This window comes from Enterobacter cancerogenus, assembly GCF_019047785.1.
Taxonomy (GTDB): Bacteria; Pseudomonadota; Gammaproteobacteria; order Enterobacterales; family Enterobacteriaceae; genus Enterobacter; species Enterobacter cancerogenus.
Genome location: NZ_CP077290.1, coordinates 4,524,854 through 4,634,357, shown reverse-complemented (window position 1 = coordinate 4,634,357; position 109,504 = coordinate 4,524,854). Strand labels below are relative to the sequence as shown.

The window sequence follows — 109,504 nt, the reverse complement described above, 5'->3', positions numbered from 1 at the left end:
TGATGGGCGGGGAGCACGTCAGGATGGGACTGACGGTATGTTTGTTCATCGTGGGCGGGGTGGCACTGAGCGTTGCGCTGCGCCATTTCCGCCGCGCCGCGTGGCCAATGATAAGACTCGAGGCGATGCAGGTTGCCACTTTTCGCGTCACGATGTACGGCGGCTCGCTGTTTCGCGCCTCGATCAGCGCCGTTCCCTTTCTGCTGCCGCTGATGTTTCAGGTGGGGTTCGGGATGGACGCCTTTCATGCAGGCCTGCTGGTGCTGGCGGTGTTCGTCGGCAATCTCACCATTAAACCGGCGACCACGCCGCTTATTCGCGGCCTCGGGTTTAAGCGGTTACTGCTGATCAACGGCGCGCTGAACGTGCTGGCGCTGCTGGCCTGCGCGTTTATTACCCCCACAACCCCCGTCTGGCTCATCATGCTGATCCTCTATCTCGGCGGCGTCTTCCGCTCCATTCAGTTTACTGCGGTAAGCACCCTCGCTTTTGCCGATGTGCCTTCCGCACAGATGAGCTATGCCAATACGCTGTTTTCAACCGCCACGCAGCTTGCGGTGGGATTAGGTATCACCCTGGGGGCCATTGGCATTCGTCTCGGAGAGAAGATCGGCGATGCTTTCGGACTCGCAGCCGTTCCCGGCATCAGCTTTCGGCTTGCGTTTGTCGTTATCGCGGTGATTTGTCTGGCAGGCATGTTTGACACGCTGCGCCTGGCAAAAGATGCAGGCAGCGCGGTTTCGGCGAAGCCGTCGTCATGAAAACCGGGCGAGCGTTGCGCCGCCCGGTAAAGCACCGTTAGCCCACAATGCCACGGACGAAAGCTTCAATCTCTTTGTCCTGGCAGTTTTCAAAGAAGCACTGCTGGAAGCGCTGGCCGGATACGGCGGTTTTCACCAGCTCAGGGTCAATCGCGCGCAGCGTATCAAGGTAGTTCTCTTTCACCACGGCCGCTTTCACCTGGTTGAGGATCCCGGCGTTGCGTACCTGAGGCTCTTTACGTTCTGGCGGATACCCTTCGCCGTTGCGACCGGTGAAGGCTTTCTCAAAGATGAAACGCACGTTCAGCTCGGCACCCCAGCCAAACCCTTTGGCGAACGGCAGTGCAAGGGCGTTGCCGTTGTTGATCTGGGCAAAGAGGAAGGCATCAGCCGGATCAATGCAGTAGCCGCAAACCACGCCGGGATGAATGTTGAGCGACATCAGCGCACCCTGACCGGTACCGCAGCCCGTCACGACGAAATCGACGGCTTTGGAATTGAGCAAAATACTCGCCATAATGCCCAGGTGAATATAGGTAAGATGGTGATCGTTCTCATCGCTCATCCCCACGTTATAGACAGGGAAGCCTTTTTCGTCCGCGACGGCCTTTAGCTCATTGAGGATGATGGGATTCTTGGCTGCCTGGCTGTTTTCCATCATCAGTGCAATTTTCATCTTTTCTCTCCTGAATACGTGGCGGGTCTTCCCGCAGTGGATAGCGTTTCATCTTCACCTTACTATCAAACAAACACGCTTTCAAATTAAGTGAAAACTTGTTTTAAAAAACAAAGATGCGCTCACAATTTCAGACTGCCCGGCTGCCCTGCGCAGCGTTAACAGAAAGTTAAAAAATCCCTACTCCATCCCCACGCCGTTAGCTAGACTTCAGCAAAAGACAATAAAAACCACATGGGGATCACCTGTGCACCTGCGCTGCCGGACGCCACGCATCGTCTTATTATTGCTCATCGCCTTTTCCTGGGGGACTCCCACTGCCCTGCTGGCCGCAGAGCCGGTGCCTGTCTGGATCTATGACGCCAATAATTTTGAATCCTGGCGGACACCGCAGGGCGAGCTGCGCGGTTTTTATCCCTCCCTGATCCAGGCCATTAACCGCAGGCTGGAACTTAATCTGGTGCTAAAGCCGCTTTCCGGGAGCGAGATTGGACAGCGTTTCGCCAGCAATCAGTACGGCGTCTACGCCGGGGTGTTACGCACCGAAAAACGCGCCCGGACAAAAATCCTCTCCGCGCGGCTGTTTGATAATGAAGTGGTTGCGGCCAGCGCGTCGATGACGGTCACCCATGCCGATCAGCTGAACCACACCCGCGTGCTGTTTCGCCGGGACGATGCCACCCTCGAAGGGGTGAAGCAACGCTACCCGGACCTGCGGTTCCGCTCCCTGCGCCTGGTCGAGACCAGCGAGGAGGCGTTCCGACTGCTCGGCGAACATCAGGCCGATTTCTATATCAACGATGCGTCAGAGATGGAAAACACCCAGCGGCACTACCTGATCTCGCACCCTTTTCCCGAACTGCGTATTCCGGTGGTGCTGGGGTTCAGCCCGGAACTGCTTCCCTTGCGTGAGCAGATTAACGCGTTCATCGGGGAAGCGTATCGCAGCGGTGAACTGCAAAGAACGCTTGAGGAGAGCAAACGAAACTATCTGCTCAGCCGCATTGTGGTCTCCGACAGCGAACGGGCGTGGATTGACCATCACCGCTTAGCGATTACGCTGCCCAGGAATGAGAATTACGCGCCGCTTATCTGGAAGGACCGACGGGGCTACCACGGGACGGCGATCGACTTAATCAATGACATGCGTGACCTGCTGGATCTTAAGGTCGACGTTACCTTTATCGATAACTATGCCAGCAACCTGCCCCGCGAGGCGTGGCCGGTACGTCTGGTGGATATTGCGGAGCGTGACGATGCTGAACATGCCCGGGGGCGCATTGGCCCGGACATTGTCTGGCACAACGTCTACTACAATGCCATCGGCAGGCCGTTTTTATGGGATGAGGAGAGCATTCGCAGCCAGCGCGTCGGGGTGCTGGAGGGATCTTTCGCCGCCACCTATCTGCCGCAGCGGTTTGGCAGCGATGCGATCGTGGTGACGCGCCGCAGCATTGACGAGCTGATCGATGCGATTGAGGATAACAAAATCGATTTTATCCTCGGCGATCTTAGCTCGCTTGAAACGACACTTCGCGGGAATGAGCTGTTTCGTGGGGTATTAAAGGTGGCGGGCGTGACCCGCTCAGAATACATTATCGGCCCGTGGGTCGACCCCGATCATCCGCTGTTTCACCTTCTGACCCAAATCCATCGTCTGTCGGAGTTCCGAACGCAGATTGAACGGCGTTCGGACGATAGCCCCTTCCCGAGCCTGACGAAAAACACGCTTAAAATCATCAGCGTGATTTTGCTGATCGCCGCACTTTTCAGCCTCGGCATGCTGATAATGATGCGCCGCCATATCCGCAAAAGCCGTATCGTTAACCGGAACATGGTGCAGGCTCTGGAGAGGGTCAACCGCGCCCACGACGACGAAACCGGCAGCCATATTCAGCGGGTGGCAAAATACTGCGGGCTAATGGCCCGGGAATTGGGGCTTTCAGGCCAGACGGTGCGCGACATTGAGCACTTTGCTTCTTTACACGACGTGGGAAAGATCGCGGTGCCAGACCGCATCCTGCGCAAGCAAGGCCCGCTAACCGCCGAGGAGTTTGCCGAAATGAAGCTCCATACGCTGAAAGGCTGGCGTATTATTCAGGGGCTTGAACTGGGCGCGGTGGCGGAGAATCTTATCCACTTTCACCACGAAAAATGGGACGGCAGCGGTTACCCGGAGGGGCTGCGCGGGGACCAAATCCCACTTGAAGCGCGGATCCTCGCTCTGGCCGACGTGTATGACGCCCTGCGGCAAAAGCGGGTCTATAAGCCGAGTTTTTCTCACGAAGAGGCGTGCGAGGTGATTTTCAAAGGGGCCGGACGGCATTTCGACCCGCAGCTTGTCGCGCTGTTCCGTCTGCATCATGAGCGGTTCAGGACGATTTTTGACGAAATGGCCGACTAATACCCTTCGTTGCAAAGAGAAAGCGCTGTTTGGCTGGCTATTCCTGGCATTGCTGTGGTCATCAATCGGTACGATAACCTCTTTACAGTTATGTAGAGCGAACCATGAAAAGACTTTTCGTTGCCGGTACAGTTTTGCTTCTTGCGGGATGCAGCGTAACCCGTCAGGCCCAGGTAAGCAGCCTGGACGCGCCAAACGGCGTCGTTCGTCTGGACTACGGTCAGGCACCGTTGCAGAACGCCCATTATGACGAGTATGTCACTCACGGCACGGCGACCAAAGCCTGTCAAAGCATGGGATATTCCGCCGCCTCCGCCTATGGCCAGCCCATTAAAACCTGTACGCTGATCGGCGGCTCCCTGTGTTTGAATGAAACAGTGACCATTCAGTACAAATGCATGGGCTATGCGATTAACCCTGGCGTCACTAATCCGTGGTATTAATTCCTGCTGCCAGTGACCGCTGGCAGACTCTTTTATCAGGAACAAAAACAATTCTCATTAATATAAATTAATCGAGTGCCAATGCGTGTTATTCCCATTCGTATTTTTAATAAAAATCTATTTATTTTACTTTTTGCAAATATTTAAATAACAAATTATAGTGACGCTCATCCTGAACCCGAAATAATAACGTGGAGCGGCACCGTGCTTAAACCTGAAATGATCGACAAGCTCAATACCCAAATGAACCTTGAGCTTTATTCCTCCCTGCTTTATCAACAGATGAGCGCCTGGTGCAGCTATCACAGTTTCGAAGGTGCGGCCGCGTTCCTGCGTCGCCACGCGCAGGAAGAGATGACGCACATGCAGCGCCTGTTTGACTATCTGACCGATACGGGCAGCCTGCCGCGTATTGATACGGTGGCCTCGCCGGTCGCGGAATATGGCTCGCTGGATGAACTGTTCCGCGCCACGTACGAGCACGAGCAGCTGATCACGCAGAAAATTAACGAACTGGCGCACGCCGCCATGACCAGTCAGGATTATCCAACCTTTAATTTCCTGCAGTGGTACGTTGCTGAGCAGCATGAAGAAGAGAAGCTGTTTAAATCGGTGCTGGATAAATTATCCCTGGCCGGTAAATCGGGTGAAGGTCTCTACTTTATTGATAAAGAACTTTCCACGCTTGATACCCAGAATTAATTCCACAAACGGTGCTGATCCTTCAGCACCGTTTTTTTAATGGCGGCAGATTTTACTTTCGTGCGTTGAGAAACCCTCAGCAACGGGAATAAATTTACCCCTGGCCGCGAGAAATGCGACTAACTCCGACGCCGTCATATCCGATGCCGAACAGGTATGAAAACGCGCGGCTTCACCAAAGCGCGCATGAATGGCCTCAATCAGACTCTGCTCAGAATACTGCTCACCTGACTCAATCATCATTGTGAGTACGTCGTGCCCGTGAATTGACATCTTAACCTCCTCAAAAGAAACCGCGAGACTACCCTTACCACGTCACGCGTGCCTTGCGCTGGCTCAGGTTTCGCTTCACGCATCAGCCTGTAATTAATGCTTTACACACCTTGTAACGTGGATTTGACGAGCCGGCGCTTTTCCCTTACTCTGCGCCGCAGATTGGGTCGCGATATCGAATGGCTGTAGAGGAAAGTGTGAAGAACAGAACCCTGGGAAGTATTTTTATCGTCGCCGGAACCACAATTGGCGCAGGAATGTTGGCGATGCCGCTGGCGGCGGCCGGTGTGGGATTCAGCGTGACGCTACTGCTGTTGGCCGGGCTTTGGGCGCTGATGTGCTTTACCGCCCTGCTGCTGCTGGAGGTTTATCAGCATGTGCCTGCCGACACGGGTCTGGGTTCGCTTGCTGCCCGCTACCTTGGGCGATATGGTCAGTGGATCGCAGGCGTTAGCATGATGTTCCTGATGTATGCCCTGACCGCCGCCTACATCAGCGGGGCCGGAGAGCTTATTGCCTCCAGCATTAATGACGCGTTCGGTTTCAACATTTCACCCGCAACCGGCGTGATCTTCTTTACCCTTATCGGCGGGGGCGTGGTGTGCGTGGGGACATCGCTGGTCGATCTGTTCAATCGCTTTCTGTTCAGCGCCAAAATTCTCTTTCTGATTGCCATGCTCGTGCTGCTGGCACCGCATATCCACAAGGTTAACCTGCTGACGTTACCTCTTGAAAAAGGGCTGGCCTTGTCCGCCATCCCGGTCATTTTCACCTCGTTCGGCTTCCACGGCAGCGTGCCCAGCATTGTTAGCTATATGCAGGGCGATATCCGTAAGCTGCGCCGCGTGTTTATTATCGGCAGCGCCATACCGCTGATCGCCTATATTTTCTGGCAGCTGGTTACGCTGGGGAGCATCGATTCCTCCACCTTTATGGGCATGATGGCCGAACACGCCGGGCTGAACGGGTTGCTGGTGGCTCTGCGTAACGTCGTGACCTCTTCACACGTCGAGCTGGCGGTGCATCTTTTCGCCGACCTGGCGCTGGCGACCTCATTCCTCGGCGTCGCCCTCGGCCTGTTCGATTATCTGGCGGATCTGTTCCAGCGCCGAAATAGCGTTGCCGGACGTTTACAGACGGGGGCGATCACCTTCCTGCCACCGCTGGCCTTCGCGCTGTTCTACCCACGCGGGTTTGTTATGGCGCTGGGGTATGCAGGCGTCGCGTTATCCGTACTGGCCCTGCTGCTGCCGTCGCTGCTCGCCTGGAAAAGCCGGGAGCAGCATCCTCAACAGGGCTACCGCGTGGCGGGCGGTAAACCGCTGCTGTGTCTGGTGTTTGCCTGTGGCGTAGCGATTATTCTGGTGCAGTTCCTGATCGTTGCAGGGCTACTCCCGGAAGTTGGATAACGAAAGGGGCTCAATGTGAGCCCCTTTTTTGATTAATGCAGACAGCAGCTTTTAAACTTCTTCCCGCTTCCGCAAGGACAAGGATCGTTACGTCCGACTTTGGTGCCGTTGACGATCGGCTTTTTCGCCTCCGGCTCTTGCGGGTTCGCCATCCAGTAGTTGTACAAGCGCAGCGCCGCAGGCTGAATGCGCTCGATGCTGGCGAAATACGCCTCTTCGGTCAGTTCATCCAGCTTCTCGCTGTTCTCTTCCGTTCCGTGCAGGGCGATAACGTCCAGATCGGCTTTTAGCTCTTCAGGTAACGCCGACCAGTCGGTTAAGGCCACACCGCGCATATAGCCATAACACCACTCTTCAACCACGGTGAAGCTCTGCCCGTCCACGTCGTTAAAGCCAAACATTGGCTCAAACTGATCCGGGTACTCGCTCAGGCGCTCGGCAATGTCGTTCATATGCTTAAAGCAGAGATCGATGAACCGGTTCATTTCGCGATCGTTTTTCCAGCGCGGAATGTACTTCTCGCCGCCCCATACCGCCACCAGCCAGGTGTCGGGTTCAGGTACAACGGGGCCGGAAAGCACGGCGGTAAGCATACCGTCCAGTTCAGACACGTCAATGACAGACGCATCGTCATGGCCGTAAGACATTAAGGTCTCTTCAAGCCATGTCATTTCGCTTTCATTTAATGGGCCTTCAGTCATCGCTGACACTCCTGATCAAAAAAGGAAAAGATCCTGACACATATCGCCGCCCGTGCCTATCTGAAGTTTAGGTCTTTATTGCTGCAAAAACGTGCAAATCGTGACGCTTGCACAACTTATGGGCTTTAGTGTTAACGAGATGTGATCTCCGCTGTAATTTCACCTCATCCCGCAAGGCGGGATAAAACGGCACTCTATACTCAACATGTCACAACCCGGTCAAGGGACTAACCATTCTGGCAACGTTTTTGCTTAATGTTCTGCGTGCTAACTGGCACAACGAAACCTCGCCGTATTACGCGCTGTGTTGCCTGGATTTCGTGCGTTTTGTTCTTGCTTTTGTTTTTGGATTAACGACGTCATCAGGCGTTCGGGTTAATACCTGATGCAAAAACCTCTATGCTAAGGAACATCATAATGTCGCTGAAATTTATCAGAAGTCCCCTTTCTCTCGTGCTGGCCGGCTGTCTGGTGACGGCATTTTCCGCACAGGCCGATGTCGTGATTGGGGTTGCTGGCCCGTTCACCGGGCCAAACGCAACCTATGGCGATCAATACTGGCACGGTGCGACGCAGGCCGCGGAAGATATTAACGCCGCCGGTGGCATCAACGGTGAGAAAATTAAACTGGTTCAGGGCGATGATGCATGCGAGCCAAAACAGGCAGTCGCCGTCGCCAACCGCCTGGTTGACCAGGATAAAGTCAACGCCGTTGTCGGGCACTTCTGCTCCTCGTCAACCATGCCCGCCTCAGAGGTATACAGTGACGCGGGCATTCTCTCTATCACCCCCGGCTCGACCAACCCGCTGATTACTGAACGCGGCATGAGCGATATGTTCCGCATGTGCGGGCGCGATGACCAGCAGGGCCAGGTCGCCAGCGATTTCATTATCGACAAGCTGAAAGCGAAACGCGTGGTCATCATCCACGATAAAGATACCTACGGCCAGGGGCTGGCGGATGCGACCAAAGCGGCGCTGGCAAAACGCGGCGTTAAGGACGTGATGTATGAAGGGCTGTCGCGCGGCGAAAAAGACTTTAACGCCCTGGTGACCAAGATCGGTGCGCAAAAACCGGACGTGGTCTTCTTCGGCGGGTGCCATCCTGAAGCCGGTCCGCTGGTGCGCCAGATGCGTGAGCAAGGCGTACAGGCCAGTTTCTTCTCCGGGGACTGCATCGTCAATGAAGAGATGGTCACGGCGGCCGGAGGAGCGAAGTACACCAACGGCATCTACATGACCTTTGGTAAAGACCCCCGCCTCATCCCGGACGGCAAAGCCGTTATCGACAAATTCCGCGCCGGTAAGTTTGAACCCGAAGGCTATACCCTCTACGCCTATGCCTCCATTCAGGCCATTGCCGCCGCATTCAACGCCACAAAAGGGACCGATTCCGCCAAAGCCAGCGAATGGCTGAAAGCCAACGCCGTGGAGACGGTGATGGGCAAAAAAGCCTGGGATAGCAAAGGCGACCTGAAGGTCTCTGACTACGTGGTTTATCAGTGGGATGATAAAGGAAAATATAAGGAAGTTCAGTAACGGGACGGAGTCACGCTCAACGCCAGCGGGCCTGCCTGCTGGCGCCAACGACACATCAGGCTGCGCCAGCTGCGCTGGCCTATTACACGAGCGCGCAATGATGAGCACATTCTTCCTGCAGCAGTTAATTAACGGATTAACCCTCGGTTCCGTCTACGGACTCATCGCCATCGGCTATACCATGGTTTATGGCATCATCGGCATGATTAATTTCGCGCACGGCGAAGTCTACATGATCTCGGCTTACCTGTGCGCCATCGGCCTCGCGCTGCTGTCGTTCTTCGGTTTGCAGTCGTTCCCTTTGCTGATCCTCGGCACGCTGGTCTTCACCATCGTCGTCACCGGCGTGTACGGCTGGACCATCGAGCGGATAGCCTACAGGCCGCTGCGCAACTCCACGCGCCTCGCGCCGCTGATCTCCGCCATCGGGATGTCCCTTATTCTGCAAAACTACGTCCAGCTCAGTCAGGGGCCACGCCAGCAGGGCGTGCCGACGATGCTGGATGGCGTGCTGCGGTTTCATCTGGGCGACGGCTTTGTTCAGATCACCTACACCAAGGTGTTCATTCTGATCGCGTCGTTCGCGGGCATGCTGCTGCTCACCTGGATAATCAGCAGCACGCGCCTGGGGCGGATGTGCCGGGCGGTACAGCAGGATCGCAAAATGGCCTCCATCCTGGGGATTAACACCGACCGCATTATCTCGCTGGTGTTTGTGATTGGCGCGGCGATGGCCGGGCTGGCCGGGGTGTTGATCACCATGAACTACGGCACCTTTGATTTCTACGTCGGCTTTGTGATTGGCATTAAGGCCTTTACGGCGGCGGTGCTCGGCGGCATTGGCTCGTTACCCGGAGCGATGCTGGGCGGGCTGATCCTGGGGGTCGCCGAAGCGCAATTCTCCGGGATGGTGAACTCGGATTATAAAGATGTTTTCTCGTTTGGATTACTGGTGGTGATCCTGATTTTCCGTCCTCAGGGGCTGCTGGGCCGCCCTGTCGTAGCCAAAGTGTAAGAGAGAAAGCGATGACGACACTCACGGTTGCCTCTGACGGTTTTTCCCTTAAACGCTGCGTCCTTGATGCCATCTTCTCTGGCCTGGTGGCGCTTATCATTTTCGGCCCCATCGCGGGCGTCGTGCTGGACGGCTACAGCTTCAACTTCGAATGGCAGCGGCTGGTGTGGATTGTCGCTATCGTGATGCTCGGGCGGTTTGTACTGAGCGTTTTTTTAGGGACATCCCCCGGCAGACGTTTTCAGGCACGCTTTGAGGCCGACAGCGCGGGGGTGTACGTTCGTCCCCCGGAATACAAAAGCCGGATGCGCTGGATCATTCCCCTGATTATCGCCCTGGCGATCTGCTTTCCCTTTGTCGCGACCAAATACGTGCTGACGGTGGCGATCCTCGGGCTCATCTACGTGCTGCTCGGCCTTGGGCTGAACATCGTGGTCGGGCTGGCCGGGCTGTTAGATCTCGGGTATGTCGCCTTTTATGCCATCGGTGCGTATGGTCTGGCCCTCGGTTATCAGTATCTGGGGCTGGGGTTCTGGACGATGCTACCTTTGGCCGCCCTGATGGCCGCCGCCGCGGGCGCGCTGCTGGGATTCCCGGTGCTGCGCATGCACGGCGACTACCTGGCAATCGTGACGCTCGGGTTCGGAGAGATTATTCGCCTGGTTCTTAATAACTGGCTGACGTTCACCGGCGGTCCGAACGGCGTTTCTGCCCCTCCTCCCACCTTTTTCGGCCTTGAGTTTGGACGGCGGGCGAAAGAAGGCGGCGTGCCGTTTCACGAATTTTTTGGCCTGACCTACAACCCCAACATGAAATTCATCTTTATTTACGCGGTGCTTTTCCTTGTTGTGCTGCTGGTGCTGTATATCAAGCATCGCCTGACGCGAATGCCGATTGGCCGGGCATGGGAAGCGCTGCGCGAGGATGAGATCGCCTGCCGGTCAATGGGGCTGAATCATGTGCTGGTCAAGCTGTCGGCCTTTACGCTGGGGGCATCGACTGCCGGTATCGCCGGGGTGTTTTTCGCCACCTACCAGGGCTTCGTGAACCCCACCTCTTTCACCTTCTTTGAATCCGCGCTGATCCTCGCCATAGTGGTGCTGGGCGGAATGGGTTCCACGGTGGGCGTGGTGCTGGCGGCCTTTGTTCTCACCGTCACCCCAGAGCTGCTGCGCAGCTTTGCCGAGTACCGCGTGCTGCTGTTTGGCATGCTGATGGTGGTCATGATGATCTGGCGGCCTCGCGGTTTAATCCGCATTAACCGCAGTGGGTATGCGGTACGCAAAGGAGTCGCACCATGAAGGAGACGATACTGAGCGTGGAACACCTGATGATGCATTTTGGCGGGATTAAGGCGCTCAACGATGTCAGCCTTTCTATTCAGCGCGGGTCCATCACCGCCCTGATTGGGCCAAACGGGGCGGGAAAAACGACGGTCTTTAACTGCCTGACCGGATTTTATAAGGCATCAGGGGGCAACATTCTGTTCAGCACGCGGCATAAGACCACCAACGTCATTCAGGTGCTCGGCCAGAAATTTCAGCCCGGCGACTGGGTAAACCCGGCGCAGTTCGGACAGCGGCTGTTTTATAAGATGTTCGGCGGTACGCATCTGGTCAACCGTGCCGGGCTGGCGCGCACGTTTCAGAACATCCGTCTTTTTCGCGAAATGTCGGTGGTTGAGAACCTCCTTGTTGCCCAGCATATGCGCGTTAACCGCCATCTTCTGGCCGGGATACTGAACACGCCCGCCTACAGACGGGCTGAAAGCGACGCGCTGGACCGGGCCTTTTACTGGCTGGAAGTGGTGGATCTGGTGGATTGTGCCAACCGCCTTGCGGGCGAGATGTCTTACGGCCAGCAGCGCCGCCTCGAAATCGCGCGGGCGATGTGTACCGGCCCGGAAATGATCTGTCTGGACGAACCGGCCGCCGGATTAAACCCGGTTGAAACGCACAAGCTGAGCGATATCATTCGCTTCCTGCGCGATCATCATGACATCACCGTATTGCTGATCGAACATGACATGGGCATGGTGATGGAGATATCCGATGAGATTATTGTGCTCGATCACGGCGACGTGATTGCCCAGGGGAAACCGGAGTACATTCAGCATGATGAAAAGGTCATTGCCGCCTACCTCGGCACCGACGAAAGTGAGGTCAGCCTGTGAGTGAGCCGATGCTGGAATTTCGCAATGTCGATGTCTATTACGGCGTGATCCAGGCGCTAAAGCAGGTCTCTCTTGAGGTTAATAAGGGCGAGACCGTGGCGCTGATCGGGGCCAACGGCGCGGGGAAATCCACCCTTCTGATGTCCATCTTCGGGCAACCGCGTATTCGTCACGGGCAGATCCTTTTTTGCAATGAGGACATTAGCCACAAGTCCACGCACTACGTTGCCTCCGGCGGCATTGCGCAGGCACCTGAGGGACGGCGCATCTTCCCGGATATGACCGTTGAAGAGAACCTGCTCATGGGCACGATCCCTGTCGGCAATCAGTATGCCGCCCAGGATATGCAAAGCATGTTTGAGCTGTTCCCGCGTCTTAAGGAGCGGCGCAACCAGCGGGCGATGACCCTGTCCGGTGGTGAACAGCAGATGCTAGCCATCGCCCGCGCCCTGATGAGCCGCCCCAGACTGTTGCTGCTGGATGAACCAAGCCTGGGGCTGGCCCCCATCGTCGTGAAGCAGATTTTCCAGACGCTTCGGGAGCTGGCCCGTAACGGGATGACCATTTTTCTGGTCGAGCAGAACGCCCACCATGCGTTAACCCTTTCGGACCGGGGGTATGTCATGGTGAACGGGCAAATTCGTTTAAGCGGCAGCGGCGCAGAGTTATTGGGGAACCAGGAGGTCAGGAAGGCGTATCTGGGCGGGGCATAACGCGGTTTGGGTAGCGAAAAGCCCCGCACTTGCGGGGCTGATTTAAACTGCTGGCTCCGCTTACAGGCGGCCTTTGAGCCATGCCAGCTGCTGGTTGATCACATTGTCGAAGTGCTTGCCATCATACAAATCGTAATGCTTAGCGCCATCTTCAACGTATAAGGTTTTATCATCAGCTTTCACAGAGTCATATAACGCCACGCCCTGCTGCGGTTCATTTACCGTATCGTTGCCGGCTACAACCACCAGCGTTGGGCAGTTAACCTTTTCGGCATTCTGGTACGGTTTATAATTGAGCGTTTCATACACCGTGAGGAACGGGATTTTGATATCCATCGATGGATAGCGCTCTTTATTGGCCTCAAAGAAGGCTTTCGACTCTTCATCACCCAGCACTTTGGTAATGGCAACGAACATTTCCTTACCCAGACGCTCGCGTTTTTCCACCATCTTGTCGAGCGTTGCGACAAATCCTTGCTTCTCCTGCTCGTCCATCTTGCCAGTGACGATGGCCTCGCCATCCGCAAAGCCCATCTGACTGATGATGCCTTTGATCCGGGGGCGTTCAACCGCAGCGGCGAAGACATGGCAGGCGCCCAGCGAAGTGCCCCACAGCGCTATGCGGTGCCCGTCGATCTCTGACTGCGCCTCAGCCCAGTCGATAACAGAGCAAATGTCTTCGATTTGCAGCGCAGGAACCAGCCTTCCGCGTTCCCCTCCGCTTTCACCAAAGCCCCGATAATCGAAGGTGATGGTGGCAAAGCCCGCCTGAGTAAACGCCTCAGCATAGCGTGGCAGTAAAATTTCCTGAATACCGCAAAATCCATGGCAAAGGATCACAACCGGAGCCTTAACAGAATCAGCGGGGCGGCGTAATGTTACAGCGATATCATCTTTTAATTTATGTTTAGTCAATAACATACATACACTTCCCTTACTATCGGAGCAGAAAGCGTATCAGTTTGCCCAAGAGCGTTTTTTGACATTCATCCAGTTTATGATTAATCAAATGTTTATAAATCAACAATATGTATTATGAGATGTTTCAGCGTAAGGGATTTTTATTGGTGAAGGGAATAAGGTTTGGAGGAGGACGTAAAGCGGTACAGTTAATTAAAGCGGTGAAAAAAAGATATAAAAAAACCGCCTTAGGGGCGGTTTCACGACACTGCTTATTGCTTTGATTATTCTTTGCTTTCCCATGGTAGCCGGAGTGGGACTTGAACCCACACAGCGCGAACGCCGAGGGATTTTAAATCACGCGTGTTATTTATAGATATCAAAGACATAAGTTAATTTTTCGCCAATAATTCATAATTTTTAGATCTGGTTAATCAACAACTTAGGCTTATCAAAAAGTCACAATGGCGAAAGTTTTTGCAGCATAAACGGTTCCGAATTGATCATTAAATTGCCGGGCAATCATCCTCAAGAGCTCGGTTTATAAAGAAAGTTACTCTACCCAAGACTTCCACCTCCTCCAGTGCTACTCCCTCTATGGATTCGCCATCATCCGTGATGAGAGCCTTACCTATTAGTTTTGCAAATTGCGTCCGACCGTCGCTCAGAATCAGCAGAACGTCTCCAAGTTTTGTCTCCGCTGCAGGCTCAATGACAGCAAAGCCAACTTCAGTTTCAAGCACTCTGCTCTCGGCCCCTATGTTGCAAATCACTTCAGGTGACAACTGGCGCTCTACATAATCTGTGGCTGGTGATGCAAATCCCATCAGTTAATCCTCCCCATGTTGCGTAAGATCCAATAACGGTTATCGCTTCCGTCAGTCGTCTTGTCTGCGAAATCTGCTTGATAGCGTTCTATCCAGGCATTCGCATCTTCGCGCGTATAGTGCCAGTTGAAGCCCCTCAGTTTCTGAATGAAGGTGTCAGTCCTCAGGTAACGGTAACCCTTAGGGTTCAACTCTATAGCCGCAACAAACGCGGCATGGATGTCTGCTGTGCGAGGCATTTTTCACTCCATAAGCATTTATTGACTGTATGCATATACAGTAGTATTTTTGTTTTTATGTTTCAAGCTCGGCCTACACATTCATAAGGAGTAAGGGATGTTCGTTGAACTGGTTTATGACAAGCGTAATGTCAATGGGTTGGTGGGTGCCAGGGAGATAATCCTGGCCGAACTGACGAAGCGGGTGCATCAGATTTTCCCTGATGCCGAAGTGAGAGTGAAGCCGATGCAGGCGAACGGCTTGAATAGCGATGCCAGCAAAAGCGATCGGGAAAAACTGAATCGTATGCTGGAGGAAATGTTTGAAGAGGCCGATATGTGGCTGGTTTCTGATTCTCCAACAGTCCGTCAGGTTGGACTTTAATTATCTCTCAGGTACTATTCCCGGCGATTGCTCGGGCATGAACACTGAGCAACCAGCCGCCGCCCGTTCTTGCATACGACAGGCGGCGGTTTTCTTTATGAAGCTGACTCCTGCGCCTCTCCTTTCATAGCTTCCTTCTGGTGTTGGTTCCAGATGCTGTTATCTGGCATATCCAAACGAACATCGATCCAACTGTTCGCTGGCACGTCCATCAATTCACCTTTGGTTTTGACGATCTCACCTTCATCGCTCAGGATGTATTTGCGTTTATACAGGCGGATAGTCAGACCGCCGCTTTCGGTTTGCTCTGCTTCAACCACACCCAACTCGCCCATTCCCCCCGGGTCCATTGGTGGCAATAACTGCCAGCCATCAGAGGCCAGTCCCGCTGAACCAGTTAGGACATAAACACCAACATCCAGTCTTGAAATCTTGATCCCTTCAGCTTCCTCATTGGCAGTTCCACCTCCACACCAGCTGAAACCGTCAGAATCAATGTCCTCACGCTGGCAGTCCTCACGGGATTTAACAATACGGGCGACAGGGGACGCCGCCTTCAAAGTACCATCACTTGATTTTGTCGTATTACCAGTAGTGTAAGCTTCGTGATAGGCCCATGCGCTCCCGCTGTAATAAGAGAACCAGGTACGACGTAGAGAGTATGCCTGATGTATTCGGGTTGGCCTGTTGCCCCGATTGAGAATGATGGAAGTGAGTCCCGTATTCGATGTCAGGCCCAACTGAGTCAGACCATCATTTTGATGTGAGGTAAATCCGGTAGGCGTGAATCCGTCCATATTATCGAGGGTGGGACCGTCCGCCTGGATAGCGCCAAGGTTGAACGCGCCTACCTGCATGACGTTTCCGGTAGCAGTTCCGACGTCCTTGGTGGCGCCACTTCCCAAACCGAGGTTTTGTCTGCCACCCTCTGCGGTTGTTGATCCTGTACCGCCCTGGGTAACTGGCACCGCGCCGCTTACCTTGTCGGCCTTGCCGTTCAGTGCCGTGGTGAAGCTATTCCATGCAGGTCCGGTAAAGCTGCTTCCGTCTGGCAGGGTCACCGTAACGTTTCCTGTACCGCTGAAAATGCTCTGCCAGTTTTGTTTGTCGTAATTGAGGCCACGCAGGGCTTCTGCGCTCTGGGCCACAAGCGCCGCAGTGACCAGGTTCATTGCCACGCGCGGTACGGCATACCATGCCGCCCCTGCCTGAGTGGGTCCGGTATAGCTGCTGACAAGCGTCAGTGAGGTATTACTGTTCACTGTTTTGATCGCCAGCGTGTAGGGAATACCGCCCACGGTCGCGACAATAAAATCTCCGGCAGCCAGTTCGGTGGTAAAGGCAGTGCCACTGCCGGTGACTGCTGCTGAGTTATTGGTCAGTGTCAGTGTTCCTGCGGACATAGATGCTCCTTCGAGGCAATAAAAAACCCCGCCGGAGCGAGGTTGGTGTTAAGACTGAAAAGGTTCAGACGTACATATCGGGGATAACGGGTAACGAGATCGGCGTAACCCCGGCGTTCGCGAGCTGCCTGTCAGCCCAGCCGACATACAGCCCCCTCCCCGCCCTCAGTGTGCCATTTTGCATAACCAGCCCGTAATGGTAGTGATAAATGCGACCACCGCCGAAGCTGGGCACCCTGAGACCAAAGCGGCCAACGGGCATATATCCGCCCCCGGGAACGGTCTGCGCCGTCGTGGAAGGAACAAAATTAACGCCGAGATAAACGAACGGGCGCCGCGCAGTTGAGAACGTGCACTGGCCTGCGGCGTTATAGATATTAAATCCGGGATTCGCGGCCACCGGCGAAACGCCTCCCGCGAAGATGACCACATCAACGGTGCCGCTCATGGGCTGGTCTTCCGTGTTTGATCCATCATTCAGAAACAGCAGCCGATTTCCGTCATAGTCCAGCGTGTAAGGGCTGTTCCACTTACAGCAAACCAGGTATTTGCTGCGATCAAATTCTGCAATGGTCGGCGTGACCCAGCCGGACGTACCGACAGTTACCCTGGCTTTATAGATGCAGTACCCGACCCTGGACGCCGTTGTGATCGCCGTAAAGTCAGTGCTGTTCTGAACGAGTAGACCAACATTTGAGTTCTGGCTTACGGGCAGGATCTGCCACAGCGTACCGGAGAACGCCACGCGCTGCGGATTGGGAAATCCGGGGTTTGAATTGCCGCTCCAGTTCTGCGTGACGTTCGCGCCGGAGATAGTGACGCTGTCCAGCTTGAATATCCCCTCGTCGCTGATTACCGTCTGGGTCGGTATGAAAATGACATTCGACCCGGCCACGTAACCCTCAACTGTCGCAGTATTCACATTACCGATACCGCCGGATATCGCCCCGCCATATGTCGGGCAACGTAACCCGGCGGTAATTTCCATCGGTTTACCGCCATCATTGAGATCGATTAAAAGTCCTGAAGGCATAAATCACCATGAACCAACGACGATACGGCCACCGCCGGGAATGTTGACGGTAATACCGTTATTGTTGATAACGACCGTGTTATTGGTCCCGTTGAACGCAAAGTTACCGCTGTCTGCGTAGAATTTGCCGTGGAATTCACAGTCGCCGCTCTTGTCGATGTTCCAGCCCCGAACTCCGGATGCGAAGTTTGTCGAGCGGATATAACTGCCGATTTTCGCATTGGTGATACTGCCGTCCTGGATCATCGCGTCACGGATAAAGACCTGTCCGTTATAGACAAAGAAGGCGGCCTCATAGTTGCCGGGATCGCTTCCTGAGTAGATGCCGAACTGGTCAGCAGCGAATACAACCGTGGATTTGTAAGAACCACCAGAAGGCTCAATGGACATACCAAAGCCGGTGTTGTACTTCACGCCGTTACGGATAATGCCAAGGTTCAGGGTATATGAAGCCTTGCCTGTACCGTTGCTCGTCACCTCGGCGTTCATTTTCTGATTAACCGCCGTCGTCAGGTCTCCAACCTCTGCCTGAACATACGTATCGAGGGAAGCGATAGCTTTCGTGTTATCACTGATGGCCGTTTGCTGTTCGAGGATTTGCGAGTTAACGCTTTCGAACTGAGACTTAACACTGGTGGTGAGCTGGGCTAACGCCTTGTCTACCGTGGCGATCGTTGTCCTGATCGTCATGATTTCGGCATTTACTTCGCCCAGTTGCTGGAACTGGCGTTCCACCGTGCCGTTATTCGCCAGCGCGTTTTGCAGAATGCCTTCAAGGTTGGTATCAACGCCCTTCTCCACGTTTTTCATGGCGTCAGAATTCCTGACAGACTCGTCAATGACGTCAATCAGCCCCGACGTATCGGTCTGGCACAGCGCGGCCACTTCAACGAACGCAGATGTACCAAACGCGTTGATCGTGCGGACATACCAGTAATAGGTGTGCCCGTTCTTCAGGTTATGGCTGCTCCAGGTGGTGCCGATCCCGGCACGCGTTGCCCTGCCTTCAACCGTTGACGTGCTGGTATTCGGTAGCCTGGTTTCGCCGGACGTCCAGAAATCAAACTGCGTTGATACGTTCGTCACTGCTGCCAGACGCGGGTATAGCGTGATGGCAAAATAGCTTTGCTCAATATCGACCCGTGACGGCGCTGGCGGGGCCTGAATGCTGAATTCAAGATATGCCTCCGGCGACTCTGCCCCCATCTGGTTTACCGCAGTGACGTGAGCCGTGTAGGTTGACTGAACAAGTCCAGTCAGGCGGGTAAAGGAACCCGGAACCTGAACAGAGAGCACCGTCTGACCCGCCTTGCGGATCACCACCTTGTTGTAAACAAACTGCCCGATGTTCTGCCAGGACAGCACGCCCTGCACCACCTGTCCGATTTCCTCCACGGTGTATTTCAGGTTCTGCGGCTGCGCCACGCCTCCCGACGGCAGTTGCGTGAACGGTGGTCGCTCAATTGGCTTGCCAATCGCATCTCCCCAGACATCAGCAGTCTCCTGCTTCAGGGTGATCTGCACACCGTTCTGCACGCCAAATTTCCAGTCGGTCACGCGCATTTCGACATTAATGATACCGAGCGACGGGAAATTGACCTTCACGTACATGCCTGGACGATAGCGATAGCCGCTCAGGTTAAGTGTGAGATTCATCGTGCGGGAAATGCGGGTGCGCTTCAGCTTGATGTCTGCCAGGCGCTGGGCCTGAAACTCACTGGTGACAAAACGAAGCTTCAGGTCCTGTGAAATCTCAACGCCATCTTCAGCAACCCATTCGCTGACAGACACCGCCGGGAAATCAGCCTCAGCATAGGTCTGCTTAGGATCGATAAAGGTACCGTTAATGGTGTTGACGCGCTCAGACTGCGATACTTCCGGCATGATTTCGATATCACCGGCCAGCTGACTTTCGGTGATCACTTCGGTTGCAGGGCCATAATACGCACCAACCAGAATGCCGTGCTTACCCGCAATGTACGTTGGCTCGCCAGCTCCGGCAGCCAGCATCGCTTCAAGAATGCTGGCCTTGTTTTCGTTCAGGTCGAACTCACCGTTTAAGGTGTACCGTTTTTCCGTGGTTCCGTCGCCGTTCGTTACCATCTCGTCGCAAATGTTGGCGGCTTCCTGAAACTGGTCCCAGTTGATATCCGCATCCTGCACCTTCAGGTAATTGCGGTAATAGTCCAGCACGCAGAGTGCAAGGTTGTTGCTGTATTCCGTGCGGCCGGTGCGCGGGTCATAGACCTTGCGCCCCGTTTTCTCGACCTTGATGTTAGGAATGCCTGAGGGGAATTTTTCAGCGTTAAACTTCAGCGACACACGTAGCCAGGAAATGCCCTTGCCGATCATGTCCTCTTTCCAGGACGGGCAATTCTGAAGCATAAACGGATCGGCGGTCTGGCGGTCGTTATGTACTTCGTAGGTGGCGTTATCAGGGTACGAACCAATATCGTCATCACCGAGATAGATGGTTCCCACACCGGAGAGAGGGTGTCCCGCCAGGGTGATCGCAAGATGAAGCCATTCGCCATCAGTCTGATCGCCTTTTTCCTCTTCGGAGAAGAAAAGCGTACCTGCTGATACCGTCCTGCCATATACCACCGTTTTCGGGCTGGCAGCCGCGCGCAGCACCTGCTTTCTTTCGGAGGTATCACGGTATGCCCCGAGCGACGGTTTTTTTGTCAGCAACTGAGTAGATACCTGGGCCGCGATGGTGATGGCAAGCGCAATGGTTGTATATCCACCAATTGCTGCAGCACCTGCTGCCACTGTGGCGACGATTGGAATAGCAGCAGGCATCAGCGAACCCTCCAGGTGCTCAGTGGCTTAGTCTTCAGACAAACCAGCCCGTCCTCTCCCGGCACCCACACGGCACCGCCATAAATTACCCCTGCGCACCGGGTGGCAGCATTTTCAACTACCGCGATATCGCCGCGCTGGGCCATCTTCACCGGTACTTCGTCGAGGTATTTCGCCAGCACTTTCTCCAGCGAGCCGCCGCCGCGCAGCAGCGCTTTTTTCGCCCCTATTTCGCTGTCATACGTCCCGCGCCAGCCGTCAGCAAAATTCTCTCCGGTCATCGCTTCAGCGCAGTCAGCTGCGAACAGGCAGCAGTCATGTTCGCCCCATAAAAAAGGCCGCTCTTCAGCGGCCCTTATCACGGCGATTAATCTGTTATGCCAGTCTGGATGCTTCATGCTTCCTCACGAATAGGTAAATCCTGGCGCATCTTTTTTACTGCCCCAGTAAATTGAACGTTCTGCCATCTGCGCGACGTAGCGGAAAATGCGGTCGCCTGGCTGTGCGGCCTGATGCGATTCGTCCGTATAGCGGTCCGGGAACGGTCGCTGCCAGTCTTCAAAAATGTTACTGACGGTGTATTGCAGGGCGTTGGTTTCCCCCGACGTCGCGCCGGTACCGGATACCCGCCCCTTAAAAATCAGGTCAGCAACTTGAACAACACCGTTGTCGTCCATAGCCACCAGATACAGTTCCGCCGGTTTCCCGACACAGCGCTCGTTAAGTGTTTTGGCAAACAGGGACATATCAAGACCGGAAAGCGTCATCCTGAGTTGCGTCGGGCTCGTCGTGTTGGTTTCGCTCACATCATCGATGGACCCCAGCGTCCCCATGCCGTAATAGACATATCCGCCCAGTACCAGCGTGCCGGTGCCGGAATGGACGTAAGCGGTCCCGGACTCAAACTGGACATTGGCCGCCAGAACCGCGGTAACCCTGTCACGGGAAAGCCAGGTGATCATCGAATCTGAAAAAGGTGAATAAAGCATTAAAACGCCTCCTCAAATTCCAGTGTGTAGCTGGTAAAAACGCCAGGAACGCGGTTACCCGCGCCCTGCTGGTTATCTTTCAGCTTAAAAATGCCGTAGGGGTTAGCCACCTCAATTTTGCCGTTAACCGGCGGCGAGGTACGTAGCATCGGCGCAATCGGAATGATTGCGGTACCAGTTGAAGTGCTGGTCACATCAGCAGTGACCATCTTCAGCTCGTCGTTCACGGTAAGGTAATCCCCGGTGCGCAGAACGAGTTTGCCGGGCGTCCAGCCTTTGCTGCTGAGCTGGGTCCCCGTCTGGTTGGCATCCTGCACCACCGGATTTCCGGCTGGCGTTCTCCCCTCGCGCCCCCAGTCGCGGATTTTTACCCTGCCGTATTCACCGTCGAGATCGGCCACCAGCGCATCGATACGCCGGGATTTATCGTCCGTAAGGTTGTTGAACGTCAGAGAGCAGATCCAGCGAGTGCCGGGGAAACGAACGGTCTGAGACGCACCGTTAAAGGGAGAGCGAAATGTTTTGGTGTTACTTTCCGGTCGCCACGTCAGCGACGACGGGCATACATCAGCAGGCCATTCAAGCGCAGCCATACTTATTCACTCCTTATTAAACGCCAAGCAGTCGCCTGCCCTGCCCGTTGGTCTGGAAATCACTCAGCATGTCCTGCCGGGCTTTTTTAGCACCATCGGCAGCTCCCTGACGCGCGGCCTCCTGCATGGCACGATTAAGTGCTGCGTCACCGTTACCAGAAACATTGATATGCTGGGTGATATGGATTTCACCACCTCCACCACCAGCAGCTGTAGTACCGATCATCCTGACGCCAAGAGTACCATTCGGTGTCCTGGTTAGTGGCATCACAGCCTCGGGGCCAGCTTCACCCATCAATCCATCGCCTTTGGCAAATTTGAACATCGTCGGGCTGGAAATGATCGAATTACTGAAATGGCTAAGATTTGGGGAATCAAAGATGCCGCCTTTGGCAAACTTCAGTCCGCTGGCCGCGCCGGAATATGCGCCTAATGGTGTACTTCCTGCAGAGGTTGCATCCCCCCCACCAAAAAGACCGCCAAGAGAGCCGAACAGTCCCCCACCTCCTGCAGACTTCAACGAATTGACCAACATTGCGTTGAGGATAATTTTTTGCATAGAAGCCAGTACCGATTTCGACCAATCCTCCCAGTCAACTTTATTGCCTGATAAAGCATCGGAAATATTTCCGATAAGACCTGTCATTGAGTTGTTCACAAGGTCTGCTGTCTGCGAGGAATAATCAGAAGCGGTATCAAACCAGTTTTTAAATCCCTTCTCGGCGCCTGCAGTCCAGTCAGCCTCAGAAGCAGCGATTGCTTTATATTTTTTGTCCAGCGCATCGAGAGCCGCCGCACGCTGTGCGATTGCTTCGGTACCGCCGTCAGTTTTGGCAAAAACACGGTCAATCTGCTGCGTTTCATCGAACCGGCTGCGCTGGCGATCGCTCATTCCTCTGGTTTCAGTTGTCAGAGTAGCCTCGTCCCTGAACTTCCTGGCCGCTTCAGTTAAATCCTTCAGGGCATCAGCCTGTTCGCGCTGCTTGCGCACGTTCTCATCAGCCTTTTGGGTCCACTTCGCCAGTTCTGTAGACGATGCCTGAATTGCCCTGCGCTGCTCATCCGTCCATTTAGTGCCAGCCTGGTGGGAAGCAGCATAAAGATCGGAGGCTTTTTCTCCCTCCGTTGCCCGCACGCGCTGCACATCAATAGCCACGCTCAGATCGGCCATCTTACGGGAATACTGCTCAGCGGTGCTGGCCGCTTCGCGCTCGGCTTTACTCTGCGCATTCGAAGCAGCCGTGGAGGTCTTTTTGGCCTCTGCTGCTGCCGCATCCTTTTTGGCTGCCTGATCCTTGTTGTAGATGTACTGGGTGTAAAGAGCCCCCGTCAGCTTCAGATCTTCTGCTTCATAGACGTGCTGCTGATGGAGTTTTTCTAAGCCGCTGAGGCTGGCCAGCTCGTTATCGCGACGTGATCGCTCAAGCGCGGTTTGCTGCTGAGGTGTTGCGTTCGCCAGAGAGACAACTGGCCCGGAATACTGTGGTGGCTTGGCGCCAGCAGTCGCTGACATCGAGCGGTTTAACAGATCATACGCACCTTTCAGGATTGAAACGGCACCAGCCTGCTCAATAGCCTTTTGTGTTGCCTTATCGCTGGCATCGTTAACCAGCTTCTGCGTTTGCTCAACCTTAGACGCTGCCTGTTCCCGCTTGTACTCCAGTTGGTTCAGCTTGTCGGTAAGTTCAACGTTTTTGGCCGTGATATCGGCCTGATCCATGAAGGTATTGATTTGAGTCAGCGTCGGATGGCGGTTGTAGTCCTGCTGGATTTGGTCAACCGCCTTAAGGCTGTCTTTCACCTTCGCGATCTGAGAGTCGAGGTCGGCCAGGTCCTGTTTTTGCGCCTGTAAAGATGTACGGGCATCAGCCGCGGTCGAACGCAGGCCAAGCACCGACATCTGCTGCAGCTTACCGTTTATTTCATCCAGATTATTGGCAAAGCCAACCGCCTCCTTGTGCACCTGCTGGGTATGCTGATACAAACCATACATCGCCGCGCCGGCACCAATAATTACTCCCGGCCAACCACCAAGAAGACCCAGCACATTCCCCCCCAACCTGGACATCACTGAGGCTGTATTGGTGAGATTATTAAGGGCTGAAGTTCTTCCGGCTAATGCTTTATCGAGGGAGGCCTGGGTAGCTGCTAGTTTTCGTTCAGCTACAATCTGCTCTTCAATACTGGTCGCTGCCGCTCGTGCTTTCTGCGCACGGTAAACTGCCTCTCGGCCAATCGCCACGCTAACCTGAGCACCACGAACTTGTGCCTGAGCCAACTCTATCTCTGCTGCAGTATTGGACAACACCGCCCGGGTGGATTGCGCTATGCTGCCAACCATATTCCCAAAATAACGGGCCAAGCCAACGCCAACCAGAATACCGGCTGTATTTGCCACATCATCGATGTTATTCGCCAGACCATCCAGCACGCCGGACAGCGTGGAAGAAGCGCCGATGGCGTCGTTCGCGCCACCAACCCATGCAAGAAAGGCGTTTTGCACTTTCTGGGCTGAACCGCTGATGGAAGCAGGAAGGGTGTCAAACTCTTTACGGAGTATCTCGACGTTAGTCAGTAATGGGACGATCTTATCTGTGGTCAGCTCGCCATTGTTGGCCATGTTTCGCAGACCACCAACAGTGGTGCCCAGCCCATCAGCCAGCAGTTTCGCTAGGCGGCCGCCGTTCTCCATGATGGAGTTAAATTCTTCACCTCGCAAAACGCCTGAGCCAAGCGCCTGGCTAAGCTGGGTGATAACGGAGCTCGCTTCTTCGGTGCTGGCGCCAGACAGCTTCAGTGAGGTTGCAACGGTTTCCGTAACTTTTGCGACGTCAGCAGAAGCGTAACCAGCATCACGCAGGGACTGTGCAATTCGGCTGTAAAGGTTGCTGTTCGCTTCAAGGGATGTTCCGGTGCGCTGGCTGATCTCCATGAGTACGCGCTGTGATTCCACGTAATCATCGCTGGAAGAAGAAGCTAGGCGAAGGCGTCCATTCAGCTGGTTCCATGTATCGGCAAACGCGATCAGCTGATGCGTGGCAAATGCACCAGCCCACGCACCGGCAAGCCCGGCAGCAGAAGATCGCACGGTTGCAAGTTGAGAGTTCAGGTCAGCCAAAGAACGCTGGGTTTCACGCGTGGCCGCTGCAGCTTTTTTACCGCCCTGTTCCATAGTGCGGTAGTAATCGGTTCCCATGCGGGACGCCCTGGCGATCTCAGACTGGAAAGAAGTTGAGTTCGCCGAAATTTTGATGATTAATTCACGCAGGGTCGCCATACGAAGCCTATAAAAAAAAAGCCCCGAAGGGCTTTATTTATTTTACTGGCATATGCTATTGAAATTAGCCTCACCTTTATCATCTTTCTCGTCAATTATTTTGACTGGACTATTATCAACAACTTTACCGTCTTTAACAGTCAGGTGAACGTAATAATTTCTATTTCCAACATAGCCGCCATATGAGTTTTTTGCATTAACAGTCCCACAGACATATCCAACACCATCGCCAAACTGGCGATAGAATGAATTAAATTTAGCGCTCTCTGGATCTTTTAGCGATTGCTTTACTAAAGACTCGCCAAATTTAATCATTTCTTCATCGCTGGGTTTGCATGCGGTTATAAATAAAGACAAACAAATAACAAAAAGATACTTAAACATTTTCTAAATTCCCTATGAGCTTAAAAAATCACTCATAGGGTAGCGCATGAAAATGAAAAATGGCAGATTAAGTTACAATCCAGACATCCATTCCTCCAGCTTGCTGATCTCCCTGTCTTCTTCCTGCTCACCCCATTTCAGCATCACGTCAGGGATAGTGAATTTCCCGCCCTGAGAGTTCAGCATTGCAACGGAGATCTGTGCCGCCTGAGCATCAGCGCGCCAGTCGCCAATCGGACTAATGCGGTCGAACTCGATCCACATTTTGAGCTCGCTGGCGGTCATGGTCTGGCGCAGTTCGTGGAGAGTGCGCCCCAACCGGAGAGCCAGCGACATCAGGAAGAAGGTCAGCGGCTGCTTTACGGCTTTCCCGCTTCTTCTTGGCTCATTCCGAGGTTGAGGGCCTGAGCCAGCAGGCGGGAGTGCACAGGACCATAAATTTTAGATACCTGCTCCTGATCCTCATCGCTGAATACTCGCTCGCCGTTTTCATCCAGCAGAACGTCAATAAACAGAACCACATCAGCCTCTTTGTTACGCAGAAACTTTTCCGCCTCCGTCAGAGTCGGTGCCTCTTCGCCCTCGGCGAGCTGGGGATTAACGATCTCCCGGAATTTCACCCAGGCATCGCCAGAGGGTTCACGCAGCGTTACCTTTGCGCCATCCCATTCAGGGACCGTGATACCTTCTTTGGTGCGATAGGCTTTCGATGCTGTAAGCGCCACGTTGCGTAATGAATTCTGTGATGTTTTTTGCGGCATTTCATTTTTCTCTTGTTACATGATCGGAGGGATAAAAAAAGCGGCCGAAGCCGCTCAGGAACCAGACGCGTAGATGCGTTTAGGTTTGCCGCGTACACGCAGAGAATAGGTAGCGCCAACAACGGAAGAGGTTGCAGCAGACCATGAGCTCTGGCGTACCTCCACCAGCACGTAGAAACCGTTGCCAGACGGGAATACCACGCGCAGCGCGCGCAGTTCGTCATTTTCGTAAGCGGTCTGTAGTGCCTCCTGTGCTGCTTCATCGCCAACCCAGTTACGGGTAATGCTCATTTCAGCAGGCGCGGCGAGGCCGTTGGTTTGCTCCTGTTCAGTTGAGCACAGCGTGGTTACGTCGATATCCCCTTTCTGTCCGCCGGTGAAGGTGATCTCCTTTGTTGCACAGGCTGCTTCCAGCCAGGTAACACCAGCCCCCGGGAAACCTGAGGCGTTAAAATCCTCGGCGGTTACGGGTGCGTCGGAGACGGCAAAGGTCATCCCCTTTGTGACTTCATACTTACTGGTCATGGTTTCTCCAGTTAAAAAAAAGACCGCCGGAGCGGTCTGTTATGGTGGGTAAGGTTAAACGGTTACCTGAAATTCGAGCGTTGCCCGGTGATAGCGCAGATCAGGCTCATAGCCCGGCGTTTTCACAATGCTTTCCGGCTTCAGCACCTGCAGAGCATCAAGCGCCATATTCCTGATCGTGCGCGCTTCAGTGATGGTGCTGGAATAGACATCAACCTGCACAGAAACGGCAGATTCAGCCTGACCGCAAAGAACGTCTGCGGCCACGTCGGTAATAATCGAGAATATTACCCAGGGCGGAGAGACTGAAGGCTTCCCGTCACTGTCGAGCGGCGCAACGTAGGGATAAACCTGCCCTCCGGCCAGCGGTTCCAGCAGAGGATAGAGATCGTCTTCCGTCATTTGCTTAATGCCTCGTCAATGGCCTGGTTCATGCGCCTGATCGCAACCTCTGTCGCCTGCTCCTGGCGAACATCGAACGCGGGACGAATGAAAGGGTGCGGTGGCATGTTAACGGTTCCCATTTCTACGAATCGCCAGTAAAACGCATTACGCGGATCGCTGGCTTTCATGGTGTTGTCGCTATTACCGGTTCGCATGTTGCGGCCACGGATGTGAATACCAGAAGAAATTTCCCCGCGGCGGCGGCTTTTTTGGGTCACCACCACCACGTTTTTTTTCAGTTTCCCGGTACGCACCGGCGCGCGGGCGATCACTTCTTCCTTAAGCACTTCGGCGCCAGCGCGCGTGGCGTCACGCAGAACCTTGTTGTTTTCAGCGCGGCTAAGCGCCTCCAGATCCTTTGCGATGTCATTTAACCCGGAAAAATCGAGGCTCGTCTCAATCATTTTTCAACTCCCGTTTTGCAAAGAATTTCCAGGCGAGTGCCGGTCGCATTTGCTACAGGAGGACCGATGATATTTAGCACCTGACCTTTATACGGGCCGCTGAGGACTTCCAGACGAGAAGAGGCATTCAGCTCTGACCTGAAGCGCATCCAGACCCGAATGGTTGCCTGCGCCGTTTCCGCGCCGCCTGACATCTGCTCTCTGCCGCTGATCCCCTTTACCTCAGCCGGGACCGGGTTGCCACCTGTCCACGATTCAACCGGCTGACCAGATGGATCGCGCGAAGTCGTGAAGGTGAGAATTTTTACCCGGTGCCTGAATCGTCCAGGTTCCATCAGGAGCCCTCCTCAGGTTCAGATTTACCGCGCCAGTTGCGATGGATTAACATCATCCGTTCTGCGGCGGCGTTCTCATAAAGCTGTACTTCACTCTGCGCGGTCCTGTGCTCGAACATGTCCGCAAACACCAGCAGTACGGCGCCCTTCACTGCTGCAGGAATGTCAGTTGCCGCTTTCCATGCCGGTTCATCACACCACCGGTAGCAGTAGTCAAAGGCTGCCTGTGCGTACAGCGTGATCAGCTCGTCCCTGTCATCCTCCTCAAACTCAATCTGCTGTTTGAAAAGGGGGAGGCTAATTACATCCAAAACATCTATCGCCATACGTTAAAAGGGCGGGTTACCCCGCCCTCCTCCATCATGAGCCAGAAGAGAAAGTGCCCTTGATGATTGCCGTCGGGCGATAGTGCGCCAGCGCAAGGCGTTCTTCACACAGGATGGTCAGCATGTTTTTCACGAAGTTATCGCGGTCTTCACGGCTGACTTCCACGGTGGCATCCATGCGATCCCACACCTGTGAGGCCATATCGAAACCGCCCACCGTAAAGGTACCGGCGGCCTGTGCCTTAGTCGGGACTACTGGCAGACCCCACATGATGTTGCTGGTAAACGCCTGAGGACCGCCGAAGATATAGCGGCCTTCATTGTCTTTCAGCAGCGCAATGTTGTGCCAGTCGCGCGGGTTCAGGACGATACCGGAAGCGCTAAACTCAGATTCGGTCACCTGATAAATAGCGTGAGCGATAATGTCAGCACGGGTGTCGCCGGTGGCATTCAGCGAGGTGTCGTAGGCGGTTGCCACTTTGTTCAGACCTTCCAGGTTATCCCCGGTGCCGTCTCCGTTCAGAAGCTGGCCTTCTTCCTTCAGTGCCAGGCCGTACATGAGGCGATTGTTAACGTAGGACTGCAGCATCGGCGCATCGTCCATCACCTGACGTGATGCCTGCACCCAGTGCGCGATGGTCTTCACGTTCGCGGTCTGTTTGCTGAAGGTGATATCCGATTCTGGCTTAAGCGCTTTCTCCGCCACCACGTCGGCGTTATTGGTAAACACCTCTTCACGCACGTATTCGAGAGCGTTGCTGGAAATTCGGCCCTGAGCCAGCAGGTCACGGATAGTCAGACGGCGCAGACCAGGCATGATGATGCCAGGCATCTGCATCGGCTGGATCAGTGAGCCAGCAGAATCAGCGTCACTGCCGAGAGACTTGTTAAACGTCTTCGCGTCGAAGGTGCCCTGTTTGCCGTCCCATGACTTGATGAGCTCTTCAGCAGCACGTTCAGAGAAGGATTTCTTCTCACCCGGATTTTCAGCACCGGAAGCCAGTTTCTGTTCCAGATCGAAAAGACGCGTACCGGATTTGGTCAGTTCTTCCTGCACTTTGGCCAGGTCGGACTGCAGCTGTTTGGAAACCTGGCCCGTGCTTTCGATTTCAGCTTTCTGCGCATCGAACAGCTGGGTCATTTTCTGCTGGGATTCTTCGATTGCTTTTTGAATGAGAGCGAGTTCAGACATAATTAATTACCTAAATTGGAAGGGAAAGATTTAATGCTCTGAAGCAGAGCGTTGATTTGTGCTTCGTTTCCGTCGCCCTCGGACTCGCTCCGAATCGCTGACTTAAACCGGGCTATTAACCCAACTGCCTGTGATTTGGTGAGCCCGACTGAATCCCTCAGCCAGTTCTCCACATCACGAATCGTTTCAATGCCATCGACACTTTTCATGGCTGCGATGCCAGCCTGTTCATTGGCGGGGAAAGTGCAGACGCTGATTTCGCGCAGAGCCTGGATATTCTTAAAAATGCGGCCTGTTGGAATGATGGTGTAATCGTCTTTCGCAACGGAAAAGCCAACCGACATACCTTCAACCGTACCGTGCTGCATTGCCGCTTTCAGGTCGGCGGCGCCGCTGTGCCCTGGCGTAAGTTGACCGCGCACATAAAGGCCTTTTTCGTCTTCGGCCAGGCTGTCCCATTTACCAACCGGCAGCTCCCACGTCTTGTGGTTAAAAAACATCGCCACTTTGCGGGTCTGGTTCGCCAGTGCGTTTTTAAACGCCCCGGGCAGAATGATGTCGCCATCGGAATCGGTGTTGTTAAAAACAGAGGCGTAGCCTTCAAAAATCCCCTGTTTACCGTCACCGGTGAATTTGATTTCTGTCTCGTCGAAGGACAGCGTTTTTACGATCTCAGGCATTACGGCCCCCATAAAAATTAAGCCCCGTTATCACGGGGCTCTTTGTTGGTTCCTAAATCGGTGATCGGCACGTATTGCGACTGGCGCATTGCCACATCGCCACCCGGCAATGGCGGGAGGTTGTCCGTTCGTCGCATCTCGTTGATAGTGCGTAGCCCTGCCTCTCCCATTGCCTTCATAAATGCAGCGCGGGATGCCGAATCGCCCCTCAGCAGGCCGTCGAGGTTGTGCTCAGCATGAATTCGGCCAACATCCTTAGCAGGAATAAGCCACCGCTGAATGCTGTTTTCCCAACGGGAGATATAGGGCTGCAGGGTGTACTGCAGGAAGCCGAGATTCTGCTGCTCGATGCCCGATCCCCAGCTCGTTGATTTCTCGACGTCGCCTACAAGGTGAGGCGGTACGCCAAAGAATCGCGCCAGTTCACTTACCTGAAATTTTCGGGACGCCATCATTTCGGCATCCTGCGGCGTTACGCCAATTGCCGATGTGGAAAAGCCCGCTTCCAGAATCCAGAGGCGTTTTTTAACCGGACCGCCGGCGATCTCTTTGAAGTTCTCTTCGACCTGCGAGCGCTGCTGTTCAGTCAGCACCTTTTCGCCGGTGGAGAGGATTTGCGGAGACTTGGCGCCGTTGGCAAAGAAATCTCGCTGCTGGTCCTCCATCGCAACTGCCACACCTGCCGATTTACAGGCAAAAGCAATTGGTGACAGGCCGACCAGCCCGGTGAATCCGAAGCCTTTAAGGTGAAAAATCTCTCTCTGCGAAAAGTCGGCGTATTCGCTGTCGCGTTGATAGCGATAAACCACTTTTTTTCCGACGAGTTTCACATCCATATTGGCAGACTGAAGCGGGAGAAGGCTGATCACGTCACCCGCGCTGTTGCGGTCCACCAGTGCATACGCGTTACCGTAGAAACAGAGCTGCATCGTCATGGCCTCCCTGAATTCCTGGGCTGTCATGTACTGATTCGGTGAGTAGCGCAGCAATCGCGCCAGCGGATTGCTCAAACCCACTTTTTTGCGGTTGTCATTCTGGTCGGTTTCGAAGACATCAAGCGGTAAGCATGCCGTGAGCGTTGAAATCAGGCTCACGCAGCGCCAAACCGTCGAAATTTGCAGTATCCGTTCATCGTTAATGGATGAATCGCCCAGGTGTCCGTGGGCCGAGACAGGCCCCGTCTGTGAGCCCTGATTTGGGGTGACTAAACGCCCGCCGACAAACCAGGACTGCAGCCTTGCCCACCAGCCGTTATTGGTTCGCAGGTCAATCGTGTATTTAGGTTCTTCCATCACATGCTCAGCGGTCGGAAAATGAAGTCATCGAAGTCACCACCCTGTTCGGTAACTTCCCCATTAGCAGCACCAACGGACATTGTCATTGCGACCATGCCATCAATACGGCCTGTTGCTTTGGACTTATCGAGCTTGCGGTTGCCAGCGGCATCTTTCACCACCACCGCATTCACAGCACACATCGTTAATACGGGGTGCATGCCATGCCTCACGCGCCCGTTAAGCATCAGAGACTCCAGCGTGTCTACAGCTGGCCCCATATCCTTAAAGCCCTGGCCGAACTCGACCAGCGGGAGGTTCAGCCCAATGGCATCGGCATCCTTCCTGAACTGGTCAATGCGCCAGCGGTCAAAAGCCATCGAGGTAAGGTCGAAATCACCGATAATTTCAGCGATATCCGCAACGACGAATGAGTAATCCACCGAAGCGCCTGGCGTGGTGCGCAGCAGCCCCTCCCTCACCCAAACGTCATAGGGTGCGCGGTCCGTTTTGGTTCGCTCTTCAAGAGTCTTTTGCGGTGTCCAGAAGAAGGGGAAAACATCCCAGACACCATCATCTGCTTCACCAGCTATAACCAGCGCCGTTAAGTCGTTCCTGGCTGACAGATCCAGCCCCGCGTACCACTTCCTCGGGGTGTTAATCGGCATCTCTCCGCAAAGCTCCCACACGCTGCGGGAAATAAACGGCGATACGGTAGAAACGCGCTGATTGAGGTTGAGGTTTCGGAAGGTGTTTTCGAAGCTTGGCATTCGGCCAGCTTTCTCAGCCTGGCGCGCCATGTCTTTTTCTGACCTGAATGTGCCCAGCGCCGGGTTCGCGGCCAGCCAGGACTCGCGTTTACTGATATCAGCGTCTTTTGGCGCTTCATAAACGTGGCACACGATGTGCGGGTCTTTCGATTTGACTGCATCATCAATCCAGATGCTCAGCAGGTCGGCGTCATTTGCTGCCTGCGTACTGATAACAACCAGCAGCGGGTTCTCATGCGCCCCCTGCGCGGTAGTTATTGCATCGATAAAATCATCCTGTGGTCCCCTTACCTGCCCGGTTTCATCAAGAATGGCCAGAATGGGGGAAAGGCCGTGCGTCGTCTTACCTTCTGCGGATAAAGCCTTGTATTCGACGTTACACGGCAAACCAATCAGCTTTTTGCCGCTTGGCGTAATGTGAACAATCTCCTGCAGCTTAGGGTTCAGGTTGACCATCTTCACCGCGAGGTTAAAAACGATGGCCGCCTGTTCCCGGCTGAGTGCACCGCTGACAATCTGCGTGTTCTGAACCGCTTCAGGACCCACCAGGTGAGCCAGCAGGATTCCAGCGATTAAGCCTGTTTTACCGTTTTTTCGGGCGATGCTGAGGATCGCCATATCCGTTCCGGCTGGATTGTCGTAAACCGCCAGGATGAAATCTTTCTGAAAGGGGTCCAACCGCATAGGCTGGCCGATAAGCTTGCCTTCCGGCACGATGCAAAAGCGCTCAATGAACGCTATTACACGCTCACCTCGCGTCATAGTCTTTTATCCGTGCTTGGGAAAGGCGATCAGGTTGTCGTCCTGGTCCTGATGCTCGGTTTTGGTATTTCGTGCATCACGATCATTCTGATTGCGTTTCTTCTGGTCGCGGCTTTCGCCGTTGGTTGCGTGGGAATGGATCTGGAGGTCACGGCGCTGAGCCAGAATAGTTCGCTGCAGCTCAACAATTTGCTTGCGGAGGTCTTTGATAAGCCCTTCTTCGCGGCCCTCTCCGCGTGTTCGCTCTTCTTTGCGTAAATCCTTACGTAAAACCGTGATATAGAGCTGGTTATTTGCCAGTTCTACAGCGGCCAGAAGGTCGGCCGGCGTCCAGCTGTCCAGAGCTTTCGATCTGATATTGTCATGCCAGAATGGTTCGGCTTTTTTTTCCAAACCTGCATGGGACGGAGGATCGATGGTGTCCACTGCTGCATTTTTCATGGCCTGAACCGCTGCCGCCGAACTGTCGGAACGGGTTCGTTTATCTGCCATATGTCAACACCTTAAAACTAAAAAAATCGGGTTAGCGTTAAAATCAAACTTTGGCGGCGGTCATTTGGGGCAAAGGTTTTGAAGATTTGCTCCCCCCCCTGCCCTTGATGGTATTCATTCTCATTTGATATCGTTGCATTTGAAATGATTTCACATGACAGGTAATCGACTTACCGCCGCCGCGCTATGCCGAATGTTTGTCTACCTGTTCGAGTTTCTGAGCGCCTTTCCCATGCTCGGGCCACACATGCCCTGAAAAGGTTAGCGTCGGCACGTTTTCTCCTACCGTGTGGGAGAACTGGATAGAGGTAACGGTCTTCATCGCTACGCCATCAATTGCCAGCTGAACAAACTTACCGTCACGATACTCGATGATGAGGTCTTTCATTGCGTGCTCCAGTGAGAAGCAGGATCTAGCGGGTAGCCATTGGCATCACAGCCTATTACCGCGCCGCTCTTCTCCATTCTCTGTTTGGTTGAGTCATGATGTGCTTTGCACAGTGGCTGCCAGTTCTCTTTACTCCAGAACAGGAGCTGTGCTTTCGATATGGCCAGCGTGTTACCTGACTTAAGCGCCTCTTTGAGTTTGTGGGGCTCGATATGGTCAACCACCGTTGCTGGGGTTATGCGTCCCTGCTGCTCGCACATCACACATAGTGGGTGCTGCTGCAGGAAACGCAGACGGGCTTTATCCCATCGGCTGCCATATACGCGGGGCTCTTTGTTCATGCCAGTCTCCATGCGCGGCGGCGTTCCGTCCTCGGCTCGTTGTCAGGGTGACGCTCAACCGTCGGCATGTCGGCATGATCCACCAGCGAGTAACACGGATAAATCACCCGGCCACCGAATGCCTCACCGACGGCGTAATCAGCTGCCAGCGTTTTATTCCAGGTGCTGAGCATGCGCCCCAGCCTGCCCTGAGGAGGGCTGTAACATACGCCGTGAATCAGTTTGCTTAATACGATGTGGTCACCACAGACGCGATCCGCATCCACCAGCATTCCGGCAATCTCTTTCTGATACTGCGGCGGTCGGCCAGTACCAAGATAAAAGCTCAGCATGTCGTCAGGGAAGCGCACCAGCCAGTCAGTTACCTTATCGGTGAAGCCCTGCACAGGAAGCGCGTCGTCTTCCAACACTACTACCCGGCAAGGTTGCTCAGCAGCCCATTCGATTGCACGACGATGATTCCAGTTCGCGCCGTGGTTACCGCCATCAATCAGCAAATGTGCGCCTATAGCAGAGGTCAGCGCCTCAGCCTGCTGCCGTCTGGCGTGATGACCGACCACCGCAAACTTAATCTCTTCAGCCACCAGCGAATCTCCAATAAGAAAAGCCGCACGATGGCGGCTACTGTCTGAATATCAGGGTGTTGATTATGTCTAGATTTAGGTATGTTAGGTGCTACCCAAACGCTACTTGGGTGCCCCTTAAAATAAAAAAGGATTAAGTATGTCTGACAATATCATGCAAGAAATCATGGAAAATTTGATTTATAAGGTCGATGCATTGAATTCAATTGTTGTTCAAATGCAAAACGTATTGACTCCTGAACAGCTTAATAAATTCCAAACCAATACAATTGAAACATGGAAATTGGTTGAAGAAAAAACACCTCATGAAGCAATTGAAACGGTACTTAAAACCAAGAAATTTGCATTTAAGTATTCTGGGATAAAAGAATAAACGTTGCAATTGCATCTTCGATGATGTTTTTTACAATTGGAGCAATTACATTCGAAGTTGCTCCATTCTTGAGATTATTCATAAATCACCCTTCCATTATTTATGTTGCCACCAAGCTGACTCTTTGCCTAAACCATCCGTTTTGAATACCGTATGAACCAGAGGGCCGGTGACCAGCCTGTCAGCGAACGACTGCGCGACAATACCGAACGCCAGCATGTCACCCACCGCGGCGCCAGCCTGTTCTTTCTTCCAGAAACGATAACTCTCGATCCGGTAGTAAAGACGGATGATGCCGTGAGCGAACGCCATTACATCAGCGCGGGTGCCACCCAGCAGACCAGCGTTAAGCATCACATCGCCGCGGTGCGCTTCAATGAATTCCTGATAGATACGCTCAGGATGATTCTGTTTCGCCCAGGAGTCGGCGTAGGTCTTCGGTTCAGAACCGACATACACCTTCCCGGGTTCCATTTCTTCCCACGGCGCGCGAAGCATTTCGACATCGGTACCATCAGTACACCAGACGAACCGGTATTCAGGGTGATCGCGCAGGTGCTGCCAGATATGCAGCCAGCGCCGGAAGTAGACATTCATCTTCACGTCAGGTACGAGATACAGCTCAACATCTGCCGGTGCCGTCAGTAATTCATCCACCAGCGCAATACGTCCACAATTCCGAAGCGAGGCCGCCCACCTGGTCAGCATGTCAGGTGAGGCCGTCATTTTCGTGCCGCGCTGAGGGTCAGGCTGGCTGGTCAGTAACGTAGTGATAACCACGTCGCGCTGACGTCGATATTCAACGTAATCGGTAAAGCCGGTATCACGCCGTTCGTTGTGGATTTTAACGTTACGTTCCACCAGCGCCTGTCGGTCTGGTTTCGGCACTGACCGCTCCACAGCCTCATGCTCATCGAGGGAATGAATCAGCTTTTCTGAACCGACGACATCAGCGTAAGCCCACGTAGTCAGTCCTGCGTTATGGATGCGCAGGGCAAGGTCGCTGTGTTCGTACATGCCGCGACCATAAACCGGATCGAATCCGCCCACTTTCTCGATGGCGCTGCGGTGGTAGTACAGCATCACACCGCGCTGCCCGGTGTAAGCCATATGCTGTTCGTCACGGTAAAGCACCGAAAGGTCATTCAGCTTGTTGCGGCCAGCCAGATCGAGAAACTGGTAAGCCAGATGTGGCTCGGGTGATTCGATGTAAGGAAGATGCCAGTTATCAGCGATAGGCCAGGCGTCATCATCCCATAAAAATAGATGCTCACACCCGGCATCCATCAGGGCTGACAGGCTGGCGTTCTTCGAAGCAACAATGCCGAGTGATGTTTCATGGCGAAGCAGCTGCACGCCGTCAGGCACCACTGCGGCAGGTTTAGAGCCGTCGTCGATAACCACCACCAGCGCACCGACAGGAAGATGTTTGGTGTGCTGCTCAATGGCGCGCTTTAGATCGTCCGCCCGGTTGTGGGTGGTAATCGCAATGCCAATCCGTGACGCTGAAACACAGGCAGGCAAATACGGGACACCATCAATAGTGACCTGCATAATTTTTCCCCGATTTACTTTCTATATTGATAACTTGTTAAGGTATTAGTTTTAAAACAAATGTAATCTGAGAAGGCAGGCGTACTTTTGCACGTTGATGGTTAACTGGAGAATAAAATGCAACAACAAAGCGCTATTGCAAGAAGACTTAGTGCAGCATTCACTGAGTTTGGCACTAAAGACTACGAAACCACCTTACTTCATCTCTTTCCTGCTTTAGATTCTACGGCGAAAAAAAGAAGACCAAAATCAGGGGTTGGAGACAGAATCCGTAAGTTTCTTGAAGATGATGAAGATCTTCTATCCTTTATCGCCCTTGGGTTATGTGTAACTAACATTGAAGCTGGTGGTAAAACCATACCTCAAGCAATTTATGAGTATGGTCGCTGCTCAATAGAACATGAGGGTGAACTTGACAAAAGGCTGACAATAACCGAAGAACAACAAATGCTATTAGGAGGCCAGTGGGTACTTCCAGTAGGATATATTTTTGGCATGATGATGTTAGTTTTAGTCGCGCCTGAGAACAAAGATGAAAAGTTTACCTCCGATTTTGGCATTATCGTGAGGGGTGTACAATTCAACGCTAATGAAAGTTGGGGTCAAATTTTGACGTGCAGAGAAAAAATTGGTCTCAATGCCATGAAACAAAGAATCTCTTCAAGTCGTCACAGTTAAAATATATTTATCATTTATCCCCAAATGTTGATTGCTGATTAATAAACCACTTTGGGGATAACTATTATCAAGCCCACCAGCAGGTGAGCTTTGTAATGGCTAGCCGTCAGAAAAAGAAACGCCGAGGTCGATAATGACTTTTTTCTGTTTCTCAATACGACGTTCCAGCTCTGCTACAGCATGAGGTCGGATTGCCTCTTCAAAGGCAGCATCCTGATATGCTGACTGGATAGTCACACCGAGACCACCTCCGCCAGCGATGAGATCGCGCTGTTTTTGCAGTTCTCGAATGTTTTCCCAGATGCTATAGGCATGACTTAAATCCTGAACTTTCATCTGTGGCTCTCTTTTGGGTGGGTATGGAAATATCCCCGCTATTGAATGTGAACACAGTAGCATCCGTCACTCCTGCTTCTGGCAGTTCGCCTGCCACGCTTTGTCATGCGCCAGGATGTCTTTCTTCGTCTGGCGGGCCATAACGTCTATGTCGTGATCAGTCAGGTAGATTGGCTTTACCCAGTCACAGGCAGTATCAACCACCACCGGGACGCTTCCACGTTTCGCGCAGCTCGCGATCAACATCGTCATCAGGCATATGGTTAACAGTCTGCTGTACATTGCTGGCCTCTTTCGTTGCTTCTACCCGACGTTCGGCTAATGCTTCAGTGGCAGCGGCCTTATCTTCGGCGCGCTGCTGGTCAGCTTTCTCTTCCGCTTTGCTGGTGCCGCGTGAATGACCAATGCCAAAAGCACCAGCGATAGCAGCCATTACCAGCGCAGCAATACCGACGATCGTTTCTAATCCCATCTCTAGCTCACACCAGTACCGTTTTGGCCTGACCGAAGCGAGCGCGACGATCTTCAAGTCCGTTCGTTCCGCCGTTGATAATCTTCGTCACCTGCAACAGGTCGCCGGAATACTTAAGGCAGCCCTTAGTTGTGAAGAACCACGCCGCGCTTCTTGCGGCATAAAGGTCTTTCGCTAAAAGTTCAGGCTCCTGTACAAGATCAACCTTGAGCCCATTGCCGCAATCACGGTAATTTTTGAGACCAGTAATCTGGATAAGGCCACGCCCACGGTATAACCATCCGTCACCCGGCGCATTGTTGCCGTTACGTTTGCTGTAGACCAGATTGGCAATGGCGCGCTGGCGTTCGATCGGTAATGTCCGTTCCTCAGGACGGCGGCCAAGCTCATTTGCCTGTTCTGCTGTGAGGCGTCCAGCGCGGATGAAATTAACCAGGCCAGCAATCCGATAGTTGAAACTCTCCACCAGCAAAGTAAAACCAGCTGATTCATGCCCTGTCTGAGCAATAAACATTGCCTGGTCTACCGGCCTGGTGATGCCGAACTCTTTCATTGCTTCGCTTACTGGCTGAAACCAGCGCGCGGCTAACTCGACGCTTAACCCAGCCGCCTTTTGAAATTGTGATTGGTTCATTAGTGCCTCAGTGCATCAACCAGGCGTGCTACGTTTCCCCGAGCCCAGAGAACGGCAGCACAGATCAGGACGTTGACCAGCACCACAAACCAGTGTGATTCATGGTACAAGCCGAACAGGTAACGGAAAGGGACGCTGGCGTATACCAGCACCGTAAAATAAGCCATCAGCGAAATCAGAGGGCGATGTCTCGCCCCGCCGCGCTGGTAGAACATCAGTGCAATAACGATAACAGCAGAGATAATTGCGTTTGCCATCGCACTCGGATCACTTGTTACCATTGCTGGCCCCTCCACCACGTAATCGTGAGAGAATTCCAAACAGGCTACCCAAATCCTGACTGTTGACGAACGTCAGCAGCTTAATCGCAATAGCGGCTACTATTACCGCGCCCAGCGCATCAAGTGGCCTGTCGCTATACCCCGTCCATTTAGAGAAGTAAGATCCAAGCAGTGGAGCGCCAATAACGCCGAAGATGAATGAGGTGATGAAATAGCCCACCAGCTTAAGGCGACTGATATTAACCGCCGTAGCGACGTAGAATACCGCACCGGCGAATGCGCCAAACACCACACCGTAATCGATGCCGGTTGCCAGGCCGAACATGCTGGCCCCCATGAGACCACCAGCCGCTACCGTAGTGCCAGAAACAGGATCGGACATTTAGCCCCCTCTTATTGCCGTGAGTCCTCTCATAACTGAGGGGAAATAAAAAAGGCCCGCCGAGGCGAGCCTTAAATTTTTTAGTTTAGAATTCAGTTCATACTACTGACCGTTTCATTCACGGGGAGGAGAGAGTTTAGCTTTAACTTTCAGAAACCATTTTGGAGGTTTAGATTTTGGTCGCCATAAAGCTCGTGCCTCTCTGCGTGCCCGCTCTTCTGTCATGCCAGGAATTTCCATCCATCTTTTATAGCTTCGGTGTTCAAAGAATCTATTTAATAAATATGAAAGCAGAGGAAGAATAAATTTGATTATGGTCGCGACAAAGACAAGGGTTGTCATTGCTGCAAAATGCTCTACCAACTTACCAGGAAGCGATGTTATGAATTCAAGCATTTTTCATCCAAAAAAACCCGCGGGTGGGGCGGGTTTATGTTTTGTTCTGTTGCTCAGTACGCTTTACTGTCCCGAGCCTAACACAATTTAAGCACTTTCTTGCTCACTCTGCAACTTATATCTGTCGCTATTTGTGCCGAACGCGTCACAAAGTGGTGCATACAGGATCGATTCGGCCAAACTTACCCATGTGTCAATTCGGCGGCGGCAGGTGATAAGGGTCCAGTCAGGATGTTTTGCATTAAGCTCGTTGGCCATCTGCAGCTTGCTCTTACGGAGTCGATGGCGGTCGACGATGACGCCATAAAGTGATCGGTAGTCGTCATTCATCAGTACGGAAGCAATAACACCATCCACCTTCAGACCTTCTTCATCCGAGCAGAACGCCAGGCCGCTTTTGTTTTTGCTGTCGAGGATTTCGCGCAGGTATGCTTCCAGCTCAGGTTTAGTGATGCCGGATTTCTTCATGCGGCGCAGCGCATCGTTGATTGCTGTCTTGGTGATTTTCCCGGATGCCAGTAGCTGGTTAAACATGTTGCCTCCTGATCCGCCACCGATATAAGACCAGCGGCCCCACATACGGAGCTTACCTTGTACCCAGATGCTTTCGAGAGTTCGAAGGCGAACCATCTCGCCGGATTTGCCAACTTCGGAAGGATTGATCATGTTGCGTCTCCACTTACGCCAGTGCGCCGATTGCCAGCGCACGATCTAAAAACCGAAACAACAGCGTTAACTGGTCGCCGTGCTTCGCTTCAAATGCCACAGGATCAGCGTGCAACTCATCGTGATGCGCTCTGCACAGCGGTATCACAAACAGGTCGTGCGCTTTGGTACCCATTCCACCCTGCCCGTGGCCTATCAGGTGGTGTGGGTCGTCTGCCGGGTTATTGCAGCAACTGCACTGCTGCGACTTAACCCAGCGGGTGTACGTCTCGTTCTCCCAGCGGCGGCGCTTTGGCCTCAGCATGAAAGATTCCGTTGATTCAGGGTCTACCTTAACGGAGACAACCTTCTTCACCTTCTCCTGGAGGATTTCAGTCGCCGGTAATGACGGAACAATGTCGCTTTCCCGCATCACTGAACTGTGCTTTTCTGGCTTAATCCTTAGGGCCTGGCTCGCCACTGATTCAGGAATCAAGTCAGCTAGATCGTTACGTACCATCCACCAGCAGAGCTCCGGCAGCGTCAGGGTGTGGTCTGCGCTAAAGCCCAGCATAATATTCACCCTTTCGAGTAGCCATTTTACCAGGTTCTGCATGGCAATTCCTGCCAGTCTTTCAGTGGTTTGTTCACGTAACTGGTTATCACAGCCCCAGCAAAGGCGAATGCTTCCGGGGGCATGACGCATCACCGTAAAGTCCTTTGAGTGCCATTCATTGTGGGGCCACTGACATTCGAATTTACGTTCCAGCCAGGCATCAAGACTGCTAAGCCCACCAGCACGCTGAATAATCCGCTCGTTCAGGAAAAGCTCCTGCATACTGACATCATCTGTCAGTGGCTGGTGCGCTTCAGGAATCAGGCCAGATGGCAGGTGCTGGATTGCTTCGGAAGGCGTTTCAATCACTACACGGCCACGACGAAACAGCCACAGCAATTCGTTACCTGGGCGGAACAGTACCACCCCGGACATTGGCGCAACTTCAGGTGTCAGTATGGCTCTCACGCAATTTGCCCCTTAGCGATATGTTCAGCCCAAAGGCCGCCGATCCAGCGAACACCCTTTGCTGTAAAGCGCGACTGATTGAATGCGTAGTTGGTCTGGTTGGTTGTGCCGGTCTTAACTTCAAAGCGCCCTGCTTCGATATGTTTGCTCTTCGGCGTAAGCACGCGGTTCAGGCGGTACATGATGCTGTTCTCAATGAGGAACATAGCGAACTCTGGTTCTTTGGCATTAAGAAGCTTGGCAACCTGCCGGAACGTCATTGAACCAGTGGCCTTGACATAGCGATCAACAAATTCTGCCTTTGGCGCTGCTATAGCCAGTTCTTCACTCAGGCGTTGCTTCTGTTCGGCAAGGTCAGCGGCCAGGCGGAGTGCTTCAGGAAGCGTTTGAGGTACCACCATCCCGGCCCCGCTCTCCAGTTCCTGCCAGCGGTCAACCAGACGGGCAGTAAACTCAGGGCAAAGCTGCGCGACGATTACGTAACTGTCTCGCTTGTTAACTTCGTAGTAATGGTAAACCTGCTGGTTCTGAGGGTGGGTGTACTGCATTGCAGCATACCCCCCAATTACGCCAGAGTTCATCAGTCGTTCGATGGTCACACACACATTGCTGTGGCGTGAGTCGACAAGTTTTGCAATCTCACGGCTGGACATCGTTATCTGCTGCCCCATCGCGGCGGCGGAGTTAGTCGGGCACATTACGGTGATATTCATCTGATTCATGCTCTTCTCCACTTATCAGGCGGCTGCACCCGCCAGAGGTTCATGTTTCTTGATCGATATCTCTACTCGTCCACCAGGTACTTTCGGACCCCACTCCACCAGCATTCTCTGCACCTGGCTGTCATCCTCCCAGATGCCAGCGTGCGTAAGCGCGTCAAACAGAGCCTTGTTGTAGTTGTCGATGTCGCGGCGGCGTTCGTCAGGTGGGTACAACATTATCTCGACGGCAGCCGGTACTGTTGAAGGCTTTGGAAGGAAGCGAAGCTGCTCGACGATCGCCACACAGGCAGCGCTTTGATATGCCCTGCCTTTGGCGCTGATAAGATGGCGGCCTTTTAACGGCCCCTTGTTCGGGGCTCGCCAGTAGGTGTTTACGCTCGGCGGGAACGGGAGCACCAGTTTCATAAAGTCACTCCCTGTTTTTTCAGCCATTCCACCGCGTTATCTCTGGCCATGTCTCCACCGGATAACAGGCCTTTAATGATCGCTACCGGATCAGCATCCCATTCTGTTTTGACGATAGTAATGCCCCTGGCAGCGCCAGGAGCAACGGAGATATACCCTTTTTTCTTGAGCGCCTTTACGTGCTCAGCAGCAGCGTTCGGTGATGCGCAGCCAATTAACCCGGCAAGCTCCAGCATCGTCGGCGGGAATCCAGTTCTTTCCTTGTAGAGCACTATGGCATCCAGCACTTCACTCTGACGCGACGTTAATTCAGTCATGCAACCTCCCCTTTAGCCCAGTCGATAGCGCAGACAACACCCGGTAACAAATGAACGGCTGGGCGCTCAGCCTGATTTCCCCAATGGTCCCAGCCAGGCGCAGCGCAGCGGCTGAAGAGTTCGATGCGAGGAACGTCACCGTAAAGTTTTTCCAGGCGGAAACGCGCCTCGGCTGGCTTCTGGCTGTGTTCGCCGAGTGGGCTGTAGATAACCTGCTTGATGCTGGCACACTGGCGTTCGAGCCCATTTCCCCTGGTGGCAATCAGCAGGTCTTCAGTATTGGCTCGGGTGTAGTTGCCGCCGTTCATGCGGGTCTGTGCGTTCAGCAGGTCGAGGAAATCGTAAAAGCCCTCTACTCCACCAGCCTGAAGCGCTTTGTTGATGTGCTGCTCCGCCAGCGGGTTGAACTTCACCCAGGTAAAGCCCTTCATCGTGCGGACCTTAAAGCCCCATGCTTCAGCCAGCTCAATGGCTTCGCGGGTATGCGTGCCGGTGAACCACATGGCCAGAACAGCATCCTCTGCAGCTAGGTCCCAAACAGGGAGGCGCTTCATGTCGATCAGCTTCATCGTGCCGTAGTGATTAGTAGCCGCGCCGTTGCTGACGGTGTTCCCGTATTCCCAGGCAGGGTCAGCGTAAATAAGTGAATATTTCATCATATTCTTCCCCTCAGATTTCTAAGGCCAACTGTGGAGTAAAGCGGTCTCGTACTGCGTCATACTTGAGAGCGCTTGCGCTGTTAAATGCCTCAATACGCTCAACGAGGACGGCGGCGCGGGTTTCTTTGCTGGCTGGCGCATAGGCTGATTTATCCCATGCCTTATCAATACCGATATTGCGTGCCACGTTTGTGCTGTCAGCTGATGAGAGCGGTATGTGAGTAAAAATGTCTTTATTCAGCATGCGAAGGCCATGGAGCTTGGTAATCGGATAGCCATTTGAATCGACAACGTGACGGATAAGGTCTCGCAATTTTGCCCGGCATGCGCGGGGACGCTTTGCATCGTATTCACCCATAGAACCAATGCAGACACGCGGAAACTCATGGCAGAGACGTATGAATCTCTCGTCAGGTTCGCTCATATGCCAGACAGGCGCACCGACGAATTTACCGTGCGGCCATTCAGCGATAAGCGCATCGTTCTCTTCGCTGGTGCCTCCGATAACATCAGGGATAACTGCAAATGAGAAACGAGGGTGATTCATCCACTCCTTGACGAATTCGTAATAGTCGAACCAGTTAACAGGCTGGCCCTTATCCCAGAAGCTGAACGCTCCGTTATCAAGTGCGAAAGATTGAGTTACCTCACTGGCAAGCTTAAGTTGCCCAGGGTTAGCGAAGCTGATGAACGCATGGCGACCTTTCCAGGCTTTCAGTGCGCACGTATCAGGCGTGATTGGTCCTCCGTGGAAGTGGATCATCAAACGTTCCTCGCTCGGCCAGCCAGACACCAATCATCGCCGGTGGTTTTAACCCTCGGCGCCATACTTAGGCAGCGCTTACGCTCCTTGAGAATTTTGGCTCGCTTAGTTTCGTTCTTTGATCGATTGAATGCTTCCATCAGAACGGTTGCGGCACGCAGGAACAGGCCTTTGTCGGAAAGTTCTTTAGCCTTATCCATCAATGCAACGACAGCAGGGTTTGGTATGGTTTCCTGCTTTGGCTCAGGAGCTATTTCAGCTTTTTCTACCGGGTAGCGCGGGACAATCGGCCCGATTGGACCAACCGGCGCTTTTGCGTAGTAACGGAAGTTGTGGCGTTCGCCTTTGCGCTCAGCGCGGTTAAGCATGACCAGGCGGCATACCGCACGCTGCACGCTGTGTAATTCGTACTCCGGCAGTGCTGCGGCGATCTCTTTGTTCGTCAGTCCAGGGTTATTGGCCACGAACAGCTGGATTGTTTTCAGAAAGCTCATTGAGTACCTCCGGAAACACGAAAACCTGAGTTGGCTGGAACGCTGTAATCAACGTTCTGAAAGTTGGCTTTAAAGTTAGGGTCAGAGCCACCGCTGAGTTGCCAGCGTCCTTTGACACACGCAGGCCTGCCGCGCTTTTGCCATTTCTGAGCCTTGTCAAAATACTCAACGCAATTTTCTGGTCCAAAGAGAGTGCTCGGGCGAAGGTAATCATCCATTTTTGGATCATCAGCCCATTTTGCTGTGAGGTAGTCCACCACAAGCATCAGGTCTTCAGCGCTGTAGTCCTCGGAAAGTCTTCCCCTGATATATCCTAAAACGGTTTTGTTGCGCCCCCCCTTCCCGTATGACGAACCAGTAACCTCGTTGAAGTGGGATAAGACACGAATTGCCGGATCGCTGTCGTCTGGTTGCGACGCAACCGGACAAGAAGGGGTTTTAATATCTGTAGTAATCTCTGTTGTATTCTCTGTAAGAACATCAGTGCAATTTGACCTGATGAGAGCGGTTCGTTTTGAACCGATGGAGCGTTCCACTTTGACCTCTTCCATCAGTTCATTTTGACCTGATGGAAGAGTGCATTTTGAACTCTTCGATTTGGTCACTTTGACCTCATCTAAAAGCTCGCTTTCATAGTTGATCGTGTAGTAGTTCGTCATGTCGCGCTGAGACTTGTTCAGTTGCTCAACTTTGAGCACGCCAAGGTTCTTCAGGCGGGTGAATGTGCGCTTCAGCGTAGACTCAGACCAGAATGGGAACTGCTCCAGCCACTGCTCGTTGGTGTTGTAAATCCAGCGCACGCCGTCACGCTCCAGTCCGGAGGTGGTTTCTTTAAGCCAGTAGTTAACCTGCTGCAACGCAATGGCCTCGTTCAGGCCAATGCTGTACGCAAGGTCAGGGTTTATCACTATCGGCCGGGATGGCATCAACAGGCTCATGGTCGTCCTTTAACTCTGTAAATTTACGCTGGAATTGCTCAAGAGGGCTGAAGCACTCATGATCGTACCCTTCGCGAAGGTATATAACGCGTCGAGTCTCGGGCTCCCACCTGATGACGTGGACGGTGATGCCTCTGTGGTCTCTGAATCGCCGGTCAACTTCAGCCATTCCTCACGCCCCTTCTCGTTCATCAGTGCAAATGCCTCTACCATCGCGTTCTCAGGCTGGTAGTTGTTCTGATCCGCCTGGTTGTTTAATCTCTCCACATAGCCGAACGGGGAATCTTTTCCCACCAGTGGAAGGCATCTGAATTGCTTCGCTGGTCTCAATCGGTTTAAACTGTTCATGCGTTAGTTTCTCCACTGAATACGACACGCCACGACGCCCGGAGCTGCACACTCGCGGGCGTCACTTTTTTTGGCTTTTCTTACGGCTAAATAGCGCGACAATCGCGCGGATCTCTTCTTCACGCGCTGCCAGATGACGGCGGTGATATTCATTGATTTCTTCAGCTTCATGACTTTCGATTACTCCATCTTCGAGAGCTCTCTGGATCACGGTATCAACACGTCCACGCGCTGCTGACGTTCTCATGGCACGATCAAACAGGTCGACACGATCAAGGTCTTCAAGTTGAGGAACGTCCACCAGCAGCGCACCACGACGACGGGCAAAGTAATCTGCCAGGAGGGACGTATTCGAGATGTCTTCCATGGCCTCCAGCTCGTTCACTTCAAAGAAGCGGCAGCCGTTCTTCTCGTACAGGTTGTTGTTGAACTGCGTTACTGACATGCCAAGAGCACCGGCCATAGCCTCGCGGCCTCCTGGGTACGTTTTGCACATCGCTTTAACTACTTCTTTCAGGCTTGGCTCTACCATGTTGTTTTTCCTTTGGTAGTTAATTTACAACTTAGAGTTGTGTATTGTTCTCAACTGTTGGCAACCCGTCATTTTGATTAGGGTAGATATCAGGTCGAAGCTGATGGGGTGTTACCGTCCAACCTCCCCACTGACACAACTGGATAACCCTTTCTGATGGCACTCTATTTTTGGCTATCCAATTAGCAACTGATTGAACTGATTGGAATTCGAATCTTCTTGATACTTCTGAAATTGATCCCACCGCCTTCACAGCTTTGGCGGTCACATTCTTAAAATGAGGTGTCATGTTGTCTCCTATAGTTAAGCACCAACCAATACTACTTATAGTAGCATTTATTCGCAACTTAAAATAGAAATGACAACTATGTCTTGTGCGCTTAATCTTCTACTTATGGTGGAAGATGCTAAATACAAAGACTTTGCCGACAGGCTAAATAAGTCTCTCCAAGAGAAATCTATTGGAGTAAAAGAATTGTCAGAGTTCAGTGGTGTCTCATACGAGATGGCGCGGCGCTATACTCTTGGCACAGCAAAGCCTAGAGACGAAAAGATGATTCGGATTGCTGAAAGGCTTGCGGTCTCCCCGGCTTACCTTGATTACGGAGTTCCAGTTAACGGTGGGGACCTGCCTCCACCGGGGACCGTAAGAATTGAGCAATTGGATGTTCATGCGTCAGCTGGTTCAGGTTTTATTAACCAACCTTTCCCAACGATAGTTAGTTCAATCGAGATCCCCGAAGAACGGATTTACGAATTATTCGGGCGAAGAACTCTCGATGGCATTGTCATGATCAACGTTGACGGCGATAGCATGATGCCCACGCTATGCCCAAAAGATTTATTGTTCATTGATAGCCGCATTGAACGGTTTAGCGGAGATGGCGTTTATGTTTTCAACTTTGAAGACAGCACTTTTGTTAAACGGCTTCAGAAGGTTAAGGGGAGACGTTTGGCAGTACTCTCTGATAACGAGCACTACCCTCCCTTCTTCATAGAAGAACATGAAATGAACGAAGTCTATATTTTTGGAAAGCTAATCAGATGTTTACCATTAAAAATGGTTGAATTTGGTTAAAGCGAACATGTTCACAACCGGCGAAAGCCGGTTTTTTTTCGCCTAAAATTCATGAGGATACCCCTACAAGCTACATAATATTCACTTTTTCTACTTTTTGTAGTTGATTTCATCTACTTAAAGTAGCTATATTTATTCCAACGACAGCGAACATTGTGAGTAAGCAACATGAGCGAGCAATCAAAGGGTGTAGTTAGCTTAAAGGCTGGATTCATTTATCAGAAGTTAGGGGCAACCGAAAAAGAGCCAGTTATCGACGCAAGTGGAATGTCTGATGAGCAGATCTTTGGATGGATGGAGAAAAAGGTTGAGGCAGTAAGGCGGCTTCAGAGTCTGGTTCTCACTAAAGCCGAAATTGAAAAACAATTATCTACCCTGAATGCACAAATTGAAGAGGCTACTGCGCAGAGTCGAATAGAAGTTTTTCGGCCAGATCAGGATCCCACTCATCATCGATAAAATCAGTAAAGGTAATTGGGTATCTCCCTGCAATCATTGTAGAAAAGTAGCTTTTAGCTTGACCCTCAAGAGATTCGAGTGATAGTTCATCATGAAGTGCGATAAAAACATCTGAAAGGCTCATCGCCCGAATCTCTGACAGTGGCCAGTTATATTTCTGAAGAAGTTTGTGGTGGAGAGCTTTAGCGCCGGGGAGTTTGTTAATCGTGGTCTCATGCTTATTGCGATGTGCAGCAAGCAATAAGTCGAGGACGCATAGTTGAACGGCGCGATTGGTTACTTTGGATAATTCGTTAGAGTCAACAAAACCGATGGTTTTGATTTCTCTGATTTTTGCAATGTGCTGCTCCGTTGCGGAGTATAGGTGACCAAATCCGTTAATCATGAGCATTACCCTTCTTGGTTGTGTGAGAACTCCAAGAATACCACCGAGCCTAATGTGGTGAAAAGACAGGCAGCAGTTGCAGTACGGCATATGGCACATGTGCCGCAGCGGTCCGGGGATTCCTTGCAAGACATATCCAGATCCAGCGGATAGCCGGAATGTGCAAGCCAGGCGAGTACGACAGCCAGAAACGCTTCACCAGCGTGGCGATCAGGTGTGACACCTCGGAACAGACGAGGATGCAACGATGAGAGCACTATCTGTGAATAAGCACACCAGATCGAAATGCGATACGTGATGCCCAATCGATAGCTGTTAGAAACATCATTTAGTGCTCTTAACGTTGTGGTGAAAGCAGGCACCGATGTGTCGGGACACAAGTGGAGTAACAAGAAACGATGTCGGCGAGTTCCCGGCCACCACAACCAAATCACGTAGCCAGCGTGGTAACCCGTAGTAGCTGTACCAGATGCTGTGTGTAGTCTTGGCGGTCGGCAGTTGTGAATGTCCTTAATGTCGACCGCCCCTTTTACACAACTGAAAGCGCGTTCAGCCGGTTCCTTGAGAGGCCTCGGTCGTTAAATCAATCTCAGGAGAGCGCGCTCCCAATTGTGGAGAAGCTAACTGGCGGTGGCAGCCGCCCGTTTCACTAAGTGCCCAGGTAGGGTGCTTACTAAAACGAAACCCCTTTATTTTTTGTCGCCACCCGGCGAGGGATTCGTGCAACCAAAAATCAGCGCTGTGCAGAGCGCTTATAACACGGAGAAACTATCCATGACGAACACACAGAACGTCACCGAGTTACAACCACGCATGACCAGAGAGCAGCTTATCGACGCAGCTCGTAAGGCCGCCCCTCTCCTCCCTGCCGCTTACTGCTGGATGGTTAACGAACTGGCTACACGCCTTGATGTTACCAGCGTCGCGCTCTGTGAAGCGATGGCGCAGCGTAAGGAACTTGCTGAGCAGAACGCCACCCTGCGTGAGGATGTTACCTACTGGGCCAAAGAGTGCGATCGCATCGAAGAGCGCCACACCAAAACGCCTACCAACATGCACCTACTGGAAGCTCAGCGAGAACTCCGTGAGCTGCCTCGTGTCGTCATTTCCCTGAATAATGAGGTCACTCTCTAATGGCTAACTCATTCAAGCAAATGACCAAGGCCGGTGTAATTAAGCGCACCGATACCGGGATGTTTATCGCTCTTTCCGATATCCACGTTCGTGAAGGTTTCAACAAGCGTGAAGACGATGAACGCACCCGCCAGGCTGATAATGACCTGTTCAACTATCTGATGAACGGCGGATCAGTTCCACCGATTGAAGTTATCGCGCGTGATGAAGGTGGTGTTTGGGTTGTTGAAGGTCACCGCCGTCGCCGCTGCTATGCGCGCTGTGCTGAAGCTGGCAAGCCAGTAGACCGCATACACATCATGCCGTTCAACGGTAACGATGTGCAGCGCCTGGCGCGCATCATGACCAGTAATAACCAGCTGCCGCTCTCCGATATGGAACAGGCTGCAGTTATTCAGGAGCTGCATAACGCCTTCAACCAGACCACCAGCGAGATCGCAAAACTGGTCAATAAGTCAGTGGCCACGGTAGAGAAGTTGCTGCTTCTGAGCACGGCGAACCATGACGTTCAACAGGAAGTTAAATCCGGTGCGGTGTCAGTCGATGTCGCAGTCGATCGCGTCATGGAGTATGGCGAACAGGCCGGAAAAGTTCTCCAGCACGATAAGGCTGTAGCGGCAGCCCAAGGGAAAACGAAAGTTACCCGCAGTTCTATCGCTCCTGAACTCAGCGTAAAGAACGCGCGCCGGTTCGTTGAGCTTATGGCTCAGGCCACGATCAGTGATGAAGGTGTTTTCACGCTTGAAGGAACTGCCCTTGCTGAAGCGCTGGCCATTATGGACGAGCACAAAGCAATAGCGGAAGCGCGTGAAACATACCGCCTGTCACAGCCAGTGCCTGAAACAGAGGTGGTAGGAAAAACGCTTTTCGTGAAACTGGAAGGAATTGAGATCGGTACCGCTCAAATCTATCGCGGCAAGAACGTCATCCTGAATGGGATCGTCACCAGCCGGTCAAAGGCTGTTGCCCACTTCGTTAAGCAACACAAACTGCAGCAGGAAAATAATCATGACAGCCAATAAATTTATGACCGGCGAACAGCTGGATGAACTCATGACTGTTGCAGTGAATATGCAACGCGATAGTGAAAAATCGGGTGATCGCCCTACCGCTATGTTCGCTTATGCAGTTCAGGTTGCCGTTCTGGAGTTGCGCAAGGTTCGCAATCATGCTGCAAAAATACCTGAAACCAGCATGAGCATAGCCCGTTACTGGATTAGTCCTAACGGAATTGCCTGTGAAGATAATGAAGGCAAGTTTGTTAGATACGAAGACTATGCCGTACTTGAAGCCAGATGCACGGCGCTGGCTGCGGAGAATGCGGGGCTGAAGGACTGGAGTCCTAATCCGCATAGCGCCTCGATGTTTGAAGCTATCGAGAAAGCTGAGCAACTCATGGATGACGGTATGCCTGAGCTGGCAATGGTCGAGGCGTTCGAGATTCTCAAGCTTAAACGAACCCAGGCCACCGATGCCTACCTGGCTGAAGTGCGGGCGCAGGCTGTTGATATGTGCTCAGCCGAGATACAGAAACAAACCTGGGATGAGCGAGAAGGTGATGGGATTGTCGCGGCAATTGACGCTATGGAAATCTATGCACTTCAGCTTCGCAAAGGAGTGCAGTCATGAGCAAACCAACCGACGAAGAAATTATTCAGGCACTGACAGCGCATGGTCGATGCATGACCTACGTTGTGACCAACGTTCTCCGCCGAAAATACTGGCCTCTTGATACCGCATGCATACTGCGCCGCCTGAAGAAGCTAGAGGTGGAGGGAAAAGTTCGCCGCGTTAAAAGTAGCTACGCAGTCCAAATCTGCTGGGAGGCCGCCCAATGAGAAACATTGACAAACAAGATTTGACTGCTGAATCAGTGCGCGAGTCAGGAAACATCCTGCTCATCGTAGCCGCTCGTATGGCTCGTCGTGAACTCTTCACACCACTGCATTACGTCAGAGAGCTTCCTCAGAAAGTGGTCAGTATGCGCGTATTCCGTGAAGCGCTGGAGAGGTCTGAGGAAACTCTACAGCGTGAAGTATGCAAAATCGTGGACGGTCACGATCTTATGCAAAAGAAGCTGAAAGAGGCTGAAGAAAAGCTGGAAGCCGCAGAGAAGCGCGTGGCCGAGCTGGAGGCCATCGCTAAATCTGTAAAATTTGACCCAATTCCAATGGAAGATTTAGGCAACAAGAGCGACGGCAAAAAACACCCATACATGTTTGGTGCTGGATATAACAGCGCAGTGGTTCACTGTGAAAGCGTGTTGCTTCAGGCGTTCGCCGCCGCAGCCGGTAAAGGAGAGTGAGCATGAAGCTTGATGTCACTCCTGCGCAGCTCGAAGCAATTAAGCGCCTAACCGATGACTGCGCATCGATGGTCGGCTGCGGTGAGGAAGAGTCAGACAAGGCGTGGTCGAAAAATATTGACCTGATTGACCGCATGCTCAAAAAGAATGGCCACGAACGGGAATTCAAAGGTGAGGACTAATCCATGACATTAACCAAAGAATGGCTTCGGAAGACAATCGCGGAGCTTGAAGAAGAGCGCGATGCTGTGCCAGGCGCAGTAAACGAAGACGCGGCCAAGGCGCTCGCTGCGATGAAGCTGGCGCTGGCATCGCTCGAAGCTGAGCCTGCCATTCACCGCTGGCGTCGGGTGACCGTTGAGCCATACGGCCCTTATCCTTGGCATTACGGTAATTTTATCGGCTTCTCAAAACCCGTTGAGGGAATTGAGGACGAGTATTATTACTCCGCCACGCCAGCGCCGGTATCTGTGAAAGACCACCAGATTCGTGAGCTGGTAAATGAGCTGCGCGACATCGCTGTTGAGTACCACGGCACGCAGCAGCTGCGCGAACGCATTGCCAGAACCGTCCGCGCCGCCATGCTTCAGGGTGCAGATGGCAACTCTCCGGTGATGCCGGATGGTTGGGTAGCTTGCAGTGAGCGGATGCCAGATAAAGGCCAGAATGTGCTTATATCTGTGAACTTTGATAGCCCGCTGATTGAACCTTTAATCTGTTCAGCTCGCTATACAGGTAGTACGTTTCGAAGAGGTGACGTAACAGTTAAGCCAGGAGAGGGAGTTGAAGAGGTAACCCACTGGATGCCACTGCCAGCAGCACCGCAGCAGGAGGTGAAGAATGGCTAACCTGCAACTGGCTGTTAACGGTGAATACTTCGACCAGATGAAGTCTGGTGAGAAAACCGAAGAGTACCGACTGGTAAATCCGTACTGGTGCCGCAGGCTATCGCATGGCCATAACCAGCAATTACCGCGGCGCTTTGACCGCCTGATTATTACCCGCGGCTATCCAAAACGCGGGGACGCGAGCAAGCGCATCGACATCCCGTATGACGGTTACGAGGTGAAGGTGATAACACATCCGCACTTCGGCCCCGACCCGGTGAAGGTCTTTGCCATCAGGGTGAACATCCATGCCTAACCCATTCGACTTCGTGATGTTCGTGCTGCTGGCAATCTGCGCACTTCAGCAAATGGGGTGGCTGCCATGGTGAGTAAACTCAAACAGCGGCGCCTGCGCCGCCTTAAAGCCGACGTAGTCTGGTGGAAAGGTGAAGCATCGGACCTGTACGACAGAGTCATGGAGCAGGCAGACGAAATAGCCGAACTCCGCAGGCTGGTTATCCGTGTGCCGATGCCGGTACTCATACCTAAAGAGATGGCCCACCAGCTTTATTACACCGAAACGAACAGATGTCGTACCTGCAATGATGGCCTCCGTGGTGGTTGTTCATCATGCATTTTCTATAAGAGATAACCGGGTGCAGCCGGTTGAGTGGAGAACTATACGATGAGCGGACAAAGCCAACGTTTTCTTACCCCTGATGACCTCTATCAGCTTACTGGTTATCGTCGCCCTTCCCTTCAGTGCCGAGCGCTGAAAGAAAGTGGTGTATTTTTCGTGCCACGTAAAGACGGCAGGCCAGGCACCACATGGGATCATGTAACCAACCCTGCAGGCCTCAAGCTGGTAGTAAACAATCCAGAGGAAGAAGAACCAAACTTTAAGGACATGTAATGCCCAGAATCCGCAAAAACCCAGATGATAACTGGATGCCGCCCCGCGTTCGCCGGGGCAAGTCAGCCTATGAGTTCAGAACGCCTGACGGAAGAACAGTAAGATTGTGCAACCACGATCTCACTAAGTCTCAGGTATGGGCAGCCTATGAAAACTTCATCAACGATATCAAGGTTGGTTCCAACTTCCACGCACTTTGCGAAGAGTTTTTTAACTCTGGTGACTTTCATGAACTGGCAACAGAAACCAGAAAGGATTACCGGAAATATGGTTCGAAGGTAAATGTTGTTTTCGGAAAGATGAAACCAGAAAATATCAAGCCGGAGCACATCAGAAAGTATATGGATAAGAGAGGAGTTAAGAGCAGGGTTCAGGCGAACCGAGAGAAAGCGTTTATGTCGAGAGTGTTCAGGTGGGCATATGAGCGTGGCAAAGTGAAGATGAATCCATGCCAGGGTGTGAAGCAGTTTAAGGAGCAGGCGCGCACACGTTACGTCACGGACAAAGAATATGATGCACTATTCAGCGTTTCTTCGGTACCGGTGAAGATTGCTATGGAATTGGCCTATTTATGCTGTGCACGTCAGGGTGACATCCTGGATCTTAAAAAGAGTCAAATTCTTGATGAAGGTATTCTAATTCAGCAAAGCAAGACGGCAGTTAGTCAAATTAAAGCGTGGACAGTACGCCTGGCAAATGCGATCACCCTGGCTGATTCCCTTCCGTTAGCTAGCGGCATGGTAAGCCTGTACGTGATCCACCAGCAGTCAGGTTCTCGTTACACACGAGATGCATTTAACTCTCAGTGGATGAAGGCGAAAAAGTTAGCTGCAGAAAAATTTTCTGAGCTCGAATTTAACTTCACGTTCCATGATCTGAAAGCTAAAGGGATATCTGATCTGGAAGGAACGCTGCATGAGAAACAGGAAATTTCAGGCCACAAAAATGCTTCGCAGACTGCAAGATATAACCGCAAAATATCTGTAGTGCCGGTGGTTGGAGGGCAGTAATGCCCTCTTTATCTGGTGAAGTCGAATGGCGAAACAATGGCGAATGGCGAAAAATAGACAATAAAAAACCACCTTTCGGTGGTTTATACGACACTGCTTATCATTGATTTTATTCTACTTTTCCCATGGTAGCCGGAGTGGGACTTGAACCCACACAGCGCGAACGCCGAGGGATTTTAAATCCCTTGTGTCTACCGATTCCACCATCCGGCCAGGGAAGAAAGTGGAGGCGCGTTCCGGAGTCGAACCGGACTAGACGGATTTGCAATCCGCTACATAACCGCTTTGCTAACGCGCCGTAAATCTTCTGTCTTTCGACCTGCACCCGCGATTGCCGATGCATTTTATCTGGAGCGGGAAACGAGACTCGAACTCGCGACCCCGACCTTGGCAAGGTCGTGCTCTACCAACTGAGCTATTCCCGCATGTCATCAAGTTGATATCTAACCCCTTGATTTCATTATCGTCCGGCAAACCGTGCCGCCGTTCGATGCGTTGCATTCTACTGATATGACGTGGTGAGTCAACGTTATTTTTGCATCTCAGGATCGTTTGCTGAAAATTGCGCCGAAACGATCACTGTTCAAGCAAATCACCGCGTGCAGCGTTCAGATATTGCAGCATCGACCACAGCGTCAGCACAGCTGCAACCCACAGCAGACCGATTCCTGCCCACTCAACCCAGGCGTTTGGACGCCACAGCATCCATACCAGCGCAGCCATTTGTGCGGTGGTTTTGACTTTACCGATCCAGGAGACCGCCACGCTGCTGCGTTTACCCAACTCCGCCATCCACTCGCGCAGCGCGGAGATGATGATCTCCCGGCCAATCATTGTTGCCGCCGGCAGCGTTACCCACCAGGTGTGATAATGCTCAGCCACCAGCACCATCGCGATTGCAACCATTACTTTATCGGCGACCGGATCGAGGAAGGCGCCAAACCGCGTGCTCTGGTTCCAGCGACGCGCCAGATAACCGTCAAACCAGTCCGTGACCGCCGCCACGAGGAAGATGAGCGCACAGGCAAAAGGTGCCCATACCACCGGCAGGTAAAATGCCAGCACAAAGAATGGGATAAGTACGACGCGAAAAAGGGTGAGCAACGTAGGGATATTAAATCGCATAATGACGGTAACTGTCTGTTGTCAGTAAAATTTAGCTCTATGTTGCTACAGAGCCCTCAATGTTTCAACGAGTAGTAGATCTTTTCTGCCAGCCCTTGCGAAATACCCGGCACTTTTGCAATTTCTTCCATGCTGGCATTGAGTAATCCTTGCAATCCGCCCATATACTTCAGCAGCATCTGGCGACGCTTTGGCCCAACGCCCTCAATGGTTTCAAGGGTACTGGTGTTTTTAACCTTCGCTCTTTTCTTACGGTGCCCGCTGATCGCGTGATCGTGTGATTCATCGCGGATATGCTGGATCACGTGCAGCGCAGGGGAATCCGGCGGCAGGCTGAAACCTTCACCTTCTGGCTCAAAGAACAGCGTCTCCAGCCCGGCTTTGCGGTCCGCCCCTTTCGCCACGCCCAACAGCAGCGGATGGTTTTTGTCCCACTCCACATCGAGCGATTCAAATACCGCCTTCGCCTGGCCGAGCTGCCCTTTCCCGCCGTCGATCAGAATAACGTCCGGGATTTTGCTCTCTTCGATGGCTTTGCCGTAGCGCCGACGCAGTACCTGGTTCATCGCCGCATAGTCATCGCCCGGGGTGATCCCGGTGATATTATAGCGGCGATACTCTGCCCGCAGCGGACCATTAGCATCGAATACTACGCAGGAGGCGACCGTCTGTTCACCCATCGTATGACTGATGTCGAAGCACTCCATACGTTTGATTTCCGGCAGCTTCAACTGCGTCGCCAGCGCGGTTAAACGCTGATGAACCGTCGACTGCTGAGAAAGTTTGGTCGTCAGGGCGGTGGCCGCATTGGTTCGGGCGAGCTTCAGATAACGCGCACGGTCGCCGCGCGGCCTGGTCTGAACGTTAACCCGACGTCCGGCGAGACTGGAAAGCGACTCTGAGAGCAGCGTTTTATCGTCCAGGTTAAAGTCGAGCAGGATCTCCGAGGGCAGCGTTCGCATCTGACTTCCCTGCAGGTAGAACTGACCAACAAACGTTTCGACCACTTCCCCCATCTCTGTACCGCCCGGTACCTTCGGGAAATAGCTTCGGCTGCCCAGCACTTTACCCTGACGAATAAAGAGCACATGCACGCAGGCCAGACCGGCATCATAAGCAACGCCAATCACGTCGAGATCGTCACCGGTGTTGGAGACAAACTGTTTCTCGGTGACGCGGCGAACGGCCTGAATTTGATCGCGGATGCGCCCCGCCTCTTCAAACTCCAGCGCGCCGCTGGCTTTTTCCATGCGCGCAATAAGCTGCGTCAGAACCTGATCGTCCTTCCCGGCTAAAAACAGACGTACGTATTCAACCTGCTGGGCATACTCTTCTTCACTGACCAGCCCCTCAACGCACGGCCCCAGGCAGCGACCAATCTGGTACTGCAGGCACGGGCGCGAACGGTTACGGTAGACGCTGTTCTCACACTGGCGGATAGGGAAGATTTTTTGCAGCAGTGCCAGCGTTTCGCGCACCGCATAGCCGTTAGGGAATGGCCCAAAATATTCACCCTTCGCATGTTTGGCACCACGGTGCATCGCCAGACGTGGGTGAGTGTCTCCGCTCAGGAAGATAAACGGATAGGACTTATCATCGCGCAGCAGGACGTTATAGCGCGGCTGATAAAGCTTAATGTAGTTGTGTTCAAGCAGCAGCGCTTCGGTCTCCGTATGGGTCACGGTGACATCAATATTGTGTATTAATGCGACCAGCGCTTCGGTCTTACGGGAGGCAAGATTGCTTCGAAAGTAGCTGGAAAGGCGTTTTTTGAGGTCTTTTGCCTTACCCACATAGATAACCGTGCCGCCAGCGTCATACATACGATAGACGCCAGGCTGGCTCGTAACGGTTTTTAGAAATGATTTTGAATCGAACGCTTCATTCACTGACTTACTAACGACTCCGCATTGCACAGACCATGACGAATGGCCAGGTGAGTCAATTCGACATCACCATGAATGTTCAGTTTACTGAACATTCTATAGCGGTAGCTGTTGACCGTTTTCGGGCTGAGATTCAGTTGCTCGGAAATCTCATTCACCTTCTGACCTTTAGTGATCATTAGCATAATCTGCAATTCGCGCTCAGACAAACAGGCAAAGGGCGATGCCGTTTTTTCCGGTTCAATCTGACTCAACGCCATTTGTTGTGCAATGTCCGACGCGATGTAACGCTGCCCGGCATAAACAGAACGGATAGCATTGACAACTTCCTGAGGTGCGGCGCCTTTACTCAGGTATCCGGCAGCTCCCGCCTGCATCACTTTGGCAGGAAGCGGATTTTCCGTATGCACGGTCAGCATGATGACTTTGGTATCAACAAAGGTGCGGGCAATTTTGCGCGTGGCCTCAAGCCCACCGATACCGGGCATGTTCATATCCATCAGCACAACGTCTGCCGAGTTAGCGCGGCACCATTTTACCGCGTCTTCGCCACAGCAGGCCTCACCGGCCACTTTGATGCCTTTTATATCTTCAAGAATGCGTCGTATCCCTGCGCGCACCAGTTCGTGGTCATCAACAAGAAGGACGTTGATCAAAGGAAATGTCTCCAGAATAGGGATAACGCTACTGACTGCTTATTGCCTTTATATTAACGGTTTTCCTCGCAAGATTAAATCGTTAAAAAAGCGGCTATTCGATTACGCTCTCGTTTTTGGAAATTAGCTTGTACAGCACGTGGAAAGCGAACCCGCATGGAATGGGCTTTTACGACTATTTTTGAGCATCTGTATTCAAAAGGTTACAAAAAATTCGTTAATAACTTTCGCCCAAAAACAGTTCTTAACTTTTTGTAACAACAATTAACGACAGTCGAACCGGCGCTAAACAATTAATTGTCTTACGCGGATGGCCAGATTACTGCGACGTTCTGTTTACGCAAATAAACAAAATGCGGAAAAGTACAAAAAACAACCACTGCTTTTTTTGTCTCAGCTTGTGATATACTCCGGCGCCATAACTTTCATCGTCGCGCTCGCGCGCTGTTTTATATTGAGGAAAATAAATGAGCACACCTGAATTTGCCACTGCGGAGAATAACCAGGAACTGGCACAGGAAGTAAACTGTCTGAAATCGCTGCTGACGCTTATGCTACAGGCCATGGGTCAGGCGGACGCGGGACGTGTGATCATTAAAATGGAAAAACAGATCGCGCAGATGGAAGATCAGGCAGAGTCAGAGGTGTTTGCCAATACGGTTAAGCAGATCAAACAGGCTTACCGTCAGTAATAAAAAACGGCTGGATGCAAAGCATTCAGCCGTTGTCTTGTCTGCCACGCAGAACGTTTTTTCAGTCAAATCAGTCCTGTCGCCGCCGCGTAGCAAGCAATCTGCGTTTTGTTCGGCGCGTTGAATTTCTTCTGCATATTCTTTTGATGGAAATTAACCGTGTTCTCCGAAATCGAGAGAATGATGGCTATTTCCGCCGAGGTTTTACCTTCCGCTGTCCACTTCAGGATTTCACGCTCGCGCTTACTGAATTTCATTTCGGGCGGCATGACCGTCTCATGTTCGAACCTCAGCAACGACGTCAGCGCCATTTGCACCAGCATTTGCAGCCGCAGCTCGATCTCTTCATGGTGGATCGCATTTTCGCGCAGGCTGGTTCGGGAGACCGAAAGGAACCCGAGCGCATGATTCGGCAGCATCAGACATTGCGTTATGCCTTTGCGAATGCCGTGGTCCTGCGCCCCGCCCCATAATTCCTGGGCATCCGCGAATAATTCATCGGTCCAGGGTAAATGGCCCTGGATAAAGTTCTCCGGTTTAAGCACCGGATCGACCGCGAAATAATTCTCAGACTTATATTGCGCCATCCACCGATCGGGATAACTGGAATGTACAGAAATCTTCGGGCGCGTAAACGGCACCGGATGTCGAACGCAGAGTGAGAAGTAATCAAATTCGAGCGCCTGTGTTTGCTGCTGAAGTTCTTGATAAACCTCGTCAGCACAGGTCAACTCCTGAAAGCGAAGGAAGCATTTCCGTCGCCACGTGAAAAAGTCTGAATCCCTCATACTTACTTAATGAAGCCCCTGATAAAGATAATCATTCTTATGGTGAATATAAACTACCACATAAATCTTATTTATAACTGCAAAATATCGGCAAATTCGCAATTACCTTCAGCTTTAATACGGTTTAACCGAACTGAATGGTATAAAAAAGTTTGCCGGGAGAGGTCAGTGGAGAATAATTTGCTCCAGCGGAAAATTCTGGAGCAAATTAGTGCAATATGCTACTGCATGAGGAACTTTTCCAGGAACTGCCGGGTTCGCGGCTGCTGAGGGTCAGCAAATAAGCGCTTAGCTGGCCCCTGCTCAACGATGCGGCCCTGATCCATAAAGATGGCCCGGTCGGCTACGTCGCGCGCAAAACTCATTTCATGCGTAACGATCACCATTGTGCGCTTCTCTTGCGCAAGCTGACGGATAGTATTCAACACTTCACCCACCAGCTCCGGGTCAAGCGCGGAAGTAGGTTCGTCAAATAATATTACCTCAGGGCGCATCGCCAGCGCACGGGCAATGGCCACGCGCTGCTGTTGCCCGCCGGACAAACGTCGCGGGTAGCTGGTCTCTTTTCCTGCCAGCCCCACTTTTGCCAGCAGCTCACGCGCGCGGGCTATGGCTTCTTCCTTCGGCTCGCCCTTCACAATGACCGGGCCTTCAATGATGTTCTCCAGCACCGTGCGGTGCGGGAAAAGATTGAAGCTTTGAAACACAAAACCCACATGCTGTCGCAAACGGCGGATCAACCCTTTCTGCTGCGCAAAAGATTTCCCGGTATCGATGGTGATATCACCCACGCGGATCGTCCCCCCTTCCGGCTGTTCGAGTAAATTAATACTGCGCAACAGCGTGGTTTTCCCTGAACCGCTGGGGCCGACGATCGCCACCACTTCACCCTCCTCCACTTCCAGGTCGATGCCATGAAGCACCGTCTGACCGTGGAATTTTTTCACCAGGTTTTTAACGTCGATAGCACTCATTTCGGATCTCGCTCCTGGCGGTTAAGCTGGTTTTCAAAGTAGTTCTGCAGCGCGGAGAGCACGGTCGCCATCACCCAGTAAATCAGCGATGCCGCAAGATACATGGTGAAGACCTCCAGCGTGCGCGACGTGATGAGCTGCGCCTGACGAAACAGTTCCGGCACCTGGATCGTCGCGGCAAGCGAAGTATCTTTCACCAGGCTGATAAAACTGTTGCTGAGCGGAGGCAAGGCCACCCGCGCCGCCTGCGGCAGGATCGCCCTTCGCAGCGTCTGCCAGGGCGTCATCCCGATACTGGCAGCGGCTTCCCACTGTCCTTTATCGATGGACGAGATGGCCGCCCGCAGGGTTTCGGAGGTGTATGCCGCGGTGTTAAGCGACAGGCCAATCATCGCTGCGGGGATCGGATCAAGCTCGATGCCGAACTGGGGCAAACCGTAGTAAATCATAAACAGCTGCGCGATAAGCGGCGTACCGCGAAACACGGAGATGTAGAACCGTGCCAGCCAGCGAATCGGCAGGACATGAGACATGCGCATCAATGCCAGCACAAACCCGAGCACCAGGCCGAAGAACATCCCGCCGATGCTGAGCTGGAGGGTAAACACCGCCCCCTTCAGCAGAAAGGGCAGTGAATCAATAACCAGTTGAATACTTTCTTGCATTATTATTTTTCGACCTGATTTTTAAACATGCGGATGATAGGCAAACAGCGCGGGCGCTCCGCCCGTGTGTACGAATAAAATCGGGCCTTCATCCTTAAAGCGCTTGCGGGTAATGCCGTCAATCAGGCCTGCCATTGCCTTGCCCGTGTAGACCGGGTCAAGCAGGATACCTTCCAGACGCGCCAGCAGTTTGACCGCTTCCATACCCTCTTCGTTTGGCGTGCCATAGCCTGGCGCAAAATAGTCATCCCACAGCAGGATCTCGGCTTTTGCCTTCAGCTCTAGCTGCTCAGCCACCGCCTGCTGTAATGTGACGACCTTCGGTTTTTGCTCGGCCACGCTGCGGGACACCGTCACGCCAATCAGTTCAACGTCCGGCATTAGCTGTTCAAGCCCGACCGCCAGCCCGGCATGCGTGCCCGCGCTGCCGGAGGCAACCACCACCGAGGATAAGCTCACTGCGCCTTCACACTGCTGCGCGATTTCCAGCGCGCTCTCCACATAACCCAGCGCCCCCAGTGCATTCGAACCGCCGACCGGGATCACATAGGGCCGAAACCCCTGAGCTTCCAGCCGCGTGGCCAGTTCCTCGAGCTGCGCATTCGGATCGTTCAACGCATCGACCATTTCCACCTGCACGTTGAACAGATCCAGCAGCAGCCGGTTGCCGTTGGTCAGGTAGTTTTCCGCCTGCGTTCCGATAGGATTTTCCAGCAGTGCCACGCAGTGCAGCCCCAGCTTCGCCGCCACTGCGGCCGTCTGGCGAACGTGGTTCGACTGAATGGCCCCGGCGGTGATCAGCGTATCCGCCCCTTCGCGCAGGGCATCGGCGGCGAGGAATTCCAGCTTGCGCAGCTTGTTGCCGCCCATCGCCATTGGCGTCACGTCATCCCGTTTGATGAAAATATCGCGTCCTAAATAGTCAGAAAAACGCGGCAGGTACTCCAGCGGCGTGGGTGCCCCAATAAATTCCAGGCGGGGGAAGCGCGTTACATTCTGCAGTGACATGGGTTCTCCGTTAACGCATACAAGATTTGATATTTTTATTATGCACGTAGTCACGTCATAAATAAAAAAGGCGCTTTTAAAAGCGCCTTTTTTTGTCACACAAAGCTTATTTGGTCACGTCGGCGCCGAACCACTTCTCAGACAGCGCCTTCAGGCTGCCGTCTTTTTGCATCTCTGCAATCGCGCCATCGATGGCTTTCAGCAAATCGTCGTTACCTTTACGCACCGCCACACCAGACTCCTGACGAGAGAACGCATCACCCGCAACGGCCAGGGTATTGTTGGTTTTCTTCACCAGATCCAGCGCGGCCAGACGGTCTACCAGAATGGCATCGATACGGCCTACGCGGAGGTCCTGATATTTCGTCGGGTCGTCATCATAGGTACGGATATCCACACCCTGAACGTTCTGACGCAGCCACTCTTCGTAGTTGGTCCCCAGACCGACGCCGACTTTTTTCCCTTTCAGGTCAGCCGCGGACTTGATGGTCCCTTCGTTACCTTTCTTCACCAGCGCCTGGATACCCGACACGGTGTACGGCGTGGAGAAATCATATTTCTTCTTACGCTCATCAGAAATGGTCACCTGATTGATCACCACATCGATGCGTTTAGAATCCAGCGAGGCCAGCATCCCGTCCCATTTGGTTGGCTTGAGAGAGGCTTTGACGCCCAGGTGCTTCGCCAGCTCTTCGGCAAACTCGACTTCAAAACCGGTCAGTTTACCGTCGTCACCCTGGAAGCTGAACGGAGGATAGGTTCCTTCCAGCCCAACCAGCAGCGTGCCGCGCTCTTTGACTTTATTCAGCAGATTTTCCGCCGCGAACGTTTTCACGCTCATCCCTGCGACCAGCGCAACGGCCATCACACCCATCAGCGCCTGACGACCCAGAAGTGCTAATTTCATATATACCCCGATACAGTGGAATTTTTGAGTAGTGTAGAGAAATCGCCTGCAAGGTCAAAGGCGACTGCGCTACATCTTATTCATTTTTAATATATATCAGAAGTTGTCTCGGCGTGGACTTTCTGCTGTAACGCCACCGGCATTTGTACCTTATATTGCGCGTACTTGCGCAGCGCAATGCGGTAGTTGTTGGTGCTGGTGGCAGGTAACCATGGCTCCAGATTCTCATCCAGATAACCGGTCTTCAGCAGATCAGGGGAAAGGTTCTGCAGAGTGAGATGCTGACCAAGACGGCGCAGGCGCACCACATATTCACGCACGGTGCCGTGGCTCATCTCGGTCTGCTCAAACAGGAACTGTTTGAAGCCGATGATATCAAAGAAGTCGCTTTGCTCTTTGCAATGGAGATCGCCACAGAAACGGCAAAGCGCTACCCACTCTTTTTGCTCTTCGCGCCAGGCGGCTTCATCCAGTAAGGTATCGAGGCGAGAGATCGCAATTTTATTCACGATTTCACCGCGACGTACCAGCGTGATACGGTCGAGTAGCTTGTTACAGTGGGCGCAATGCGTCTGGCTGTGTTTAAAGTCTTTCAGGTAGCGGCTTAGAGGCCGTCTTTTAGCGTGCTGCACCGTCATGATAACTCCTGGTTGTCAATACGTTGTGCGGCATTTTCAGGTGAATGAATCACCTACAACTTACCCAGTTTTGTCCGTAAGCGTTTTATGGCCTGGCTGTGCAGCTGGCTAACCCGCGACTCCCCTACTTCCAGCACCGCGCCAATCTCCTTGAGATTAAGCTCTTCCTGGTAATAAAGGGTCAACACCAGCTGTTCACGTTCTGGTAACGCTTCAATCGCTTCCATCACGCGCTGGCGTAAGTTACCTTCCATTAAATGGTGTAACGGGTTTTCTTGCTGATGCTCATCCGTCACCAGCTCGATACTGTCGCCATGCTCTTCGCGCCACTCATCGTAAGAGAAGAGTTGGCTATTATTGGTATCGAGCAACATCTGACGATAGTCTTCAACAGCAATCCCCAGACGCTCCGCCACTTCCGTTTCCGTCGCGTTGCGCCCCAGTTCCTGTTCCAGCTGTCCCATTGCATGAGCCACTTCGCGCGCGTTGCGGCGAACGCTGCGCGGCACCCAATCGCGGCTGCGCAACTCGTCCAGCATCGCACCACGAATACGCTGAACTGCGTAAGTCGTAAATGCCGTTCCTTGCAGAGCGTCGTATCGGTCAACTGCATTTAATAACCCGATACCGCCCGCCTGTAGCAGATCGTCCAGTTCCACGCTCGCCGGCAACCGCACCTGGAGGCGCAATGCTTCGTGACGCACCAGCGGGACATAACGCTGCCACAGCGAGTGTTTATCCATTACACCTTCAGCGGTATAGAGTGAATTCACGATAAACAGCCCTGCGTTAGTTGAGTTATCGGCATGATTATCCGATTCTGGAGGGGTTTTAATCGGGTGAATAAGGGAACAAAAAGTGGGTTATTTGGCTAACGCCAGGGTAAGCGCCAGACAATTCGGGGCTAACCATCTAAAAAAGCGGGGGTTAAATTGCCATTAACATAAAACATGGCAGCATATGAGCAGGACTAAAACTCAAGCCGTTCCGTCTGACCCGAACGAAATAGTGTGTCCTTCGCGTGCAGATTTTCGCTGCACGCCAGGAACGCTCAAAACACATTGCAGCGCATTTAACAGGCCTGGTAAATGCGCTAACACCCCGTCTTAGCTATCAACTCGACGGAAAATATAGAAATCAGCAAACGACGTATTGTTTTGATCGTTAGCATCAAACTGATATTTATTAGGTATGTACTTATGTAACTCCCAGGATTCGCCTCTGTTTTTCAAGACCCAATCCGTGAATTTTCGATGATACACGTGCTGGGCATATTTCGAGATAGAAACGTTATATTCCTCATTGTTCGAGGCATAAACGATGACAAATCTCGATGCCGCAGAGAAAAGCGTCTGCATATACTTTTCAAAAATTTCATCTTCAATAAGATGATAAATCACGTCCAGGGAGAGGGTTAATTCTGCCTGCTGCCCTGTCCAGTCACCTACCGGATAAAAATCTTTTGTCGGGTCGTTGCTAAACCGATTCCGGCAGAGCTGTATCGCATGGTCAGAAACATCAAAACCCGTATAGCGAGGATAGTCAGCGAGAGACAACTGGTTACCATCACCGCAGCCGAACTCCATCACAGAACTCACCTGCTCCTCTTTCACGAACGCGTTAATAACCTCGGCCTTAAAGTCAGCCAGGCGACCATAAGAGCCCGCTCCGGAGTTGCCTTTTAAGCGGTAACGATCGTCCCAGTACTGGCCCGACTGACGGAAGGCCAGGGATTCTTTCTGAGAGTCGCGGTTATCATCGGACTTCGTCGCAGAACGATCGATAACCGCTTTCGCCTCCGGCGCAAAGCCATAATGGGCAATCATGTTCTTAATATACTTGTCGTTCTCACCCTGCAGCAGGTTAGTTTGCCACAGACCATCTTCTGAGGTTCCTTTCCATTCCTCGGATTCCATATGTTCAGGAACAACGTTAAATTTCACTCCGTTCATACGACACATCCAGAACAGCCAGACATCGTCAGCGCCAGGCGCTAATTTCTCAAAAATCTCTTTTTTGAGCACATCAGCATGGAAGCATTTTGGTGGATAAAGCGCACCGAATCCCGTGGTCGGGAAAATGAGGTTAGAAAGATCCGTGGTGACGGAGTAATTCCATTTCCACTCTTTATAAGGAATGGGGGTGTTATCGCTGCCAAGACGGATTTTATGTGCCCGGTGCGCAACCACCGTTTTATAATCCCCATCCCAACCGGCAATAAGTTTTTCCAGCCATTGCGGCTGATAGGCTAAATCATCATCGGCCGTCACGATGAAGGCATTCGGTTCCTCAATTAACGTCGGGACAATTTTCTTGTAAGAGCGAATATCGTCGCAATATTTTATCTCAATACCCTTCGACGCAAAGGCAAGGACGTTTTCTGGAACGAGATGGCGCTCCGACTCGGCAAGCCACAAAATAATACGATCCGCTTTAACGGTCTGTTTCAATAAACGTTGAAGGGTGTATTGCAGCGTAGCAAAACGCTTATGCCAGGAGGTTAAGCTGACAACAAGCTTTTGCGGTAAACCGTGTTTCCGCTGTTTTGCAGTAGTGAGCTGGTGGGGAAATAAAATCTCATTAATATAAGCCTCTGCACGCCCGGACGAGTGCGCCTGCAACAGCGTGGCCGCAACGTCATGCAGGCCATAAACCACATGCATAATAAAGGCTAATTTTTCATGCTGCGCACTACTGAGATTGCACAGCCTGTGCTCGCCCGGAATAAATATCGCTTTAGCCGACACCATCTGCGTTGAGGCCAGAGGCTCAGCGTTAGCAAAGACTTTTGGCGCACCGTACTCAACGTCCGTAAAGCTGTGGAAGTTAAAGCCGGAGTGCGCGAGTACGCTGCCAATCGCGTCCAGGGACATCTGGCCCTGATGAGTATTCGCAAAGGTAATTTTGACTTCGACGGTCAGACACTCTTGCAGAATGCGCGACCCATACTGGAAGACGGGTGCCAGATCGAATTTGTTGTCCAGCACCAACAGATCGACCTTTTCCAGCCCATGAATATTATCAAGCTGCGATGACTGAGATTTCAGCTCGACGAGAACTTCTGCGCCAGCGGCGTTCATCGTGTTCAGAGGTTTTAGCGTACTGCTCAGCCGATTATCCAAACACATATACACCGGCGTGAGTTCGCCGTTGCCTAAGGTGTGCAGTTTGATGTGCTGCATCGATTTTTTGCGCGGCGGCAGGTGTTTGTCTTCGACGACCCCGAGGGTATCCATAATGATAAAGAAGAATGAATCCAGCTCGGTCAGGCTGATAAATTTCTTACCCGTTGTGAAGCTGCCGCCAAAGTCCATGGTGATGACCTTACCCGCCAGTGCGAAGGAGAAGTCTTCACTTTCGATTCGCCTCGCGGCAACGTCAACCTCTGCCGGCATCTTCAGTTCGACCGGCTGGTTATCATCCAGGAAATAAGGCGCCTCGTCGCAGCGCAGGGTCAGCGCTTCGGGTTTTTTACCTTCACAGTAACGCTGCCAGACGGCGCGCATTGCCTGCGAGAAATGTTTCGCAAAGCGCTGGCCGTCGCATACCGGCGAGGCCAGTAAAATCTCGCGCATGTTGCCGCGGATAATCTCCAGGCTGTTGAGGTCCTGAGTCAGGCCGACGGTAATATCAATAAAGTTCTGCCAGTCGCTGGCCACCAGTTCCTGCAGGCCCGCGTTAACCAGGTGAGAGGCGGAGTGACGCCCCGCAAAGGTTGGGCCCGGCAAGGTCACGACAGGCACGCCCATCGCCAGGGCTTCACAGGTGGTCAGCCCACCGGAGTACGGCCAGGGATCGAGGGCAATATCAACCTCGTTATAGCAGGCCAGTAGCTCCTGATGCGGTGCCATCCCTTCGATACGCACGCGTTCGCGCGCGATACCGTGGCCTTCCAGGGTCGTCAATACACGCTCTTTTAAGTTCTCGTTATCAAAGTTGAAGCTTTTCAGGAACAGCCTGGAATCCGGCACGCTGTGCAATAGCACCGCCCACTGGTTTAATAAAAAATCATTGATTTTAGAGGCGTTATTAAAACAGCCGAAGGTGAAGTAGCCTTTGGTTTTAACCGGCATTTCGCTCACCGCCGGGAGGTAGAACGGCGGATCGTAGCAAATATAGTCATCCGGCATACGGATCAACTTTTCGGTATACAGCGAGTCCGCCCATTCAGGCGTTTCGATGGCGTCGCTGAGCAGGTAGTCCATGCCGGCCAGCCCGGTGCTGCTGATTAACCCCCCTACCCACTTGATTTGAATCGGCGCGGGCTGCAGCTGGAAGGTTTGCATACGGCTGTTGGCGTTATAGCCGCAGAGGTCGAACAGAATATCAATCTCGTCTTCGCGGACAATCTTATCAAGCTCAGCAGCGCCAATATGCTCCACGACCCGCCAGCTGGCACACATGCGCTTTAAGCGGTGAGTCAGGTGATCTTCCTGGTAGTTGGTGCTGTAGGCGTAGAATTCAATCTGTGAGGCGGGAATGTGCTCCAGCCCCATCACAATCATCTGCCCGACCGGATGCAAGCGCAAGCCATCCGAGACAAGACCAATACGCAGGCACTTGTCTGGTGCTTTATTTTTGGCAACCGCACGCTTAACCGAGCGCGGGGGGAAATTTTCCTGCCAGCTTTTACACAGTTTAAGAATGTCTTCGGCGCTGCGCTCCGGATTATAGTGCGCACCAACGATACGGTTAAAATAGGGCGTAGGGTTATCTTTTGAGACTTCACAGCTGTGCTGGTACGCCTCATCCATCTCGTTGAACTGGCTCAGGTCTTGTTGGACCATCCCCAGGTTATTCCAGTAGAGCCAGTTACCTGGCATTTCAGCGGTTAACTGCTTATAAAGCGCCTGCGCCTCTTCATATTTTTTCGATTTCTGTAAGACCGTAGCAAGAAGAAGTCGCAGCGGATTGGCCGCGTTTTTTTCAACCTGATGAATCGCCGTGGACAGATATTCTTCTGCTTCTGCTAAACGGTCGCTGCGATATAAAAGGTCCGATTTCGCGTAGATGGCTTCAACGTTATTTGAATCAATTTTAAGCGCTTTATCAACGCATTCGCCAGCCTGGAAAAACTGTCCCAACCTCTGATGTGCGCGTGCAGCAATAACCCAGAGCAGGTAGTTAGTAGCGTTTTCAACGAGTAATTCGTTAGCTACATTGAGTGATTTTTCTGGCTGAGTAGACAGCCATTCAACAGCAAGACGCATTTTTTCTTTGATCGAATGATCAATGGGTTGCTCACTGTTCTGAAAAGACTTGGCGGGTGATTTTTTCATAAAAGCACATTAATCCAGGTTTAACCGTCTGGCTGAGATTGGGCATTCAGTATAAAAAGCACAAAAAAAAATAACGGGTGAAATACCCGTTATTTTTTAGCTTAATTAGACAGATTGTAACTGAGCGATTAACGCAGCAGGGACAGAACGGTCTGAGGAACCTGGTTAGCCTGAGACAGTACAGAAGTACCCGCCTGCTGCAGGATCTGTGCGCGGCTCATGTTGGATACTTCGGTCGCGTAGTCAGCATCTTCAATGCGGCTCTTCGCAGCGGTGATGTTGGTCACGGTGCTGTTCAGGTTGTTAACGGTAGATTCGAAACGGTTCTGGCTCGCACCCAGGCTTGAACGCAGGGAGTCAACGTCAGAGATCGCTTTGTCGATTTCAGCCAGCAGGCCAGAAGCAACGGTTGCAGTTGCAGCGGTAGCAGCAGTCGCGCCGCTTGCAGCAGTACCTGCAGAGTAAGATGCCAGGATACCAACGGAACCTTTACCGGTGGTACCTTCGGTGATACCAGACATTTTGGCGTTGCCAGCGAACAGGGTAGAAGAGTCAATTTTCTTCAGGGAGATGCCGATAGTTTCGGAATCGTTCGCGCCAACCTGGATGTTCAGCGTCTGAGCGGTAGACAGTACCTTCACGCCGTTGAAGCTAGTCTGGCCAGCAACACGGTTGATCTCTTTCATACGGTCAACAACTTCGTTGTTGATGGAAACCAGGTCATCCGCAGAGTTAGTACCGTTCTGAGCCTGTACGGTCAGTTCACGGATACGCTGTAAGTTGGTGTTGATTTCGTTCAGTGCGCCTTCAGTAGTCTGTGCAACAGAGATACCGTCGTTTGCGTTACGTGCTGCCTGAGTCAGACCTTTAACTTGTGCAGTCATACGGTTGGCAATCGCCTGGCCAGCAGCGTCATCTTTCGCGCTGTTGATACGCAGACCAGAGGACAGACGCTCGATCGCAGTTCCCAGGGAAGACTGAGATTTGTTCAGGTTGTTCTGAGTAGTCAGGGACAACAGGTTAGTATTGATAACTGCCATAATTTTAATTCCTTCAAAAATGGGTTTAGGTTTCGGTGCCTAACACTCACGGCGTCTCTCACCGTCATCAAGGTTATCGACGCGTCCCAAAAAGACTTTAGAATCAATTTAGAAAAAAAATCATTTTATTGATTTATAAGCAATTATTTATCAAACCTGCTTTACAGTGACGCCTCCCAAAAGCAAATCCCCTCTCCTGTCAGTGCTTATTTACGGCTTCTCTTTCATGGCCGTAAGTAGCCCTTTTATTTACCGCAAGGTGTAATCCAGCTATTAGCCCACGCCTCTGGTGGCTATTCCAGGGATTATTTTTTTGTCTCTGGCGTAAACTTTTCCACCAATGCGCCGATAAAGAGTCCTGATCTACCAACGCATTTAAGGAAAACAGTTATGGCTACTATCACTAACCTCGGGATAGGTTCTGCAGGACTCGGGGATTTGTATAATCAGTTAGATACAGCAGAAAGAACGAAGCTGAAAACCATTACAACCCAGCAGACGACCTATAACGCGCAATTAAGTGCGTACGGTAAGCTGCAGAGCGCCATGACAAATCTGCAAACTGCGACGGCTGCGCTGGCTAAACCTGCGACCTGGAACTCCACGTCTGTCAGCAGTACGAATACCGCGTTTACCGCGACAACCTCGACCGAAGCGTCTACCGGCACGTTTACGGTCAACGTGAACCAAATGGCCAAAGCGCAGGTCCTGACCAGCGGCTCTATTTCCAGTAATACTGAAAAATTGGGTGAAGTAACGGGGGCTAAACGTACCATTACGATTACCCAGCCTGGTACGAAAAAGCCGCTGGAAGTTGAGCTCTCTGACGCAGACACGTCCCTGAGCGGTATCGCCAGCGCGATTAACAAAGCGAACGGCAACGTCACCGCCAGCGTCATCAAAGCTAAAGATGGCGACTACCGTCTGATGCTGACGTCGAAATCAACGGGTACCGACGGCCAGATGAGCATTAATGTCACCGGCGACGATACCTTACAGGCTGCGATCGGTTATGACTCTGCAAGCGCTACGGGTGCACTGACCGTACAGACGAAAGCGCAAAACGCCGTCCTGGTGGTGAATGACATTACCATCGAGCGTCAGAGCAACACGATTTCGGATGCGCTGCCGGGTGTGACCTTTACGGTCAAAGCGGAGAGTAAAGCAGACGAAACGCTGGATATTACCCGTGCAACCGATGCAAACCAGAAAGCAATCTCTGACTGGGTAACGGCGTATAACTCGCTGCAGTCCACCATCAACAGCGTTACCAAATATGTGGCTGTAGAAGCGGGTGAAGATCAGTCTGCCAGCAACGGGGCGTTAGTGGGTGACGGTAATGTCCGTGGGATCCAGGCGCAGCTGCGTAGCATGTTGACGGATGTTCAGAGCGGCTCCGTACAGATTATGGCGCAGTTAGGTATTACTCAGGACCCGGCGAAAGGTAGCGATGGCACCATGGGTAACCTGAAAATTGACAGTGATAAACTGAAAAAAGCACTTACAGACAACCCTGGCGGCGTGCAGCAATACTTTATCGGCGACGGAAAAACCACCGGGCTCGCCACCCAAATGAGCAGCACGCTGGATTCTATGCTGAGTACCAGCGCCGGTAAAACCGGGGTCATCCAGAATGCCAAAGACGGTATCAATAAAACACTTAAGAGTCTGAGTGAGCGCTACGATGATATGGAAGCGTCTATCGATGCAACGATGGCGCGATACAAAACCCAGTTTACCCAGCTGGACGTACTGATGACGAAAATGACCAATACGGCGAACTATCTGACTCAGCAGTTCACGAAATCATCATAAATACAGGAGTAAGTATGTATAACACCTCTGGTGTCCAGTCCTATCAAAATATAGGAGTGGAAAGCGCGGTGATGAATGCCAGCCCTCACCAGTTGATTGTCATGCTCTTCGATGGGGCGCACAGCGCCCTTGTCCGAGCGCGCTTGTTTCTTGATGCAGGACAGCTTGCAGAGAAAGGCCTGGCGCTTTCAAAAGCAATCAATATCATCGACAACGGATTGAAAGCAGCGCTGAACATGGAGGCGGGGGGAGAACTGTCAGATAATCTGGCGTCTTTATATGAATATATGGTTCGGCGGTTATTAATTGCGAATTTGCATAACGACGTTGAGGCAATTGTTGAGGTTGAAAACCTGTTAAACAATATTGCGGATGCGTGGAAGCAAATTGGCCCCAATGCGTCCTCTATCTCAGGATAATTTTGATGAATATTCCCAGCGCAGCGCTTAGTCACTGGCACGCTTTACATGCTCAAAGCATAGCGATGCTAAATCTTGCTCATACCGGTAAGTGGGATGAGCTCATTGAGCAAGAGATGCATTACGTTCAACTGGTGGAAAGTATTTCCAGTAATCCCATTACGTCGTGCCCTCCTGCTCAAGTAGAGCAAGCGCGTTTCCTGTTGAAAAAGATCCTCGAAAATGAGAATGAACTTAAATCACTGCTTCAGTCCCGAATGGATGAACTGCGCAATCTCATCGGCCAGACAGGCAAACAGCAATCCATAACATCAACCTATGGAAAGCTATCAGGGAATATTCTTTATCCGGAAAGTTTGACCCGCGACACACAATTATGATTTCTTCATCCATACTCCAGAAGTCAGCCAAACGGCTTCTGGAGCACGGACGATGAAAAACCCCACCCTGTTACAATGTTTTCACTGGTACTACCCTACTGGCGGCGAGTTATGGCCCGAGGTCACGGCGTTAGCCCCAAATCTGAATGAAATTGGCATCAATATGGTCTGGCTGCCTCCGGCGTATAAAGGCGCATCCGGCGGCTATTCCGTGGGCTACGACTCGTATGATCTGTTCGACCTTGGCGAGTTTGACCAGAAAGGCAGCGTGGCCACGAAATATGGTGACAAGGCCCAGCTGCTTGAGGCCATCAGCGCCCTGAAAAGCAACGACATTGCGGTGCTGCTGGACGTGGTGGTTAACCACAAAATGGGGGCAGACGAGAAAGAGCCTGTTCGCGTGCAGCGCGTAAATCAGGAGGATCGTACGCAGATTGACGATGAAATCATCGAGTGTGAGGCCTGGACCCGCTACAGCTTCCCCGTTCGCGCGGGGCAGTATTCGCAGTTCGTCTGGGACTATAAATGTTTCAGCGGCATCGACCATATCGAAAACCCCAACGAAGACGGCATCTTTAAAATCGTTAACGATTACACCGGCGATGGCTGGAACGATCAGGTCGATAATGAGATGGGTAATTTCGACTACCTGATGGGCGAAAACATCGATTTTCGCAATCGTGCCGTTACCGAAGAGATCAAATACTGGGCACGCTGGGTGATGGAACAGACGCAGTGCGATGGCTTCCGTCTGGATGCGGTTAAGCACATCCCCGCCTGGTTCTATAAAGAGTGGATTGAACACGTTCAGGAAGTGTCGGAAAAACCGCTGTTCGTGGTGGCAGAATACTGGTCACACGACGTCGACGCGCTGAAGAACTATATCGATCAGGTCGAAGGCAAAACCATGCTGTTCGACGCCCCGCTGCAGATGAATTTCCACGAAGCGTCGCGCATGGGCCGCGACTACGACATGAGCCAGATCTTTACCGGCACCCTGGTTGAAACGGACCCGTTCCACGCCGTCACGCTGGTGGCTAACCACGACACCCAGCCGCTGCAGGCGCTGGAAGCGCCGGTAGAAGCCTGGTTCAAACCGCTGGCGTATGCGCTTATTCTGCTGCGCGAGAACGGCGTGCCGAGCGTGTTCTATCCCGATTTGTTCGGTGCGACCTACGACGACACCGGCGGTGACGGCGAGACGTATCACATTGAGATGCCGGTCATTGAACAGCTTCACGAGTTGATCCTCGCCCGCCAGCGTTTTGCGCACGGGGTACAAACCCTGTTCTTCGATCACCCCAACTGCATTGCGTTTAGCCGCAGTGGAACCGAAGACGACCCCGGCTGCGTGGTGGTCCTTTCAAATGGCGATGACGGCGAGAAGACGATCTGCCTTGGCGAGAACTACGGCAACAAAACCTGGCGTGATTTTCTTGGCAACCGGGAAGAGACAGTGACTACCGCAGCGGATGGCGAAGGCACCTTTACCTGCAATGGCGGAAGCGTCAGCGTGTGGGTGATTGAGGACGCGTTGTAAATACTTTGCCGGGTGGCGCTAAGACCTTCCGGGCCAGGGTTTTGTGGGCCGGGTAAGGCGCAGCCGCCACCCGGCTAAAAACACTAAGGAAGCTGACTCTCCAGCGGATGTTTGCTGAGGAAATCAGCGCACTCGACCGTTGGACGGTCAACCCGGTGAAGCTCCATGCCGTCATACTCCAGCACGCCATCGTCAAGCTCAAGCGGATACACATCGCGCTTTTGGGTCACATTATAGTAGTCATCCGAATGGAGCATCAGTTTGCCCGGCACCGCCAGAACGCGCTGCCACTGGCGGCAATCCAGCGTATCGCCCTCCTGCGTCACCACCAGCGTGGCAATCGCCTCCGGGCTTACCATGCTGCTTTGCGGCCCTTTTGACTGCCAGTACCCCGTCAGCTGCGCCGGAGCAGGATGCTTAATCACGTCCTGGTAATTCTCGACCTGTACACATCCGGTCAACGCCAGCAGTGCGCCAGCAAATGCTATTTTTTTCATCATCTTTCCCGCGTGCGAAGAAAAAAATATTGTGGCATTAAAGTGTTGAGGCCGCCAGCGTAAGATGCGTTGGTGCTACACCTGCATCGACATGATGTCCTGATAGGCCGAGATCAGCTTGTTACGCACCTGGATCCCCATCTGCAGGGAGACCGATGCTTTTTGCAAATCGGTCATCACATCGTTCAGCGCCACGCCCGGTTCGCCGAGGCTAAATTTCTCGGCCTGGGTACGCGCCGCCGTCTGGGTCTCGCTGATGCGGTCAAGCGCGGCGTGCAGTTGCCCCGCAAAACTGATGCCCGGCTGTTGTTCCGCCACGTTCTGACTGCGTGCCGACACCGCCGTCGCCTGCAGCTGACTGAGTACCCCTTCAATGCCCTGAATAGCCATGACTCTCCCCTGGATGGTTTTTTACGGGGTCAAGACTAACAGCTTGTCAATAAGATAATGGCGGTAAATAACGTGAAAAAACCAGGTTATTTGACGCATAGAAAATCCCGAATCATCAAATAATGGCAGTGCCATCAATATGGAACTTTTGTCGTGTTTGCCGACCCGGGAGTCAGTTTTGTTTCTCTACACGAATAACGTAAACCACCAGGATTTAAGAGGTGCGCAATGAGTGCAGCAGCATCGACAGCGCCACAAAATAAATCACTTGAGTGGATGAACCGCCTTCGCGCGAACCCTAAAATCCCGTTGATCGTGGCAGGCGCTGCCGCAATTGCGATCCTGGTAGCAATGGTCTTATGGGCGAAAAGCCCGGATTACCGCACCCTTTACAGTAACCTTTCCGATCAGGATGGCGGTGCCATCGTCACCCAGCTTACCCAGATGAATATCCCTTATCGCTTTGCCGATAACGGCGGCGCGCTGGAAGTGCCCGCAGATAAGGTGCATGAGCTGCGTCTGCGTCTGGCGCAGCAAGGGCTGCCGAAAGGCGGCGCGGTCGGTTTTGAACTGCTGGACCAGGAAAAATTCGGTATCAGTCAGTTCAGCGAGCAGGTGAACTACCAGCGCGCGCTGGAAGGCGAACTGGCCCGCACCATTGAAACCTTAGGTCCGGTCAAGAGTGCCCGCGTGCACCTGGCGATGCCGAAACCGTCCCTGTTCGTGCGTGAACAAAAGTCCCCTTCTGCTTCCGTGACCGTTAATCTCGAGCCGGGCCGCGCGCTCGACGAAGGACAAATCAGCGCCGTGACCCACCTGGTGTCCAGCGCGGTTGCCGGTCTGCCGCCGGGTAACGTTACTCTGGTCGATCAGAGCGGCCACCTGCTGACCCAGTCCAATAGCGCCGGTCGCGATCTGAACGACGCGCAGCTGAAATACGCCGCGGACGTCGAAGGCCGTCTCCAGCGTCGTATCGAAGCGATCCTTGGCCCGGTTGTCGGCAACAGCAACGTACACGCGCAGGTCACCGCGCAGATCGACTTCGCCAATAAAGAACAGACCGAAGAGCAGTACAGCCCGAACGGTAACCCGTCTCAGGCGGTGATGCGTTCGCGCCAGGTTAATGAGAATGAGCAGGTCGGCGGACCTTACCCTGGCGGCGTGCCGGGCGCACTCTCAAACCAGCCTGCACCGGCTAACGCAGCGCCGATTACTACGCCTGCGGCGAACCAGCAGAACGGCCAGCAAAACAACGCGCAAACCACCTCAACGGCGGCCAGTTCAGGCCCGCGCACCAGCAGCCGTAACGAAACCACAAACTATGAAGTCGACCGTACTATCCGCCACACCAAGCTGAACGTGGGCGATGTGCAGCGCCTGTCGGTTGCCGTGGTGGTGAACTATAAAACGCTGCCGGACGGCAAGCCGCTGCCGCTCACCGCCGAGCAAATGAAGCAGATTGAAGATCTGACCCGTGAAGCCATGGGGTATTCAGAGAAGCGTGGCGACACCCTCAACGTGGTGAACTCGCCGTTCAGCTCGGTGGATGAAACCGGTGGTGAACTGCCGTTCTGGCAACAGCAGGCGTTTATCGACCAGCTAATGTCCGCAGGCCGCTGGCTGCTGGTGCTGATTGTCGCCTGGCTGCTGTGGCGTAAGGGCGTGCGTCCGCAGCTCCAGCGCCGTGCAGAAGCCGAGAAGGCCGCGCAAGAGCAGCAGGTCACGCGTCAGGATACGGAAGAAGCCGTTGAAGTTCGCCTCAGCAAAGACGAGCAGATCCAGCAGCGTCGCGCTAATCAGCGTATGGGTGCCGAGGTGATGAGCCAGCGCATTCGCGAAATGTCAGACAACGATCCGCGCGTCGTCGCGCTGGTCATCCGTCAGTGGATGGGTAACGAACATGAGTAATACGCTTACGGGCACCGATAAAAGTGTCATCCTGCTGATGACCATTGGCGAAGACCGCGCGGCGGAGGTGTTTAAACACCTCTCCCAGCGCGAAGTGCAGATCCTCAGCGCCGCGATGGCGAACGTGCGTCAGATCTCCAACAAGCAGCTGACCGAAGTGCTGGCGGAGTTTGAGCAGGAAGCCGAGCAGTTTGCGGCGCTCAACATCAACGCCAACGATTACCTGCGCTCCGTGCTGGTTAAAGCGCTTGGCGAAGAGCGTGCCGCCAGCCTGCTGGAAGATATTCTTGAAACCCGCGATACCGCCAGCGGCATCGAGACGCTCAACTTTATGGAGCCGCAGAGTGCCGCCGACCTTATTCGCGACGAGCACCCGCAGATTATCGCCACCATCCTGGTGCACCTCAAACGGGGTCAGGCAGCCGATATTCTGGCGCTGTTCGACGAACGTCTGCGCCACGACGTGATGCTGCGTATCGCCACCTTCGGCGGCGTGCAGCCTGCCGCGCTGGCGGAACTGACGGAAGTGCTGAACAACCTGCTCGACGGTCAGAACCTCAAGCGCAGCAAAATGGGCGGCGTCAGAACCGCAGCCGAGATCATCAACCTGATGAAAACCCAGCAGGAAGAGGCGGTCATTACCGCGGTTCGCGAGTTCGATGGCGAGCTGGCGCAAAAGATCATCGACGAGATGTTCCTGTTCGAAAATCTGGTCGAAGTGGACGATCGCAGCATCCAGCGCCTGCTTCAGGAAGTGGACTCCGAATCGCTGCTTATTGCCCTCAAGGGTGCCGAACAGCCGCTGCGCGAGAAGTTCCTGCGCAACATGTCGCAGCGTGCAGCCGATATCCTGCGCGACGATCTGGCCAACCGTGGCCCGGTCCGTCTGTCTCAGGTGGAAAACGAACAGAAAGCCATCCTGCTTATCGTTCGCCGTCTGGCAGAGACCGGCGAGATGGTGATCGGCAGCGGAGACGACACCTATGTCTAATGAGCTGTCGTGGAAGCCCTGGACGCCTGACGATCTGGCCCCGCCTGTGGCAGAGTTCAAACCCGCCATGGCCGCGCCCGACGAGGATGATGCCGGGGCAGATGTCCCGGAACTGAGCGAAGAAGAGCAGCGGGCGCAAATGCTGGCCCAGCTGCAAATGCAGGCGCACGAACAGGGTTTTAACGCGGGCATGAACGAAGGCCGACAGAAAGGCCACGAACAGGGCTACCAGGAAGGGCTGGCGAAAGGCCTGGAAGCAGGTCAGGAGCAGGCGCGCCAGCAGCAGGCGCCGCTTCATGCCCGGATGCAGCAGCTGGTGAGCGAGTTCCAGCACACCCTGGACGCGCTGGACAGCTTGATCGCCTCGCGCCTGATGCAGATGGCGCTGGAAGCCGCCCGCCAGGTCATTGGCCAGACACCGGTAGTCGATAACTCGGCGCTGATTAAACAGATCCAGGGTCTGCTCCAGCAGGAGCCGTTGTTCAGCGGCAAACCGCAGCTGCGCGTACACCCCGATGATTTACAGCGCGTTGAAGAGAGCCTCGGCGCGACCCTCAGCCTGCACGGCTGGCGTCTGCGCGGCGACCCTTCCCTGCATCACGGGGGCTGCAAAGTCTCTGCCGATGAAGGCGATCTGGATGCCAGCGTGGCGACGCGCTGGCAGGAACTGTGCCGTCTGGCGGCACCGGGAGTCGTCTGATGACCGCACGCCTCACCCGCTGGCTGAACACGCTCGATAACTTCGAGACAAAGATTACGCAACTCCCCTCGGTGCGTCGCTATGGCCGCTTAACGCGCGCCACCGGACTGGTGCTTGAGGCAACGGGCCTGCAGCTTCCGCTCGGTGCCACCTGCGTGATTGAGCGTCAGGACGGGCCGGAGATGCGTGAGGTCGAAAGCGAAGTGGTCGGCTTCAACGGCCAGCGCCTGTTCCTGATGCCGCTTGAAGAGGTGGAAGGCATTCTGCCCGGTGCGCGGGTTTACGCCAAAAATATGAGCGGCGACGGATTACAGAGCGGCAAACAGCTGCCGCTTGGCCCGGCGCTGCTGGGCCGCGTGCTGGACGGCGGCGGCAAACCGCTCGACGGCCTGCCCTCACCGGATACCACGGAAACTGGCGCGCTGATCACCCAGCCGTTTAACCCCCTGCAACGTACCGCCATTGAACATGTTCTCGATACGGGCGTTCGCCCCATCAACGCCCTGCTGACCGTCGGTCGCGGTCAGCGTATGGGGCTGTTCGCCGGTTCCGGCGTGGGGAAATCGGTCCTGCTCGGCATGATGGCGCGCTATACCCAGGCCGACGTGATCGTGGTGGGCCTGATTGGCGAACGTGGTCGCGAGGTCAAAGACTTCATCGAGAACATCCTCGGCGCAGAGGGCCGCGCGCGCTCGGTGGTGATTGCCGCCCCGGCGGATGTCTCCCCGCTGCTGCGTATGCAGGGTGCCGCATATGCCACCCGCATTGCAGAAGATTTTCGCGACCGCGGGCAGCACGTCCTGCTGATCATGGACTCCTTAACCCGTTATGCCATGGCGCAGCGTGAAATCGCGCTGGCCATCGGTGAACCCCCGGCGACCAAGGGCTATCCGCCCTCGGTGTTTGCCAAACTGCCCGCGCTGGTTGAACGCGCGGGGAACGGAATTACGGGCGGTGGCTCGATTACCGCGTTTTATACGGTGCTGACCGAAGGCGATGACCAGCAGGATCCGATTGCCGACTCCGCGCGCGCGATCCTCGACGGCCACATTGTGTTATCGCGCCGTCTCGCCGAAGCCGGGCACTATCCGGCTATTGATATTGAAGCATCCATCAGCCGTGCAATGACGGCCCTGATAACCGAGAAGCACTACGCCCGCGTGCGTAACTTCAAACAACTGCTCTCCAGCTTCCAGCGTAACCGCGATCTGGTCAGCGTCGGGGCGTATGCCAAAGGCAGCGACCCGATGCTCGATAAAGCGATTACCCTCTGGCCGCAGCTGGAGGCGTTTCTGCAACAAGGTATTTTTGAACGCGCCGACTGGGAAGACTCGCTTCAGGCTCTGGAGCTGATTTTCCCGCAGGTGTAACACAGGTGGAGGGCGAAGGTCATGGCGCAAAACAGCGCGTTATCAACGCTAAAAGATCTGGCTGAAAAAGAAGTTGATGATGCCGCACTGCAGCTTGGCGCAATGCGGCGCGGATGTCAGCAGGCTGAAGAACAGTTGAAGATGTTAATCGACTATCAGCACGAGTATCGCACCAACCTTAATACCGACATGACGCAGGGCATCGGCAGCCAGCGCTGGATCAACTACCAGCAGTTTATTCAGACCCTGGAAAAAGCGATTGAACAGCATCGTCAGCAGCTTTTTCAGTGGACGGAAAAAGTCGACATCGCGCTCAACTTCTGGCGCGAGAAAAAACAACGACTGCAGGCCTGGCAGACCTTACAGGACCGGCAGATCGCCGCATCGACCCTGGCGGAGAACCGTCTGGATCAGAAAAAAATGGATGAGTTTGCCCAGCGCGCATCAATGAGGAAACCGGAATGATCACACTGCAACAACTGCTGATGACCGACAGCGACCTGTCAGGCGGCACGCAGACGGGGAAAGGCACCGAGGGTGCACAGGATTTTCTCTCCCTGCTGGCGGGCGCGCTGACGGAAACCGGCGGTCAGGGCAAAGATGCGCCGCTAACCCTGGCAGACCTGAAAGCCGCCGGCAGCACGCTGTCGAAAGCCGCGGCGAAAGGGGATAACACCCCGCTACAGGCAAAACTTGCCGACCTTCTTGCCCGCCAGGAGACTCTGGTCGAGGAGGACGCGCCGCACGCTACCGCGCTGCAAACCCTGGTGGCCGGTCTTGCGCCTGCGGCCCACGGTGACGCGCTGAAGTCGTTAACCACGGCGGCAGCGAAAGAAGAGACGAAAACCTCGCTCACTGACGAGGAGCTGGCCGGGCTTAGCGCGTTAATGGCCATGCTGCCGCACCAGCAGACAGCGGTCGCCGCGCAACCGAAGAGCGCCGAAGGCCTGAGCGCCCGCGCGTCCCTTCCCTCCGCCGCCCTGACGCCGTCCACTGCCGGGCGGCACGCGTTGGCCGCTGACCTGCCGGGTCGCGATGAGGGCAAAACCGCCTCGCCATACCAGCCCCTCGCGCAAGGCGCTGACGCCTCTGTGCCCGTCGCGCCGGTCGCGAACGGCGTAGCGGAGAAACAGGATATCGCGGCAGCCTCGACGTCTACCGCCACCGCGCCAACCGCCACGCTTGCGCCAATGGTGAGCACCCTTGCGCCTTCACAGCCTGCGGCAACCGTTGCGACGGCCCCGGTGTTGAGCCAGCCGCTCGGTACACCGGAATGGCAGCAAACGCTGAGCCAGCACATCACGCTGTTCACGAAGCAGGGACAACAGTCAGCTGAGCTGCGTCTGCATCCGGAAGATCTCGGTCAGGTACAGATTTCCCTTAAGCTCGATGATAACCAGGCGCAGCTGCAGCTGGTGTCGCCGCACAGCCACGTTCGCGCGGCGCTGGAAGCCGCACTGCCAATGCTGCGCACCCAGCTCGCTGAAAACGGCATTCAGCTTTCCCAGAGCAGCGTCAGCAGCGAGAGTTTTGCCGGGCAGCAACAGTCTTCCTCTGAGCAGCAACAGCATGCCTCCCGCTCCGGCCAGCAGGGGGGCTTCAATGAAGAGGGTGACGACCTGCTTATTGCTCCCGCGTCCCTGCAATCCGCCGCGCGCGGTAACGGCGCGGTAGACATCTTCGCCTAAACGCCAGAGGTAACGTGATTATCCCCGTCTTTTCCACGCTTTGACCTAAGCCGGACACGGGATAATCACCGTATTAAGCTGTACCGAAACAGGAAGCTCGTATCAGATGACTGACTCCGCTATCACCAAAAAAAGTAAGCGTTCCATCTGGATCCCGCTGCTGGTGTTGATCACGCTCGCCGCCTGCGCCACCGCAGGCTACAGTTACTGGCGTATGCAGCAGGAACCGACCGGCGCTGCCGCCAAAGCAGAAGCACCGCCGCCACCGGCCCCGGTCTTCTTCCCGCTGGATACGTTTACCGTGAACCTGGGCGATGCGGACCGCGTGCTGTACATCGGCATTACGCTGCGCCTGAAAGACGAAGCCACGCGCGCCCGTCTCAACGATTATCTGCCTGAAGTGCGCAGCCGCCTGCTGCTGCTGTTCTCGCGTCAGGACGCCTCGGCGCTGGCCTCCGATGACGGCAAGCAAAAGCTGGTCGATGCCATCAAGCAGACGCTGGCGACACCGCTGGTCCATGGTCAACCCAAGCAGGAAGTCACCGACGTTCTGTATACAGCTTTCATTTTGCGGTAACGACATGGGCGATAGCATTCTTTCTCAGGCAGAAATCGACGCGCTGCTTAACGGCGATAGCGATAAAAACGATGAGCCAAAGCCGGGTCTGGCCGGTGACGATAACATTCGTCCCTACGACCCGAATACCCAGCGTCGCGTGGTGCGCGAGCGTCTTCAGGCGCTGGAGATCATCAACGAACGTTTTGCGCGTCAGTTCCGTATGGGGCTGTTTAACCTGCTGCGTCGTAGCCCGGACATCACCGTCGGCGCGATCCGCATTCAGCCCTATCATGAGTTTGCCCGCAACCTGCCGGTGCCGACCAACCTTAACCTGATCCACCTCAAGCCGCTGCGCGGTACCGGTCTGGTGGTGTTTTCGCCAAGCCTGGTGTTTATCGCGGTTGATAACCTGTTTGGCGGCGATGGCCGCTTCCCGACGAAGGTGGAAGGTCGTGAATTTACCCACACCGAGCAGCGCGTAATCAACCGCATGCTGAAGCTGGCGCTGGAATCCTACAGCGACGCGTGGAAAGCGATTAACCCGCTGGAAGTGGAGTACGTGCGTTCGGAGATGCAGGTGAAGTTCACCAACATCACCACCTCGCCGAACGATATCGTGGTGAATACCCCGTTCCATGTGGAAATTGGCAACCTGACCGGCGAGTTCAATATCTGCCTGCCGTTCAGCATGATCGAGCCGCTTCGCGAGCTGCTGGTCAACCCGCCGCTGGAAAACTCACGCCATGAAGATCAGAACTGGCGCGAAAATCTGGTGCGTCAGGTTCAGCATTCGCAGCTGGAGCTGGTGGCTAACTTCGCCGACGTGTCGATGCGCTTATCCCAGATCCTGAAATTACAACCCGGCGATGTTCTGCCGATAGACAAACCCGACCGCATTATTGCCCATGTGGATGGCGTACCCGTGCTGACAAGCCAGTACGGCACGATAAACGGCCAGTATGCGCTACGCGTTGAGCACTTGATCAACCCGATTTTGAATTCGCTGAATGAGGAACAGCCCAAATGAGTGACATGAACAATCCGTCCGATGAAAACAGCGGAGCACTGGACGATCTGTGGGCTGATGCGTTGAACGAGCAAAAAACCACCCCGGGCAAAAGCGCGGCGGATGCCGTGTTCCAGCAGTTAGGCGGCGGTGATGTCAGCGGTACGCTGCAGGATATCGACCTGATCATGGATATCCCGGTCAAACTGACCGTGGAGCTGGGACGCACCCGGATGACCATTAAAGAGCTGCTGCGCCTGACGCAGGGTTCGGTTGTTGCCCTTGACGGCCTGGCCGGCGAGCCGCTGGATATTCTGATTAACGGTTATCTGATTGCCCAGGGGGAAGTGGTGGTCGTGGCGGATAAATACGGCGTGCGTATTACCGACATCATTACCCCGTCCGAACGTATGCGTCGTCTGAGCCGCTAACGATGAAAACCCAGGCAACAGTATCCCAACCCTCAGCGGTACCGGGTTCGCCGCTGCTTCAGGTGAGCGGCGCCCTGTTCGGTATTATTGCCTTTATTCTTATTGCCGCATGGCTGGCAAAGCGCTTTGGCGTGGCGGGTAAAACCGCCGCCGGGCGCGGTCTGAAGGTCAGTGCCAGCACCACGCTTGGGCCACGCGAGCGCGTGGTCATTGTTGACGTTGAAGATGCGCGCCTGGTTCTTGGCGTGACCGCCACGACGATCAACGTGCTCCATAAACTGCCTCCTGCGTCCGTCGCAGATGACGTGACGACAGACGCCCCGGCGGATTTTCAGTCCATCATGAAGAGTTTGCTTAAGCGTTCCGGGAGATCCTGATGCGCCGTTTGTTATCCCTTACGCTTGCTGGCCTTGGCCTGTTTGCCCCTGCCGTTTACGCCCAGCTGCCGGGCCTGATCTCCACCCCGATGGTGGGTGGCGGACAAAGCTGGTCCCTGCCGGTGCAGACGCTGGTGTTTATCACCTCGCTGACGTTTATTCCTGCAATCCTGCTGATGATGACCAGCTTCACCCGAATCATCATCGTCTTTGGTCTGCTGCGAAACGCCCTCGGCACGCCGTCCGCACCGCCTAACCAGGTGCTGCTCGGGCTGGCGCTGTTCCTGACTTTTTTCATTATGTCGCCGGTGATCGATAAAATTTATACCGACGCCTATCAGCCGTTCAGCGAAGATAAGATCTCGATGGAGGTCGCGCTGGAAAAAGGCGCTCAGCCATTGCGCGAATTTATGCTGCGCCAGACGCGTGAAGCGGATCTGGCGCTGTTCGCCCGCCTGGCCAACACCGGCGAATTGCAGGGGCCGGAAGCCGTTCCAATGCGCATTCTGCTGCCGGCCTACGTGACCAGCGAGCTGAAAACGGCATTCCAGATTGGCTTTACGATCTTCATTCCGTTCCTGATCATCGACCTGGTGATCGCCAGCGTGCTGATGGCGCTGGGTATGATGATGGTTCCCCCCGCTACCATTGCCCTGCCCTTCAAAATCATGCTTTTTGTCCTGGTCGACGGCTGGCAGCTGCTGGTCAGTTCACTCGCGCAAAGTTTCTACAGTTGAGGATCGCGCAATGACGCCAGAATCGGTCATGATGATGGGCACGGAGGCAATGCGCGTGGCGATTGCCGTAGCCGCGCCGCTGCTGCTGGTAGCGCTGGTCACCGGTCTGGTCATCAGTATCCTGCAGGCCGCGACGCAGATTAACGAAATGACGCTGTCCTTCATCCCAAAAATCATCGCGGTATTTGTGGCGATCATCGTGGCCGGGCCGTGGATGCTGAATCTGCTGCTGGATTACATGCGCACCCTGTTTACCAACCTTCCCTACATCATCGGCTGATAACAGGATGCTGCACTTTACCAGCGACCAGTGGATGCAGTGGCTTGGCCTCTATTTTTGGCCGATGCTGCGCGTTCTGGCGCTGATTTCCACCGCCCCTATCCTCAGCGAACGCACCATTCCCAAGCGCGTAAAGGTCGGGCTGGGCATTATTATCACCATTATCATTGCCCCTTCGCTGCCGCCGGTTGATATCCCGATTTTTTCCGCAAAAGCGGTCTGGGTGGCGCTGCAGCAGATCATGATTGGCGTGGCCGTCGGGTTTACCATGCAGTTGGCGTTTGCCGCCGTGCGTACCGCCGGTGAGCTGATTGGCCTGCAAATGGGGCTCTCTTTCGCGACCTTCATCGACCCCGGCTCCCATCTGAATATGCCGGTGCTGGCGCGCATTATCGATATGCTGGCGATGCTGCTGTTCCTCACCTTCAACGGCCATCTATGGTTGATCTCCATGCTGGTCGACACCTTTCACACGCTGCCGATAGGCGATAATCCCGTCAACAGCAACGCGTTTCTGGCGCTCACGCGGGCAGCGGGCCTGATCTTCCTTAACGGGCTGATGCTGGCGCTGCCGATCATCACCCTGCTGCTGACCGTCAACCTTTCGCTGGGGTTACTCAACAGAATGGCCCCGCAGCTCTCCGTATTTGTGATTGGTTTTCCGGTGACCCTGACCGTTGGTATTTTATTAATGTCATTGCTAATGCCACTTATCGCTCCGTTCTGCGAACATTTATTCAGCGAACTATTCAACCTGTTAGCGGATATTGTCAGCGAATTGCCACGAAAGTAATAACCCGCCTAACCGCAATGTCTTTCTGAGGATATTCCTAAAATAAAACTCGAAAAACATCTACCAGGATATATCTGACGCGGCTTAATTGTTTCTAACCACCTCACAATACTTAATATTTACTTTACTTTAAGAAGATTCCTGGCAAATTATACGTAACTTTACGGGATAGTGAGTCCGCCTGAAAGTCTTTGTGATGCTCACAGGTTTTATTACGTTTTTTCCATCCCGTATGGCTGTTTATGAGCTCTCAGGCAGATGGTGAATTATCGTTACGCATTGAGTGAGGGTATGCCATGTCAACGATCATTATGGATTTATGCAGTTACACCCGGCTAGGGTTAACCGGGTATCTGGCGAGCAGAGGGGTAAGAAAGAGAGACATCAACGATGCACACACCGTTGACGACCTTGCAGCCGCTTGTGACCAACACAGGCCCGGCGTGGTGTTTATTAATGAGGACTGTTTCATACACGATCCAGCCAACAGTCAGAAAATTAAGCTAATCATTAATCAGCATCCTAAGACTCTGTTTATTGTTTTTATGGCGATCGCGAATATTCACTTCGACGAATATTTGTTGGTTCGAAAAAATTTATTGATCAGTTCTAAGTCAATTAAACCCGAGTCGCTGGATGACATTTTGGGTGACTATTTGAATAAAGAAGTAAAAGATGTAGGCGCGGTTAACTTACCCACGCTTTCATTAAGCAGAACTGAATCGAGCATGTTAAGAATGTGGATGGCTGGGCAAGGGACAATTCAAATCTCAGACCAGATGAATATCAAAGCCAAAACCGTTTCGTCACATAAGGGAAATATTAAAAGGAAGATTAAAACGCATAATAAGCAAGTGATCTATCACGTCGTACGCCTGACGGATAATGTGACAAACGGAATTTTCGTCAATATGCGCTAACCCCTTTCAACATCTACTGTACCCTACCTTCGATCTCTGGCCTGGCCAGAGATTTTTGCGTTAAAGCAGCAAAGTCGGGCGCGTTGCCCGACGCCGCGTTATTCTGCCGTTTCCACAAAGATGCCATCCGGATGACCCAGCTCATTAAAGAACCAGATGCCGAGCGGGTAGTCTTCCAGTGACACCAGGTACATGGTGCCTTCGTTGAACTCCTCTATCGCCAGCACCACACCCGGGCGGCGCGGCCCACCGTCCGTTTTGACGGTTACCCGATCGTTGACCTTCATACATTCCTCCTGTGGTTTTGAGCCAGTGTAGAACAAAACGCATAAGCTGACATCGCTGGCGGATGCGAATGCCGTTTTTGTGTGCGGTCTATACTTAACCGTGGACACGTTTATATGAGGTACCCCGTAATGAAGACCAACAAAGAGTATAGCGACACCATCAAACGCGAAGTCGAAGTGGATGTCGATGCCCTGCTGGCCGCCATCAATGAGATCAGTGAGTCCGAAGTACGTCGTGCAGAGGATGATTCCGAAAGGGTGATGGTAAACGGGAGGGATTACCATACCTACCGCGAGCTGGCCGAAGCGTTCGAGCTGGATATTCATGACTTTAGCGTGTCGGAGGCGAACCGCTAGGGCGAAAAAAATCCCGGTCATGGGGATGACCGGGATCAAACTTGCTTTTGCAAGAAGCACTTGAAAATTCGTTACACCAGGAAATCTGATGTGGGAGAAACACTATCCTTAACGTATTAGCATGACAAGGATATATTCTCATACGGAATATGCCATCACAGGGCTGTACATTTACGTTATGAGTGTACAACTAGCATGTTCCGTGGCTTGCCCGGGATCGGTTCCAAAAAAACGCACGCATTTTCAGAATTTTTTTAGGAAAATTCTTAGAGCGCCATCCACTTTTAATCAGGAGTAGTTATGATTTCACTGCAGGAGACGCTGGTCATCATCACCGATCTGGATGGAACACTCCTCGATATTCACACCTATGACTGGCAGCCTGCAAAGCCATGGCTGGAGACGCTGCGCGACCGTCAAATCCCCGTGGTTCTGTGCAGCAGCAAGACCGCCGCAGAGATGGCGGACATCCAGCAAGAGTTGGGTCTGGATGGCCTGCCGTTCATTGCCGAAAACGGCGCGGTTATTCAGCCTGACGTTCGCTGGGAAGACACCTCGCGAAGCCTCAGCGGAATGGCGCACCAGGACATAGCGCAGTGTCTTGCCCGGATACGTGCCAGCAGGCAATACAAATTCACGACGTTTGACGATGTGGATGTTCAGACCATTGGCGAATGGACGGGGCTTACCCGGCTTCGCGCCACCCTCGCCTGCAAGCATGAGGCGTCCGTGACCTTAATCTGGCGCGACAGCGACGCACAGATGGCGCAATTTGAAGAAGAACTGGCCCAGCACGGCCTTAAGCTGGTGCAGGGGGCACGCTTCTGGCACGTCCTGGACGTTCGCTGCGGTAAAGACGTGGCGGCCCGCTGGCTGGTTGAGCAGTACCGCCAGCATGAGAATATCGAACCCACGACGTTAGGCCTCGGGGATGGCCCCAATGACGCCCCGCTGCTGGAAAACGTTGATTATGCGGTGGTCATTAAAGGCATTAACCGCCAGGGCATTACGCTTGTGAACGACTCGCCGGAGCGGGTTTATCATACGCAACACGCGGGCCCGGAAGGCTGGCGCGAGGGGCTGGATCACTTCTTGTCGTGATCCTGCCACACCACCTGATTGCGTCCCCGCTGTTTCGCCTGGTAAAGGCGCAGGTCGGCGATTGACTGCAGCTGATCAAAATTGTAGTTCCCCTTCTCGTGGGCGCAGCTCACGCCAAACGAGGCGCTGATGCGCAGCGTCGTACTCTTTTTCAACAGGATCTCTTTGCTGTCGATGCGCGAGCGAATGCGCTCGGCAATGGCGGCCGCTTGCGGAAGGGCAAGACCTGGCAGTACCACGCAGAACTCTTCCCCGCCCACGCGCCCGGCGACGTCGCAGGGCCGCAATCCGCCCGCAATCAGCCCTGCGGCGTGAGAGAGCACTTTATCCCCGGCCTGATGCCCGAAGCGGTCATTAATGTCCTTGAAGTGGTCAAGATCGATCTGGATAACCGAAAATGGCCGGGACTGCGCCTGACACTCTCTGGCGAGCCTGTTGGCACGCTCAAACAGCGCTCCGCGGTTGTGGAGCCGGGTCAGCGGGTCATGCCAGGCCTGCCACTGCAATGAGTGCTGAAGGGTATACATGTTGCTGACCATCCGCCGGATAAGCAGCCAGGAGATCAGCAGCATGGCGCTGAACAGCGCCCACAGGAGCGCCAGCACGATACTGATGCTGCCGAATTCGCCACGCACGCCTTCATCAAGCGTGTGGACCCGCAGCATTACGCCGTCGAAATGTCCCAGCCTGACCCAGCTCACATAGCGGCTGCCCATGCGCAGCCCCCCTTCCGTATCGCCCTCAATCGCCTTCGCAATCTGCGCAAGCTCGGCGGCGTCGAACTGATTAACGGTGGCTGACGAAAGCTCAGAGGAGGCAATCAGCGTAAGGCGGGTGTCGTACAGCTGATACTCCCCTTCCGTGCGGTCATCTACCGCCTCCATCAGCAAACGCCGCAGGGTTGCCTGGGTAAATTCCAGGGCAATGACGCCATACCAGTAGCGATCGTGGTAGACCGGCACGCTGGCGGTGATCGTAGAGTGTGGCTCGACGGCTGACGGGGTAGAAGCGTAAAACCAGCGCACTGCGCCCGCGCGGTTTTCGCGTTCGGACTGCCCGGTGAACCACGGCTGGGTCACGAACGCGTAGTAACGAGAAATGGCGTCTGTGGTTTTCGCCGGTGCGTCGGTGGCGAGCCAGAATCCGGCGCGGGAAACGTACATCGCCCGCGATTCCCGGTGGGATGAAGAGGAGGCCAGGCGCAGTAAATACCCCACCTCAAGCGCGGCCGAGATTTCATGGTCAAGCAACGCGTTATCCCGGTTCAGCAGCGTGGTTTTTTCAACAAAAACGTCGGAGACGCCGTTCACGGGCAAGGTTCGGGATTTATCGACGGCCAGTTGCCAGAAGGGTTTTGTCCGCAGTGCGTTAAAGCGCGAAACGGCATCCTGCAGAACGCCAAACGCCAGCGGGGTGCTCAGCGCCTCGTTCATGCTTTTGCGAAAAAAAAGCAGCTTATCCACGCTAAACTGCAGCTGCCGGTCCAGCGCATTCGCCACGATTTCCAGATGGTTTCGCTGGCTTGAGACATACGCCTCCTCCAGCACCACCACCTCACGCCACGTCAGCAGCGTAGAAAAGATCAGTACCACCAGAAAACAGACATTTACAATCAGGCCTGGATTGCTACGCGTGCGTAACCCGTGCAGAAAAGACCGTCTTACAACAAAGGTATCGCGTTGCACACACACTCCCTGATTGCCACTCTTTATCTACTACATTAAGCCCAGTAAAAACGCCCGGCCAGGCCGGGCGTTACGTGATCAAGCCTTATCGCGCTGCTGGCGTCGGTCACCGGGGAGAAGCTCGTCTTCACGAAACGCCTCCCGCTTAATGCCGTAACCATCATGCCATCGACACTCCACCATTCCGCTGGAATACCCGGTGACAATCATGCGCGGGCCGCCATTTTTAGGCTTAACTTCATCACTGACCAAAAAGACCATACCCGCCTCCTTATCAGGGTGAAACTGTTTCAATTTAGACGAGGACCGGCCTTTTTGCATCCTGGCGGGCGTAACAATTAATGCGAGGTGCCGCGCACTTTGCCCACCATCTTAACCACAAGAACCACAACGACGCCAATGATAAACCCGATAACCAGGTTAAGCAGCGTAGGCAGTATGGTCGCCACGAGTGACCCCTGCGCTGACGCAAAATGCTCGATCGCATGGTGCAGCGGCGCAATACCGTGGACCACGATCCCGCCGCCGACGAGGAACATCGCCAGGGTACCCACAATGGACAGGCTTTTCATCAGCCAGGGCGCAAGCACCAGCAGGCCTTTACCAATGCCTCTCGCGACCGCGCTCGACTTCTCTTCAAGCCAGTAGCCAATGTCATCCAGCTTCACGATAAGCCCCACCAGGCCATACACGCCCACCGTCACCAGGATAGCGATGCCGGACAGGATAAGCACCTGATTGAGCAGCGGCGCGTCGGAGACAATCCCGAGGGTGATCGCCACAATTTCCGCCGACAGAATGAAGTCGGTACGGATAGCGCCTTTTACCTTATCGCGCTCGAAGGTTTTCGGATCCTGCGCGGCCAGAGCCTCCAGACGCTGCTGGCGCACCTCCGGCGTGTCGTTCTCTTTACGCGATGCAAAAGAGTGCAGTATTTTTTCTGCCCCTTCGAAACAGAGAAAAGCGCCGCCAATCATCAGCAGCGGCGTGATCGCCCAGGGGATAAATGCGCTGATCAACAGCGCCAGCGGCACAAGAATAACCTTGTTGAGAAAAGATCCCTTCGCCACGCCCCATACGACGGGCAGCTCCCGGTTCGCCCTGACCCCGCTGACCTGCTGGGCATTTAGCGATAAATCATCTCCCAGCACGCCGGCCGTCTTTTTCGCTGCCAGTTTTCCCATGACCGAAATGTCATCCAGCAAGGTGGCGATATCGTCCAGCAATGTTAATAAGCTACTTCCTGCCAAAATTTCTATCCTTCTTTTTTTGGTAATTAAGTAAATAGTATGGAGCAAAAGCGAAAACCCTGAAACAGGCACTTCAAGTCAACAATTATTTCACATCTACAACACAATTAAAGCGCTCGCCTGCGGGATAGTTTTGGCGTTTACTATGAGCGAACTTTTTATTTCGTCGTGAGGGATTATGCGTTTCCGGCACTTATTACCGCTCATTGGGGCGCTTTTTTCGCTGTATATCATCTGGGGTTCCACCTATTTTGTGATTCGAATTGGCGTCGAAAGCTGGCCGCCGCTGCTGATGGCCGGCGTTCGTTTCCTGTCGGCTGGCGTTCTGCTGTTGGCCTTTCTGCTGCTGCGCGGCCACAAGCTTCCACCGCTGCGCCCAATGCTCAACGCCGCCCTGATTGGCTTACTGCTTCTGGCGGTGGGCAATGGGTTCGTCACCATTGCGGAACACCGTAACGTACCCTCCGGCATTGCGGCGGTAGTTGTGGCGACCGTGCCGCTGTTTACGCTCTGCTTTAGCCGCCTGTTTGGCATTCGTACCCGCAAGCTGGAGTGGCTGGGCATTGCTATTGGGCTTGCCGGGATCGTGATGCTGAACAGCGGCGGCAACCTGAGCGGCAACCCATGGGGCGCGGTGATTATTCTGATCGGCTCGATGAGCTGGGCGTTTGGGTCCGTGTACGGCTCGCGCATTGCGCTGCCGACCGGGATGATGGCAGGGGCCATTGAGATGCTGGCGGCAGGCATTGTGCTGCTTATCGCCTCGCTGTTAACCGGCGAGAAGCTGACGGCGATGCCGCCGCTTTCGGGCTTCCTTGCCGTGGGTTATCTGGCGCTTTTCGGCTCCATTATTGCGATCAACGCCTATATGTTCCTGATCCGCAACGTCTCCCCCGCCGTCGCCACCAGCTATGCCTATGTGAACCCGGTGGTTGCGGTGCTGCTGGGAACCGGTTTTGGCGGCGAAACGCTGTCCACCATCGAGTGGCTGGCGCTGGGTGTCATCGTGTTTGCCGTGGTGCTGGTGACGCTGGGTAAATACCTGCTGCCCGCTAAGCCGGTGGTCGTGGCGTGTGAGGGGGAGAAACCGTAAGCGGGCGGATCCCCTGGGTATCGATCTGCGCGGCCTGACCGCCGCCGCAGATCCACTCTTCCAGCCGTTCGCTCAGCTCCGCATCCTTCAGCTTCAACCTGCCGCGCAGCGCACACTCCCAGACCACCAATACCCGCCAGCCCTGCGCGATAAGCGCGGCGGTATCGCGCCGATCGCGCAACACGTTCTTGCCGATTTTATCCAGCCAGAAGTCAGTCCGCGTGGCCGGGACTTTAAACAGATAACAGTCGTGGTGATGCCAGAAACAGCCGTGGGTAAAAATGATGCACGTGTAATCAGCGATAACGAAATCAGGACGCCCGGGAAGCGCCGCGTCCTGCACGCGAAAATCGAAGCCAGCCTCGGTCAGCAGGCCGGCCAGCCGTTTTTCAATGGCGGTATCACGCGTGCCGATGGCCCGCATGTTTTTACTGCGGGTGGCCTTATTGTGAACATCCGTCATTGACGGCCTCGCTCTGACGTCGCGCAACGGCCTGCTGAATACGAGGAAGCAGCAGCTTCGCGACCGCAGCAAACGCCGGGACGACCACTGAATTGCCGAACTGACGATAGGCCTGGGTGTCCGACACAGGAATGCGGAAACTGTAGCCCTGTGGCGTTTCAAACCCCATCAGACGGGCACATTCACGCGGGGTCAGGCGACGCGGGCGGTGCTGCTGGTTGATCGGATCGTCGAAATCTTTTTCTCCCAGCGCTTTATCCCAGCCTCTGTCGATAAGGATCTCGGCACCGTCTTTGTAATAGCGCGCCGATAACGTCCGGGTAACGCTGTGCGGATCGTTCGGATTCACCATGCCAAAACCAAAGCCGTTACCCTTGGCCTGATGTTTTTTGGCATAGCGGTACAAATATTTCCACAGCACCGGGGTCAGAATAAATTTTGCGTCCACGGCGGGTTCCAGCAGGTCCGCAATGGTGGGACGACGAGCCGGATAGAGGGCGGGAAGATTGCGCAGCGTGAAATCCCCCATCAGGTTGAGATCGCGGCGGAAGCCCACCAGCACAATACGCTCGCGGTGCTGCGGCAGGAAATGTTTGCCGTCGATAATTTTCGGGTCGTCGGCCCCCATGTCCTTCGAATCCGCCACGTCATAGCCCAGTTCGTCCAGGGTTTGCATGATGATGCGGAAGGTTTTCCCGCCGTCGTGGCTTTTCAAATTCTTGACGTTTTCCAGCACAAAAATAGCCGGGCGGCGGGCGTCAATAATGCGTACCACGTCGAAAAACAGCGTTCCCTGAGTATCACAGGCGAAACCGTGGGCGCGCCCCAGTGCGTTCTTTTTCGAGACCCCTGCCAAAGAAAAAGGCTGACACGGAAAGCCCGCCAGCAGCACATCGTGCGCCGGGATAGCCTGGCGAATATGGTGGGCGGCCTCTTCATCGGTCACGCCGCTTTTATGGCTCAGGGTCACGTCGCGGATATCCGCATTGAAATGATGTTCGTCTGGATCGCAATACCAGTTGGCTTTGTAGGTGCGCACCGCATGTTTATTCCACTCGCTGGTAAACACGCACTGGCCGCCAATCGCTTCAAAACCGTGGCGAATGCCGCCGATGCCCGCAAAGAGATCGATAAAGCGGAACGCATAGTTCGGGTGCGCGGCAGAGGGACGCGGGAGCAAATTTTGCAGGTAGCGGAACTCATCGTCGCTCAGGCGCTGGCCTGCCCGGTCGCTGATGAGCAGTCTTTTAACGATTGCCGGGCTCCAGTGGCTCCCGCCGTGGTTCTCCAGCTGGTTTGCCAGGGTTTTTGCATCATAGATATCCAGCAGCTGGCGCAGTAACGCCTGCACCGCTGCCGTTGATTTCTCAACCCGCTCGGGCGCGGGCTCAGTGACGAATTGATTTTCCTGCATTATTTTAACCGGACAATAAAGACGGGGAACAGATTACCACAGTTCAGGATCACAAACTGCGACGGAAGCGGTTCTGCACCTGGCTATCACGCCCCAGGCAATCACCCTGCAGTTCAGCGCTGAGTTTCGCCATAAAATCTATCAGGAAATCGGCGTTATGCCGCGCGAATTCGCGCCCGGCTGCGGTTTGCATTGTGTCAGGTAAACGGAGCAGCTTGGTCTGGAAGTGATCGAGCGCCCAGGCTTTGTCATCTAAGGTTCGGGCTTCGGCGAAAGGGTCCTCTGGATTAAAGAGTGCCGCGCCCAGCGCGCCGGAGACCGCAAAGACGCGCGCCAGGCCAATGGCTCCTAATGCTTCCAGCCGGTCAGCATCCTGAACGATTTTTGCCTCCAGGCTTTGCGGCGCAATCCCGGCGCTGAAGCTGTGCGCTTCGATAGCATGTTCCACGGCGGCGTAATGCTGCGCCGGGAAGTCCGGGAAATCGCGCTGCAGAATCTCCCGCGTTTTACGTGCCGCCAGCTGCGACGACTGGCCGCGTTCAGGATGATTTTTCGGCAGGCTGACAATGTCATGAAAATAGCATGCGGTGAGGACCACCAGCGGATTGACCGGCTGGCCCGCCATCAGTTTTTGTGCCGTCATCCAGACGCGGCGAAAGTGCGACATATCATGGGCGGCGTCATCCGACGTGTGGTTTTTGGTCAGCCACGCTTCGAAGCGGCGCTGCCAGGGTGCAAGTTCCATGGTCTTATCCTTTTTTAAACGCTAACCATAGCAATTTTCCCTGCAACCATCACCCTTCCCTTACGAGGTACACCTTACCCCTTATCCATTTATTACCTGAAGGCGTATGGAATATATAAGCATCAAAAATTAAACATCCCGAATAATACAAAATAGAAATACTTAATAATAATTAGGCCTTATACAGCAAGGAAATGCATTCATATGAAAAATAAAGAGATAAATAGAAATATTTTGTAATATTTATACCAGATTAATTACATTTATTTTTGAACCAAAAAAACAATCCTTAGAATAGTATCGACCCTGTAATTGCGGAGAGTGATTACATATATTCATATAAATTATCTTTAAAGGGAATATATAATGAAAAGAAAAGTTCTGGCAATTCTGGTACCCGCCTTATTAATGGCAGGCGCAGCAAACGCGGCTGAAATGTACAACAAGAACGGCAACAAAGTTGACCTGTACGGCAAAGTCGACGCGCGTCATACCTTCTCTGATAACCCAGGCGATGATGGTGACGAAACCTACATCCAGGTGGGTTTCAAAGGCGAAACGCAGATCACTAACGACCTGACCGGTTACGGCCAGTGGGAATATAAGATCTTCGCCAACGACACTGAAGGCGCTAATAAATCTTATAACCGTCTGGCGTATGCCGGTCTGAAATATGGCGAATACGGTTCATTCGACTATGGCCGTAATTATGGCGTGGTGTATGACGTTGAAGCCTGGACCGATATGCTGCCGGTATTCGGTGGTGATTCCTACACCTGGACCGATAACTTCATGGTTGGCCGTGCCAACGGCCTTGCAACCTACCGTAACAATGATTTCTTCGGATTGGTTGATGGCCTGAACTTTGCGCTGCAGTATCAGGGTGCGAACGAAGGCGCTAACGCCGAAGAAGACCAGGAAGGCACGAAAAATGGCCACAATGACGTTCGCTTCCAGAACGGCGACGGCTACGGCATGTCTACCTCTTATGACTTCGCGGGCGATCTCGAAGGCCTGAGCCTGGGTGCGGCCTACTCTTCTTCCGACCGTACCAACCAGCAGGAAGCATACGGTAAACGTTACAGCGCTCGCATTGCGGGCGGCGAACGTGCTGAAGCCTGGACCGTTGGCGCGAAATACGACGCAAACAATGTCTACCTGGCGATGATGTACGCGGAAACGCGCAACATGACCCCATACGGCGACACCGGTATTGCGGATCAGACCCAGAACTTTGAAGCCGTCGCACAGTATCAGTTCGACTTCGGCCTGCGTCCATCCCTGGCATGGGTTTACTCCAAGGGTAAAGACATGACTTATCCGGGTACAGCAGGTAATCCACAGGGTCAGTATGGCGATGTGGATCTGGTGAACTACGTTGACCTGGGCATGACCTACAGCTTCAATAAGAACTTCTCCACCTACGCTGATTACAAAATCAACCTGCTGGACGAAGATGACGCGTTCTATACTCGCAACGGCATTGCTACCGACGACATCGTTGGCGTTGGCATGACCTATCAATTCTAATCCTGATAAATGATAAAGCCCGCGTATGCGGGCTTTTTTTGTTATGGCGCTTCCTGCAACGCCACCCGTATAAACCCGTTATTTTGCGCCAGCAGTTCGTGCGCCTGCCAGGCATCCAGCCCTGTCAGCACCATTAAGACCGCCGTTTTGCAATTCTGGTTACCGCCCTCCAGTGCGGCTTTCGCCACCGCCCTGGTGCAGCCCGCCGCCGCCATCACAATGGCGATTTGCCGCTCCGCCCATCGGGTATTTTTCGCCTCGATATCAACGCGCAGATTGCTGTAGACCCGCCCGGTACGAACGGCTAACCCGGTCGTCACCTGATTGAGGATCATCTTTTGGGCAATTCCGGCTTTGGTATTGCCATACCCGGCCACCACGTCCGGACCCAGTTCAGGGGCGATCACCATGCTTGCCAGCTGCGCAGCTTCGCTTTGGGCGTCGCCCGTAATAACCGCGACAACAGCCCCCAGCGACCAGGCGTGGCGCATTGCCCCCCAGACCCAGGGCGTTTTGCCGCTGACGGTGAGGGCCAGCATCATGTCATGCTCGCCGAAGTTGATCGCCTGAAGATCGGCCACGCCCTGCTCATAGCTGTTGGCCTCCTCTCCCGCCGTGATGGCAAGGACAGGGTGTTTACCCGGCGCATACTCCGCCGCCGCCTGTTCCGCTATCCGCCCGGAAGGGCCAGCGCCCACGATCACCAGGCGACCGCCATGGCTTAGCGTGGCGGCGGCGTTATCGACCACGCGGGCAATGAGAGGTAAAAAGGGAGTAATGGCTTGTGAAATGTGGGCATCATCCTGGTGAATGACGTTCAGCATGTCCAGCGTGGACAACCGGTCGATATTCATCGTGCTGGCGTGCCGTCTTTCCTTGACCGAACCGGTAAGCATAATGCTCATAAACAGCCTCCTTATTATGAGTTCCCACACACTATAAAGTGTTTTATATGGATGACCTGCGAGGAGGGTCACGAAAGCGGCGCAACGGCCAGATTTACACGGCTTTAAGAAATGCCCGTCATCGGTGATAATTACCCCCTTTCTCGATCATCGCGGAGCGGTAATGAGCGATTTGCAGCAACTTTCTCCGACGCGCAGGCGTCCGATGAAACTCTACACTCTGGTCACGCTCATGGTATGCGCCATCATCGGCTCCGTTCTGCTGCTGGTATTTGCGCTCTACTCCATGCAAATCACCCGCGCCACGCGAGACGATGTCAAAGACACCGCCCTCGGCATTGCGCGCACCTTTGCCGACAGCCCGGACGTCCGGCGCGGTTTAATGGCATCGCCTCAGGATAATATTATTCAGCCTATCGCGCAGGCCGTCACCCGGCGCAACGATCTGCTGTTCACCGTTGTGACCGATATGCGCGGTATCCGCTACTCTCACCCAAACGAAGCGCTGCTGGGGCTGCATTTTATTGGTGACGATCTGACGCCCGCGCTGGAGGGGAAAGAGAACGTCTCCGTCAACCGGGGCGCGCTCGCCGAAGCGCTGCGCGTGTTTACCCCCATCTACGATAACCAGCACGATCAGATTGGCGTGGTGATCGTGGGGATCTCCCTGAAAAAGGTGGAAGATCAGATCACGCGCGGAAGGCTGAACGCGGTCTGGACGATCCTGTTCAGCATATTAATGAGTTCGCTGGCGATCTGGGGCCTGGTCCGGGTGCTGAAACGGATCCTGTTTGGGCTGGAGCCGTATGAAATTTCGGCCCTGTTTGAACAGCGGCAGGCGATGCTTCAGTCGCTGCGCGAAGGGGTTATCGCGGTGGATACCCATGGTCGCGTGACGATGGTGAACCACGCCGCGCGAGAAATTTTGCTGTTGCCGTCGGGCCAACAGTCGGAGAACGCCAGCGAACCGCTGCTGGCAAGCCTGCGCGAGGTGGCGAAAACCGGCGTGGCGCGTCAGGATCGGGAGATCGGCTGCAACGGCAGGCTTCTGCTGTGTAACATGGTGCCGGTGAAAAGCCAGAACCGGGTTATCGGTGCGATCAGCACGTTCCGTGATAAAACAGAGGTCAGCCAGCTCATGCAGCGTATCGACGGCATGGTGAACTACGTGGACGCCCTGCGCGCCCATACCCATGAGTTTATGAACAAGCTGCACGTGATCCTGGGCCTGCTGCACATGAAACGCTATGACAAGCTGGAGGAGTATATCCTCCAGACCGCGAATAATTACCAGACCGATATCGGCGCGATCCAGCGCAAAATCAAATCACCGGTCATTGCGGGCTTCCTGTTTGGCAAAATCAATCGCGCCAAGGAGGCCGGGGTTACCCTGACGCTGGCCGAAGACTGTCACCTGCCCGATACGGCTAACGAAGAACAGGCCGCGGTGCTGGTCACCGTGCTCGGCAACCTGATTGAAAACGCGCTGGATGCCATGCACGATCAGCCTGAGGGCGAGATTGGCCTTTTATTGCACTATCAGAGCAGCTGGCTAAGCTGTGAAGTCAGCGACGACGGTCCCGGTATCGATCCCCTCCATCTGGAGGACGTTTTTACCAAAGGGTACTCAACGAAAGGTGAAAACCGCGGCGTTGGGCTATTCCTTGCACGCCAGCAGATCCAGAATCTGGGCGGTGACATTACCGTCGAGTCTGAGCCGGGCGTATTTACTCAATTTTTTGTTCACATCCCCTGGGATAGCGAGAGGAATATCGCGTGATAAATGTATTAATTGTCGATGATGACGCCATGGTAGCCGACCTCAACCGTCTGTATGTCAATCGTGTTGACGGGTTTAGCTGCTGCGGCGTCGCCTCCACGCTCAACCAGGCCGAGGCCATCATCAACAATCCCGACCAGCCTGTCGATCTGGTGCTGCTCGACGTCTATATGCAGCAGGATAACGGCCTGGATCTGCTGCCCGTGATCCGCGCGTCCGGCCGCCCGATTGACGTGATTATGATCTCTTCCGCGTCCGATGCCGCCACCATTCAGACCTCCATGCATTACGGCGTGGTCGATTACCTGATCAAACCGTTCCAGTTCCCGCGCTTTGAAGAGGCGTTGAACGGCTGGAAGGCGAAGCACAACCTGATGGGTTCACATCAGTACTATGAGCAGGCGGATGTGGACAGGCTGCTGCATGGCGGCGCGCCTGAGCTGGCGGACAGTAAAAAATTGCCGAAGGGGCTGACGCCGCAAACGCTGCGCACCATTTGCCAGTGGATTGACGAACATCCCGAGATGGAGTTCTCCACCGACGATCTGGCCAACGCGGTCAATATTTCCCGCGTGTCCTGCCGCAAGTATCTGATTTGGCTGGCGCAGATCAACATCCTGTTCACCAGTATTCATTACGGTGCGACCGGGCGTCCGGTTTATCGCTACCGTCTGCAACCCGAACAGATCGGGCTGCTTAAACAGTATTGTCAGTAACGCGGTAGGCGTTATCCAGTAAGGTGAAGCGGAAGTGGTGCATCGATGAGATCACCACGTCTTTGCTTTTGGTCACAAAGATGGCCTCAATGTCCGGGCGCGCACGCAGCGCCTCGCAGCCTTTTTCTGCGCCCATCCCGTATAACAGCGTGGTCCAGAGATCGCCATCCAGGGAATCTTTCGACACCACGGTGACGCTGTCCAGCGCGTTGTCCAGCGGGTAGCCGGTACGCGGGTCAAGAATGTGGTGATAGCGTTTGCCGTTTTGTTCAAAATAGCGTTCGTAAGTTCCTGAAGTCACCACTGACCGGTTCTCCACCACAATGGCACCAATCAGTGCATCGGTACTGAACGGTTTTTTCAGCCCCACGCTCCAGCCCCCCTCCGGCGAGCCGAGCGTCTGGATATTGCCGCCGAGGTTAATCAACCCCCGTTCCGCGCCCTCTTTTTGCAGATAATCACGTACGCGATCGGCAATGTAGCCCTTGGCAATGGCTCCCAGGTCGATCTCCATTCCGGCTTTGGTCAGAAATACGCTGGAGTCAGTTTCATCGAGCACCACCTCTTGCGGGCGGGTGATGGCCAGCAGCGCGGCAATATCATCGGCAGGCGGTACGCTGTCGCCCTTAAAGCCGATCTTCCAGCGCTTGACCAGGGGACCAATCGCGAGGTTGAACGCGCTGTTTTTCAGCAGGCTTGCCGCCCGCGCACAGCGGATCAGCTCAAACACCGGGCGGCTAACGGTAACCGGATGTTGGCCGGCAGCATGATTGATCGCCATCACCTCTGACTGAGCGCGGTTGACGGTAAACAGATCTTCATAGTGGCGGATCAGGCGAAAAACGCGGGAGGCGAGCGCTTCGTCATGGGAGAAGAGTTTCAGGAGGATGGGTGACCCCATCAGAACGGCGGAATAGCTGTAGACGCGATGGCCGTCGGGCATAGCATGTCTCCTCGATGTCGCCCCGGCAAGCACTGCGCTGCCGGGGAAAATGCCGGATGGCGCTGCGCTTATCCGGCCTGCAACACAGATAACTTAGGCATTTTTCGCGCGCATCGCCGCCTGATGTCCGGCAAGGGTACCAAAAATAATGATATCTGCCACGGCGTTACCGCCGATACGGTTACCCCCGTGGATCCCGCCGACCACTTCACCCGCGGCAAACGCGCCCGGCAGCACGTTGTGGTGAGTATCCAGTACGCAGGTTTCGGTGTTAATGGTCACGCCGCCCATGGTGTGGTGCACCCCCGGTGCAATCTGAATGGCGTAGAACGGCCCTTCGTTGATTGGCGCACGCAGCGCGGTGGTCCGGCCAAAATCATCGTCATGCTGTTTTTCAACAAAGCCGTTGTAACGCGCCAGCGTCGTCAGGAAGGCCTCGCTGTTCATTCCCAGCTTCTCGGCCAGCGCCTCAGGTGAGCTGGCGCTGGTGACAAAGCCTTTGGCAATATACTCATCCGCCGCTTTGTTTTTGGTACGAACATGCTCGTCAAAGACGATGTAAGCGTATTTCTCCGGCAGGGCAATAATCTGCGCGGAGACTTTATCGCGGGTCTCCATTTCATTGAAGAAGCGGTTACCCTGCTGGCTTACCAGAATCGCCCCACCACCGCGAATGGATTCAGAAATCAGGTACGAGGTGTTCTGCTCAACGGTTGGGTGGATCTGAATTTCACCCATATCCACGGTGCCCGCGCCAATACGTTCCAGCAGGGCGATGCCGCCGCCGGTGGCCCCTTTATGGTTTGTGGTCACAAACCCGTCGAGGTCAGGACGGTATTTGACCACCATCTGGCTGTTTGCGCTAAAGCCGCCGGTCGCCACAATGACGCTTTTCGCATCGACGGTGAAGGTTTCGTTCTCTTCGGTGGTCAGCCGTACGCCGGTCACTTCACCGTTTTCAAACAGGATGTCGCTGACGGAGGTGTCGAGCATCACGTCGATATTGCGTTTGTTGATATTGCGCACCAGGCCGCTGATCAGATAGCCCCCCACCGCGGAGCCGTCTTTTGGACGGTGGGTGCGGTCGATGCTCATCCCGCCGGTGGTAGTGATGTCGTTCAGCATGATACCGCGTGTTGCCAGCCATTCGATGGCCTCAGGCGCGTTCTCAACGAAGCGATGCAGCAGTTCCGGGTTGTTCTTGTTGCCGCCGCCTTTCAGGGTCTCCTTGTAGAACAGCGCTTTGCTGTCCTGGATCCCTTTTACACGCTGGAAGCGGGTTTCTGCCGCGTTCATCCCGGCGGAGGCTTTGATGGTATTACCGCCAATGGTCGGCATTTTCTCGACGATCAGCACGCTCGCGCCTTCATCGTGGGCCTGAATGGCCGCTGCCAGCCCCGCACCGCCGCTGCCGATCACGACAACATCAAAAGATTTGATTTCGTTCGGGTCCGCCCCCTCCTCTGCCGCCAGCGCTTTACTGGATTTCAGCATCGCTTTGGAAACGGCTTTTTTCACCGCTTCGCTCTGGCTTGTCGCGCCGGTAATGGCATCGACGTGCGGGGTGTTAGCATCAAGGATGCGGGTGCGGATCTCTTCGAAGCTGGTGACAAACTCAACGTTATCCTCCGGGCCGGAAGCCAGTTCGATATCGGCAATGCGGTCGGTCTCCAGGCTAACGTTGATTACCAGCTCGTTGGTGTCATCCTGGACTTTCTCAACAAACGTGCCCGGTTTGAATTTGGATTCGCCCATGCTCATGTCGCGGATCATGGCTTCGACCAGCGAGAAACGCCACAGCGGTTCCGGGATGTTCAACGCTTCACGCTGTGTGCTGTCCATAAACAGCTCAAGGTTTTCGCCCGCGGCAATGCGGTCGGTCCAGTCCGGGTAGGCGATGGTCGCACGGCCTACGGCAATCAGATCGTAGCCGTGGTCCAGCGCTTCATTGACGTCAGACGCGTTCACCACGCCACCCACGCCCATCACCGGCACCTGAGCCAGGGTGTCAGAGCGCATCGCGAGATATTTTTCGATAAGCGGCGTTGGATCCTTGGTATCCACGATGGACGGACGCAGGGTTGCGCCGACGGAGAAGTGCAGGTAATCCACGCCGCGCGCCGCCAGTTTTTCCAGCAGGTACAGGGTGTCGTCGAAGCGGATCCCGGGCACTTCCATCTCTTCGGGTGAGAAACGGTAGCCAATGATGAAAGCATCGTCCGCGTACTGGCGCACCATTTTATGGGTGATGTCCAGCACCGCCAGCGGGAATCTGGCGCGCTTATCGCGGCTGCCGCCCCACTCGTCGTCACGCTGGTTAGAGTTAGGGGAATAGAACTGCTGAATCAGGTAGGTGTTGGCACCGTGGATCTCGACGCCGTCAAAGCCGGCCTGAATCGCGCGACGCACCGCGTCGCCAAACTTAACGATCATCCCTTCCACTTCTTCGGTGGTCAGGGCAACCGGCGTTGCGGCCCCCTCACGCGGCGCGGCAACAGCGCTCGGCCCAACCGGCGTGCGGCCACCAATCAGCTTCGGGTCGACCATGCGGCCGCCGTGGTAGATCTGCAGTAACGCTCTGGAGCCTTTGGATTTGATGGCCTCCGCAATTTTTGCCAGCCCGGCAATTTTTTCGTCGTTATCGATACCAATCGCGCCGGGGAAAGCGAGGCCCAGATCGTCGACAAAACAGCACTCAACGATGATTGTGCCGATGCTTCCTGACCGCGCCCGGTAGTACTCCACCAGCTCGCTGGTCACGGAACCATCGTAATAGCCGGTGCAGGTGGTCATTGGCGCCATTAACAAACGGTTTTTCAGTTCGGTACCATTCGGCAGAGTGAAAGGACTCAACATGCGTTCGTTAGTGTTCATAATAAAAACTCCAAACTTTAGAAATTAAGAATTCGTTATCGGGCGCGGTTTTATTTCGTTTTTTTATGCCGATGTCATAATACTAATATAAAGATTTTTTTAGTTTCTAAAGCTATTACGTTAGTTATAAAACTATTTAATCCCTGAAATAACATTCGTAATACATTGGTGTTAGTAACAATGTTTCAGTAATTCACAATTATTTAAAACATGTTAATCGACAAATGGCCTTACCATTACCCCACAACCAATAAAAATACATTAAAATTAATAACATAAACCCACACCACACATAAGATTGTTATCAATATGATAAATTTAGTCTCAAAAACCCATAATACCCACATAAGCCGGAGTGGTTATTTTAAAAAGTTTAAAAATACTCCCTCAATTCTATTTATTTGATCGCGATCAATAGAATTGGACTCTAAAGGCGCAATATATAAATATCATCATTTTTTAATTTAGCGCATTCAGAAATGCGTTAAATCGCTATTACTGAATAGACAAACCGCACCTTAAATAACTAAAAAAAGCGAACCCTTAAAAGAACGCGGAAGTGTGTATTCACCCTGAGCCGAATTTTTTACAACTTAAGACGTGACACTATGAATACAAAAACTGCTGTAACGCCTCCTGCGGCGAGTAAAGCATCTGACGGAAAGGCAAAACGTCTGCTGATGATGGCGCTGCCGATCGTGGTCGCCATACTTCTGCTGTTTGTTCCCGTCCCTGACGGGTTGCCTCCTTATGCCTGGCACTACTTCGCCATCTTCGTCGGCGTGATTGTCGGGTTAATCTTCGAGCCCCTGCCGGGCGCGGTTATTGGCCTGACTGGCGTAGTGGCGATTGCGCTCTGCAGCCAGTGGGTACTGTTCAGTCCGGAACAGCTGGCGGACACGAAATTCAAACTGGCGGGTGCCTCCTTTAAGTGGGCGGTGAGCGGGTTTGGTAACTCTACCGTGTGGCTGATTTTTGGCGCCTTTATGTTCGCCGCGGGCTACGACAAAACCCGCTTTGGCCGCCGTCTGGCGCTGATTCTGGTGAAGTATCTTGGCCGCCGCAGCCTGACGCTCGGTTACGCCATTACCTTCGCAGACCTGCTGCTGGCCCCGTTCACGCCGTCCAATACCGCGCGCAGCGGCGGGACCATCTACCCGATTATCGCCAACCTGCCACCGCTGTACGGTTCAAAACCAAATGACCCGAGCGCGCGCAAGATCGGCTCGTACCTGATGTGGGTTGCCATTACTGCGGCCTGTATCACCAGTTCCATGTTCCTTTCCGCGCTGGCACCCAACCTGCTGGCGCTGGCCCTGGTGAAAAGTACGGTGGGTATTGATATCTCCTGGGGAACCTGGTTCCTCGCCTTCCTGCCGCTGGGTATCTTGCTGATCCTGACCATGCCGCTGCTGGCCTACTGGTTCTACCCGCCAGAAGTGAAAGTGAACAACGAAGTGCCGCTGTGGGCGACCCGTGAACTGGAAAAACTGGGCAAACTGTCGCGCAACGAAATCCTGCTGCTGGTGTTCGTCTGCTGTGCGCTGATGATGTGGATCTTCGCGGCGGCGTGGATTGAACCGGCCATGGCGGCTCTGTTAATCGTCGGCCTGATGCTGTGGACAGGCGTGCTGGAGTGGAACGACATCACCGGCAACAAAGCGGCATGGAATACCTTCGTCTGGTTCGCTACCCTGGTGGCGCTGGCAGATGGCCTCTCCTCTACCGGCTTTATCAGCTGGCTGGGCAAAGAAGGCGGCATGCTGATGAGCGGTATTTCACCGGGCGTGGCAACCATTGTTCTGCTGCTGGCGTTCTACCTGCTGCACTATCTGTTTGCCAGCACCACCGCGCACACCACGGCGCTGCTGCCTGCAATGCTGACTATCGCCTCCACCATCCCGGGCATGAATATGGAAGTGTTTGTCCTGCTGATGGTCACTTCCCTGGGCGTGATGGGGATCATTACCCCTTACGGTACGGGTCCAAGCCCGATTTACTACGGTAGCGGCTACCTGCCAACTAAAGACTACTGGCGTCTGGGCACCATCTTCGGTGCCATCTTCCTGGCGGCCCTGCTGCTGATTGGCTATCCGTGGATGTCCATGATGTTCTAAGAACAATGCCCGGTGGCGCAAGGTTACCGGGCCTACCCGTTCTCATCATGCTTTGATGTTGTAGGCCTGATAAGCGAAGCGCCATCAGTCAAAAACAGATTTTGGAGTTGAGTATGTCGAATAAGCCCTTTGTGTACCAAAACCCCTTCCCGCTGTCTCACGACGACACCGAATACTATCTGCTGACCAAAGAGTATGTCTCCGTGGCCGACTTTGAGGGTCAGGAGATCCTGAAAGTTGAGCCGCAGGCGCTTACGCTGCTGGCGCAACACGCCTTCCACGATGCCGCGTTCATGCTGCGTCCGTCGCACCAGCGGCAGGTCGCGGCCATTCTTAACGACCCTGAGGCCAGCGAAAACGACAAATACGTCGCCCTGCAGTTCCTGCGCAACTCTGAAATCGCGGCCAAAGGCGTGCTGCCAACCTGTCAGGACACCGGCACCGCCATCATCATGGGGAAAAAAGGCCAGCGCGTGTGGACCGAAGGCGGCGATGAAGCCGCGCTGAGCCAGGGCGTCTACAACACCTACATCGAGGACAACCTGCGCTATTCCCAGAACGCGGCGCTGGATATGTATCAGGAGGTCAACACCGGCACCAACCTGCCAGCGCAGATCGATCTGTATAGCGTCGATGGCGACGAGTATAAATTCCTGTGCATGGCGAAAGGCGGCGGTTCAGCCAACAAAACCTATCTTTATCAGGAAACCAAGGCGCTGATTACCCCGGCGAAGCTGAAAAACTACCTGGTTGAGAAAATGCGGACCCTGGGCACGGCGGCCTGCCCGCCTTACCATATTGCGTTCGTGATTGGCGGCACGTCGGCGGAAAGCACGCTGAAAACCGTCAAACTGGCCTCAACCCGCTACTACGACGGTCTGCCTGTCGAAGGGAACGCGCACGGTCAGGCGTTCCGCGACGTGCAGCTTGAACAGGAACTGCTTCAGGAAGCCCAAAACCTCGGCCTTGGCGCGCAGTTCGGCGGGAAATACTTCGCCCACGATATCCGCGTGATCCGCCTGCCGCGCCACGGCGCATCCTGCCCGATCGGCATGGGCGTTTCCTGTTCGGCAGATCGCAACATCAAGGCGAAAATCAACCGCGACGGGATTTGGATCGAGAAGCTGGAACATAATCCGGGCCAGTATATTCCTGAATCGCTGCGCCAGCAGGGTGAAGGCGACGTGGTCAGCATCGATCTGAACAAGCCGATGGCTGAGATCCTCGCGCAGCTCTCGGCTCACCCGGTTTCAACCCGCCTGTCGCTGAGCGGCACCATTATCGTGGCGCGCGACATCGCCCACGCGAAGCTGAAAGAGCTGCTCGACAAGGGTGAAGAACTGCCGCAGTACGTGAAAGATCACCCGATCTATTACGCGGGCCCGGCCAAAACGCCGGAAGGCTACGCGTCAGGCTCGCTTGGACCAACGACCGCAGGCCGTATGGACTCGTATGTGGATTTACTGCAATCCCACGGCGCGAGCATGATCATGCTGGCAAAAGGCAACCGCAGCCAGCAGGTGACGGATGCCTGCCACCAGCACGGCGGGTTCTACCTGGGCAGCATCGGCGGCCCGGCGGCGGTGCTGGCGCAAAACAGCATCAAAAGCCTTGAGTGCGTGGCGTATCCTGAACTGGGTATGGAGGCTATCTGGAAAATTGAGGTCGAGAACTTCCCGGCGTTTATCCTTGTGGATGACAAAGGCAACGACTTCTTCCAGCAGATCCAGAACCAACAGTGCAAAGGTTGTTCACAGCGCTGAGCATAATGCCGGGTAGCGCCGCGCTTACCCGGCCTGGCGCATGCTTTTTTGCCACAGCGTCGGCAGCAGCGACAGCGTACGATCGATAGTCCCGCGCTTGTCGCTGCCCGGTTTCCAGATGGTGACCATCGTCTGGCTGATTCCCTGGCTGCCCACTTCGGTGTGCAGCCTTTTGACGTTTTTCCACTGCGTCGCCTGCAGGTGCGTCGGCAAAAATCCCCAGCCGCATCCCTGCTCCAGCAGGCCGCGAAGCATCTCCAGTTCATTGGTAAAAATCGTATGCCCGGAGATTTGCAGGCGACGTGCCACCGGTTCGTCAGAGGCGTCGTGCATCACGACCTGCGGCACAAGAGAGAGGTCAAGCAGCGAAAGCGGCGGCGTGGCCGACGCAAAACGCGCCTTCGAGGCATAGAAATCCATATCGATTGCGCCCAGAGCGCGCCACTCCATGTCACTGCCCACGCTGCGGTTGCGCGCCTGACAGATCCCCAGATCGGCCTGACCGCTGGCCAGCATCGCCTCGGCCTCATCCCGCGAGGCACTCTTCAGGCTCAACCGGACGTTTTGCCCGGCCATCACGCCTATCAGTGCCTGCAAAAACGCCCTGGGCGTAAAGGGATCGTAGACAAGGGAAATTTCCTGCGTGGCGCTTTCAGGCACCTCTTTCGCAAAGGCCTCAAAGGCTTTTACCTGGCGCATCAGCAGGTGCGCCTGCCGTCGGAGCTGCTCCCCTTCCGGGGTTAACCGCAGAGTGCGCCCTTCCCGCTCGAAGAGCGCGTAGCCCAGACCATCTTCGAGAAAATCAATCAGATCGCGCAGGGTCGTCCGGTCTTTACCCAGTTTACCCGCCGCCTTCATCAGGCTCCCGTGCTCCGCCACGGCGGTGAACGCCTCCAGTTGAGCAAAGGAATAGAGTAACGTCGCCACGTTGCATCCTTATCAAAAATACGGGGGATTTTCCCCCATTACGCGCTTTTTATTATAGGCCGCAGGTTCTTAAACTGAAGGCATTCTTAACCCATACGAGAAAACCATGAAAAATAAATCGTTAAATTTCACA

Annotated in this window: 128 protein-coding genes and 3 tRNA genes (2 of these 131 cut by a window edge); 53 read left to right on the top strand and 78 right to left on the bottom strand. The window is 53.9% G+C overall.

From position 1 onward, the window contains the following. On the top strand, positions 1-761 hold the 3' portion of the coding sequence (locus I6L58_RS21960) for an MFS transporter (protein WP_088208243.1). 664 nt of this gene lie to the left of the window's left edge; the window shows 761 of its 1,425 coding nt (coding positions 665-1,425); the start codon falls outside the window, past its left edge; it ends in the stop codon at positions 759-761. Positions 762-798: 37 nt separating this feature from the next. On the opposite strand, the gene I6L58_RS21955 is transcribed toward I6L58_RS21960, so the two are convergent. Then, positions 799-1,437, bottom strand: coding sequence for an RpiB/LacA/LacB family sugar-phosphate isomerase (locus tag I6L58_RS21955; RefSeq protein ID WP_006176101.1), 639 nt, complete (start codon positions 1,435-1,437; stop codon positions 799-801). A gap of 247 nt (positions 1,438-1,684) precedes the next feature. Between I6L58_RS21955 and I6L58_RS21950 the strand changes: the two genes are divergently transcribed. The 3 genes from I6L58_RS21950 (at position 1,685) to ftnA (ending at position 4,986) form a co-directional block, all read left to right on the top strand. Beyond that, entirely contained in the window at positions 1,685-3,841 is a 2,157-nt protein-coding gene (locus I6L58_RS21950) for an HD domain-containing phosphohydrolase (RefSeq protein WP_254082139.1), read from the top strand. Positions 3,842-3,945: 104 nt separating this feature from the next. Next, on the top strand, positions 3,946-4,284 hold the full coding sequence (yecR, locus tag I6L58_RS21945; RefSeq protein ID WP_058610169.1) for a YecR family lipoprotein: 339 nt from the start codon (positions 3,946-3,948) through the stop codon (positions 4,282-4,284). Between the two features lie 204 nt (positions 4,285-4,488). Further along, a complete protein-coding gene (gene ftnA / locus I6L58_RS21940; RefSeq protein ID WP_042320093.1) occupies positions 4,489-4,986 on the top strand; it encodes a non-heme ferritin in 498 nt (165 codons plus the stop codon). A gap of 36 nt (positions 4,987-5,022) precedes the next feature. On the opposite strand, the gene I6L58_RS21935 is transcribed toward ftnA, so the two are convergent. Beyond that, positions 5,023-5,259, bottom strand: a complete 237-nt coding sequence (locus I6L58_RS21935) for a YecH family metal-binding protein (protein ID WP_058610168.1) — start codon at positions 5,257-5,259, stop codon at positions 5,023-5,025. Between the two features lie 197 nt (positions 5,260-5,456). On the opposite strand from I6L58_RS21935, the gene tyrP reads away from it, so the two are divergent. Further along, a complete protein-coding gene (tyrP, locus tag I6L58_RS21930) occupies positions 5,457-6,668 on the top strand; it encodes a tyrosine transporter TyrP (protein ID WP_088208242.1) in 1,212 nt (403 codons plus the stop codon). Positions 6,669-6,700: 32 nt separating this feature from the next. Here tyrP and I6L58_RS21925 read toward each other — a convergent pair whose 3' ends face one another. Then, positions 6,701-7,369: a YecA/YgfB family protein gene (locus I6L58_RS21925; protein WP_006176107.1), complete on the bottom strand. Its 669-nt coding sequence runs from the start codon at positions 7,367-7,369 to the stop codon at positions 6,701-6,703. A gap of 417 nt (positions 7,370-7,786) precedes the next feature. On the opposite strand from I6L58_RS21925, the gene I6L58_RS21920 reads away from it, so the two are divergent. The 5 genes from I6L58_RS21920 (at position 7,787) to I6L58_RS21900 (ending at position 12,809) form a co-directional block, all read left to right on the top strand. Further along, positions 7,787-8,908: a branched-chain amino acid ABC transporter substrate-binding protein gene (locus I6L58_RS21920; protein ID WP_042320098.1), complete on the top strand. Its 1,122-nt coding sequence runs from the start codon at positions 7,787-7,789 to the stop codon at positions 8,906-8,908. Between the two features lie 100 nt (positions 8,909-9,008). Then, positions 9,009-9,923, top strand: coding sequence for an ABC transporter permease subunit (locus I6L58_RS21915; RefSeq protein WP_088208405.1), 915 nt, complete (start codon positions 9,009-9,011; stop codon positions 9,921-9,923). 11 nt (positions 9,924-9,934) lie between these two features. Further along, the gene (gene livM, locus I6L58_RS21910) at positions 9,935-11,224 is read left to right on the top strand and encodes a high-affinity branched-chain amino acid ABC transporter permease LivM (RefSeq protein ID WP_088208241.1); all 1,290 of its coding nucleotides are present in this window, start codon (positions 9,935-9,937) and stop codon (positions 11,222-11,224) included. Then, positions 11,221-12,096, top strand: a complete 876-nt coding sequence (locus I6L58_RS21905; protein WP_088208240.1) for an ABC transporter ATP-binding protein — start codon at positions 11,221-11,223, stop codon at positions 12,094-12,096. Before livM ends, I6L58_RS21905 begins: the two co-directional genes overlap by 4 nt. Continuing rightward, positions 12,093-12,809, top strand: coding sequence for an ABC transporter ATP-binding protein (locus I6L58_RS21900; protein WP_042320101.1), 717 nt, complete (start codon positions 12,093-12,095; stop codon positions 12,807-12,809). The genes I6L58_RS21905 and I6L58_RS21900 overlap by 4 nt, the downstream gene beginning before the upstream one ends. Positions 12,810-12,869: 60 nt before the next feature. Here the strand turns inward: I6L58_RS21900 and uilS are convergent, their stop codons facing one another. The 3 genes from uilS to I6L58_RS22980 all read right to left on the bottom strand — a co-directional run bounded on the left by uilS (position 12,870) and on the right by I6L58_RS22980 (position 14,775). Then, positions 12,870-13,730: a UilS family quorum-quenching N-acyl-homoserine lactonase gene (gene uilS, locus I6L58_RS21895; RefSeq protein ID WP_088208239.1), complete on the bottom strand. Its 861-nt coding sequence runs from the start codon at positions 13,728-13,730 to the stop codon at positions 12,870-12,872. A gap of 485 nt (positions 13,731-14,215) precedes the next feature. Beyond that, complete coding sequence (locus I6L58_RS21890; RefSeq protein ID WP_088208238.1) at positions 14,216-14,536, bottom strand: hypothetical protein; 321 nt, start codon at positions 14,534-14,536, stop codon at positions 14,216-14,218. Then, positions 14,536-14,775, bottom strand: a complete 240-nt coding sequence (locus I6L58_RS22980) for a hypothetical protein (RefSeq protein WP_088208237.1) — start codon at positions 14,773-14,775, stop codon at positions 14,536-14,538. The genes I6L58_RS21890 and I6L58_RS22980 overlap by 1 nt, the downstream gene beginning before the upstream one ends. 97 nt (positions 14,776-14,872) lie before the next feature. Here I6L58_RS22980 and I6L58_RS21885 point away from each other — a divergent pair, with 97 nt between their 5' ends. Further along, a complete protein-coding gene (locus I6L58_RS21885) occupies positions 14,873-15,139 on the top strand; it encodes a DinI family protein (protein WP_088208236.1) in 267 nt (88 codons plus the stop codon). A 95-nt stretch (positions 15,140-15,234) separates the two neighbouring features. On the opposite strand, the gene I6L58_RS22975 is transcribed toward I6L58_RS21885, so the two are convergent. The 23 genes from I6L58_RS22975 to I6L58_RS21770 form a co-directional block, all read right to left on the bottom strand. Beyond that, a complete protein-coding gene (locus I6L58_RS22975; RefSeq protein WP_254082138.1) occupies positions 15,235-16,542 on the bottom strand; it encodes a phage tail fiber protein in 1,308 nt (435 codons plus the stop codon). 64 nt (positions 16,543-16,606) lie between these two features. After that, positions 16,607-17,575: a DUF6453 family protein gene (locus I6L58_RS21875; protein WP_140418803.1), complete on the bottom strand. Its 969-nt coding sequence runs from the start codon at positions 17,573-17,575 to the stop codon at positions 16,607-16,609. Positions 17,576-17,578: 3 nt separating this feature from the next. Then, positions 17,579-20,377 (bottom strand): phage tail tip fiber protein, encoded by a 2,799-nt coding sequence (locus I6L58_RS21870; protein WP_088208234.1) that lies wholly within the window; start codon positions 20,375-20,377, stop codon positions 17,579-17,581. Beyond that, complete coding sequence (locus tag I6L58_RS21865; RefSeq protein WP_088208233.1) at positions 20,377-20,775, bottom strand: DUF6950 family protein; 399 nt, start codon at positions 20,773-20,775, stop codon at positions 20,377-20,379. The genes I6L58_RS21870 and I6L58_RS21865 overlap by 1 nt, the downstream gene beginning before the upstream one ends. A gap of 6 nt (positions 20,776-20,781) precedes the next feature. Next, the gene (locus tag I6L58_RS21860) at positions 20,782-21,366 is read right to left on the bottom strand and encodes a hypothetical protein (RefSeq protein ID WP_088208232.1); all 585 of its coding nucleotides are present in this window, start codon (positions 21,364-21,366) and stop codon (positions 20,782-20,784) included. After that, complete coding sequence (locus tag I6L58_RS21855; protein ID WP_062939145.1) at positions 21,366-21,959, bottom strand: hypothetical protein; 594 nt, start codon at positions 21,957-21,959, stop codon at positions 21,366-21,368. Before I6L58_RS21855 ends, I6L58_RS21860 begins: the two co-directional genes overlap by 1 nt. 16 nt (positions 21,960-21,975) lie before the next feature. Next, on the bottom strand, positions 21,976-25,236 hold the full coding sequence (locus I6L58_RS21850; protein ID WP_088208231.1) for a phage tail tape measure protein: 3,261 nt from the start codon (positions 25,234-25,236) through the stop codon (positions 21,976-21,978). A 42-nt stretch (positions 25,237-25,278) separates the two neighbouring features. Continuing rightward, a complete protein-coding gene (locus I6L58_RS21845; protein WP_058681844.1) occupies positions 25,279-25,620 on the bottom strand; it encodes a hypothetical protein in 342 nt (113 codons plus the stop codon). Between the two features lie 72 nt (positions 25,621-25,692). Beyond that, a complete protein-coding gene (locus tag I6L58_RS21840) occupies positions 25,693-25,956 on the bottom strand; it encodes a phage tail assembly protein T (protein ID WP_058681845.1) in 264 nt (87 codons plus the stop codon). A 23-nt stretch (positions 25,957-25,979) separates the two neighbouring features. Further along, positions 25,980-26,381 (bottom strand): phage tail assembly chaperone, encoded by a 402-nt coding sequence (locus I6L58_RS21835; protein ID WP_001135721.1) that lies wholly within the window; start codon positions 26,379-26,381, stop codon positions 25,980-25,982. A 54-nt stretch (positions 26,382-26,435) separates the two neighbouring features. Continuing rightward, positions 26,436-26,906, bottom strand: a complete 471-nt coding sequence (locus tag I6L58_RS21830) for a phage tail tube protein (RefSeq protein ID WP_000202242.1) — start codon at positions 26,904-26,906, stop codon at positions 26,436-26,438. Between the two features lie 54 nt (positions 26,907-26,960). After that, on the bottom strand, positions 26,961-27,308 hold the full coding sequence (gene gp17, locus I6L58_RS21825; protein ID WP_088208230.1) for a tail completion protein gp17: 348 nt from the start codon (positions 27,306-27,308) through the stop codon (positions 26,961-26,963). Further along, a complete protein-coding gene (locus tag I6L58_RS21820) occupies positions 27,305-27,754 on the bottom strand; it encodes an HK97-gp10 family putative phage morphogenesis protein (protein ID WP_061382654.1) in 450 nt (149 codons plus the stop codon). Before I6L58_RS21820 ends, gp17 begins: the two co-directional genes overlap by 4 nt. After that, a complete protein-coding gene (locus tag I6L58_RS21815; protein ID WP_088208229.1) occupies positions 27,751-28,089 on the bottom strand; it encodes a phage head closure protein in 339 nt (112 codons plus the stop codon). Before I6L58_RS21815 ends, I6L58_RS21820 begins: the two co-directional genes overlap by 4 nt. Then, complete coding sequence (locus I6L58_RS21810; protein WP_088208228.1) at positions 28,089-28,415, bottom strand: head-tail connector protein; 327 nt, start codon at positions 28,413-28,415, stop codon at positions 28,089-28,091. Before I6L58_RS21810 ends, I6L58_RS21815 begins: the two co-directional genes overlap by 1 nt. Positions 28,416-28,449: 34 nt before the next feature. Continuing rightward, positions 28,450-29,607: a phage major capsid protein gene (locus I6L58_RS21805; protein WP_058651212.1), complete on the bottom strand. Its 1,158-nt coding sequence runs from the start codon at positions 29,605-29,607 to the stop codon at positions 28,450-28,452. 2 nt (positions 29,608-29,609) lie between these two features. After that, positions 29,610-30,287, bottom strand: coding sequence for an HK97 family phage prohead protease (locus I6L58_RS21800; protein ID WP_016063561.1), 678 nt, complete (start codon positions 30,285-30,287; stop codon positions 29,610-29,612). A gap of 17 nt (positions 30,288-30,304) precedes the next feature. Next, positions 30,305-31,579: a phage portal protein gene (locus I6L58_RS21795; protein WP_088208227.1), complete on the bottom strand. Its 1,275-nt coding sequence runs from the start codon at positions 31,577-31,579 to the stop codon at positions 30,305-30,307. Continuing rightward, positions 31,579-33,093, bottom strand: coding sequence for a terminase large subunit (locus tag I6L58_RS21790; RefSeq protein ID WP_061382651.1), 1,515 nt, complete (start codon positions 33,091-33,093; stop codon positions 31,579-31,581). The genes I6L58_RS21795 and I6L58_RS21790 overlap by 1 nt, the downstream gene beginning before the upstream one ends. 6 nt (positions 33,094-33,099) lie before the next feature. Next, the gene (locus I6L58_RS21785; RefSeq protein WP_045133819.1) at positions 33,100-33,585 is read right to left on the bottom strand and encodes a hypothetical protein; all 486 of its coding nucleotides are present in this window, start codon (positions 33,583-33,585) and stop codon (positions 33,100-33,102) included. A 184-nt stretch (positions 33,586-33,769) separates the two neighbouring features. Next, positions 33,770-33,973, bottom strand: coding sequence for a hypothetical protein (locus I6L58_RS21780; RefSeq protein WP_088208226.1), 204 nt, complete (start codon positions 33,971-33,973; stop codon positions 33,770-33,772). Beyond that, the gene (locus I6L58_RS21775) at positions 33,970-34,314 is read right to left on the bottom strand and encodes an HNH endonuclease signature motif containing protein (protein WP_088208225.1); all 345 of its coding nucleotides are present in this window, start codon (positions 34,312-34,314) and stop codon (positions 33,970-33,972) included. Before I6L58_RS21775 ends, I6L58_RS21780 begins: the two co-directional genes overlap by 4 nt. Then, positions 34,311-34,898 (bottom strand): hypothetical protein, encoded by a 588-nt coding sequence (locus tag I6L58_RS21770; protein ID WP_379971522.1) that lies wholly within the window; start codon positions 34,896-34,898, stop codon positions 34,311-34,313. The genes I6L58_RS21775 and I6L58_RS21770 overlap by 4 nt, the downstream gene beginning before the upstream one ends. Before the next feature lie 139 nt (positions 34,899-35,037). Here I6L58_RS21770 and I6L58_RS21765 point away from each other — a divergent pair, with 139 nt between their 5' ends. Then, positions 35,038-35,271 (top strand): hypothetical protein, encoded by a 234-nt coding sequence (locus tag I6L58_RS21765; protein WP_063843788.1) that lies wholly within the window; start codon positions 35,038-35,040, stop codon positions 35,269-35,271. A gap of 96 nt (positions 35,272-35,367) precedes the next feature. Here I6L58_RS21765 and I6L58_RS21760 read toward each other — a convergent pair whose 3' ends face one another. Continuing rightward, positions 35,368-36,825, bottom strand: coding sequence for a glycosyltransferase family 2 protein (locus I6L58_RS21760; protein WP_088208223.1), 1,458 nt, complete (start codon positions 36,823-36,825; stop codon positions 35,368-35,370). 117 nt (positions 36,826-36,942) lie between these two features. Here I6L58_RS21760 and I6L58_RS21755 point away from each other — a divergent pair, with 117 nt between their 5' ends. Beyond that, complete coding sequence (locus I6L58_RS21755) at positions 36,943-37,503, top strand: hypothetical protein (RefSeq protein WP_088208222.1); 561 nt, start codon at positions 36,943-36,945, stop codon at positions 37,501-37,503. Between the two features lie 99 nt (positions 37,504-37,602). Here I6L58_RS21755 and I6L58_RS21750 read toward each other — a convergent pair whose 3' ends face one another. The 19 genes from I6L58_RS21750 to I6L58_RS21660 form a co-directional block, all read right to left on the bottom strand. Next, entirely contained in the window at positions 37,603-37,839 is a 237-nt protein-coding gene (locus I6L58_RS21750) for a hypothetical protein (protein ID WP_032671572.1), read from the bottom strand. A 66-nt stretch (positions 37,840-37,905) separates the two neighbouring features. Beyond that, positions 37,906-38,085, bottom strand: a complete 180-nt coding sequence (locus I6L58_RS21745) for a hypothetical protein (RefSeq protein WP_176399425.1) — start codon at positions 38,083-38,085, stop codon at positions 37,906-37,908. Then, on the bottom strand, positions 38,036-38,311 hold the full coding sequence (locus tag I6L58_RS21740; protein ID WP_088208220.1) for a hypothetical protein: 276 nt from the start codon (positions 38,309-38,311) through the stop codon (positions 38,036-38,038). The genes I6L58_RS21745 and I6L58_RS21740 overlap by 50 nt, the downstream gene beginning before the upstream one ends. Before the next feature lie 7 nt (positions 38,312-38,318). Further along, the gene (locus I6L58_RS21735) at positions 38,319-38,945 is read right to left on the bottom strand and encodes a glycoside hydrolase family 19 protein (protein WP_088208219.1); all 627 of its coding nucleotides are present in this window, start codon (positions 38,943-38,945) and stop codon (positions 38,319-38,321) included. Continuing rightward, positions 38,945-39,226, bottom strand: coding sequence for a phage holin family protein (locus I6L58_RS21730; RefSeq protein WP_022648766.1), 282 nt, complete (start codon positions 39,224-39,226; stop codon positions 38,945-38,947). The genes I6L58_RS21735 and I6L58_RS21730 overlap by 1 nt, the downstream gene beginning before the upstream one ends. Further along, complete coding sequence (locus tag I6L58_RS21725) at positions 39,213-39,608, bottom strand: phage holin family protein (RefSeq protein WP_022648767.1); 396 nt, start codon at positions 39,606-39,608, stop codon at positions 39,213-39,215. Before I6L58_RS21725 ends, I6L58_RS21730 begins: the two co-directional genes overlap by 14 nt. 114 nt (positions 39,609-39,722) lie before the next feature. Further along, on the bottom strand, positions 39,723-40,004 hold the full coding sequence (locus I6L58_RS21720; protein WP_088208218.1) for a hypothetical protein: 282 nt from the start codon (positions 40,002-40,004) through the stop codon (positions 39,723-39,725). A gap of 87 nt (positions 40,005-40,091) precedes the next feature. Next, positions 40,092-40,670 (bottom strand): DUF1133 family protein, encoded by a 579-nt coding sequence (locus tag I6L58_RS21715; RefSeq protein WP_088208217.1) that lies wholly within the window; start codon positions 40,668-40,670, stop codon positions 40,092-40,094. 13 nt (positions 40,671-40,683) lie between these two features. Then, on the bottom strand, positions 40,684-41,673 hold the full coding sequence (locus tag I6L58_RS21710) for a DUF968 domain-containing protein (protein ID WP_088208216.1): 990 nt from the start codon (positions 41,671-41,673) through the stop codon (positions 40,684-40,686). After that, the gene (locus tag I6L58_RS21705; protein ID WP_368665565.1) at positions 41,670-42,386 is read right to left on the bottom strand and encodes a phage antirepressor KilAC domain-containing protein; all 717 of its coding nucleotides are present in this window, start codon (positions 42,384-42,386) and stop codon (positions 41,670-41,672) included. Before I6L58_RS21705 ends, I6L58_RS21710 begins: the two co-directional genes overlap by 4 nt. A 24-nt stretch (positions 42,387-42,410) precedes the next feature. After that, positions 42,411-42,800: a RusA family crossover junction endodeoxyribonuclease gene (locus tag I6L58_RS21700; protein WP_088208214.1), complete on the bottom strand. Its 390-nt coding sequence runs from the start codon at positions 42,798-42,800 to the stop codon at positions 42,411-42,413. Further along, positions 42,797-43,117, bottom strand: a complete 321-nt coding sequence (locus tag I6L58_RS21695; protein ID WP_088208213.1) for a LexA family protein — start codon at positions 43,115-43,117, stop codon at positions 42,797-42,799. The genes I6L58_RS21700 and I6L58_RS21695 overlap by 4 nt, the downstream gene beginning before the upstream one ends. Then, a complete protein-coding gene (locus I6L58_RS21690) occupies positions 43,114-43,773 on the bottom strand; it encodes an MT-A70 family methyltransferase (protein WP_088208403.1) in 660 nt (219 codons plus the stop codon). The genes I6L58_RS21695 and I6L58_RS21690 overlap by 4 nt, the downstream gene beginning before the upstream one ends. A gap of 13 nt (positions 43,774-43,786) precedes the next feature. Then, complete coding sequence (locus tag I6L58_RS21685) at positions 43,787-44,539, bottom strand: hypothetical protein (RefSeq protein WP_088208212.1); 753 nt, start codon at positions 44,537-44,539, stop codon at positions 43,787-43,789. Beyond that, complete coding sequence (locus I6L58_RS21680) at positions 44,539-45,033, bottom strand: hypothetical protein (protein ID WP_088208211.1); 495 nt, start codon at positions 45,031-45,033, stop codon at positions 44,539-44,541. Before I6L58_RS21680 ends, I6L58_RS21685 begins: the two co-directional genes overlap by 1 nt. Then, positions 45,030-45,971, bottom strand: a complete 942-nt coding sequence (locus I6L58_RS21675; protein ID WP_088208210.1) for a conserved phage C-terminal domain-containing protein — start codon at positions 45,969-45,971, stop codon at positions 45,030-45,032. Before I6L58_RS21675 ends, I6L58_RS21680 begins: the two co-directional genes overlap by 4 nt. After that, a complete protein-coding gene (locus I6L58_RS21670) occupies positions 45,928-46,140 on the bottom strand; it encodes a DUF4222 domain-containing protein (RefSeq protein WP_088208209.1) in 213 nt (70 codons plus the stop codon). Before I6L58_RS21670 ends, I6L58_RS21675 begins: the two co-directional genes overlap by 44 nt. Before the next feature lie 240 nt (positions 46,141-46,380). Continuing rightward, positions 46,381-46,851, bottom strand: a complete 471-nt coding sequence (locus tag I6L58_RS21665) for a YmfL family putative regulatory protein (RefSeq protein WP_088208208.1) — start codon at positions 46,849-46,851, stop codon at positions 46,381-46,383. Positions 46,852-46,882: 31 nt separating this feature from the next. After that, positions 46,883-47,140, bottom strand: coding sequence for a transcriptional regulator (locus I6L58_RS21660; RefSeq protein WP_072256056.1), 258 nt, complete (start codon positions 47,138-47,140; stop codon positions 46,883-46,885). Positions 47,141-47,209: 69 nt separating this feature from the next. On the opposite strand from I6L58_RS21660, the gene I6L58_RS21655 reads away from it, so the two are divergent. After that, positions 47,210-47,929, top strand: coding sequence for a LexA family transcriptional regulator (locus tag I6L58_RS21655; protein ID WP_049121624.1), 720 nt, complete (start codon positions 47,210-47,212; stop codon positions 47,927-47,929). 397 nt (positions 47,930-48,326) lie between these two features. Here I6L58_RS21655 and I6L58_RS21650 read toward each other — a convergent pair whose 3' ends face one another. After that, the gene (locus tag I6L58_RS21650; RefSeq protein ID WP_161656808.1) at positions 48,327-48,773 is read right to left on the bottom strand and encodes an ECs1072 family phage-associated protein; all 447 of its coding nucleotides are present in this window, start codon (positions 48,771-48,773) and stop codon (positions 48,327-48,329) included. 774 nt (positions 48,774-49,547) lie between these two features. Here I6L58_RS21650 and I6L58_RS21645 point away from each other — a divergent pair. The 10 genes from I6L58_RS21645 to I6L58_RS21600 all read left to right on the top strand — a co-directional run bounded on the left by I6L58_RS21645 (position 49,548) and on the right by I6L58_RS21600 (position 54,962). Next, positions 49,548-49,907, top strand: a complete 360-nt coding sequence (locus I6L58_RS21645; protein WP_254082137.1) for a hypothetical protein — start codon at positions 49,548-49,550, stop codon at positions 49,905-49,907. Beyond that, complete coding sequence (locus I6L58_RS21640) at positions 49,907-50,929, top strand: chromosome partitioning protein ParB (RefSeq protein WP_088208207.1); 1,023 nt, start codon at positions 49,907-49,909, stop codon at positions 50,927-50,929. The genes I6L58_RS21645 and I6L58_RS21640 overlap by 1 nt, the downstream gene beginning before the upstream one ends. Continuing rightward, positions 50,916-51,536, top strand: coding sequence for a hypothetical protein (locus I6L58_RS21635; RefSeq protein WP_088208206.1), 621 nt, complete (start codon positions 50,916-50,918; stop codon positions 51,534-51,536). The genes I6L58_RS21640 and I6L58_RS21635 overlap by 14 nt, the downstream gene beginning before the upstream one ends. Further along, positions 51,533-51,745 carry a hypothetical protein gene (locus tag I6L58_RS21630; RefSeq protein WP_088208205.1) on the top strand — a complete coding sequence of 71 codons (213 nt, stop codon included), beginning with the start codon at positions 51,533-51,535 and terminating at the stop codon, positions 51,743-51,745. Before I6L58_RS21635 ends, I6L58_RS21630 begins: the two co-directional genes overlap by 4 nt. Next, positions 51,742-52,212 carry a hypothetical protein gene (locus tag I6L58_RS22970; protein WP_254082136.1) on the top strand — a complete coding sequence of 157 codons (471 nt, stop codon included), beginning with the start codon at positions 51,742-51,744 and terminating at the stop codon, positions 52,210-52,212. The genes I6L58_RS21630 and I6L58_RS22970 overlap by 4 nt, the downstream gene beginning before the upstream one ends. Before the next feature lie 2 nt (positions 52,213-52,214). After that, positions 52,215-52,394, top strand: a complete 180-nt coding sequence (locus I6L58_RS21620; protein WP_088208204.1) for a hypothetical protein — start codon at positions 52,215-52,217, stop codon at positions 52,392-52,394. A 3-nt stretch (positions 52,395-52,397) separates the two neighbouring features. Then, entirely contained in the window at positions 52,398-53,060 is a 663-nt protein-coding gene (locus I6L58_RS23070) for a DUF551 domain-containing protein (protein WP_390881702.1), read from the top strand. Continuing rightward, on the top strand, positions 53,053-53,355 hold the full coding sequence (locus I6L58_RS21610; protein WP_088208203.1) for an ASCH domain-containing protein: 303 nt from the start codon (positions 53,053-53,055) through the stop codon (positions 53,353-53,355). Before I6L58_RS23070 ends, I6L58_RS21610 begins: the two co-directional genes overlap by 8 nt. A 369-nt stretch (positions 53,356-53,724) precedes the next feature. Continuing rightward, positions 53,725-53,952, top strand: a complete 228-nt coding sequence (locus tag I6L58_RS21605; RefSeq protein WP_016063584.1) for a DUF4224 domain-containing protein — start codon at positions 53,725-53,727, stop codon at positions 53,950-53,952. Next, on the top strand, positions 53,952-54,962 hold the full coding sequence (locus tag I6L58_RS21600) for a tyrosine-type recombinase/integrase (RefSeq protein WP_088208201.1): 1,011 nt from the start codon (positions 53,952-53,954) through the stop codon (positions 54,960-54,962). The genes I6L58_RS21605 and I6L58_RS21600 overlap by 1 nt, the downstream gene beginning before the upstream one ends. 126 nt (positions 54,963-55,088) lie before the next feature. Here I6L58_RS21600 and I6L58_RS21595 read toward each other — a convergent pair. The 6 genes from I6L58_RS21595 to uvrY form a co-directional block, all read right to left on the bottom strand. Then, a tRNA-Leu gene (locus I6L58_RS21595) sits at positions 55,089-55,175 on the bottom strand. Between the two features lie 11 nt (positions 55,176-55,186). Beyond that, positions 55,187-55,260 (bottom strand) — tRNA-Cys (locus tag I6L58_RS21590). A 51-nt stretch (positions 55,261-55,311) separates the two neighbouring features. After that, positions 55,312-55,387, bottom strand: a tRNA-Gly gene (locus I6L58_RS21585). A gap of 151 nt (positions 55,388-55,538) precedes the next feature. Next, on the bottom strand, positions 55,539-56,087 hold the full coding sequence (pgsA, locus tag I6L58_RS21580; protein ID WP_006176115.1) for a CDP-diacylglycerol--glycerol-3-phosphate 3-phosphatidyltransferase: 549 nt from the start codon (positions 56,085-56,087) through the stop codon (positions 55,539-55,541). A gap of 56 nt (positions 56,088-56,143) precedes the next feature. Then, positions 56,144-57,976: an excinuclease ABC subunit UvrC gene (uvrC, locus tag I6L58_RS21575; RefSeq protein WP_042320104.1), complete on the bottom strand. Its 1,833-nt coding sequence runs from the start codon at positions 57,974-57,976 to the stop codon at positions 56,144-56,146. Further along, positions 57,973-58,629: a UvrY/SirA/GacA family response regulator transcription factor gene (gene uvrY / locus I6L58_RS21570; RefSeq protein WP_006176117.1), complete on the bottom strand. Its 657-nt coding sequence runs from the start codon at positions 58,627-58,629 to the stop codon at positions 57,973-57,975. Before uvrY ends, uvrC begins: the two co-directional genes overlap by 4 nt. A 310-nt stretch (positions 58,630-58,939) precedes the next feature. Here uvrY and I6L58_RS23140 point away from each other — a divergent pair, with 310 nt between their 5' ends. Continuing rightward, a complete protein-coding gene (locus I6L58_RS23140; protein WP_420025983.1) occupies positions 58,940-59,110 on the top strand; it encodes a hypothetical protein in 171 nt (56 codons plus the stop codon). Beyond that, entirely contained in the window at positions 59,097-59,321 is a 225-nt protein-coding gene (locus tag I6L58_RS21565; RefSeq protein WP_006176119.1) for a DUF2594 family protein, read from the top strand. Before I6L58_RS23140 ends, I6L58_RS21565 begins: the two co-directional genes overlap by 14 nt. Before the next feature lie 65 nt (positions 59,322-59,386). On the opposite strand, the gene sdiA is transcribed toward I6L58_RS21565, so the two are convergent. The 9 genes from sdiA to I6L58_RS21520 all read right to left on the bottom strand — a co-directional run bounded on the left by sdiA (position 59,387) and on the right by I6L58_RS21520 (position 70,620). Next, the gene (sdiA, locus tag I6L58_RS21560) at positions 59,387-60,109 is read right to left on the bottom strand and encodes a transcriptional regulator SdiA (RefSeq protein WP_006176120.1); all 723 of its coding nucleotides are present in this window, start codon (positions 60,107-60,109) and stop codon (positions 59,387-59,389) included. Positions 60,110-60,330: 221 nt separating this feature from the next. Next, complete coding sequence (gene tcyN / locus I6L58_RS21555) at positions 60,331-61,083, bottom strand: L-cystine ABC transporter ATP-binding protein TcyN (RefSeq protein WP_088208200.1); 753 nt, start codon at positions 61,081-61,083, stop codon at positions 60,331-60,333. Continuing rightward, positions 61,080-61,748: a cystine ABC transporter permease gene (gene tcyL, locus I6L58_RS21550; protein WP_006176122.1), complete on the bottom strand. Its 669-nt coding sequence runs from the start codon at positions 61,746-61,748 to the stop codon at positions 61,080-61,082. Before tcyL ends, tcyN begins: the two co-directional genes overlap by 4 nt. Positions 61,749-61,769: 21 nt before the next feature. Next, a complete protein-coding gene (dcyD, locus tag I6L58_RS21545; RefSeq protein WP_088208199.1) occupies positions 61,770-62,756 on the bottom strand; it encodes a D-cysteine desulfhydrase in 987 nt (328 codons plus the stop codon). A gap of 106 nt (positions 62,757-62,862) precedes the next feature. Then, entirely contained in the window at positions 62,863-63,663 is an 801-nt protein-coding gene (gene tcyJ / locus I6L58_RS21540) for a cystine ABC transporter substrate-binding protein (protein WP_006176124.1), read from the bottom strand. Between the two features lie 86 nt (positions 63,664-63,749). Beyond that, the gene (gene fliZ, locus I6L58_RS21535) at positions 63,750-64,301 is read right to left on the bottom strand and encodes a flagella biosynthesis regulatory protein FliZ (RefSeq protein WP_058610161.1); all 552 of its coding nucleotides are present in this window, start codon (positions 64,299-64,301) and stop codon (positions 63,750-63,752) included. Positions 64,302-64,354: 53 nt separating this feature from the next. After that, positions 64,355-65,074 (bottom strand): RNA polymerase sigma factor FliA, encoded by a 720-nt coding sequence (locus tag I6L58_RS21530; RefSeq protein ID WP_042320109.1) that lies wholly within the window; start codon positions 65,072-65,074, stop codon positions 64,355-64,357. 333 nt (positions 65,075-65,407) lie between these two features. Beyond that, a complete protein-coding gene (locus I6L58_RS21525; RefSeq protein WP_088208198.1) occupies positions 65,408-69,580 on the bottom strand; it encodes an O-linked N-acetylglucosamine transferase family protein in 4,173 nt (1,390 codons plus the stop codon). Positions 69,581-69,708: 128 nt separating this feature from the next. Next, positions 69,709-70,620 (bottom strand): flagellin N-terminal helical domain-containing protein, encoded by a 912-nt coding sequence (locus tag I6L58_RS21520; RefSeq protein WP_058610159.1) that lies wholly within the window; start codon positions 70,618-70,620, stop codon positions 69,709-69,711. A 390-nt stretch (positions 70,621-71,010) separates the two neighbouring features. Here I6L58_RS21520 and fliD point away from each other — a divergent pair, with 390 nt between their 5' ends. Genes fliD through amyA form a run of 4 tightly spaced genes read left to right on the top strand, consistent with a single transcriptional unit; the run spans position 71,011 to position 74,774 of the window. Beyond that, positions 71,011-72,435, top strand: coding sequence for a flagellar filament capping protein FliD (gene fliD / locus I6L58_RS21515; RefSeq protein WP_006176129.1), 1,425 nt, complete (start codon positions 71,011-71,013; stop codon positions 72,433-72,435). Between the two features lie 14 nt (positions 72,436-72,449). Then, positions 72,450-72,854 carry a flagellar export chaperone FliS gene (fliS, locus tag I6L58_RS21510; RefSeq protein WP_006176130.1) on the top strand — a complete coding sequence of 135 codons (405 nt, stop codon included), beginning with the start codon at positions 72,450-72,452 and terminating at the stop codon, positions 72,852-72,854. Between the two features lie 5 nt (positions 72,855-72,859). Continuing rightward, entirely contained in the window at positions 72,860-73,234 is a 375-nt protein-coding gene (gene fliT / locus I6L58_RS21505) for a flagella biosynthesis regulatory protein FliT (protein ID WP_088208197.1), read from the top strand. A gap of 52 nt (positions 73,235-73,286) precedes the next feature. Further along, positions 73,287-74,774 (top strand): alpha-amylase, encoded by a 1,488-nt coding sequence (gene amyA / locus I6L58_RS21500; RefSeq protein WP_088208196.1) that lies wholly within the window; start codon positions 73,287-73,289, stop codon positions 74,772-74,774. A gap of 83 nt (positions 74,775-74,857) precedes the next feature. Here the strand turns inward: amyA and yedD are convergent, their stop codons facing one another. Together yedD and fliE are read right to left on the bottom strand one after the other, a co-directional pair. After that, positions 74,858-75,271: a lipoprotein YedD gene (gene yedD, locus I6L58_RS21495; protein WP_088208195.1), complete on the bottom strand. Its 414-nt coding sequence runs from the start codon at positions 75,269-75,271 to the stop codon at positions 74,858-74,860. Positions 75,272-75,346: 75 nt separating this feature from the next. Further along, the gene (fliE, locus tag I6L58_RS21490) at positions 75,347-75,661 is read right to left on the bottom strand and encodes a flagellar hook-basal body complex protein FliE (RefSeq protein WP_088208194.1); all 315 of its coding nucleotides are present in this window, start codon (positions 75,659-75,661) and stop codon (positions 75,347-75,349) included. A 228-nt stretch (positions 75,662-75,889) separates the two neighbouring features. Between fliE and fliF the strand changes: the two genes are divergently transcribed. The 14 genes from fliF (at position 75,890) to rcsA (ending at position 87,421) form a co-directional block, all read left to right on the top strand. Then, positions 75,890-77,569 (top strand): flagellar basal-body MS-ring/collar protein FliF, encoded by a 1,680-nt coding sequence (gene fliF / locus I6L58_RS21485; RefSeq protein ID WP_088208193.1) that lies wholly within the window; start codon positions 75,890-75,892, stop codon positions 77,567-77,569. After that, a complete protein-coding gene (gene fliG, locus I6L58_RS21480) occupies positions 77,562-78,560 on the top strand; it encodes a flagellar motor switch protein FliG (RefSeq protein ID WP_006176209.1) in 999 nt (332 codons plus the stop codon). The genes fliF and fliG overlap by 8 nt, the downstream gene beginning before the upstream one ends. After that, positions 78,553-79,260, top strand: coding sequence for a flagellar assembly protein FliH (fliH, locus tag I6L58_RS21475; protein ID WP_088208192.1), 708 nt, complete (start codon positions 78,553-78,555; stop codon positions 79,258-79,260). The genes fliG and fliH overlap by 8 nt, the downstream gene beginning before the upstream one ends. Continuing rightward, entirely contained in the window at positions 79,260-80,630 is a 1,371-nt protein-coding gene (gene fliI / locus I6L58_RS21470) for a flagellar protein export ATPase FliI (RefSeq protein ID WP_088208191.1), read from the top strand. Before fliH ends, fliI begins: the two co-directional genes overlap by 1 nt. Before the next feature lie 21 nt (positions 80,631-80,651). After that, positions 80,652-81,095: a flagellar export protein FliJ gene (gene fliJ / locus I6L58_RS21465; protein WP_006176212.1), complete on the top strand. Its 444-nt coding sequence runs from the start codon at positions 80,652-80,654 to the stop codon at positions 81,093-81,095. After that, positions 81,092-82,318 (top strand): flagellar hook length control protein FliK, encoded by a 1,227-nt coding sequence (fliK, locus tag I6L58_RS21460; protein ID WP_088208190.1) that lies wholly within the window; start codon positions 81,092-81,094, stop codon positions 82,316-82,318. The genes fliJ and fliK overlap by 4 nt, the downstream gene beginning before the upstream one ends. Before the next feature lie 106 nt (positions 82,319-82,424). Next, positions 82,425-82,895, top strand: a complete 471-nt coding sequence (gene fliL / locus I6L58_RS21455; RefSeq protein WP_006176214.1) for a flagellar basal body-associated protein FliL — start codon at positions 82,425-82,427, stop codon at positions 82,893-82,895. Positions 82,896-82,899: 4 nt separating this feature from the next. Next, positions 82,900-83,904 carry a flagellar motor switch protein FliM gene (gene fliM / locus I6L58_RS21450; RefSeq protein ID WP_006176215.1) on the top strand — a complete coding sequence of 335 codons (1,005 nt, stop codon included), beginning with the start codon at positions 82,900-82,902 and terminating at the stop codon, positions 83,902-83,904. Next, entirely contained in the window at positions 83,901-84,314 is a 414-nt protein-coding gene (gene fliN / locus I6L58_RS21445) for a flagellar motor switch protein FliN (protein WP_006176216.1), read from the top strand. The genes fliM and fliN overlap by 4 nt, the downstream gene beginning before the upstream one ends. Positions 84,315-84,316: 2 nt before the next feature. Then, positions 84,317-84,691 (top strand): flagellar biosynthetic protein FliO, encoded by a 375-nt coding sequence (fliO, locus tag I6L58_RS21440; protein ID WP_088208189.1) that lies wholly within the window; start codon positions 84,317-84,319, stop codon positions 84,689-84,691. Next, positions 84,691-85,428, top strand: coding sequence for a flagellar type III secretion system pore protein FliP (gene fliP, locus I6L58_RS21435; protein ID WP_088208188.1), 738 nt, complete (start codon positions 84,691-84,693; stop codon positions 85,426-85,428). The genes fliO and fliP overlap by 1 nt, the downstream gene beginning before the upstream one ends. Before the next feature lie 10 nt (positions 85,429-85,438). Beyond that, on the top strand, positions 85,439-85,708 hold the full coding sequence (gene fliQ, locus I6L58_RS21430) for a flagellar biosynthesis protein FliQ (RefSeq protein WP_006176219.1): 270 nt from the start codon (positions 85,439-85,441) through the stop codon (positions 85,706-85,708). 7 nt (positions 85,709-85,715) lie between these two features. Further along, on the top strand, positions 85,716-86,501 hold the full coding sequence (fliR, locus tag I6L58_RS21425) for a flagellar biosynthetic protein FliR (RefSeq protein WP_006176220.1): 786 nt from the start codon (positions 85,716-85,718) through the stop codon (positions 86,499-86,501). Between the two features lie 296 nt (positions 86,502-86,797). Then, positions 86,798-87,421, top strand: coding sequence for a transcriptional regulator RcsA (gene rcsA / locus I6L58_RS21420; RefSeq protein ID WP_006176221.1), 624 nt, complete (start codon positions 86,798-86,800; stop codon positions 87,419-87,421). A 98-nt stretch (positions 87,422-87,519) separates the two neighbouring features. Here the strand turns inward: rcsA and dsrB are convergent, their stop codons facing one another. Next, positions 87,520-87,708: a protein DsrB gene (dsrB, locus tag I6L58_RS21415; RefSeq protein ID WP_003859583.1), complete on the bottom strand. Its 189-nt coding sequence runs from the start codon at positions 87,706-87,708 to the stop codon at positions 87,520-87,522. Between the two features lie 129 nt (positions 87,709-87,837). Here dsrB and yodD point away from each other — a divergent pair, with 129 nt between their 5' ends. Further along, on the top strand, positions 87,838-88,065 hold the full coding sequence (gene yodD / locus I6L58_RS21410) for a YodD family peroxide/acid resistance protein (RefSeq protein ID WP_042320145.1): 228 nt from the start codon (positions 87,838-87,840) through the stop codon (positions 88,063-88,065). A 300-nt stretch (positions 88,066-88,365) separates the two neighbouring features. After that, positions 88,366-89,166, top strand: coding sequence for a mannosyl-3-phosphoglycerate phosphatase-related protein (locus I6L58_RS21405; RefSeq protein ID WP_088208186.1), 801 nt, complete (start codon positions 88,366-88,368; stop codon positions 89,164-89,166). On the opposite strand, the gene dgcQ is transcribed toward I6L58_RS21405, so the two are convergent. The 3 genes from dgcQ to I6L58_RS21390 all read right to left on the bottom strand — a co-directional run bounded on the left by dgcQ (position 89,151) and on the right by I6L58_RS21390 (position 92,101). Continuing rightward, complete coding sequence (gene dgcQ, locus I6L58_RS21400; RefSeq protein ID WP_088208185.1) at positions 89,151-90,851, bottom strand: cellulose biosynthesis regulator diguanylate cyclase DgcQ; 1,701 nt, start codon at positions 90,849-90,851, stop codon at positions 89,151-89,153. The two genes, I6L58_RS21405 and dgcQ, sit on opposite strands and share 16 nt — an antisense overlap. Before the next feature lie 78 nt (positions 90,852-90,929). Beyond that, positions 90,930-91,112, bottom strand: a complete 183-nt coding sequence (locus tag I6L58_RS21395; protein ID WP_042320149.1) for a YodC family protein — start codon at positions 91,110-91,112, stop codon at positions 90,930-90,932. 77 nt (positions 91,113-91,189) lie between these two features. Beyond that, positions 91,190-92,101, bottom strand: a complete 912-nt coding sequence (locus tag I6L58_RS21390; RefSeq protein WP_042320151.1) for a DUF808 domain-containing protein — start codon at positions 92,099-92,101, stop codon at positions 91,190-91,192. Positions 92,102-92,279: 178 nt separating this feature from the next. On the opposite strand from I6L58_RS21390, the gene yedA reads away from it, so the two are divergent. Continuing rightward, complete coding sequence (yedA, locus tag I6L58_RS21385) at positions 92,280-93,194, top strand: drug/metabolite exporter YedA (RefSeq protein ID WP_006176227.1); 915 nt, start codon at positions 92,280-92,282, stop codon at positions 93,192-93,194. Here the strand turns inward: yedA and I6L58_RS21380 are convergent. From I6L58_RS21380 to I6L58_RS21370, 3 genes are read right to left on the bottom strand one after another with little or no spacing between them, the layout of a single operon-like run. Next, complete coding sequence (locus I6L58_RS21380) at positions 93,154-93,657, bottom strand: very short patch repair endonuclease (protein ID WP_088208184.1); 504 nt, start codon at positions 93,655-93,657, stop codon at positions 93,154-93,156. The two genes, yedA and I6L58_RS21380, sit on opposite strands and share 41 nt — an antisense overlap. Continuing rightward, complete coding sequence (locus I6L58_RS21375; RefSeq protein WP_006176229.1) at positions 93,638-95,071, bottom strand: DNA cytosine methyltransferase; 1,434 nt, start codon at positions 95,069-95,071, stop codon at positions 93,638-93,640. The genes I6L58_RS21380 and I6L58_RS21375 overlap by 20 nt, the downstream gene beginning before the upstream one ends. 49 nt (positions 95,072-95,120) lie before the next feature. Continuing rightward, complete coding sequence (locus I6L58_RS21370; protein WP_088208183.1) at positions 95,121-95,816, bottom strand: phosphohydrolase; 696 nt, start codon at positions 95,814-95,816, stop codon at positions 95,121-95,123. Positions 95,817-96,182: 366 nt separating this feature from the next. Here I6L58_RS21370 and ompC point away from each other — a divergent pair, with 366 nt between their 5' ends. Further along, complete coding sequence (gene ompC / locus I6L58_RS21365; RefSeq protein ID WP_088208182.1) at positions 96,183-97,346, top strand: porin OmpC; 1,164 nt, start codon at positions 96,183-96,185, stop codon at positions 97,344-97,346. Between the two features lie 41 nt (positions 97,347-97,387). Here the strand turns inward: ompC and I6L58_RS21360 are convergent, their stop codons facing one another. Next, positions 97,388-98,251 carry an N-acetylmuramic acid 6-phosphate etherase gene (locus I6L58_RS21360; protein ID WP_088208181.1) on the bottom strand — a complete coding sequence of 288 codons (864 nt, stop codon included), beginning with the start codon at positions 98,249-98,251 and terminating at the stop codon, positions 97,388-97,390. Between the two features lie 163 nt (positions 98,252-98,414). Here I6L58_RS21360 and I6L58_RS21355 point away from each other — a divergent pair, with 163 nt between their 5' ends. Together I6L58_RS21355 and dcuR are read left to right on the top strand one after the other, a co-directional pair. Then, entirely contained in the window at positions 98,415-100,031 is a 1,617-nt protein-coding gene (locus I6L58_RS21355; protein ID WP_088208180.1) for a sensor histidine kinase, read from the top strand. Continuing rightward, on the top strand, positions 100,028-100,747 hold the full coding sequence (gene dcuR, locus I6L58_RS21350) for a two-component system response regulator DcuR (RefSeq protein WP_088208179.1): 720 nt from the start codon (positions 100,028-100,030) through the stop codon (positions 100,745-100,747). The genes I6L58_RS21355 and dcuR overlap by 4 nt, the downstream gene beginning before the upstream one ends. Here the strand turns inward: dcuR and I6L58_RS21345 are convergent. Then, complete coding sequence (locus I6L58_RS21345) at positions 100,728-101,690, bottom strand: FAD:protein FMN transferase (RefSeq protein ID WP_058610144.1); 963 nt, start codon at positions 101,688-101,690, stop codon at positions 100,728-100,730. The genes dcuR and I6L58_RS21345 overlap by 20 nt on opposite strands. 93 nt (positions 101,691-101,783) lie before the next feature. Further along, a complete protein-coding gene (locus I6L58_RS21340) occupies positions 101,784-104,564 on the bottom strand; it encodes a flavocytochrome c (protein WP_088208178.1) in 2,781 nt (926 codons plus the stop codon). 608 nt (positions 104,565-105,172) lie between these two features. Between I6L58_RS21340 and I6L58_RS21335 the strand changes: the two genes are divergently transcribed. Continuing rightward, the gene (locus I6L58_RS21335) at positions 105,173-106,681 is read left to right on the top strand and encodes an anion permease (protein WP_088208177.1); all 1,509 of its coding nucleotides are present in this window, start codon (positions 105,173-105,175) and stop codon (positions 106,679-106,681) included. Positions 106,682-106,794: 113 nt separating this feature from the next. Beyond that, positions 106,795-108,444, top strand: coding sequence for a class I fumarate hydratase FumA (fumA, locus tag I6L58_RS21330; protein WP_088208176.1), 1,650 nt, complete (start codon positions 106,795-106,797; stop codon positions 108,442-108,444). Between the two features lie 24 nt (positions 108,445-108,468). Here fumA and I6L58_RS21325 read toward each other — a convergent pair whose 3' ends face one another. Continuing rightward, positions 108,469-109,371 (bottom strand): LysR family transcriptional regulator, encoded by a 903-nt coding sequence (locus I6L58_RS21325; protein ID WP_088208175.1) that lies wholly within the window; start codon positions 109,369-109,371, stop codon positions 108,469-108,471. Positions 109,372-109,477: 106 nt separating this feature from the next. Between I6L58_RS21325 and I6L58_RS21320 the strand changes: the two genes are divergently transcribed. Continuing rightward, on the top strand, positions 109,478-109,504 hold the beginning of the coding sequence (locus I6L58_RS21320) for a serine hydrolase domain-containing protein (protein ID WP_058610140.1). Its footprint extends 1,272 nt past the window's final position; only the first 27 of its 1,299 coding nucleotides appear in the window; the start codon lies at positions 109,478-109,480; its stop codon lies beyond the right edge, outside the window.

Coding starts and splice junctions, on each gene's coding strand:
- I6L58_RS21955 (WP_006176101.1), bottom strand. CDS start 1,437: ATGAAAATTGCACTGATGATGGAAAACAGCCAGGCAGCCAAGAATCCC.
- yecR (WP_058610169.1), top strand. CDS start 3,946: ATGAAAAGACTTTTCGTTGCCGGTACAGTTTTGCTTCTTGCGGGATGC.
- I6L58_RS21935 (WP_058610168.1), bottom strand. CDS start 5,259: ATGTCAATTCACGGGCACGACGTACTCACAATGATGATTGAGTCAGGT.
- I6L58_RS21925 (WP_006176107.1), bottom strand. CDS start 7,369: ATGACTGAAGGCCCATTAAATGAAAGCGAAATGACATGGCTTGAAGAG.
- I6L58_RS21920 (WP_042320098.1), top strand. CDS start 7,787: ATGTCGCTGAAATTTATCAGAAGTCCCCTTTCTCTCGTGCTGGCCGGC.
- I6L58_RS21915 (WP_088208405.1), top strand. CDS start 9,009: ATGAGCACATTCTTCCTGCAGCAGTTAATTAACGGATTAACCCTCGGT.
- livM (WP_088208241.1), top strand. CDS start 9,935: ATGACGACACTCACGGTTGCCTCTGACGGTTTTTCCCTTAAACGCTGC.
- I6L58_RS21905 (WP_088208240.1), top strand. CDS start 11,221: ATGAAGGAGACGATACTGAGCGTGGAACACCTGATGATGCATTTTGGC.
- uilS (WP_088208239.1), bottom strand. CDS start 13,730: ATGTTATTGACTAAACATAAATTAAAAGATGATATCGCTGTAACATTA.
- I6L58_RS21890 (WP_088208238.1), bottom strand. CDS start 14,536: ATGGGATTTGCATCACCAGCCACAGATTATGTAGAGCGCCAGTTGTCA.
- I6L58_RS22980 (WP_088208237.1), bottom strand. CDS start 14,775: ATGCCTCGCACAGCAGACATCCATGCCGCGTTTGTTGCGGCTATAGAG.
- I6L58_RS21885 (WP_088208236.1), top strand. CDS start 14,873: ATGTTCGTTGAACTGGTTTATGACAAGCGTAATGTCAATGGGTTGGTG.
- I6L58_RS22975 (WP_254082138.1), bottom strand. CDS start 16,542: ATGTCCGCAGGAACACTGACACTGACCAATAACTCAGCAGCAGTCACC.
- I6L58_RS21875 (WP_140418803.1), bottom strand. CDS start 17,575: ATGCCTTCAGGACTTTTAATCGATCTCAATGATGGCGGTAAACCGATG.
- I6L58_RS21870 (WP_088208234.1), bottom strand. CDS start 20,377: ATGCCTGCTGCTATTCCAATCGTCGCCACAGTGGCAGCAGGTGCTGCA.
- I6L58_RS21865 (WP_088208233.1), bottom strand. CDS start 20,775: ATGAAGCATCCAGACTGGCATAACAGATTAATCGCCGTGATAAGGGCC.
- I6L58_RS21860 (WP_088208232.1), bottom strand. CDS start 21,366: ATGCTTTATTCACCTTTTTCAGATTCGATGATCACCTGGCTTTCCCGT.
- I6L58_RS21855 (WP_062939145.1), bottom strand. CDS start 21,959: ATGGCTGCGCTTGAATGGCCTGCTGATGTATGCCCGTCGTCGCTGACG.
- I6L58_RS21850 (WP_088208231.1), bottom strand. CDS start 25,236: ATGGCGACCCTGCGTGAATTAATCATCAAAATTTCGGCGAACTCAACT.
- I6L58_RS21845 (WP_058681844.1), bottom strand. CDS start 25,620: ATGTTTAAGTATCTTTTTGTTATTTGTTTGTCTTTATTTATAACCGCA.
- I6L58_RS21840 (WP_058681845.1), bottom strand. CDS start 25,956: ATGTCGCTGGCTCTCCGGTTGGGGCGCACTCTCCACGAACTGCGCCAG.
- I6L58_RS21835 (WP_001135721.1), bottom strand. CDS start 26,381: ATGCCGCAAAAAACATCACAGAATTCATTACGCAACGTGGCGCTTACA.
- I6L58_RS21830 (WP_000202242.1), bottom strand. CDS start 26,906: ATGACCAGTAAGTATGAAGTCACAAAGGGGATGACCTTTGCCGTCTCC.
- gp17 (WP_088208230.1), bottom strand. CDS start 27,308: ATGACGGAAGACGATCTCTATCCTCTGCTGGAACCGCTGGCCGGAGGG.
- I6L58_RS21820 (WP_061382654.1), bottom strand. CDS start 27,754: ATGATTGAGACGAGCCTCGATTTTTCCGGGTTAAATGACATCGCAAAG.
- I6L58_RS21815 (WP_088208229.1), bottom strand. CDS start 28,089: ATGGAACCTGGACGATTCAGGCACCGGGTAAAAATTCTCACCTTCACG.
- I6L58_RS21810 (WP_088208228.1), bottom strand. CDS start 28,415: ATGGCGATAGATGTTTTGGATGTAATTAGCCTCCCCCTTTTCAAACAG.
- I6L58_RS21805 (WP_058651212.1), bottom strand. CDS start 29,607: ATGTCTGAACTCGCTCTCATTCAAAAAGCAATCGAAGAATCCCAGCAG.
- I6L58_RS21800 (WP_016063561.1), bottom strand. CDS start 30,287: ATGCCTGAGATCGTAAAAACGCTGTCCTTCGACGAGACAGAAATCAAA.
- I6L58_RS21795 (WP_088208227.1), bottom strand. CDS start 31,579: ATGGAAGAACCTAAATACACGATTGACCTGCGAACCAATAACGGCTGG.
- I6L58_RS21790 (WP_061382651.1), bottom strand. CDS start 33,093: ATGACGCGAGGTGAGCGTGTAATAGCGTTCATTGAGCGCTTTTGCATC.
- I6L58_RS21785 (WP_045133819.1), bottom strand. CDS start 33,585: ATGGCAGATAAACGAACCCGTTCCGACAGTTCGGCGGCAGCGGTTCAG.
- I6L58_RS21780 (WP_088208226.1), bottom strand. CDS start 33,973: ATGAAAGACCTCATCATCGAGTATCGTGACGGTAAGTTTGTTCAGCTG.
- I6L58_RS21775 (WP_088208225.1), bottom strand. CDS start 34,314: ATGAACAAAGAGCCCCGCGTATATGGCAGCCGATGGGATAAAGCCCGT.
- I6L58_RS21765 (WP_063843788.1), top strand. CDS start 35,038: ATGTCTGACAATATCATGCAAGAAATCATGGAAAATTTGATTTATAAG.
- I6L58_RS21760 (WP_088208223.1), bottom strand. CDS start 36,825: ATGCAGGTCACTATTGATGGTGTCCCGTATTTGCCTGCCTGTGTTTCA.
- I6L58_RS21755 (WP_088208222.1), top strand. CDS start 36,943: ATGCAACAACAAAGCGCTATTGCAAGAAGACTTAGTGCAGCATTCACT.
- I6L58_RS21750 (WP_032671572.1), bottom strand. CDS start 37,839: ATGAAAGTTCAGGATTTAAGTCATGCCTATAGCATCTGGGAAAACATT.
- I6L58_RS21745 (WP_176399425.1), bottom strand. CDS start 38,085: ATGTTGATCGCGAGCTGCGCGAAACGTGGAAGCGTCCCGGTGGTGGTT.
- I6L58_RS21740 (WP_088208220.1), bottom strand. CDS start 38,311: ATGGGATTAGAAACGATCGTCGGTATTGCTGCGCTGGTAATGGCTGCT.
- I6L58_RS21735 (WP_088208219.1), bottom strand. CDS start 38,945: ATGAACCAATCACAATTTCAAAAGGCGGCTGGGTTAAGCGTCGAGTTA.
- I6L58_RS21730 (WP_022648766.1), bottom strand. CDS start 39,226: ATGGTAACAAGTGATCCGAGTGCGATGGCAAACGCAATTATCTCTGCT.
- I6L58_RS21725 (WP_022648767.1), bottom strand. CDS start 39,608: ATGTCCGATCCTGTTTCTGGCACTACGGTAGCGGCTGGTGGTCTCATG.
- I6L58_RS21720 (WP_088208218.1), bottom strand. CDS start 40,004: ATGCTTGAATTCATAACATCGCTTCCTGGTAAGTTGGTAGAGCATTTT.
- I6L58_RS21715 (WP_088208217.1), bottom strand. CDS start 40,670: ATGATCAATCCTTCCGAAGTTGGCAAATCCGGCGAGATGGTTCGCCTT.
- I6L58_RS21705 (WP_368665565.1), bottom strand. CDS start 42,386: ATGAATATCACCGTAATGTGCCCGACTAACTCCGCCGCCGCGATGGGG.
- I6L58_RS21700 (WP_088208214.1), bottom strand. CDS start 42,800: ATGAAACTGGTGCTCCCGTTCCCGCCGAGCGTAAACACCTACTGGCGA.
- I6L58_RS21695 (WP_088208213.1), bottom strand. CDS start 43,117: ATGACTGAATTAACGTCGCGTCAGAGTGAAGTGCTGGATGCCATAGTG.
- I6L58_RS21690 (WP_088208403.1), bottom strand. CDS start 43,773: ATGAAATATTCACTTATTTACGCTGACCCTGCCTGGGAATACGGGAAC.
- I6L58_RS21685 (WP_088208212.1), bottom strand. CDS start 44,539: ATGATCCACTTCCACGGAGGACCAATCACGCCTGATACGTGCGCACTG.
- I6L58_RS21680 (WP_088208211.1), bottom strand. CDS start 45,033: ATGAGCTTTCTGAAAACAATCCAGCTGTTCGTGGCCAATAACCCTGGA.
- I6L58_RS21675 (WP_088208210.1), bottom strand. CDS start 45,971: ATGAGCCTGTTGATGCCATCCCGGCCGATAGTGATAAACCCTGACCTT.
- I6L58_RS21670 (WP_088208209.1), bottom strand. CDS start 46,140: ATGGCTGAAGTTGACCGGCGATTCAGAGACCACAGAGGCATCACCGTC.
- I6L58_RS21665 (WP_088208208.1), bottom strand. CDS start 46,851: ATGGTAGAGCCAAGCCTGAAAGAAGTAGTTAAAGCGATGTGCAAAACG.
- I6L58_RS21660 (WP_072256056.1), bottom strand. CDS start 47,140: ATGACACCTCATTTTAAGAATGTGACCGCCAAAGCTGTGAAGGCGGTG.
- I6L58_RS21655 (WP_049121624.1), top strand. CDS start 47,210: ATGACAACTATGTCTTGTGCGCTTAATCTTCTACTTATGGTGGAAGAT.
- I6L58_RS21650 (WP_161656808.1), bottom strand. CDS start 48,773: ATGATTAACGGATTTGGTCACCTATACTCCGCAACGGAGCAGCACATT.
- I6L58_RS21645 (WP_254082137.1), top strand. CDS start 49,548: ATGACGAACACACAGAACGTCACCGAGTTACAACCACGCATGACCAGA.
- I6L58_RS21640 (WP_088208207.1), top strand. CDS start 49,907: ATGGCTAACTCATTCAAGCAAATGACCAAGGCCGGTGTAATTAAGCGC.
- I6L58_RS21635 (WP_088208206.1), top strand. CDS start 50,916: ATGACAGCCAATAAATTTATGACCGGCGAACAGCTGGATGAACTCATG.
- I6L58_RS21630 (WP_088208205.1), top strand. CDS start 51,533: ATGAGCAAACCAACCGACGAAGAAATTATTCAGGCACTGACAGCGCAT.
- I6L58_RS22970 (WP_254082136.1), top strand. CDS start 51,742: ATGAGAAACATTGACAAACAAGATTTGACTGCTGAATCAGTGCGCGAG.
- I6L58_RS21620 (WP_088208204.1), top strand. CDS start 52,215: ATGAAGCTTGATGTCACTCCTGCGCAGCTCGAAGCAATTAAGCGCCTA.
- I6L58_RS23070 (WP_390881702.1), top strand. CDS start 52,398: ATGACATTAACCAAAGAATGGCTTCGGAAGACAATCGCGGAGCTTGAA.
- I6L58_RS21610 (WP_088208203.1), top strand. CDS start 53,053: ATGGCTAACCTGCAACTGGCTGTTAACGGTGAATACTTCGACCAGATG.
- I6L58_RS21605 (WP_016063584.1), top strand. CDS start 53,725: ATGAGCGGACAAAGCCAACGTTTTCTTACCCCTGATGACCTCTATCAG.
- I6L58_RS21600 (WP_088208201.1), top strand. CDS start 53,952: ATGCCCAGAATCCGCAAAAACCCAGATGATAACTGGATGCCGCCCCGC.
- pgsA (WP_006176115.1), bottom strand. CDS start 56,087: ATGCGATTTAATATCCCTACGTTGCTCACCCTTTTTCGCGTCGTACTT.
- I6L58_RS23140 (WP_420025983.1), top strand. CDS start 58,940: ATGGCCAGATTACTGCGACGTTCTGTTTACGCAAATAAACAAAATGCG.
- I6L58_RS21565 (WP_006176119.1), top strand. CDS start 59,097: ATGAGCACACCTGAATTTGCCACTGCGGAGAATAACCAGGAACTGGCA.
- sdiA (WP_006176120.1), bottom strand. CDS start 60,109: ATGAGGGATTCAGACTTTTTCACGTGGCGACGGAAATGCTTCCTTCGC.
- tcyN (WP_088208200.1), bottom strand. CDS start 61,083: ATGAGTGCTATCGACGTTAAAAACCTGGTGAAAAAATTCCACGGTCAG.
- tcyL (WP_006176122.1), bottom strand. CDS start 61,748: ATGCAAGAAAGTATTCAACTGGTTATTGATTCACTGCCCTTTCTGCTG.
- dcyD (WP_088208199.1), bottom strand. CDS start 62,756: ATGTCACTGCAGAATGTAACGCGCTTCCCCCGCCTGGAATTTATTGGG.
- tcyJ (WP_006176124.1), bottom strand. CDS start 63,663: ATGAAATTAGCACTTCTGGGTCGTCAGGCGCTGATGGGTGTGATGGCC.
- fliZ (WP_058610161.1), bottom strand. CDS start 64,301: ATGACGGTGCAGCACGCTAAAAGACGGCCTCTAAGCCGCTACCTGAAA.
- I6L58_RS21525 (WP_088208198.1), bottom strand. CDS start 69,580: ATGAAAAAATCACCCGCCAAGTCTTTTCAGAACAGTGAGCAACCCATT.
- I6L58_RS21520 (WP_058610159.1), bottom strand. CDS start 70,620: ATGGCAGTTATCAATACTAACCTGTTGTCCCTGACTACTCAGAACAAC.
- fliD (WP_006176129.1), top strand. CDS start 71,011: ATGGCTACTATCACTAACCTCGGGATAGGTTCTGCAGGACTCGGGGAT.
- fliS (WP_006176130.1), top strand. CDS start 72,450: ATGTATAACACCTCTGGTGTCCAGTCCTATCAAAATATAGGAGTGGAA.
- fliT (WP_088208197.1), top strand. CDS start 72,860: ATGAATATTCCCAGCGCAGCGCTTAGTCACTGGCACGCTTTACATGCT.
- amyA (WP_088208196.1), top strand. CDS start 73,287: ATGAAAAACCCCACCCTGTTACAATGTTTTCACTGGTACTACCCTACT.
- yedD (WP_088208195.1), bottom strand. CDS start 75,271: ATGAAAAAAATAGCATTTGCTGGCGCACTGCTGGCGTTGACCGGATGT.
- fliE (WP_088208194.1), bottom strand. CDS start 75,661: ATGGCTATTCAGGGCATTGAAGGGGTACTCAGTCAGCTGCAGGCGACG.
- fliF (WP_088208193.1), top strand. CDS start 75,890: ATGAGTGCAGCAGCATCGACAGCGCCACAAAATAAATCACTTGAGTGG.
- fliG (WP_006176209.1), top strand. CDS start 77,562: ATGAGTAATACGCTTACGGGCACCGATAAAAGTGTCATCCTGCTGATG.
- fliH (WP_088208192.1), top strand. CDS start 78,553: ATGTCTAATGAGCTGTCGTGGAAGCCCTGGACGCCTGACGATCTGGCC.
- fliI (WP_088208191.1), top strand. CDS start 79,260: ATGACCGCACGCCTCACCCGCTGGCTGAACACGCTCGATAACTTCGAG.
- fliJ (WP_006176212.1), top strand. CDS start 80,652: ATGGCGCAAAACAGCGCGTTATCAACGCTAAAAGATCTGGCTGAAAAA.
- fliK (WP_088208190.1), top strand. CDS start 81,092: ATGATCACACTGCAACAACTGCTGATGACCGACAGCGACCTGTCAGGC.
- fliL (WP_006176214.1), top strand. CDS start 82,425: ATGACTGACTCCGCTATCACCAAAAAAAGTAAGCGTTCCATCTGGATC.
- fliM (WP_006176215.1), top strand. CDS start 82,900: ATGGGCGATAGCATTCTTTCTCAGGCAGAAATCGACGCGCTGCTTAAC.
- fliN (WP_006176216.1), top strand. CDS start 83,901: ATGAGTGACATGAACAATCCGTCCGATGAAAACAGCGGAGCACTGGAC.
- fliO (WP_088208189.1), top strand. CDS start 84,317: ATGAAAACCCAGGCAACAGTATCCCAACCCTCAGCGGTACCGGGTTCG.
- fliP (WP_088208188.1), top strand. CDS start 84,691: ATGCGCCGTTTGTTATCCCTTACGCTTGCTGGCCTTGGCCTGTTTGCC.
- fliQ (WP_006176219.1), top strand. CDS start 85,439: ATGACGCCAGAATCGGTCATGATGATGGGCACGGAGGCAATGCGCGTG.
- fliR (WP_006176220.1), top strand. CDS start 85,716: ATGCTGCACTTTACCAGCGACCAGTGGATGCAGTGGCTTGGCCTCTAT.
- rcsA (WP_006176221.1), top strand. CDS start 86,798: ATGTCAACGATCATTATGGATTTATGCAGTTACACCCGGCTAGGGTTA.
- dsrB (WP_003859583.1), bottom strand. CDS start 87,708: ATGAAGGTCAACGATCGGGTAACCGTCAAAACGGACGGTGGGCCGCGC.
- yodD (WP_042320145.1), top strand. CDS start 87,838: ATGAAGACCAACAAAGAGTATAGCGACACCATCAAACGCGAAGTCGAA.
- I6L58_RS21405 (WP_088208186.1), top strand. CDS start 88,366: ATGATTTCACTGCAGGAGACGCTGGTCATCATCACCGATCTGGATGGA.
- I6L58_RS21395 (WP_042320149.1), bottom strand. CDS start 91,112: ATGGTCTTTTTGGTCAGTGATGAAGTTAAGCCTAAAAATGGCGGCCCG.
- yedA (WP_006176227.1), top strand. CDS start 92,280: ATGCGTTTCCGGCACTTATTACCGCTCATTGGGGCGCTTTTTTCGCTG.
- I6L58_RS21380 (WP_088208184.1), bottom strand. CDS start 93,657: ATGACGGATGTTCACAATAAGGCCACCCGCAGTAAAAACATGCGGGCC.
- I6L58_RS21375 (WP_006176229.1), bottom strand. CDS start 95,071: ATGCAGGAAAATCAATTCGTCACTGAGCCCGCGCCCGAGCGGGTTGAG.
- I6L58_RS21370 (WP_088208183.1), bottom strand. CDS start 95,816: ATGGAACTTGCACCCTGGCAGCGCCGCTTCGAAGCGTGGCTGACCAAA.
- ompC (WP_088208182.1), top strand. CDS start 96,183: ATGAAAAGAAAAGTTCTGGCAATTCTGGTACCCGCCTTATTAATGGCA.
- I6L58_RS21360 (WP_088208181.1), bottom strand. CDS start 98,251: ATGAGCATTATGCTTACCGGTTCGGTCAAGGAAAGACGGCACGCCAGC.
- I6L58_RS21355 (WP_088208180.1), top strand. CDS start 98,415: ATGAGCGATTTGCAGCAACTTTCTCCGACGCGCAGGCGTCCGATGAAA.
- I6L58_RS21345 (WP_058610144.1), bottom strand. CDS start 101,690: ATGCCCGACGGCCATCGCGTCTACAGCTATTCCGCCGTTCTGATGGGG.
- I6L58_RS21340 (WP_088208178.1), bottom strand. CDS start 104,564: ATGAACACTAACGAACGCATGTTGAGTCCTTTCACTCTGCCGAATGGT.
- I6L58_RS21335 (WP_088208177.1), top strand. CDS start 105,173: ATGAATACAAAAACTGCTGTAACGCCTCCTGCGGCGAGTAAAGCATCT.
- fumA (WP_088208176.1), top strand. CDS start 106,795: ATGTCGAATAAGCCCTTTGTGTACCAAAACCCCTTCCCGCTGTCTCAC.